102 protein-coding genes, 2 tRNA genes and 2 pseudogenes (1 of these 106 only partly in view) are annotated in these 113530 nt (G+C 72.5%); 51 read left to right on the top strand and 55 right to left on the bottom strand.

Annotated features, from left to right (window positions below):
* The first annotated feature begins 180 nt into the window (after window positions 1-180).
* Window positions 181-1626 (top strand): NAD(P)/FAD-dependent oxidoreductase, encoded by a 1446-nt coding sequence (locus J3486_RS02930; RefSeq protein WP_207818312.1) that lies wholly within the window; start codon window positions 181-183, stop codon window positions 1624-1626.
* 4 nt (window positions 1627-1630) lie between these two features.
* On the opposite strand, the gene J3486_RS02925 is transcribed toward J3486_RS02930, so the two are convergent.
* Window positions 1631-2407 (bottom strand): CdaR family transcriptional regulator, encoded by a 777-nt coding sequence (locus J3486_RS02925; protein ID WP_207818311.1) that lies wholly within the window; start codon window positions 2405-2407, stop codon window positions 1631-1633.
* Window positions 2408-2909: 502 nt separating this feature from the next.
* Here J3486_RS02925 and J3486_RS02920 point away from each other — a divergent pair.
* A complete protein-coding gene (locus J3486_RS02920) occupies window positions 2910-4472 on the top strand; it encodes a hydantoinase/oxoprolinase N-terminal domain-containing protein (protein WP_207818310.1) in 1563 nt (520 codons plus the stop codon).
* Complete coding sequence (locus tag J3486_RS02915; protein WP_207818309.1) at window positions 4465-5535, top strand: DUF917 domain-containing protein; 1071 nt, start codon at window positions 4465-4467, stop codon at window positions 5533-5535. Before J3486_RS02920 ends, J3486_RS02915 begins: the two co-directional genes overlap by 8 nt.
* On the opposite strand, the gene J3486_RS02910 is transcribed toward J3486_RS02915, so the two are convergent.
* Together J3486_RS02910 and J3486_RS02905 are read right to left on the bottom strand one after the other, a co-directional pair.
* Entirely contained in the window at window positions 5514-5909 is a 396-nt protein-coding gene (locus J3486_RS02910) for a penicillin acylase family protein (RefSeq protein WP_207818926.1), read from the bottom strand. The two genes, J3486_RS02915 and J3486_RS02910, sit on opposite strands and share 22 nt — an antisense overlap.
* Before the next feature lie 218 nt (window positions 5910-6127).
* Entirely contained in the window at window positions 6128-6670 is a 543-nt protein-coding gene (locus tag J3486_RS02905) for a MarR family winged helix-turn-helix transcriptional regulator (RefSeq protein WP_207818308.1), read from the bottom strand.
* Between the two features lie 222 nt (window positions 6671-6892).
* Between J3486_RS02905 and J3486_RS02900 the strand changes: the two genes are divergently transcribed.
* From J3486_RS02900 to J3486_RS02865, 8 genes are all read left to right on the top strand, one after another.
* Complete coding sequence (locus J3486_RS02900; protein ID WP_207818307.1) at window positions 6893-7453, top strand: DUF5134 domain-containing protein; 561 nt, start codon at window positions 6893-6895, stop codon at window positions 7451-7453.
* A 22-nt stretch (window positions 7454-7475) separates the two neighbouring features.
* On the top strand, window positions 7476-8216 hold the full coding sequence (locus tag J3486_RS02895) for an HAD family hydrolase (RefSeq protein ID WP_229377553.1): 741 nt from the start codon (window positions 7476-7478) through the stop codon (window positions 8214-8216).
* A gap of 5 nt (window positions 8217-8221) precedes the next feature.
* Entirely contained in the window at window positions 8222-9160 is a 939-nt protein-coding gene (locus J3486_RS02890; RefSeq protein WP_207818305.1) for a M56 family metallopeptidase, read from the top strand.
* 49 nt (window positions 9161-9209) lie between these two features.
* Window positions 9210-9899, top strand: coding sequence for a phosphatase PAP2 family protein (locus J3486_RS02885; RefSeq protein ID WP_207818304.1), 690 nt, complete (start codon window positions 9210-9212; stop codon window positions 9897-9899).
* Window positions 9900-9932: 33 nt separating this feature from the next.
* Entirely contained in the window at window positions 9933-10652 is a 720-nt protein-coding gene (locus J3486_RS02880; RefSeq protein WP_207818303.1) for an HAD family hydrolase, read from the top strand.
* 68 nt (window positions 10653-10720) lie between these two features.
* Entirely contained in the window at window positions 10721-11302 is a 582-nt protein-coding gene (locus J3486_RS02875) for a helix-turn-helix domain-containing protein (RefSeq protein WP_207818302.1), read from the top strand.
* On the top strand, window positions 11299-11511 hold the full coding sequence (locus tag J3486_RS02870) for a hypothetical protein (protein WP_207818301.1): 213 nt from the start codon (window positions 11299-11301) through the stop codon (window positions 11509-11511). Before J3486_RS02875 ends, J3486_RS02870 begins: the two co-directional genes overlap by 4 nt.
* Window positions 11512-11628: 117 nt before the next feature.
* Window positions 11629-12087: a DUF2871 domain-containing protein gene (locus J3486_RS02865; RefSeq protein ID WP_207818300.1), complete on the top strand. Its 459-nt coding sequence runs from the start codon at window positions 11629-11631 to the stop codon at window positions 12085-12087.
* A gap of 6 nt (window positions 12088-12093) precedes the next feature.
* Here the strand turns inward: J3486_RS02865 and J3486_RS02860 are convergent, their stop codons facing one another.
* Complete coding sequence (locus J3486_RS02860; RefSeq protein WP_207818299.1) at window positions 12094-12804, bottom strand: N-acyl homoserine lactonase family protein; 711 nt, start codon at window positions 12802-12804, stop codon at window positions 12094-12096.
* A gap of 314 nt (window positions 12805-13118) precedes the next feature.
* Between J3486_RS02860 and J3486_RS02855 the strand changes: the two genes are divergently transcribed.
* Window positions 13119-13559, top strand: coding sequence for a DUF6086 family protein (locus tag J3486_RS02855; protein ID WP_229377357.1), 441 nt, complete (start codon window positions 13119-13121; stop codon window positions 13557-13559).
* Between the two features lie 152 nt (window positions 13560-13711).
* On the opposite strand, the gene J3486_RS02850 is transcribed toward J3486_RS02855, so the two are convergent.
* The 4 genes from J3486_RS02850 to J3486_RS44605 form a co-directional block, all read right to left on the bottom strand.
* A tRNA-Arg gene (locus J3486_RS02850) sits at window positions 13712-13784 on the bottom strand.
* A 196-nt stretch (window positions 13785-13980) separates the two neighbouring features.
* Window positions 13981-14120 (bottom strand) — tRNA-OTHER (locus J3486_RS02845).
* A gap of 128 nt (window positions 14121-14248) precedes the next feature.
* Window positions 14249-14983, bottom strand: a complete 735-nt coding sequence (locus J3486_RS02840) for a hypothetical protein (protein ID WP_207818297.1) — start codon at window positions 14981-14983, stop codon at window positions 14249-14251.
* Window positions 14984-15223: 240 nt separating this feature from the next.
* Window positions 15224-15358, bottom strand: coding sequence for a hypothetical protein (locus J3486_RS44605; RefSeq protein WP_267878139.1), 135 nt, complete (start codon window positions 15356-15358; stop codon window positions 15224-15226).
* Between the two features lie 135 nt (window positions 15359-15493).
* On the opposite strand from J3486_RS44605, the gene J3486_RS02835 reads away from it, so the two are divergent.
* Window positions 15494-16213: a TetR/AcrR family transcriptional regulator gene (locus J3486_RS02835; RefSeq protein WP_207818296.1), complete on the top strand. Its 720-nt coding sequence runs from the start codon at window positions 15494-15496 to the stop codon at window positions 16211-16213.
* Here the strand turns inward: J3486_RS02835 and J3486_RS02830 are convergent.
* Window positions 16201-17706: an LVIVD repeat-containing protein gene (locus J3486_RS02830; protein WP_207818295.1), complete on the bottom strand. Its 1506-nt coding sequence runs from the start codon at window positions 17704-17706 to the stop codon at window positions 16201-16203. The genes J3486_RS02835 and J3486_RS02830 overlap by 13 nt on opposite strands.
* Window positions 17707-17822: 116 nt before the next feature.
* Between J3486_RS02830 and J3486_RS02825 the strand changes: the two genes are divergently transcribed.
* Window positions 17823-18458, top strand: coding sequence for a DUF305 domain-containing protein (locus J3486_RS02825; RefSeq protein ID WP_229377356.1), 636 nt, complete (start codon window positions 17823-17825; stop codon window positions 18456-18458).
* 36 nt (window positions 18459-18494) lie between these two features.
* Here J3486_RS02825 and J3486_RS02820 read toward each other — a convergent pair whose 3' ends face one another.
* Entirely contained in the window at window positions 18495-19064 is a 570-nt protein-coding gene (locus J3486_RS02820) for a DUF6214 family protein (RefSeq protein ID WP_307804664.1), read from the bottom strand.
* Window positions 19065-19241: 177 nt separating this feature from the next.
* Between J3486_RS02820 and J3486_RS02815 the strand changes: the two genes are divergently transcribed.
* Both J3486_RS02815 and J3486_RS02810 read left to right on the top strand, forming a co-directional pair.
* Window positions 19242-20585 carry an NADP oxidoreductase gene (locus tag J3486_RS02815; RefSeq protein WP_207818293.1) on the top strand — a complete coding sequence of 448 codons (1344 nt, stop codon included), beginning with the start codon at window positions 19242-19244 and terminating at the stop codon, window positions 20583-20585.
* 137 nt (window positions 20586-20722) lie between these two features.
* Window positions 20723-22108 carry a nucleobase:cation symporter-2 family protein gene (locus J3486_RS02810; RefSeq protein WP_207818292.1) on the top strand — a complete coding sequence of 462 codons (1386 nt, stop codon included), beginning with the start codon at window positions 20723-20725 and terminating at the stop codon, window positions 22106-22108.
* A 50-nt stretch (window positions 22109-22158) separates the two neighbouring features.
* Here the strand turns inward: J3486_RS02810 and J3486_RS02805 are convergent, their stop codons facing one another.
* Complete coding sequence (locus J3486_RS02805; protein ID WP_207818291.1) at window positions 22159-22533, bottom strand: helix-turn-helix transcriptional regulator; 375 nt, start codon at window positions 22531-22533, stop codon at window positions 22159-22161.
* Between the two features lie 188 nt (window positions 22534-22721).
* Here J3486_RS02805 and J3486_RS02800 point away from each other — a divergent pair, with 188 nt between their 5' ends.
* Window positions 22722-23804, top strand: a complete 1083-nt coding sequence (locus J3486_RS02800; protein WP_207818290.1) for an NADH:flavin oxidoreductase/NADH oxidase — start codon at window positions 22722-22724, stop codon at window positions 23802-23804.
* A 57-nt stretch (window positions 23805-23861) separates the two neighbouring features.
* Here the strand turns inward: J3486_RS02800 and J3486_RS02795 are convergent, their stop codons facing one another.
* From J3486_RS02795 to J3486_RS02785, 3 genes are all read right to left on the bottom strand, one after another.
* On the bottom strand, window positions 23862-25949 hold the full coding sequence (locus J3486_RS02795; protein WP_207818289.1) for an MMPL family transporter: 2088 nt from the start codon (window positions 25947-25949) through the stop codon (window positions 23862-23864).
* 153 nt (window positions 25950-26102) lie between these two features.
* Window positions 26103-26627 (bottom strand): helix-turn-helix domain-containing protein, encoded by a 525-nt coding sequence (locus J3486_RS02790; protein ID WP_207818288.1) that lies wholly within the window; start codon window positions 26625-26627, stop codon window positions 26103-26105.
* A gap of 44 nt (window positions 26628-26671) precedes the next feature.
* Window positions 26672-28231 (bottom strand): SDR family oxidoreductase, encoded by a 1560-nt coding sequence (locus J3486_RS02785; RefSeq protein ID WP_207818287.1) that lies wholly within the window; start codon window positions 28229-28231, stop codon window positions 26672-26674.
* Window positions 28232-28312: 81 nt separating this feature from the next.
* Here J3486_RS02785 and J3486_RS02780 point away from each other — a divergent pair, with 81 nt between their 5' ends.
* Both J3486_RS02780 and J3486_RS02775 read left to right on the top strand, forming a co-directional pair.
* Window positions 28313-28846: an MmcQ/YjbR family DNA-binding protein gene (locus tag J3486_RS02780; protein ID WP_207818286.1), complete on the top strand. Its 534-nt coding sequence runs from the start codon at window positions 28313-28315 to the stop codon at window positions 28844-28846.
* 151 nt (window positions 28847-28997) lie between these two features.
* Window positions 28998-29651, top strand: a complete 654-nt coding sequence (locus J3486_RS02775; RefSeq protein WP_207818285.1) for a methyltransferase — start codon at window positions 28998-29000, stop codon at window positions 29649-29651.
* Window positions 29652-29760: 109 nt separating this feature from the next.
* Here the strand turns inward: J3486_RS02775 and J3486_RS02770 are convergent, their stop codons facing one another.
* From J3486_RS02770 to vdcB, 3 genes are read right to left on the bottom strand one after another with little or no spacing between them, the layout of a single operon-like run.
* Window positions 29761-30000 (bottom strand): non-oxidative hydroxyarylic acid decarboxylases subunit D, encoded by a 240-nt coding sequence (locus J3486_RS02770; protein WP_307804663.1) that lies wholly within the window; start codon window positions 29998-30000, stop codon window positions 29761-29763.
* A gap of 55 nt (window positions 30001-30055) precedes the next feature.
* Window positions 30056-31483 (bottom strand): non-oxidative hydroxyarylic acid decarboxylases subunit C, encoded by a 1428-nt coding sequence (locus J3486_RS02765; protein ID WP_207818284.1) that lies wholly within the window; start codon window positions 31481-31483, stop codon window positions 30056-30058.
* On the bottom strand, window positions 31473-32087 hold the full coding sequence (vdcB, locus tag J3486_RS02760) for a non-oxidative vanillic acid decarboxylases subunit B (protein WP_207818283.1): 615 nt from the start codon (window positions 32085-32087) through the stop codon (window positions 31473-31475). The genes J3486_RS02765 and vdcB overlap by 11 nt, the downstream gene beginning before the upstream one ends.
* 94 nt (window positions 32088-32181) lie before the next feature.
* Here vdcB and J3486_RS02755 point away from each other — a divergent pair, with 94 nt between their 5' ends.
* The gene (locus J3486_RS02755; RefSeq protein ID WP_207818282.1) at window positions 32182-33066 is read left to right on the top strand and encodes a helix-turn-helix transcriptional regulator; all 885 of its coding nucleotides are present in this window, start codon (window positions 32182-32184) and stop codon (window positions 33064-33066) included.
* Here J3486_RS02755 and J3486_RS02750 read toward each other — a convergent pair.
* Window positions 33059-34582 carry a PucR family transcriptional regulator ligand-binding domain-containing protein gene (locus tag J3486_RS02750; RefSeq protein WP_207818281.1) on the bottom strand — a complete coding sequence of 508 codons (1524 nt, stop codon included), beginning with the start codon at window positions 34580-34582 and terminating at the stop codon, window positions 33059-33061. The two genes, J3486_RS02755 and J3486_RS02750, sit on opposite strands and share 8 nt — an antisense overlap.
* Window positions 34583-34853: 271 nt before the next feature.
* Here J3486_RS02750 and J3486_RS02745 point away from each other — a divergent pair, with 271 nt between their 5' ends.
* From J3486_RS02745 to J3486_RS02735, 3 genes are all read left to right on the top strand, one after another.
* A complete protein-coding gene (locus tag J3486_RS02745; RefSeq protein WP_207818280.1) occupies window positions 34854-36227 on the top strand; it encodes a cytosine permease in 1374 nt (457 codons plus the stop codon).
* Complete coding sequence (locus J3486_RS02740) at window positions 36224-36703, top strand: nucleoside deaminase (RefSeq protein WP_207818279.1); 480 nt, start codon at window positions 36224-36226, stop codon at window positions 36701-36703. Before J3486_RS02745 ends, J3486_RS02740 begins: the two co-directional genes overlap by 4 nt.
* Window positions 36704-36895: 192 nt before the next feature.
* Window positions 36896-38224, top strand: coding sequence for an amidohydrolase family protein (locus J3486_RS02735; protein WP_207818278.1), 1329 nt, complete (start codon window positions 36896-36898; stop codon window positions 38222-38224).
* A gap of 6 nt (window positions 38225-38230) precedes the next feature.
* Here the strand turns inward: J3486_RS02735 and J3486_RS02730 are convergent, their stop codons facing one another.
* Entirely contained in the window at window positions 38231-39205 is a 975-nt protein-coding gene (locus J3486_RS02730) for an arabinan endo-1,5-alpha-L-arabinosidase (protein ID WP_207818277.1), read from the bottom strand.
* Between the two features lie 201 nt (window positions 39206-39406).
* Here J3486_RS02730 and J3486_RS02725 point away from each other — a divergent pair, with 201 nt between their 5' ends.
* The 10 genes from J3486_RS02725 to J3486_RS02685 all read left to right on the top strand — a co-directional run bounded on the left by J3486_RS02725 (window position 39407) and on the right by J3486_RS02685 (window position 47704).
* A complete protein-coding gene (locus tag J3486_RS02725; RefSeq protein WP_207818276.1) occupies window positions 39407-39850 on the top strand; it encodes an Rrf2 family transcriptional regulator in 444 nt (147 codons plus the stop codon).
* A 79-nt stretch (window positions 39851-39929) separates the two neighbouring features.
* Window positions 39930-41120: a globin domain-containing protein gene (locus J3486_RS02720; RefSeq protein WP_207818275.1), complete on the top strand. Its 1191-nt coding sequence runs from the start codon at window positions 39930-39932 to the stop codon at window positions 41118-41120.
* Window positions 41121-41193: 73 nt separating this feature from the next.
* Window positions 41194-41778, top strand: coding sequence for a class I SAM-dependent methyltransferase (locus J3486_RS43830; protein ID WP_229377354.1), 585 nt, complete (start codon window positions 41194-41196; stop codon window positions 41776-41778).
* Window positions 41730-42107 carry a hypothetical protein gene (locus J3486_RS43825; protein ID WP_229377353.1) on the top strand — a complete coding sequence of 126 codons (378 nt, stop codon included), beginning with the start codon at window positions 41730-41732 and terminating at the stop codon, window positions 42105-42107. Before J3486_RS43830 ends, J3486_RS43825 begins: the two co-directional genes overlap by 49 nt.
* Window positions 42104-42691 carry a class I SAM-dependent methyltransferase gene (locus J3486_RS02710; RefSeq protein ID WP_307804662.1) on the top strand — a complete coding sequence of 196 codons (588 nt, stop codon included), beginning with the start codon at window positions 42104-42106 and terminating at the stop codon, window positions 42689-42691. Before J3486_RS43825 ends, J3486_RS02710 begins: the two co-directional genes overlap by 4 nt.
* Before the next feature lie 148 nt (window positions 42692-42839).
* A complete protein-coding gene (locus J3486_RS02705; RefSeq protein ID WP_207818274.1) occupies window positions 42840-43943 on the top strand; it encodes a sialidase family protein in 1104 nt (367 codons plus the stop codon).
* An 84-nt stretch (window positions 43944-44027) separates the two neighbouring features.
* Window positions 44028-44705, top strand: a complete 678-nt coding sequence (locus J3486_RS02700) for a uracil-DNA glycosylase (protein WP_207818273.1) — start codon at window positions 44028-44030, stop codon at window positions 44703-44705.
* Window positions 44702-45727 carry an N-acetylglucosamine kinase gene (locus J3486_RS02695; RefSeq protein ID WP_207818272.1) on the top strand — a complete coding sequence of 342 codons (1026 nt, stop codon included), beginning with the start codon at window positions 44702-44704 and terminating at the stop codon, window positions 45725-45727. Before J3486_RS02700 ends, J3486_RS02695 begins: the two co-directional genes overlap by 4 nt.
* Before the next feature lie 138 nt (window positions 45728-45865).
* A complete protein-coding gene (locus J3486_RS02690; protein WP_207818271.1) occupies window positions 45866-46804 on the top strand; it encodes a sirohydrochlorin chelatase in 939 nt (312 codons plus the stop codon).
* 231 nt (window positions 46805-47035) lie between these two features.
* On the top strand, window positions 47036-47704 hold the full coding sequence (locus J3486_RS02685) for a bifunctional 2-polyprenyl-6-hydroxyphenol methylase/3-demethylubiquinol 3-O-methyltransferase UbiG (protein ID WP_207818270.1): 669 nt from the start codon (window positions 47036-47038) through the stop codon (window positions 47702-47704).
* Here the strand turns inward: J3486_RS02685 and J3486_RS02680 are convergent.
* The 3 genes from J3486_RS02680 to J3486_RS02670 form a co-directional block, all read right to left on the bottom strand.
* The gene (locus J3486_RS02680) at window positions 47701-48750 is read right to left on the bottom strand and encodes a lactonase family protein (RefSeq protein ID WP_207818269.1); all 1050 of its coding nucleotides are present in this window, start codon (window positions 48748-48750) and stop codon (window positions 47701-47703) included. The genes J3486_RS02685 and J3486_RS02680 overlap by 4 nt on opposite strands.
* A gap of 56 nt (window positions 48751-48806) precedes the next feature.
* Window positions 48807-50084: a nitric oxide synthase oxygenase gene (locus J3486_RS02675; RefSeq protein WP_207818268.1), complete on the bottom strand. Its 1278-nt coding sequence runs from the start codon at window positions 50082-50084 to the stop codon at window positions 48807-48809.
* Between the two features lie 279 nt (window positions 50085-50363).
* Complete coding sequence (locus J3486_RS02670; protein ID WP_207818267.1) at window positions 50364-51863, bottom strand: FUSC family protein; 1500 nt, start codon at window positions 51861-51863, stop codon at window positions 50364-50366.
* A 430-nt stretch (window positions 51864-52293) separates the two neighbouring features.
* Here J3486_RS02670 and J3486_RS02665 point away from each other — a divergent pair, with 430 nt between their 5' ends.
* Complete coding sequence (locus tag J3486_RS02665) at window positions 52294-52638, top strand: hypothetical protein (RefSeq protein ID WP_207818266.1); 345 nt, start codon at window positions 52294-52296, stop codon at window positions 52636-52638.
* Between the two features lie 6 nt (window positions 52639-52644).
* Here J3486_RS02665 and J3486_RS02660 read toward each other — a convergent pair.
* From J3486_RS02660 to J3486_RS02645, 4 genes and pseudogenes are all read right to left on the bottom strand, one after another.
* Window positions 52645-53346, bottom strand: a pseudogene (locus J3486_RS02660) (universal stress protein); the annotation flags it as partial.
* Window positions 53280-53756 carry a MarR family winged helix-turn-helix transcriptional regulator gene (locus J3486_RS02655; protein WP_229377352.1) on the bottom strand — a complete coding sequence of 159 codons (477 nt, stop codon included), beginning with the start codon at window positions 53754-53756 and terminating at the stop codon, window positions 53280-53282. The gene J3486_RS02655 and the pseudogene J3486_RS02660, both read right to left, overlap by 67 nt.
* Window positions 53757-53884: 128 nt before the next feature.
* On the bottom strand, window positions 53885-55240 hold the full coding sequence (locus tag J3486_RS02650; protein ID WP_207818265.1) for a PQQ-binding-like beta-propeller repeat protein: 1356 nt from the start codon (window positions 55238-55240) through the stop codon (window positions 53885-53887).
* Window positions 55237-55788: a SigE family RNA polymerase sigma factor gene (locus J3486_RS02645; protein ID WP_207818264.1), complete on the bottom strand. Its 552-nt coding sequence runs from the start codon at window positions 55786-55788 to the stop codon at window positions 55237-55239. Before J3486_RS02645 ends, J3486_RS02650 begins: the two co-directional genes overlap by 4 nt.
* A 269-nt stretch (window positions 55789-56057) precedes the next feature.
* Here J3486_RS02645 and J3486_RS02640 point away from each other — a divergent pair, with 269 nt between their 5' ends.
* On the top strand, window positions 56058-56729 hold the full coding sequence (locus J3486_RS02640; RefSeq protein ID WP_207818263.1) for a DUF4097 family beta strand repeat-containing protein: 672 nt from the start codon (window positions 56058-56060) through the stop codon (window positions 56727-56729).
* A 12-nt stretch (window positions 56730-56741) separates the two neighbouring features.
* Here J3486_RS02640 and J3486_RS02635 read toward each other — a convergent pair whose 3' ends face one another.
* Entirely contained in the window at window positions 56742-58934 is a 2193-nt protein-coding gene (locus tag J3486_RS02635; RefSeq protein ID WP_307804661.1) for an alpha-galactosidase, read from the bottom strand.
* Between the two features lie 189 nt (window positions 58935-59123).
* On the opposite strand from J3486_RS02635, the gene J3486_RS02630 reads away from it, so the two are divergent.
* The gene (locus J3486_RS02630) at window positions 59124-60269 is read left to right on the top strand and encodes an ROK family transcriptional regulator (protein ID WP_207818262.1); all 1146 of its coding nucleotides are present in this window, start codon (window positions 59124-59126) and stop codon (window positions 60267-60269) included.
* A gap of 13 nt (window positions 60270-60282) precedes the next feature.
* On the opposite strand, the gene J3486_RS02625 is transcribed toward J3486_RS02630, so the two are convergent.
* The gene (locus J3486_RS02625) at window positions 60283-61029 is read right to left on the bottom strand and encodes a class I SAM-dependent methyltransferase (RefSeq protein ID WP_207818261.1); all 747 of its coding nucleotides are present in this window, start codon (window positions 61027-61029) and stop codon (window positions 60283-60285) included.
* A 197-nt stretch (window positions 61030-61226) separates the two neighbouring features.
* Here J3486_RS02625 and J3486_RS02620 point away from each other — a divergent pair, with 197 nt between their 5' ends.
* A complete protein-coding gene (locus tag J3486_RS02620; protein ID WP_229377350.1) occupies window positions 61227-62840 on the top strand; it encodes an ABC transporter permease in 1614 nt (537 codons plus the stop codon).
* On the opposite strand, the gene J3486_RS02615 is transcribed toward J3486_RS02620, so the two are convergent.
* Window positions 62830-64239, bottom strand: a complete 1410-nt coding sequence (locus J3486_RS02615) for an aminotransferase class V-fold PLP-dependent enzyme (protein WP_207818260.1) — start codon at window positions 64237-64239, stop codon at window positions 62830-62832. The genes J3486_RS02620 and J3486_RS02615 overlap by 11 nt on opposite strands.
* Before the next feature lie 204 nt (window positions 64240-64443).
* On the opposite strand from J3486_RS02615, the gene J3486_RS02610 reads away from it, so the two are divergent.
* Window positions 64444-65136 (top strand): DUF899 family protein, encoded by a 693-nt coding sequence (locus J3486_RS02610; RefSeq protein ID WP_207818259.1) that lies wholly within the window; start codon window positions 64444-64446, stop codon window positions 65134-65136.
* Here J3486_RS02610 and J3486_RS02605 read toward each other — a convergent pair.
* Both J3486_RS02605 and J3486_RS02600 read right to left on the bottom strand, forming a co-directional pair.
* Entirely contained in the window at window positions 65118-65306 is a 189-nt protein-coding gene (locus J3486_RS02605; protein ID WP_207818258.1) for a hypothetical protein, read from the bottom strand. The genes J3486_RS02610 and J3486_RS02605 overlap by 19 nt on opposite strands.
* Complete coding sequence (locus J3486_RS02600) at window positions 65303-66550, bottom strand: hypothetical protein (RefSeq protein ID WP_207818257.1); 1248 nt, start codon at window positions 66548-66550, stop codon at window positions 65303-65305. Before J3486_RS02600 ends, J3486_RS02605 begins: the two co-directional genes overlap by 4 nt.
* Window positions 66551-66794: 244 nt before the next feature.
* Between J3486_RS02600 and J3486_RS02595 the strand changes: the two genes are divergently transcribed.
* The gene (locus tag J3486_RS02595) at window positions 66795-67652 is read left to right on the top strand and encodes a PaaX family transcriptional regulator C-terminal domain-containing protein (protein WP_207818256.1); all 858 of its coding nucleotides are present in this window, start codon (window positions 66795-66797) and stop codon (window positions 67650-67652) included.
* Window positions 67653-67664: 12 nt separating this feature from the next.
* Here the strand turns inward: J3486_RS02595 and J3486_RS02590 are convergent, their stop codons facing one another.
* From J3486_RS02590 to boxC, 4 genes are read right to left on the bottom strand one after another with little or no spacing between them, the layout of a single operon-like run.
* Entirely contained in the window at window positions 67665-68525 is an 861-nt protein-coding gene (locus J3486_RS02590; RefSeq protein ID WP_207818255.1) for an amidohydrolase family protein, read from the bottom strand.
* Window positions 68525-70108, bottom strand: coding sequence for a benzoate-CoA ligase family protein (locus J3486_RS02585; protein ID WP_207818254.1), 1584 nt, complete (start codon window positions 70106-70108; stop codon window positions 68525-68527). The genes J3486_RS02590 and J3486_RS02585 overlap by 1 nt, the downstream gene beginning before the upstream one ends.
* A 38-nt stretch (window positions 70109-70146) precedes the next feature.
* Window positions 70147-71580 (bottom strand): benzoyl-CoA 2,3-epoxidase subunit BoxB, encoded by a 1434-nt coding sequence (gene boxB, locus J3486_RS02580; protein ID WP_307804660.1) that lies wholly within the window; start codon window positions 71578-71580, stop codon window positions 70147-70149.
* Window positions 71577-73292: a 2,3-epoxybenzoyl-CoA dihydrolase gene (gene boxC, locus J3486_RS02575; protein ID WP_207818253.1), complete on the bottom strand. Its 1716-nt coding sequence runs from the start codon at window positions 73290-73292 to the stop codon at window positions 71577-71579. Before boxC ends, boxB begins: the two co-directional genes overlap by 4 nt.
* Window positions 73293-73524: 232 nt before the next feature.
* Here boxC and J3486_RS02570 point away from each other — a divergent pair, with 232 nt between their 5' ends.
* Window positions 73525-73878 carry an STAS domain-containing protein gene (locus J3486_RS02570; protein ID WP_207818252.1) on the top strand — a complete coding sequence of 118 codons (354 nt, stop codon included), beginning with the start codon at window positions 73525-73527 and terminating at the stop codon, window positions 73876-73878.
* Window positions 73879-73941: 63 nt separating this feature from the next.
* On the opposite strand, the gene J3486_RS02565 is transcribed toward J3486_RS02570, so the two are convergent.
* Together J3486_RS02565 and J3486_RS02560 are read right to left on the bottom strand one after the other, a co-directional pair.
* Window positions 73942-74592 (bottom strand): DUF6226 family protein, encoded by a 651-nt coding sequence (locus tag J3486_RS02565; protein ID WP_207818251.1) that lies wholly within the window; start codon window positions 74590-74592, stop codon window positions 73942-73944.
* A gap of 42 nt (window positions 74593-74634) precedes the next feature.
* Entirely contained in the window at window positions 74635-77313 is a 2679-nt protein-coding gene (locus J3486_RS02560) for an AAA family ATPase (protein WP_207818250.1), read from the bottom strand.
* 278 nt (window positions 77314-77591) lie between these two features.
* Here J3486_RS02560 and J3486_RS02555 point away from each other — a divergent pair, with 278 nt between their 5' ends.
* On the top strand, window positions 77592-78419 hold the full coding sequence (locus J3486_RS02555; RefSeq protein ID WP_207818249.1) for an SAM-dependent methyltransferase: 828 nt from the start codon (window positions 77592-77594) through the stop codon (window positions 78417-78419).
* 132 nt (window positions 78420-78551) lie between these two features.
* Window positions 78552-78692, top strand: a pseudogene (locus J3486_RS02550) (response regulator transcription factor); the annotation flags it as partial.
* A 37-nt stretch (window positions 78693-78729) separates the two neighbouring features.
* Here J3486_RS02550 and J3486_RS02545 read toward each other — a convergent pair.
* Window positions 78730-79425, bottom strand: a complete 696-nt coding sequence (locus J3486_RS02545; protein ID WP_207818248.1) for a macro domain-containing protein — start codon at window positions 79423-79425, stop codon at window positions 78730-78732.
* Between the two features lie 126 nt (window positions 79426-79551).
* Between J3486_RS02545 and J3486_RS02540 the strand changes: the two genes are divergently transcribed.
* On the top strand, window positions 79552-81195 hold the full coding sequence (locus J3486_RS02540) for an ADP-ribosyltransferase domain-containing protein (RefSeq protein WP_207818247.1): 1644 nt from the start codon (window positions 79552-79554) through the stop codon (window positions 81193-81195).
* 6 nt (window positions 81196-81201) lie between these two features.
* Here the strand turns inward: J3486_RS02540 and J3486_RS02535 are convergent, their stop codons facing one another.
* Complete coding sequence (locus J3486_RS02535) at window positions 81202-82710, bottom strand: alpha/beta hydrolase (RefSeq protein WP_207818246.1); 1509 nt, start codon at window positions 82708-82710, stop codon at window positions 81202-81204.
* 101 nt (window positions 82711-82811) lie between these two features.
* Between J3486_RS02535 and J3486_RS02530 the strand changes: the two genes are divergently transcribed.
* Window positions 82812-83753 (top strand): MerR family transcriptional regulator, encoded by a 942-nt coding sequence (locus J3486_RS02530; protein ID WP_207818917.1) that lies wholly within the window; start codon window positions 82812-82814, stop codon window positions 83751-83753.
* A gap of 25 nt (window positions 83754-83778) precedes the next feature.
* Here the strand turns inward: J3486_RS02530 and J3486_RS02525 are convergent, their stop codons facing one another.
* The 9 genes from J3486_RS02525 to J3486_RS02485 all read right to left on the bottom strand — a co-directional run bounded on the left by J3486_RS02525 (window position 83779) and on the right by J3486_RS02485 (window position 95122).
* Window positions 83779-84531 carry a hypothetical protein gene (locus tag J3486_RS02525; RefSeq protein ID WP_207818245.1) on the bottom strand — a complete coding sequence of 251 codons (753 nt, stop codon included), beginning with the start codon at window positions 84529-84531 and terminating at the stop codon, window positions 83779-83781.
* A gap of 92 nt (window positions 84532-84623) precedes the next feature.
* A complete protein-coding gene (locus J3486_RS02520; protein WP_207818244.1) occupies window positions 84624-87014 on the bottom strand; it encodes a hypothetical protein in 2391 nt (796 codons plus the stop codon).
* Window positions 87015-87230: 216 nt separating this feature from the next.
* Window positions 87231-87770, bottom strand: a complete 540-nt coding sequence (locus J3486_RS02515) for a hypothetical protein (RefSeq protein WP_307804659.1) — start codon at window positions 87768-87770, stop codon at window positions 87231-87233.
* 72 nt (window positions 87771-87842) lie between these two features.
* On the bottom strand, window positions 87843-89498 hold the full coding sequence (locus tag J3486_RS02510; RefSeq protein WP_207818243.1) for a thiamine pyrophosphate-binding protein: 1656 nt from the start codon (window positions 89496-89498) through the stop codon (window positions 87843-87845).
* Window positions 89495-90337, bottom strand: a complete 843-nt coding sequence (locus J3486_RS02505; protein WP_207818242.1) for a cyclase family protein — start codon at window positions 90335-90337, stop codon at window positions 89495-89497. Before J3486_RS02505 ends, J3486_RS02510 begins: the two co-directional genes overlap by 4 nt.
* 60 nt (window positions 90338-90397) lie before the next feature.
* On the bottom strand, window positions 90398-91117 hold the full coding sequence (locus J3486_RS02500) for a hypothetical protein (protein WP_229377349.1): 720 nt from the start codon (window positions 91115-91117) through the stop codon (window positions 90398-90400).
* A 189-nt stretch (window positions 91118-91306) separates the two neighbouring features.
* A complete protein-coding gene (locus tag J3486_RS02495; protein ID WP_207818240.1) occupies window positions 91307-91945 on the bottom strand; it encodes a hypothetical protein in 639 nt (212 codons plus the stop codon).
* A 273-nt stretch (window positions 91946-92218) separates the two neighbouring features.
* Complete coding sequence (locus tag J3486_RS45110) at window positions 92219-92779, bottom strand: fumarylacetoacetate hydrolase family protein (protein WP_374194685.1); 561 nt, start codon at window positions 92777-92779, stop codon at window positions 92219-92221.
* Window positions 92780-93397: 618 nt separating this feature from the next.
* Complete coding sequence (locus J3486_RS02485) at window positions 93398-95122, bottom strand: IlvD/Edd family dehydratase (protein ID WP_207818238.1); 1725 nt, start codon at window positions 95120-95122, stop codon at window positions 93398-93400.
* Window positions 95123-95237: 115 nt separating this feature from the next.
* Between J3486_RS02485 and J3486_RS02480 the strand changes: the two genes are divergently transcribed.
* Window positions 95238-95957: a FadR/GntR family transcriptional regulator gene (locus tag J3486_RS02480; protein WP_207818237.1), complete on the top strand. Its 720-nt coding sequence runs from the start codon at window positions 95238-95240 to the stop codon at window positions 95955-95957.
* Between the two features lie 10 nt (window positions 95958-95967).
* Here J3486_RS02480 and J3486_RS02475 read toward each other — a convergent pair whose 3' ends face one another.
* From J3486_RS02475 to J3486_RS02450, 6 genes are read right to left on the bottom strand one after another with little or no spacing between them, the layout of a single operon-like run.
* Window positions 95968-97191, bottom strand: coding sequence for an amidohydrolase (locus tag J3486_RS02475; protein ID WP_207818236.1), 1224 nt, complete (start codon window positions 97189-97191; stop codon window positions 95968-95970).
* A gap of 49 nt (window positions 97192-97240) precedes the next feature.
* Entirely contained in the window at window positions 97241-98257 is a 1017-nt protein-coding gene (locus tag J3486_RS02470) for an ABC transporter ATP-binding protein (protein ID WP_207818235.1), read from the bottom strand.
* The gene (locus J3486_RS02465; RefSeq protein WP_207818234.1) at window positions 98254-99279 is read right to left on the bottom strand and encodes an ABC transporter ATP-binding protein; all 1026 of its coding nucleotides are present in this window, start codon (window positions 99277-99279) and stop codon (window positions 98254-98256) included. Before J3486_RS02465 ends, J3486_RS02470 begins: the two co-directional genes overlap by 4 nt.
* Entirely contained in the window at window positions 99279-100286 is a 1008-nt protein-coding gene (locus J3486_RS02460; RefSeq protein ID WP_207818233.1) for an ABC transporter permease, read from the bottom strand. The genes J3486_RS02465 and J3486_RS02460 overlap by 1 nt, the downstream gene beginning before the upstream one ends.
* Window positions 100283-102019, bottom strand: a complete 1737-nt coding sequence (locus J3486_RS02455) for an ABC transporter substrate-binding protein (RefSeq protein WP_207818232.1) — start codon at window positions 102017-102019, stop codon at window positions 100283-100285. Before J3486_RS02455 ends, J3486_RS02460 begins: the two co-directional genes overlap by 4 nt.
* A 27-nt stretch (window positions 102020-102046) precedes the next feature.
* Window positions 102047-103084, bottom strand: coding sequence for an ABC transporter permease (locus J3486_RS02450; protein WP_207818915.1), 1038 nt, complete (start codon window positions 103082-103084; stop codon window positions 102047-102049).
* 271 nt (window positions 103085-103355) lie between these two features.
* On the opposite strand from J3486_RS02450, the gene J3486_RS02445 reads away from it, so the two are divergent.
* The 5 genes from J3486_RS02445 to J3486_RS02425 all read left to right on the top strand — a co-directional run bounded on the left by J3486_RS02445 (window position 103356) and on the right by J3486_RS02425 (window position 110204).
* A complete protein-coding gene (locus J3486_RS02445) occupies window positions 103356-104843 on the top strand; it encodes a chlorohydrolase family protein (protein ID WP_207818231.1) in 1488 nt (495 codons plus the stop codon).
* Window positions 104840-105520 (top strand): GntR family transcriptional regulator, encoded by a 681-nt coding sequence (locus tag J3486_RS02440; RefSeq protein ID WP_207818230.1) that lies wholly within the window; start codon window positions 104840-104842, stop codon window positions 105518-105520. Before J3486_RS02445 ends, J3486_RS02440 begins: the two co-directional genes overlap by 4 nt.
* 98 nt (window positions 105521-105618) lie before the next feature.
* A complete protein-coding gene (locus tag J3486_RS02435; RefSeq protein WP_207818229.1) occupies window positions 105619-107658 on the top strand; it encodes a DUF4139 domain-containing protein in 2040 nt (679 codons plus the stop codon).
* A gap of 8 nt (window positions 107659-107666) precedes the next feature.
* The gene (locus tag J3486_RS02430; RefSeq protein WP_207818228.1) at window positions 107667-109256 is read left to right on the top strand and encodes a mucoidy inhibitor MuiA family protein; all 1590 of its coding nucleotides are present in this window, start codon (window positions 107667-107669) and stop codon (window positions 109254-109256) included.
* 150 nt (window positions 109257-109406) lie between these two features.
* Entirely contained in the window at window positions 109407-110204 is a 798-nt protein-coding gene (locus tag J3486_RS02425) for an IclR family transcriptional regulator (protein ID WP_207818227.1), read from the top strand.
* Here J3486_RS02425 and J3486_RS02420 read toward each other — a convergent pair.
* Complete coding sequence (locus J3486_RS02420; protein ID WP_207818226.1) at window positions 110185-112485, bottom strand: FAD-dependent oxidoreductase; 2301 nt, start codon at window positions 112483-112485, stop codon at window positions 110185-110187. The genes J3486_RS02425 and J3486_RS02420 overlap by 20 nt on opposite strands.
* A gap of 354 nt (window positions 112486-112839) precedes the next feature.
* Here J3486_RS02420 and J3486_RS02415 point away from each other — a divergent pair, with 354 nt between their 5' ends.
* Window positions 112840-113530: the 5' portion of a carbohydrate ABC transporter permease gene (locus tag J3486_RS02415; protein ID WP_207818225.1), read on the top strand. Its footprint extends 254 nt past the window's final position; 691 of the gene's 945 nt are visible here — the first part of the coding sequence; it begins with the start codon at window positions 112840-112842; its stop codon lies beyond the right edge, outside the window.

Below are 113530 nucleotides of genomic sequence, written 5' to 3'. Positions count from 1 at the left end.
CTGACGTGCGGCGACGGGCCGCAGCACCGAGGATGGCGCTGATCCGGGGATTCGGCGGCGCCGATCCGGATAGACGCTGATGACCGTATCGGGTCCTCGTCCCCCGCCGGCGGGACGGGAACTCCCTACAGTCACCACAACGGCACTGGCCCTCGCAGTCCAGCTCAGGAGAGATCCGAGATGACCGCTCCCCGGAACACGAACGCTCCCCGCACCTCGACCGTGCCGCGGATCCTGATCGTCGGCGGCGGGTTCGCCGGGATGGAGTGCGCGCACAAGCTGGAGAAGGAGCTGAAGCCCGGCGAGGCCGTGCTGAAGCTCGTCAGTCCCATGGACCACCAGCTGTATCTGCCGTTGCTGCCGCATGTGGCGTCCGGTGTGCTCACCCCGCAGTCGGTGGCCGTGCCGCTGCGCAGGATGCTGCGGCGGACCGCGATCGTGCCGGGCGGAGCCGTCGGCGTCGACCCGAAGGCGAAGGCGGTCGTCGTCCGGAAGATCAACGGCGAGGAGATCGTCGAGCGCTACGACCATCTCGTCCTGACGCCGGGCAGTGTCACCCGGCAGTTCGACATCCCGGGCGTCGACCAGCACGCGGTCGGTGTGAAGACGCTGGCGGAGGCGGCCTGGATCCGGGACCACGTCATCTCGCAGCTGGACCTGGCCGCGGCGAGTTCGGATCCGCGCGAGCGGGAGGCGCGGCTGCAGTTCGTCGTGGTCGGCGGTGGGTACGCGGGCACGGAGACGGCCGCGTATCTGCAACGGCTGACGACGGCCGCCGTGAAGCGCTACCCGGGGCTCGACCCGCGCGGCATCAAGTGGCATCTGGTGGACGTGGCGCCGAAGCTGATGCCGGAGCTCGGCGACCGGCTCGGCGACAAGGCCATGGCGATCCTGGAGAAGCGGGGCCTGCACGTCTCGCTCGGGGTGTCCGTCGCGAAGGCCACCGAGGACACGGTGACGCTCACCGACGGCCGTGAACTGCCCTGTCACACGCTGATCTGGACGGCCGGTGTGGCGCCGAGCCCGCTGGTCGCGACGCTCGACGCGGAGACGAACCGGGGCCGGCTGATCGTCACGCCCGAGCTGACGGTGCCCGGTCTCGACGGGGTCTTCGCGCTCGGCGACGCGGCGGCCGTGCCCGACGTGGTCAAGGGCGGCGACGCGATGTGCCCGCCGACGGCGCAGCACGCGATGCGGCAGGGCTGGTCGGCGGCCCGCAATGTGCTCGCCGCGGTGCGCGGCACCCCGCTCACCCAGTACCGGCACAAGGACCTCGGGCTCGTGGTCGACCTCGGCGGCATCCAGGCCGTGTCGAAGCCGATGGGCGTGCAGTTGACCGGGCTTCCGGCCCAAGTGGTGGCGCGTGGCTACCACTTGGCGGCGCTGAGGACCCTGACAGCGCGTTTCCGTACGGCGGCGAACTGGGGTCTGAACGCGGTCGCGGGCGACGACTTCGTGCGCACCGGATTCCAGCGGCACCGGCCCGCCACGCTCAAGGATTTCGAGATGACGGACGCGTATCTGTCGCCGGAGGAGATCCACGCGGCGGTGAGCGCGCAGGTGGCCGGGCGGTCGATGACGCCGCAGCGACCGGATCTGCCGATCGCGCAGCTGCCGGCGGAGTAGCCCGTCAGCGGTCCGCCGCCCCGTCAGGCCGCATCCCCGACAGCCTTGCGTGGCACGCGAGTTGGAGGGCCGGCCGGGTCTCCGGGTCGGTGAGGTCGGCGCCCGTGAGGTCCGTGAAGCGGCGGATGCGGGCGCCGACGGCGTTGCGGTGCAGGTGGAGCAGTTCGGCGGCGCGGGCCGTTGAACTGTTGTGGTCGAGGTAGGCCTGGAGGGTACGCAGCAGGGGTTCGGCCTTGTCGGGGCCCAGCCTCGGGACCGGGGCGAGGAGTTCGCCGGTCGCCGCGTGGGCGGTGTCGGAGGCGTACCACTCCATCAGCATGCGGTCCAGGCCCACCGCGTCGTGCGCGGTGACGGACGTGCCGTCGGGCGGGGCCTGGAGGGCGGCGCGGGCCTCGCGGGCGGAGGTACGGATGCCGAGCGGGCCGCGGTGCGGGGCGCCGAGTCCGCCGCGCAGCCCCGCGTCGGGGTGCTGGGTACGCAGCGCGTCCAGGGTGCGGCGGGCTAGCGCGAGGCCGCTGCGGCGGGCCTCGGGGCCCGAGGTCGTGGCGCGGGTGGCGAGCAGGACGAGGGCGTCGTCGACGAGGGCCGCGTGCCAGTGGGCGGCGGCGTCGGCGGCGCGCAGCCGGGTCAGCGTCCGGGCGGCGAGGCGGCCGCGGTCGGTGAGGGAGCGGAGGGTGGCGCGGGCCGCGCCGTCCAGGGCGCCGGGCTCGGCGGCGGAGTCACCGGTGCGGACGAGGGCCGCCGCGCCGGCCGCTGCCGCGTCCCGGACGACGACGTCCATGAGGTGTCCCGGGCGATCGGGGTGTTCGGTTCGCCGGCCGCGGCCGCCGGGATCCTGGACCACTTCACCGACTTCCTGACGATCCTCGGGTCCTCACCCCGCCGGTCGCCGGAATCATGGTGGCCGAGTACTTCGTGATGAAGAAGTGGCGGCCGCGGCTGGACGCCTCGCGACGCGTCGGACGCCTGCCCGAAACCGAGCCGTCATGGGTACCCGCCACTCTCGTTGTGTGGGCCGTGGCCTCCCTTGTCGGGTGGCTCGGCGACCCTTACCAGTGATGGGGCGTTCCCGCCCTCAACTCGCTCGTCCTCGCGGGCCTCGGCCATGTCGCGCTCGGCTCTCTCGGCCTGGTGCGCGGCGCCCGTGAACTGCCGGTCACCCAGCCCTCGCGGCCGGCCGCCCAGGTGGAGGCGGAGAGCGCCCTCCGATCACCGGCGACGGTCTCGGCTCCCTCACCCGGCACAGAATCCCTCTCGGGAGACCTTCCAAGGAAAGCAGCACCATGCGCATCGGTATCGACGTCGGCGGAACCAACACCGACGCTGCCCTGCTCGGTGACGACGACCGGGTGATCTCGGCCGCCAAGTCGCCGACGACACCGGACATCACCTCCGGCGTGACAGTGGCGATCCGGGCCCTCGACCCGCCCGTGGCCGAGGTCACCGCGGTCATGATCGGCACCACCCACTTCCTCAACGCGCTCGTCGAGGGCGCCCGGCTCGCGCCCGTCGCGGCGGTCCGGCTCGGGCTTCCGGCGACGGCCGCGCTGCCGCCGATGACGGACTGGCCCGAGCGGCAGCGGGCCGCCGTCGGCGGGCACGGGTATCTCTGCCACGGCGGCCGCGAGTTCGACGGCCGCCCGCTGTCCCCGCTCGACCCGGACGAACTGAAGCGGACGGCCGCCGACATCGCGGCGAAGGGCATCGCGTCGGTGGCGATCTCGTCGGTGTTCTCGCCGGTCGCGGAGGACGACGAGCGACGCGCCGCCGAGATCCTGCGCGGCGAACTCGGCGCCGGCATCCATGTCTCGCTCTCCCACGAGCTGGGCCGTATCGGCCTGCTGGCCAGGGAGAACGCCACGATCATCAATGCGGCGCTGCGGGATCTCGCGGCGCAGATCGTGGAGTCGTTCGGCAAGGCGCTGGCGGAGGCGTCGATCACGGCGCCGTTCTTCCTGTCGCAGAACGACGGCACGCTGATGGACGTGGAGTTCGCGCGGTCCTACCCGGTGGCGACGTTCGCGTCCGGGCCGACGAACTCGATGCGCGGCGCGGCGTTACTGTCGGGGCTCGCGGACTGTGCGGTCGTCGATGTCGGCGGCACCACGGCGGACGTGGGCATCCTCCAGGGCGGCTTCCCGCGGGAGGCTGCGGGCGAGAGCGAGGCGGCGGGGATCCGCACCAACTTCCGTATCCCTGACGTCCTTTCGCTCGGCATCGGCGGCGGTTCGCTGGTGGCGGCCGACGGGGAGACGGGCCCGCGGTCGGTCGGCTACCGGCTGACCGAGGAGGCACTCGTCTTCGGCGGATCCACGCTCACGGCGACGGACCTGACGGTGGCGGCGGGCCTCGCCGACATCGGCGACGCCGCAGGTGTGGCCCATCTGGACCGGGCGTTCGTGGACCGGGCGCTGGCGCGCATCGCGGAGCGGCTCACCGAGTCCGTCGACCGGATGCGGACATCGGCGGCGCCGCTGCCGGTGGTCGCGGTGGGGGGCGGTTCGGTCCTCGTACCGGAGGCGCTGCCGGGCTTCGACGACGTACGGCGGCCGGGGAACTTCGGCGTCGCGAACGCGGTCGGCGCGGCCATCGCCCAGGTCGGCGGCGAGGTCGACCGGGTCTTCCAGGTGCCGGAGGGCAAGCGCGAGTCCGTGCTCGCGCAGGCCCGCGAGGAAGCCGTCGGGCGCGCCGAGGAGGCGGGCGCGCGGCGCGGCAGCGTGCGGGTCGTGGACATCGAGGAGGTGCCGCTCGCCTATCTGCCGGGCGGCACGACCCGGATCCGCGTCAAGGCGGTCGGCGACCTCGACCTGAACCACATCAAGACCGGAGCGAGTGCCCATGCGTGAGATCACCCTCGACAAGCTGGACGACATCGCGCGCGGTGCCGGGATCCTCGGCACGGGCGGCGGCGGAGACCCGTACATCGGCAAGCTGCTCGCCCGCGAGGCGATCCGCCGGCACGGCCCGGTGCGGATCGTGGACATCGACGAGGTCCCCGCGGCCGCCACGGTGGTGCCGATCTCCGGGATGGGCGCGCCGACGGTGCTGCTCGAACGGGTCCCCAACGGCGGGGAGGAACTGGCCGCGCTGCGCGCCCTGGAGAAGCACATCGGGCGCCCCGCGACGCACATCGCGCCGATCGAGATCGGCGGGGTGAACTCGATGCTGCCGATCGCGTGCGCCGCCCAGGCGGGTCTGCCGATCGTGGACGGCGACGCGATGGGGCGGGCGTTTCCCGAGGCACAGATGGTGCTGCCGGGTCTGATCGGGGTGAGCAACTCGCCGATGGCGCTCGCCGACGACAAGGGCAACACGATCATCGTGGACGCCGTCGACAACCATGCGGCGGAGACGATCGCGCGGGCGGTGTGCGTGGAGCGGGGCTGTCAGATCGCGTGCGCGGACACGGTGCTGCGCGGCGACCAGCTCGCCGACGGCCTCGTCCCGGCGACGCTGACGCTGGCCGAAAAGCTCGGCGCGGCGGTGCGCGCGGCCCGTGCCGAGCACAGTGATCCGGTGGGCGCGGCTCGCAAGATGCTCGACGGCATCGCTCTGCTCACCGGCAAGGTCGTCGATGTGTCGCGGCGCACGGAGGGCGGTTTCGCACGCGGCCGTGCCGTGATCGAGGGCATCACGGACGACACGGGCCACACGCTCGAACTCGACTTCCAGAACGAGCATCTGCTGGCCACGCGGGACGGCTCGACCGTCGCCACGACACCGGATCTGATCTGTGTCCTGGACAGTGAGACGGGCGAGCCGGTCACCACGGAGGGGCTGCGCTACGGGCTGCGGGTCAGCGTCGTCGCGGCGCGCTGCGACCCGCGCTGGACGTCGCCGGGCGGCCTCGCGCTGGCCGGTCCGCGCTCTTTCGGGTACGAGGTGGACTACCTCCCGTTCGGGGGCTGACCGACGCCGGGTGCGGACGGTCGCAGGGCGATCGTCCGCACCGCGCGCTTCTCCACTGCGGCGCTGCTGTAGAGGAGCGGGAACGAGCCGTCGCCGGCCCACTGTTCGAAGAGGTCGGCGTAGTGCTCGCCGTGCGGGTCGCCGGACTGTCCCGGTGTGTTCATGGCGACGGAGTGGTCCCACGCCCCGACGTCGACGACGAGCCGGAAGCCGGCGCCCGCGGTCTGCCGGAAACCGGATCCCCACGCGGCGGCGCCGACCGTGTCACCGCTGCCGCCGCGTGAGGCGGGCCCGACTTCCTGCCAGCCAGGGGCAGTTGAAGCCTCGGGCCTGAGCAGCGCCGCCACCGGGCGGACCAGGTGGGCGCGGTGCAGGTCGCCCCCGCTCCCTCATCGGCCAAGACATGACCGGCGCCGGCACCTCCGCCTTCTACCCCGGCCCGGCACAACTGCGCCGGCTCCCGATGACCGCCGACGAACGGCCAGAGCCGGGAGCGAGCCGGACCGCGGCATGTAACCCTGCCACCCCAACAAACGCCGCAGGCAACAACCAAGTTGACCGGAGAACCGAACGAGACGATCTCTGAAGCGGATCAGCCCCTGCCGACGCCGAGCCGCCCCTCCAGTTGGAGCAGCAACTCACCGAGCAGTGCGGCGAGTTCACCGTCCTTGCCGCCGGTGAGTCCGGCGAGGACCGACGCCTCGTACGCGAGCTGCTGCGGGAGCACCTCGTCAACCAGGGCCCTGCCCTCGTCCGTCAGGCTCAGATGCGACACGCGCCGGTCGCGGGTGTCGCCCCTGCGGGCCACGAAGCCGCGCTCCTGCAGCAGCTTGAGGCGCTTGGTGACGGCGGCTCCGGACGCGAAGGTCTCCCGGGCCAGGTCGCCGGGGGTCAGCTCGCGGCCGGTGCGCCGCAGCGTCCCCAGCAGATCGAACTCGGGACGGGTCAGACCCGCGTGCCGCAGGGGCGCGTCCTCGGCCTGCTGCAGCAGCGCGGCGCACCGGTTGATCCGGCCGATGATCTCCATCGGGCCCGTGTCGACGTCGGGGCGCACGGCCTGCCACTGCCGTACGACCGACGACACCGTGTCGGCCGCCGTGTACGGTCCCGCGTCCACGCCCTGCTCCGTGCTCATACCTGCCCGACCGGCCCTTTCCGTCAGCTCCGCGGGCCCCTGTGCCCGCGGTGACACCAGTGTCGCCGACGCCGTGCCCGGCCGAACCCCGGAGGGTGCTTTACGCGTGAAACACCACGTGTGCTCCCCTGCGCCGCCTTACGCCCCCGCCCTCCTGGGCATCTCCACGAGAGCCGGGCGAGGAACACGACCGGGACGGCCGGAAGGCAAGGGGGAACCGGGGTGCACGGACCGCTGTCGGCCGCATGGCTGCTCGTCGCGCTGTGCGCGGCGACCGGCGCGTACTGCCTGCTGCGCATGCGCAGCGCCGTGGAGGAACAGCGCCGCACGGCGGGCGGCGAGGCCCTGATGGGGTTCGGCATGGCCCTCATGGCGGTGCCGGCCGCCGTGCTCACCCCACCGCGCTGGGCCTGGCTGCTGTACGCAGTGGTGTTCGGCGCCGCCGCCCTGCGCGCCCTCTGGGCGTCGAGAACCGGCCCCACCCACCATCTGCACCATCTGATCGGCGCCTTCGCCATGGCCTACATGGCGGTCGCCATGGCCGCCCGCCCGGAGGGGCACGCCCAGCACGGCGGCGCGGGCGCCCCCGTGCTGACCGGACTGCTGTTCGTGTACTTCACGGTCTACGTCCTGTGGACGGGCACCCGCCTGGTCCCGGCCGCCGCCGCGGGCCCCGTGCCGGGCCACCCCGCCTCCGCCCGCTGGGGCGACCGCCCGGAGCTGGCGCGGGCGTGCCGGCTGTCCATGGGGATCGGGATGCTGGCCATGCTGCTGGCCATGTGACGCCCGCCCCTACGCTGAGGGCCTGGCCAGGACGATCGTGTTCGACATGGGCGAGACCCTGGTGCGCGACGACCGCTACCGGGGCAGATGGGCCGACCGGCTGGGCGTGCCACGGCACACCCTCGCGGCGCTGGTCGGCGCCATGGTCGCCGGGAACCGGGACAACTCGGACGCGTTGCGCCTGGTCAGGCCCGGGACCGGCATCGACGCCGAGTACCGGGCGCGGGAGGCCGCCGGGCGGGGCGAGGTCATCGAGGAGCAGGATCTCCACGCGGACGTACGCCCCACCCTGGCCGGGCTGCGCGAGCGGGGGCCGCGGGTCGTGGTCGCGGGCAGCCAGACGGTGCGCGCAGGTGTGCTGCCGCGCGCCCTGGGCCTGCCCGCCGACGTCGTCGCCACCTCGGACGAGGGGGGCGTGTCCCACCCGTCGCCCGCGTTCTTCGCCCGGCTGCCCGACGTCCTGGGGGCCGCTCCCGAGGAGACCGTGTACGTGGGCGACCACCCCGCCGACGACGTGTTCCCGGCGAAACGGGCGGGGCTGCGCGTGGCACATCTGCGCCGCGACGCGTGGGGCCACCTGCGGGCCGCCGATCCGGACGTGGTCGCGGCGGCCGACCGGCGTATCGACACCCTTGAGCAGCTCGTACCGCTGCTCACCCGTGGATGCCCCGGCACGCGCACTCTCCCGGGTGAACGAAACCGTGGCGTGCGTCACTTGACGCCCGGGCCCGTATCGGTGGGCCGCACCCGGCTCATAGGGTGACGGTCATGACGGTCCCCGTAGCGCTGTTGCTGCTCGGCACCCTCGCCTCCGTCGTCGCCCCGCGTCTGCTCGCGCGCGCCGACTGGCCCGAGCGGGAGCCGATCGTCGCGTTGTGGGTGTGGCAGTGCGTGGTGGCGGCCGTGCTGCTGTGCTGCGCCCTGTCGATGACCCTGAGCGCGGCCGCCGCGTGGGAGGCGGTGCGCGGCCATGTCTTCGCCACCGCTCCGCATGCGGTCGTGGCGGCCTACGCTCCCGGCACGGCGGGCCCCTGGGCGGCCGCGGTCGCCGTGGCGCTCGCCCTCGGCGGGGCGTGGACGGCCGCGATGCTGGCGCGCGAGGTGCATCGGGCACGGACCAGACGAGCCAGGAACCGGGCCGAACTGCGCGTCCGCGCACCGCTGTTGCCCGGCGAGGAGCCGGGTCCCGATCGCCTCGTCGTGCTGGAGGGCGAGCGTCCCGACGCCTGGCTGCTGTCCGGGCAGGCGCCCCAACTGGTCATCACCACGGCCGCGTTGCGCCGCTTGAAGGGGCGCCAGCTCGACGCGGTGCTCGCGCACGAGCTGGGGCACGCGCGGTGGCGGCACGACTGGCTGCTGCACTGTTCGGGCGCGCTGGCCTCGGGCTTTCCGCAGGTGCCGGTGTTCGCGGCGTTCCGTGACGAGATGCACCGCCTGGTGGAGCTCGCCGCGGACGACGTCGCCTCGCGGCGCTTCGGCCGGCTGACGATCGCGCTCGCCCTGGTCGAACTGAACGAGGACCGCGGGGTGTTCTCCGGCCCCTGCCCGACCCCGCAGGCGCATGTCCCGCAGCGCGTGCACCGGCTGCTCGCCCCGCCTTCCCGGCTCACTCCGGCCCGGCGGCTCCAGCTGACGGCGGCCGCGGCGCTCGTCCCGCTCGTGCCGCTGCTGGTGACGTTCGTGCCGGGGCTGCGGGCGCTGGGCTAGCCGGCCGCGCGGCTGGTCCGCACCCGGCCCGATGAGCGAGGATCGACGCATGCACCCGGCACGCCCCGAATCCCCGCCCCGCACCACGCCTCCCTCGCCCGCCCGGCGCACTCCTGTGCTGGTCCTGGCGTCGTCCTTCGTTCTGCTGATGGTGCTCGTGGCGGTCCGGTGGCACCCGCTGACGACGCTGGACCAGGACATCGCGCGCTCCCTGCATCGCGAGGCGGTCGCCGCGCCCGACGTCACGCACGTCAACCGGATCCTGTCGGACTGGGTGTGGGACCCGTGGACGATGCGCGCCCTGGCCGCGGTCGTCGTCGTGGTCCTCGTGTGGCGGCTGCGGAACGCGGTGCTCGCGGTCTGGGTGGGGGCGACCTGCCTGGTCGGCACCCTGCTCCAGCAGGGGTTCAAGGCCGCGGTCGACCGGCCGCGCCCGGTGTGGCCGGATCCGGTCGACTCGGCGCACTATGCCGCGTTCCCGTCGGGGCACGCGATGACGGCGACGGTCGTGTGCGGTCTCGTGCTGTGGCTGCTGCGCCGCCACGGCGCCGGGCCCACCGTGCGGCGCACGGCCCTCGCGGTCGGTGTCGTCTCGGTGCTCGGGGTCGGTCTGACCCGGATGTGGCTCGGGGTGCACTGGCCGTCGGACGTGCTCGGTGGCTGGCTGCTCGGGGCGTTCACGGTACTGCTGTCCACGACCGCGTACGAGAAGTGGCGGACCGCCGACAGCCGTTCTTGACCAGGGAGTTCGGCACCGCCGAGGATCGGAGGCATGCCGATCAAAGCCGTGCTCTTCGACTTCTCCGGAACGCTCTTCCGCATCGAGTCCACCCGGTCGTGGCTGGGAGCCGCGCTCGCCGCGGCCAGAACGACGCTGCCGGACGACGAGTTCGAGCGGGCCGCACAGCGGCTCCACGAGGTGGGCGCGCTGCCGGGCGGCACCGCTCACCCCGCCGAAGTCCCGCAGCATCTGGCCGAGTTGATGGCCGTGCGCGACGTGGACTCGGCGCGTCATCGCGCCGCCTACACGGGGCTCGCCCGCGAGGTGCCGCTCCCCGACGACCGGCTCTACGAGGCGCTGTACGAGCGCCACATGACGCCGTCCGCCTGGCGCCCCTACCCCGACGCCCGCGAGGTGCTCGCCGCGCTGCGCGAGCGCGGGATCGCGGTGGGGGTCGTGAGCAACATCGGCTGGGACCTGCGGCCGGTCTTCGTCGACCACGGTCTCGACCCGTACGTCGACACGTACGTCATGTCGTACCGCCACGGCGTCCAGAAGCCGGACCCGCGCCTGTTCACGGCCGCCTGCGAGGCGCTCGGGGTGGCCCCCGGCGACACGCTGATGGTCGGTGACGACCGGCGGGCGGACGGGGGTGCGGCGTCGCTCGGGTGCGCGGTGCACTTCGTGGACCATCTGCCGGTGGCGGAACGGCCGGACGGGCTGCGCCCCGTACTCGGCCTGCTGGAGGAGCAGCCACCCCTCACCCTGTAGGCGCAGCCACCCTCGCCCTTCCTCCCACACCCTTGTAAAGAAACCTTTAGAAAGATACCTTTAGGTCCATGGCAGAGCCACGGGCACAGAAGCGCACCGTCCATCTCGACGACCCTCGCGCGCTGCGCGCCTACGCGCATCCCACGCGCATGAAGCTCGTCTCGCTGCTGCGCGTCGAGGGTCCTTTCACCGCCACCCGGGCCGCCGAACTCACCGGGGAGTCCGTGGCCAGCTGCTCGTACCATCTGCGCATGCTGGCCAAGTACGGCCTCGTGGAGGAGGCGGAGGGCGGCGAGGGCCGGCAGAAGCCGTGGCGGGCCACGGCCCGGTACACGGACTGGCGGGGCGTCGACAACGAGGCGGCCGACGCACTCAACGCCACCATGGCGCAGCGCTACTTCGAGTCGATGACCCACGCGCTGCGCACCCGCCGGGAACTGCCGCCCGACTGGCGCGCGGCGGAGCAGTTCGGCGACGACCTCGTCTACCTGACAGCGGCCGAACTCGCCGACGTGGCGCGGCGTTTCGCGGAGCTGCTGGAGCCCTACAACGACCGGTTCGACGATCCGTCCACCCGCCCGGAAGGGGCCGAGCCGGTCACCGTGCTACGGGTGGCGTTCCGCAACGACCGAGGGGAGGCGACCTCGTGAACCACCCGCACATCCACGCCTGTCTGCATGCCGCCCGCGCCGCCGAACTGCGCGCCCAGGCCGACGCCCACCGGCTGCGCCGCCTCGCACGCACGGAACGCAGGGGCCGCGAAGGCGCCTCGCTGCGCCACCGGTTCGGCTGGCTCCTGATCGAGACGGGCCTGCGCTTCCTGCGCCCGCCGCGGGTACCACGACCGGCCGGGAACTGACCCCATCCGGAACCCCGGTTCCCACTCGCCCCAAAGTGCGCACAGCCGAATCGACCATTCGTTTGAATGATCGGCGCCGGTACGGCACTTCGACGAGACCGAGGGTGGGACACCGGGATGCGCAAGTCGTACTACGCGGCGCACGTCTACATGATCGTGGGAGTCCTCTCCGGACTCTTCTACCGCGAGTTCACCAAGGCCAACGACTTCACCGGCGACACCCAACTCGCCGTCATGCACACCCACTTGCTGGCACTCGGCATGCTGGGCTTCCTGATCGTCCTGGCCCTCGACAAGCAGTTCGGCCTGTCGGGCTCGAAACTCTTCACGAACTTCTTCTGGTTCTACAACGCGGGCATGGTCGTCACCGTCGGGATGATGGGCGTGCACGGCTGTCTGACGGTGCTCGGCGACTCCGTGCCGGAGGTGGTGCCGATGGTGGCCGGGCTCGGCCACATCCTGCTCACCGTGGGCCTGATCCTGCTGTTCGTCGTGCTCGGCAGACGCCTCAAGGAACCCGTCGGCGGCGCCGCGCGCGCCGCCGGTGCGCCCGAGCCGACGCAGACCTCGGCCTGAGCCGCGCTAGAAGGTGCTCCGCGCCGGTTCCCAGACCGAGCAGTCATGGGCGAACAGGACGCGTCGCGGATCGAACTCCGCGATGCGCTCCAGCCACTGCGGATACCCGGGCAGCGGTTGCTCGGCGCCGCCGAGTGCCGCGTGGCGGGCCAGGTGGGCGGAGGCGAAGTCCGAGGCGAAGTCGTGGGCCTGCCCCGCGAGAAGCACCGTGCCGTCGCCCTGCCGGACGACCAGCGACTGGTGTCCCGCGGTGTGCCCCGGCGTCGGGACGATCCAGACACCGGGCCTGACCTCGGCCTCACCCTTGAGCTCCGCATAGGACACCGCAGGGAAGTCGATCAGCTCGTCGAAGGTGTGGCCGCCGCCGCGTGCCGTGGCCAGTTCGACGTCCTGGACCAGGACGGGCGTGCCGGCGAAGAGGGGATTTCCGCCGCAGTGATCGAAGTGGAGATGACAGTTGGCGACGAGGGTGACGTCATCGAGGGCGACCCCCGCCGCGGCCAGGGCTTCCCGCAGATCGCGGCGGCGCGGCCGGTAGTGCGCCTCGGTCTCGGGGTCCGCCCGCCCGATGCCGGTGTCGAAGAGGATCACGTCGTCGTCGTACCGCACCAGATAGGCGAGGACGGGCTCGACCCGTGGCCGCGGTCCGCCGGTCTCCGGAGCGGGCCGGACGAAATACCCCAGATCGAGCCGCCGCACCGCAATGTCCTTCGCCATACGGTCAGCCTGGCATGATCCGGTCGCCGCGGCAGAGCGTTCTGCCGAGGGCAGCAAGGACGTGGAGATTCGCCCGACCTGCTCCTGCGGAGGAGGGTGCTGGCGATGCCGGCGAAAGCGAGGAAATGCTCAGCTTTGCGCTCGCCAGGTGCAGCCCGACGCGGAGACGAAGATGATCGCTCCAACTGCCCAACCATGGCCATGCCAGAGGAACGAGCCTTGGCCCCTCAAGGCACCGTTTTACTGGGTGCCCACCACCCGCCCGATCTTCTACCCTGTGCCGGGGCGGCGGAGCAGGGGGATGAGCGATGAGCATGTACTTCGACATCGGTGACGAGACGCTGTGGAACCCGTCGAACGGTGCCGGCCGCCTGTTCCTGCGGCAGGTCGAGGTCTTTGAGGCGGAGCTCAAGCTGCCCTCAGGAATCGGCCAGGGAAGATACTGCGGCGACCCGGACACGCTCGAGGTCGATCCGGCTGTATACGCTGAGTTCGCACGCGGCTTGGTCGCCTGGCACTGCCGGACAGGGCACTCCGTGATCCGCGCGCTCTCCGAGGGGTTCGTGGCGACGGCGGTCGCACTCGCGCGGCGCGCGGGAATCGAGGTGGAGCTACCTGAACCGGAGCCCGGCCATGTGCGTGGTGGTGTTCAGCGCGATGTGCAGGTTCCCGCCGGCCCCCGTACCGCGTCAGCCGCTGTCGTCACCGCGCTGGACAAGCGGGCGCGGGAGATGGACAGCTGGATGGCCCGCTGAGTCGTTGCGCCCAAGACCGCTCCCGGCCGACTCGGGGCCTGGGACCAACTTGCCGTTTCAACGTCCCTCTGCGGCCACGCGCGCGGCGCCCGGCTGCTCGATGGCGTCCTCCGCGGGCTGCCGTCGGCCGGGGCACGGACCCGCGGTGCTCGTGCCCCCGGCAGGAGTCGAACCTGCAACCTCCTGATCCGTAATCAGGCGCTCTGTCCATTGAGCTACGGGGGCGGGCGGAGACCCCGGCTATCACCATCCGGGGCCCCCTTTTCTTGAGTGAGCGGGATTCGAACCCGCAACAATCTGATCCAGAGTCAGAAGCGCTGCCGTTGCGCCATCACTGTTTGTCCGCTCTATCCTCTGCACAGTTGGGCGGGTTTCAGTTTGAAGACCGAGACGTGTTGCCTTTACACCATCGGGGCGCGAGTGCCCCGAGCCAGAATCGAACTGGCATCTCTCGGCGAATTCCCCGCCGGGTGGATCAGAGGAACGTCGGCTTTGCTGAGACTGGAGCGAGAATCTGAAACTGAAGCGCGTGGCTGCCTCTGCCGATTGGGCTACCGGGGCACGAAAGCCCCGGGCAGGTTTCGAACCTGCACTGTCACCGGACACGCGTGAACCTGAGACTCAACTTCAGTCTTCGGCCCCCTGTTCGGGAGCCACCCGAGTGCTCAGCTCGGGAGTCTTGGGGCGCCCTAGGGCGCCAGGAGGAAGCTGAACACGTCCGCTCCGATGCGGATCTGCTCGGCCTCGTGGGAGTTGGCCTCTTCGCGTGCGCGCTTGACCGCGTCAGCGAGAGCGTCGATGCGGCTGATCAACTGCTCACGCCGGGCGGGCGAGAGCGCACCGCTGAACTTCGTCGTCGCCCAGTGCCCCACGATCTCGTCGACCATGTAGACCTCGGTCTGCGCGGGGTGTTTGTCCGTCGCCGGGTAGCGGACCAGCGTCTTGGGCACCTTGCGGGTGCGCGTCGTCTGGACGGGGTCCGTGCGCCACCCGCGGGAGTTCTCATCCGGCAGCCACGCCTCGGACGGGTCGAGCGTCGGCGCCTTCGCGACCACGGTGCGCAGGTCGACCAGCTGCTTCTCGAGGAAGAGGAGCAGCGGCACCGGTGCGTCGCCGACGATGGTCACGCCGTCGACCACCACGTCCGCAGATGCCTCCGTGTTGGCCCGCTCCTTCGTGGCGACCACGTCGAACAGCTTCGTCAGGTGATCGGCGATCCCCGTGAGCGAGTTGTCGACGCTGTTCTGCACGAGTGTCGACTCGGGCGGGAACTGCTCGCCCTCGTCGTCGACCGGCGAGTACTTACGGCTCAGGCCGGCGAAGAGCGCGGGCTTCTGCAGGTCGTGATAGATCTTCGTGACGGCTGCCGCGGTACGGGACTTGATTCCCTTTTCGACGGCGACGATCTGATTCAGCTTGGGCATGCGAGGTCCTTTCCACTTGAGTTTCACAGGGTTGCTGGCGTCAAAGGTCGAGCGCGCAGGCATGAGCGCACTGCGTTCTCGACGGCGCCAAGCAATTCGGTCCTCATGCCCTGGTCGATGGCGTCGCCGTCCTGGTTGATTCAGAGTTCCATGAAACCCCCTCCTGGAGCCACGGATTATTGAGCTGGCCGATGCCCCGGGGAGGCGAAGTCGGGTCGCCCTCAAGCAATCGGCCCGTGCTCACGCCTGCAGGCGGCGGTACGAGATGAGGGTGCGGGTGATGGCGGTGAAGGCCAGGCCGCGCTCGGCCTTGAGCTCGTAGCAGCACACGAACAGGTCCCGGGCAGCGCCGACACCGCCCGGGACCCGGTCCACGAACACGGCCGTACTCGGACGATCCCCCGCGTCGCCCGAATACGGCCGGTCCACCCCGCGCACCGCACCGAAGGGCCGGTGGCCGGGACGCGCTGAGTATAGTTGGCTGGGAGCCAGTCAACGCAGGAGATAAGAATGTCCCCCAGGAGCGCATCGGTCAATGAGGAGTTGCGCCGACGTTCCCGCGAGCGGCTCCTGCAGGCGACGCTGGAGCTCGTCGGGGAGCGTGGGTACGACGCGACGACCCTCGGCGACATCGCGGACCGGGCCGGTTCCGCCCGCGGACTCGTCTCGTACTACTTCCCCGGCAAGCGGCAGCTGCTGCAGTCGGCCGTGCACCGGCTGATGAACCGCACGCTGGAGGAGGCCCTGGAGCGGGAGCCGCGGCCCTCCGCCGACGACGGCGACGAGCGGCTCGCCCGCGCCATCGACGCGATCCTCGGACTCGCCCGCGACCAGCCGGTGCTGATGCGCACGCACATGGCCGGAATCCTCCAGGCGGAGGGGTTCGTGCAGTGCCCCGAGCAGCAGCGGCTCGCGGCGCTGCTGCGCGACACCGTCCTGCGGCACGGGACGCTCGACGTCGACCGGGACTATCCGCTGCTGCGGGCCCTGCTGATGGGCGCGGTCTTCTCCGCGCTGGTGCCGGGGGCACCGATGCCGGTGGTGACCCTGCGCGCCGAGCTGTTCCAACGGTACGGGCTCGCCTCGGAGTTGGGCTTCCCGCCGGACGACGGCACCGATCCGTCGTCCGACGAGAGTCCCGCTCACGGCCGAGTGGCCGATTTCTCACGGTACTTCGAGCCGCTGCGGCCGCCCGGCGGACCGGACGGCCGGGCGCCTCAGTCGAAGTAGTCCGGCTGCGTCTGGACGTTGAGCTCGTCCATGCGGATCCGCTGGGCCGGATCCGTACGCCGGTCGCTGAGCTTCAGGACGTCGAAGCCCTTGGCGATGTCGTTGGAGTAGATGTAGCCGTTGTAGTAGTACGCCGACCAGGAGCCGCCGACCTGCAGCGCGTCGGTGGTCAGCGGACCGCGCTCGAAGTAGGCGATCTCCTTCGGCTCGGCGGAGTCGGTGAAGTCCCAGACCGAGACGCCGCCCTGGTACCAGGCCTGGACCATGAGGTCCTTGCCCTTGACCGGGATCAGCGAGCCGTTGTGCGCGACGCAGTTCTCGGTGTCGGCCTGGTGACGCGGGATCTTGTAGTAGCTGCGGAAGACGAGCTTGCGCTGGTCGCCCTTGCCGACGATGTCGTAGATGCCGTCGGCGCCGCGGTTCGGGCCGACCGCCGCGTTGCAGGTGGCCGCTCCGCCGCCGCCCAGCTCGTCGGTGAACACGACCTTGTTCGCCTTCTGGTTGAAGGTCGCCGAGTGCCAGAACGCGAAGTTCACGTTGTCCTGGACCTGGTCGATGACCTTCGGGTTCTCCGGGTCCTTGATGGAGAACAGGATGCCGTCGCCCATGCAGGCGCCGGCGGCGAGGTCCTTGGAGGGCAGGACCGTGATGTCGTGGCAGCCGGTGGTCTTGGACACGCCCGGGTTGGTGGGCGCGCCCGGGTTGCCGCCACCGTCCGCGCCCTCACCCGGGAAGAGCACCGGGAAGTTAACGACGGCCGCCTTCTCGGGGGCCTGGCGCGGCACCTTGATGACCGAGATGCCGTCGTGCGGCGGCTGGCAGTCGGGGAAGGCGGCGCTGGGCGAGTACGAGGAGACGTAGACGTAGACGTTCTTGCGCTCCGGGACCAGCGTGTGGGTGTGCGAGCCGCATGCGGTCTCGACGGCGGCGACGTACTTCGGGTTCTTCTTGTCGCTGATGTCGAAGACCTTCATGCCCTCCCACGACGACTTCTCGGTCGCGGGCTGGGTGGTGGAGGCACAGGAGTTGTCGCTGCGGGAGCTGTCCGTGGACAGGAAGAGCAGGTTCCCGGAGACGGAGATGTCGTTCTGAGAGCCGGGACACAGCACTTGGGCGACCGTCTTCGGTGCCTTCGGGTTGCTGATGTCGAAGATGCGGAAGCCGTCGTAGTTGCCCGCGTAGGCGTACTTGCCCTGGAAGGCGAGGTCCGAATTGGTGCCGGGCAGCGCGTCCTTGGGGATGTTCGTGAGGTGCTCGATGTTGTCGGAGTGGACGATCTCGTCCTGGCCGGGTATCTCACCGGCGGCGATCGCCTCTTCGGCCTCGGCCTGCGTGCTCTGCGAGACGCTCTTCGGTGCTGCCGATCTGTCGCCGGGGTCGGGGGTCGCCGCCGCGGGTCCCGCGGCGAGCAGGGCGGCCAGCAGTCCGGCGGCCGCCGTGGCAACTCCCAGGCGTCTGCGGCGTGTTCGGGCGGAGCTGTGCAACAGGGTCACTGTTGTCTCCCTCGTCTCCCTCGTTGACGGTGACGTCGTTCATTCGTGAACGGTTCACGGATCCCCCGAGTATCGTCTTCCTCATGCACAGATCAACAGATGGCAACGTACTCGTAATGAAAGTTGCTGTGCCCGCGCTGCTCGCGGTGTTCGCGCTGGGGTTGACCGGGTGCGACTCGGGAGGCGGGGCGAAGGCCGACTCCCCTGGCTCCAGCGGGCCTTCGGTGATCGCGCCGGGCAAGCCGGGTGAGGCCGCGGAGACCCTGTCGGCGCGCGACGCGCAGGAGCGCGGGGCCGACGACCGGCCCAACTCGGCCGATGTCAGCTACGCGCAGATGATGATCCTCCACCACGAACAGGCGCTGTCGATGACCGAACTGGCCCCGAAACGGGCCGAGTCGGAGCAGGTGAAACGGCTCGCCGAGCGGATCACCGCGGCCCAAGGGCCCGAGATCGACACGATGCGCGGGTGGTTGAAGAAGTACAAGAAGCAGGAGGCCCCTTCGGGACACGCGGCACACGAGGCCATGCCGGGGATGGCGACCGAGGCGCAGCTGAAGAGCCTGCGGGAGGCGCGGGGCGCGGCGTTCGACGAGCTGTTCCTGAAGCTGATGATCACGCATCACCAGGGGGCGGTGACGATGGCCACGGAGGTGAAGAGCGACGGCAACGACGTGGTCGTCGAGGAGATGGCGGACGACGTGATCGCGCAGCAGACCGCGGAGATCTCCCGGATGCGCGAGATGTCCTGACCGAGTCCGGTGCCCCGGGCCGGGGCACCGGCCGGCTCACCGCCTGTTGTGGCGCGGCGCCAGGAAGCCCGCGTCCCGGGCCGCGGCGATCATGCGCAGCGATCTGCGGCGGCTGCGGCCCGTCGCCCACATCACCGCGAGGACCGGGTCACGGCCCTCGCTCTGGGCCGCGCGGTAGGTCTGCGCGACGCTCCGGCGGCCCTCGGCGCCGCGCGGCCACGACGGACGGGCGCGGCGGCCCGTCGCGTCCCGCGCCACGGCGCGCTGGGGTGCGGGGTCAGGGGCGGCGAGGTCCGGGCCGCGCGGGTCCGGGTCCGCGCCGCGGTCACCGCCGAGCGCGCAGGTGTCGGGGGAGAGCGGCGGCCTGGCCCACAGATCCGCACCGGGGGCGGGATCGTCGGGGACGAGGGTGAGGACGTCGACGTGGGCGCCGTTGTCGAAGGTGAGCCGGATGCGGCGCCACGGCGGGAGGAACTCGTTCGCATCCGGCGCCCAGGAGCCGCCCGCCGCCGGTTCGGGCCCCTGGATCTGCCGCCGCGGCGCTGCAGGGACAGCACTGTCCGGTCGAAAATGATCAGTAATGTCGAAGATTGGAATCTCCTGCACTCGCGAACCGTAACCCGCTGATCACATTTGGTCACTGATGGCGCGCAGAGGGATCCCGCGGATCCCTCTGAGCCTTCTGAGCCCTCGCGCACCCGCACCCCGCGTGCCCCTCCCCCCGCCCGGCGCACGGTGCCATGCTGAGACACATCAGCGCAGCACCAGCGGAAGGAGCCGCCCGTGCCGCACATCGCCGTCGTCGGATCAGGGCCCAGCGGGGTCTACACCGCCCAGTGCCTCGTACAGCAGCAGCGCGTCCCGGACGTCCGGGTCGACGTCCTCGACCGGCTGCCCTGCCCCTACGGCCTGGTGCGGTACGGCGTGGCGCCCGACCACGAGAAGATCAAGTCGCTCCAGGGGAATCTGCGCGCGGTGCTGGAGGACGAGCGGGTGCGTTTCCTGGGCGGTGTCGAGGTCGGGCCCGCACTGCCGCCCGCCGAACTTCTCCGGCTCTACGACGCGGTGGTGTACTGCGTGGGTGCCGCGGCCGACCGCCGCCTCGACGTGCCGGGCGAGGACCTCACGGGCAGTTGGTCCGCGACGGACTTCGTGGCCTGGTACAGCGCGCACCCGGACGCACGGGACGGCGGGTTCGTGCGCGGGGTGCGCTCGGCCGTCGCCATCGGCGTCGGCAATGTCGCTGTCGACGTGACGCGAATGCTGGCCCGCGGCGCTGCCGAGCTCTCCCCCACCGACATGCCGCAGGCGGCGCTCGCGACCCTCGGCGCCAGCGAGGTCCGGGACATCTACATGGTGGGGCGGCGCGGCCCATCCCAGGCCCGCTTCACCACCAAGGAGCTGCGCGAGCTGGGGTCCCTGCCGGACACCGAAATCGTCCTGGACGAGCAGGAGTTGGCGCTCGATCCGGCCTACCTGGAGCCCTCCGCGCTGCCCGCCGCGCCCCGGCGGAACGTGGAGGTGCTGCGGACCTGGGCCGCGCAGCCGCCGGAGAAACAGGGGCGCCGGATCCATCTGCGGTTCTTCCTGCGGCCCGTGGAGATCGTCGGGCGCGACGGCCGGGTCGCCGGGGTGCGGTTCGAGCGGACCCGGCCCGACGGGCACGGGTCGGTGACCGGTACGGGCATGTACCAGGAGATCGGCGCGGAGCTGGTGCTGCGCTCGGTGGGATATCGCGGAGTGCCGCCGGCCGGGCTGCCGTTCGACGCGGGCCACGGAACCGTGCCGCATCTGGCGGGGCGGGTGCTGCGCGAGGGGCGCGTGTCGCCCGGCGAGTACGTCGCGGGGTGGATCAAGCGCGGGCCCACCGGAGTCATCGGCACCAATCGCCCGTGCGCCAAGGAGACGGTGAACTCGCTGCTGGACGACGCCTCCGTGCTCGTACGCAAGGAACCGGCACGGGATCCGCTGGACGCGCTCGTCGCCGCCGGGATGCGGCCCGTTCCGTGGGCGGGGTGGCTCGCGATCGAGCGGGCCGAGGCGGAGTTGGGGCATGCGCTCGGGCGCGGCTCCGTCAAGATCCCCGACTGGGCGGGGCTGTTGGGCGCGGCCGGCGTCGTGTCGTAGGCGATCTCCCGCACAACGCAGGCCGCGACACATCCCGGCAACACACCCGCAATCAACAAAACGTTTAAGCCGATTACGGTCTCGTGCTGCCGCCCCTCCCGCAGTCCCCCCGGGACTCCCCTGGCCTTGGAGCACGCATGCCACAGACACACCCGGTCGACGAGGTTCCACCCGTACGCCAGTTGGCGGCGTTCGGGCTGCAGCACGTGCTCGCGATGTACGCGGGCGCGGTCGCCGTGCCGCTGATCGTGGGCGGCGCGATGAAGCTGTCGGCCGCCGATCTCGCGTATCTGATCACCGCCGATCTACTGGTGTGCGGTATCGCGACCCTGATCCAGTGCATCGGCGCGTGGCGCTTCGGCATCCGGCTGCCCATCGTGCAGGGCTGTACGTTCGCGGCGGTCTCGCCGATGGTGCTGATCGGTACGACCGGGGGCGGACTGCCCGCCATCTACGGCGCGGTGATCGTCGCGGGGCTCGCGATGATGCTGCTCGCGCCGGTCTTCGGACGGCTGCTGCGGTTCTTCCCGCCGCTGGTGACGGGCACGGTGATCCTGATCATCGGGCTCTCGCTGCTGCCGACCGCGGGCACCTGGGCGGCCGGTGGCGCCGGAGCGAAGGACTTCGGGGCGCCCAAGAACATCGCGCTCGCCGCGTTCGTGCTGGTGCTGGTCCTCGCGGTGCAGCGGTTCGCGCCGCCCGCGCTGAGCCGGGTCGCGGTGCTGCTCGGCATCGTGGTCGGCACGGCGGTGGCGATACCGACCGGGTTCACGGACTTCGGCGCGGTCGGGGACGCGGACTGGGTGGGGATCAGCACACCGTTCCACTTCGGGGCGCCGGAGTTCCACGGCGCGGCCATCGTCAGCATGTTGATCGTAGCTTTGGTAACCATGACCGAGACGACCGGTGACTTCATCGCGGTCGGCGAGATGACGGAGCGTCCGGTGGACCGGCGCTCCCTGGCCGACGGACTGCGCGCGGACGGCTTCTCGACGGTGCTCGGCGGTGTCTTCAACACCTTCCCGTACACGGCGTTCGCCCAGAACGTCGGTCTGGTCGGCATGACGAAGGTGCGCAGCCGCTGGGTCGTGGCCGTCGCGGGCGGCATTCTCGTGGTGCTCGGACTGCTGCCGAAGCTGGGCGCGGTGATCGCCGCGATCCCGTCGCCGGTGCTTGGCGGCGCCGGGCTCGTGATGTTCGGGACGGTCGCGGCCAGCGGTCTGCGGACGCTGTCCAAGGTGGAGTTCGAGGGCAACAGCAATCTGACCGTGGTCGCCGTGTCCGTGGCACTCGGTGTGCTGCCGGTGGGCGTGCCGACGATCTACGAGAAGTTCCCCGACTGGTTCCAGACGGTGATGGACAGCGGGATCAGCGCGGGCTGCATCACGGCGATCGCGCTGAACCTGCTCTTCAACCACCTGCCGGCGCAGCGGAGTTCGGCCGACGCGCCCGCTCAGGAGAACGTGACGCCGATCGTTCCCGCCCCGGCGGCGCGCACCGCGGAGGCATCACTGCCCGAGTGAGCACGGAACACATCGGGGCAGGCCCTGCACAGGGCCCGCCCCGCGCATGTTCAGGCGTCCGCGACGGCGCCGAGGCGCTCCGCCTGCCGGGCGGCCGCGGCCAGGACACTGTCCAGGAGCCCCGGGAACAGCGCGTCCAGATCGGCCCTGCGCAACGCGTTCAGCTTGGCGGTGCCCCGGTAGACCTGCTCGATCACACCGCTCTCCCGCAGCACCCGGAAGTGGTGCGTGGACGTCGACTTGGTGACGGGCAGGTCGAAGTACGAGCAGGACAGCTCGGCGCTCCGCGCGGTCGCCATCTCCCGCACGACCGCGAGCCGCATCGGGTCGGAGAGCGCGTGCAGCACCGCTTCGAGACGGATCTCCTCGCGAGCCGGGTGCGCGAGCGTGCGGCTTGCAGTGGCCTGCGGTGCTGCGGGCGACATGGCGGCTTCCCCTTTTGTGTACGACTGTCGGCGGCTCCGTGCGCGCGTGCGCGCTCTTCGTGAACGGCTTGCGCTCTGTCGTACGGATCCTGGCTCATTGTACGAGAACTCTCGTAGTTTGACAGCTGCCGTACTACGATGCCTATCGTACGAGGGAAGCAGTCGAGCCTTTCCGAATGGAGTCCGCCGTGAGCGCGCTGTTCGAGCCCTACACCCTGCGGTCGCTGACCGTCCCGAACCGGGTCTGGATGCCGCCGATGTGCCAGTACAGCGCCGCCCCCGAGGGACCGCTCGCCGGTGTGCCGCACGACTGGCACTTCCAGCACTACGGCGCACGCGCCGTCGGGGGCACCGGCCTGATCATCGTCGAGGCGACGGCGGTCAGCCCCGAGGGCCGGATCTCCCCGTACGACCTCGGCATCTGGAACGACGCCCAGGTCGATGCGTTCCGCCGGATCACCGCGTTCCTGAAGTCGCAGAACACCGTGGCGGGCATTCAGCTCGGGCACGCGGGCCGCAAGGCGTCGACCGACCGCCCCTGGAAGGGCGGCGCGCCGGTCGGCCCGGACGCGCACGGCTGGCAGGCCGTGGCGCCCAGCCCGATCGCCTTCGACGAGCAGCACCCGGCGCCGACCGAGCTGACCATCGACGGCATCAAGGCGATCGTCGTCCAGTTCGCCGACGCCGCGCGCCGGGCACTGGACGCCGGCTTCGAGGTCGCCGAGATCCACGGCGCCCACGGCTATCTCATCGGGCAGTTCCTCTCGCCGCACTCCAACCGGCGCACCGACGAGTACGGCGGCTCGTACGAGAACCGCACCCGGTTCGCCCTGGAGGTCGTCGACGCCGTGCGCGCCGTGTGGCCCGACGAGCTGCCGCTGTTCTTCCGGATCTCCGCGACCGACTGGCTGGCGGACGGCGAGGGCTGGAGCGCCGACGACACCGTCCGCTTCGCCACCGAGCTGCAGGCGCACGGCGTGGACCTGATCGACGTGTCCACGGGCGGCAACGCCTCCGGCGTCCGCATCCCGGTCGAGCCCGGCTACCAGGTTCCGTTCGCGGCCCGCGTCCGCACCGAGGCCGGAGTGCCCACCGCGGCGGTCGGCCTGATCACCGAGACCCAGCAGGCCGAGAAGATCATCGTCGACGGCGAGGCGGACGCCGTGCTGCTCGGCCGTGAGCTGCTGCGCGACCCGTCGTTCGCCCGCCACGCGGCGCGCGAACTCGGCGCCGATGTGCACGTGCCGGACCAGTACCACCGTTCGGTCTGATCCAGGGACGGACCCGAGGGGCGCAGGCGCGTACGCCTGCGCCCCTCGGGCGTTCCGTCACGAGGCGCGCCGGCTCAGCCGTCCGGGCCACCACGCCGTCGGTCCGATGTCCCGCACCAGGGCGGGCACCAGCAGCGAGCGGACGACCAGCGTGTCGAGCAGGACGCCGAAGGCGACGATGAAGGCGATCTGCACGAGGAACGCGAGCGGGATGACGCCGAGGGCCGCGAACGTCGCGGCGAGGACGACGCCCGCCGAGGTGATCACCCCGCCTGTGGCGACGAGGGCTCGGAGCATGCCTTCGCGGACGCCGTGCTCCAGCGACTCCTCGCGCGCCCGGGACATCAGGAAGATGTTGTAGTCCACGCCCAGCGCGACGAGGAACACGAACCCGTACAGCGGTACGGACGCGTCGGTGCCGGAGAAGCCGAAGACGTGCCGGAAGACGAGGGCCGAGACACCCAGGGTGGCGGCGAAGTTGAGGGCGACGGTCGCCACCAGGAGCAGCGGCATCAGGACGGAGCGCAGCAGTCCGACGAGGATGACCAGGATGATGGCGAGGACGACAGGGACGATCAGGAGCCGGTCGTGCTCGGCGGTCTTCTGGGTGTCGTACTGCTGGGCGGTGTAGCCACCCACCAGGGCGTCGGCGCCGTCGATCCGGTGCAGTTCGTGACGGAGCCGGGCGACGGTGGCCTTGGCCGCGTCGCTGTCCGCGGCGTCCTTCAGCGTGACGTCGACGCGGACCTTCCCGTCCACGACGAGGGCCGGCCCCGAACCCGGGCGGCCCTGCTCGGTCAGCGGGTTCGCGTCCGCGACGCCCTCGGTCCCCTTGGCCTGCCGCACGACCTGCGCCGCGTGGCCGGCGTCGGCGATCACCACGGCCGGGTTGCCGGAGCCGCCGGGGAAGTGCGCGGCGAGAGTGGCCTGTGCCGCGACGGACGGTGCGTCGTTCACGAAGATCTCGTCGAGCGGTACGCCCTTGGACTCCAGGGTCGGGGCGAAGGCCGCGCACGCCACGAGGCCGACGAGCGCGACGGCCCAGATCCTGCGCGGCGCCTTCTCCACGACGCGGGCGACGCGCCGCCAGATGCCGTGCCCGCCGCCCGCGGCCTCCGCGGGACGCGGCCGGGCCGGCCAGTAGGCGGCGTTGCCCAGCAGGACCAGGGCCGCGGGCAGGAAGGTCAGGGTGCTCAGGACCGCGCACACGATGCCGATGGCGCCGACGGGCCCGAGCGCCCTGTTGTTGGTGAGGTCACTGAGCAGCAGGGCGAGCAGACCGAGCGCGACCGTGGCGGCGCTGGCGACGATGGCCCCCGTCGACCGGCGCAGGGCGGCCCGCATCGCGGTGAACCGGTCGTCCCCTGCGGCGAGTTCTTCGCGGTAGCGGGCGGTGAGCAGCAGGGCGTAGTCGGTGGCCGCGCCGATCACCAGGATCGACAGGATGCCCTGCACCTGGCCGTCGACCCGGACGACGTCGTGGTCGGCGAGGGCGTAGACGACGGCGCAGGCGACACCGAGGGCGAACACCGCGCTGATGATGATGACGAACGGCAGCAGGACGCTGCGGTAGACCAGCAGCAGGATCACCAGGACGGTGATCAGGGCGACGCCGAGGAGCAGTCCGTCGATCCCGGCGAAGGCGTCGGAGAGGTCGGCCTGGCTCGCCGCGGGTCCGGCGAGGACGGCCGTGGCTCCGGTGACGGCGGCGGCCCGTGCGGAGATCCGGTCGAGGGACGGGGCCAGTTCGTCGCCCAGGTCGGGCCGGAGCTGGACCACTCCCTCCAGCGCCTGCCGGTCGTCGGACGGAATCGCGGGGGACACCTGCCCCACGACTCCGGGCGTGCCCTGCAGCGAGGCGAGCGCGCTGGTCGCGGCCTTCTGCTGGGCGGCGTCGAGGGTGCCGCCCTCGTCGTCGGCGGTCCATACGACGACGACGGGGAGCGTCTCGTCCTGCCGGAAGGCGCGCTGCGCCTCGATCACCCGGGTCGACTCGGCGTTCCTGGGCAGGAACGCGGCCTGGTCGTTGGTGGCGACCTCGCCGAGCCGGCCGGCGAAGGGGCCCAGGGTGCCTCCCACGGCGAGCCAGAGGACGAGCAGGGCGAGCGGCACGAGCCATCGAGTGGCCCGTGGTGTGCGGGACATGGTTCTCCCAGAGCGGTGACGGCAGAGGAATCTCAACGCCAAAGTATCTCAATGATTGAACTATGTGAGATCCGAGGCTGTTCTTCTTTCGTCCTTCCGTCCTGCGGGACCGATCGGATGCAGCCGGACGCGATCTCGTCCGACGAGGTCCGACTACACCCCGCGTCCGCTCTTGGTCTCGACGAGTTCCTGGTTGAGGACGTTCAGGAACCGGAGCACGACGGCCAGTTCGTCCTCGGCGAAGCGGCGGCGGGCCCGCTCCGCCGCTTCGGCGAGAGGGGTGAAGTGCTTCTTGGCCCGGACCTGGGCGCTGGGCACGTAGTGCAGATGGACGACCCTGCGGTCCGCGCTCTCCCTGACCCGCTTGACGTGCCCCGCGCGTTCCAGCCGGTCCACGCAGGCGGTGACCGCTCCGGACGTGAGCCCCAGGCGCTGCCGCAGCAGGCTCGGGGTGAGCGGGGTCGGCGAGTCCAGGATGGCGGCGAGCGCCTGGACGTCCGTGGGGTGCAGGTCCTCCCCGGCGGCGAAGGCGTGCACGATGCGGTTCAGTTCGCCGTTGAGCCGGCGCAACTCGACGGCGAGGGCGCGCAGATCGGGATGCGGCGGCGCGGACGCGCGGTCCGCGTCGTCCGCGCCGCCGACTGCTGCGGGTGCCCTTCGGGGTTCACGGTTGTCCACCCGCTCACCCTATCGACGCGGCTCGCGCCGCCCGCCGGAGCGGGTCAGCGCCCCGTGTCGCCGCCGGACTGCGCCGCGAGCCGCTCCGCGGCCTTCGTGATGTTGTACGTCATGCCGCCGAAGACGACGGCGTGGAAGGGGGCCACGCTCCACCAGTACGCGTGTCCCGCCAGGCCGTGCGGATGGAACTGCGCCCGCTGCAGCAGCACGGTGCGCCCCTGGCGGTCGTGGGCGACGCGGAAGTCGAGCCAGGCGAGGCCGGGCAGCCGCATCTCCGCGCGCAGCCGCAGACTGCGGCCCTGCTCGATCTCCTCGACCCGCCAGAAGTCGACGACGTCGCCCAGGCGCAGGCGCGTGGCGTCGCGGCGGCCGCGGCGCAGGCCCACGCCGCCCACCGCCCGGTCGATCCAGCCGCGCACGGACCAGCCGAGCCCGAAGGAGTACCAGCCGTGCTCGCCGCCGATCCCCTCGATCACGGCCCACAGGTGCTGCGGATCCGCGGTGGTGCGCCGGGCCCTGCGGTCGCAGTACAGGCTGCCGCCCGCCCAGTCCGGGTCGGTGGGCAGCGGGTCGCTGGGCGCGCCGGGCACGGCGGCGGCCGACCAGTGCGTACTGACCTGCGCCTCCTTCACCTGCCGCAGTGCCAGCCGCAACGCCTCGTCGAACGGGATCGGGGTACCGGCGGGGTCCGGCACGTACTGCGCGATGTCGTGCTCACCGCACACCACTTCGTGCCGCAGGGACTCGGCGAGCGGCCGGGCGAGGCCCCGCGGCACCGGCGTGACGACCCCGATCCAGTGGCTGGAGAGTCCCGGGGTGAGCATCGGCAAGGAGACGATCATGCGATGGGGCAGCTCGGCGACCCGCGCGTAACGCTGCATCATGTCCCGGTAGTTCATGACCTCGGGCCCGCCGATGTCGAACGCGCGGGAGACCGTGGCCGGCAGGTCAGCGCAGCCGACGAGGTAGCGCAGCACGTCGGCGACCGCGATCGGCTGGATCCGGGTGCGGACCCAGCGGGGCGTGACCATCACCGGCAGGCGTTCGGTGAGATGGCGCAGCATCTCGAAGGACGCGGAACCGGAGCCGATGATGACGGCGGCGCGCAGCACTGCGGTGGGCACCCCGGACTCCAGCAGGATGCGGCCGACCTCGGCGCGGGAGCGCAGGTGCGGCGAGAGTTCGGCCTCGGGGACGTCGCGCGGGGTGAGGCCGCCGAGGTACACGAGCCGGCCGACGCCGGCCTGCGCCGCGGCCCGCGCGAACGTGTGCGCGGCACGGCGGTCCGTCTCCTCGAAGTCGTCGCCGCTGCCCATCCCGTGCACCAGGTAGTACGCGACGTCGACCCCTTGGAGAGCGGCCTCGACGGACGGCGGATCCAGCACGTCACCGCGCACGATCTCGACCTGTCCGGCCCACTCGAAGTCGCGCAGCTTCTCCGGCGTCCGTGCCAGACACCGGACGCGGAAGCCGCGCGCCAGCAACTCGGGGACGAGTCGCCCGCCCACGTAGCCGCTGGCCCCGGTCACCAGGCAGAGCCGTGCGCCGTCCGGCTCCGTGGCGGCGGCGCGGGGGTCGGGAAGATCAGTTGGCGAATCAGACATGACGGGACACGTACCCCGTCAGCCCGCGGCTGAGCGCCGCTGTCCGGGTGCGCGCGGGACGCCGGCTGCGAGACTGGCCGCATGACGACCATGCACCGGCTGCGCACGGGCGCGCTCGCGCTCCCGGAGACCGAGGAGGGCACCCACTTCGGCATGCCCGCGTTCTCCGTGCGGGGCAAGGGATTCGTATCGCTGGCCAAGGACGGACACGTCCAGCTGCGTCTGTCCGCCGAGGACGCGGAAGCGGCGCTCGCCGCGCATCCGGGGGCGGAGCCCGTGGTGCGTGCCGGTACGCCGATCGGGGTGCGGCTCCCGCTGGCCGACGTCGACGGCAAGGACCTCGACGCGCTCGTGCGGTCCGCCTGGTCGAGCCGTGCGCCGAAGCGCCTGGTGGCGGCGCTGGACGAGGCCGGTGCCGCCGCCGCATCCGGTGATCTGCCGGGCGGCATCGGCAGACCCGCCACCCGCGCCCTTCTCGGCGCGGGCATCGACACCCTCGACCGGGTCGCACGGCACAGCGAGGCGGAGCTGCTCGCGCTGCACGGGGTGGGCCCCAAGGCCGTCCGCGTCCTGAAGGAGGAGCTGGCCGGCCACGGGCTGACCCTGCGGGCGTGAGCCCGGGGCCGGCGCGCCCATACCCGCTCCGCACCGCCCTCACACACTCCTCACCGCGCGTCCCGGCTTCCCCGGTACCGTCTCCCGCCTGGTACGCGCAGGGTGAGGCGGGACGGTCGGGCCGGCCCGCACGGCGACGAGGGGTGACGGCATGGACTGGCACGCATGGCACACGGCGTACGACGATCCGGGGTCGAGGCTGGCGCGCCGGCTCGCCGCGGTACGGGAGCGGATCCGGGTGGCGCTGGACACGTGTCCGCCCGGTCCGGTGCGGGCGGTCAGCATCTGCGCCGGTCAGGGTGTGGACCTGCTCGGCGTGCTGCCGGACCATCCGCGGCGCGGTGATGTCACGGCCCGCCTCGTGGAGCTGGACCCACGCAACGCGGAGGCCGCGCGGGAGACGGCCGCCGCCGCGGACCTCAAGGGCGTCGAGGTCGTCACCGGCGACGCGTCGCTGCCGGGGCGGTACACCGGGGCGACTCCGGCCGAACTCGTGCTGGCCTGCGGGGTGTTCGGCAACATCACGGAGGCCGACATCGCGCGCACGCTCGACCACTGCACGCATCTCGTCGCGCCCGGCGGCACCCTGATCTGGACGCGCGGCCGCGACGAACCGGACGTCTTCCCGACCGTGTGCCGCTGGCTGGGCGAGCGCGGTTTCGAGGAGCTGTGGCTCTCGCCCCCGGAGGCGGACTTCGGGGTCGGCGCACACCGCTTCGCAGGACAACCGGTGCCGCTGGAGGATCCTGAGGCACCGATGTTCACGTTCGTCGGATACGACCTGCTGCGGCGCCGCGCCGGTTAGGACGTGTGTCGAAAGCCCCGTCGTCCGCCCGAAGAGCGTGCGTGCCGGGCGTCGCCGGGTCGGGGGCACCCCCCAGCGGTAGCTGGGGGAGGGACTTTCGACACACGCCCTAGGCCCGCAGCGGCGGCACCGCGGGCACCTCGATGGCGTCGGCGATGTCGGCCTCCGTCAGCTTGAAAGCGTCCGGGTAGGCGTCACGGCGGGTGCGGCGGTCCGGCTCGGTCGTCCGCCAGGTGTAGAGGCAGCGGTCGCACTGGAGGACGTCCCACACACCGGGTACGGGCGAGGTGGCGAGCCGGCTGATCGACTCGAAGGCGCAGCGGGGGCACTCGACTTGGTTGTCGGACACGGGGGTTGACCTTTCGGGGAGGGCCGGGATCGGTTGCGGAGGGGGCACGTGCGGGTCAGCCGCGGTCCGCGATCATGCGCTGCAGGCGTGCCGCCCAGGCCGCGGTCTCCGGCAGATCCTTGGCCGGGGTGGAGAAGTTGCCGCGGACGTCAGGGGCGACCGGCGTCGTCGCGTCGATGATCATCTTGCTGGTGATGCCGGCGGGCTGGGCGGCGGGCGCGAGTTCGAGGACCGACAGGTTCGGGATGACGACGACGTCGTCCTTCGGGTTGACCTTCGACGACATCGCCCACATCACCTGCGGCAGGTTGAAGGGGTCCACGTCCTCGTCGACGAGGATCACCTGGGCCACGTAACCGAGTCCGTGCGGGGTGGTCATCGCGCGCATGCCCACGGCCTTCGCGAAGCCGCCGTACCGCTTCTTCGTCGAGATGATCACCATCAGGCCGTGGGTGTACATGGCGTTGACGGCCTGCACCTCGGGGAACTCCGCGCGCAGCTGCTTGAGCAGCGGCACACAGGTGTTGGGGCCGACGAGGTAGTCGCACTCGGTCCACGGCATGCCGAGGTAGAGCGATTCGAAGACCGGGTTGGTGCGGTACGAGACGCGGTCGACGCGGATGACGGGCATCCGGCGGCCGCCCGAGTAGTGCCCGGTGAACTCGCCGAAGGGGCCCTCGATCTGCCGCTTGCGGGACTCGATGACGCCCTCGATGACGACCTCGCTGCCCCACGGCACGTCGAAGCCGGTGAGCGGCGCGGTGGCGATCGGGGCGGGCGCGCCGCGCAGGGCGCCGGCCATCTCGTACTCGCTCTGGTCGTATCCCATCGGCATCCCGGCGACGATCGCCATCACGGGGTCGTTGCCGAGGGTGATCGCGATGGGCAGGTCCTCGCCGACCTCCTCGGCCTTGTGCAGGTGCTGGGCGACGTCGTGCATGGGGACCGGTTGGAGGGCGAGGCGGTCGCGGCCGATGACCTCGATGCGGTAGATGCCGACGTTCTGCTTGCCGAAGTGGTCGGGGTCCTCGGGGTCGCGGGAGACGACCGCGGCCTTGTCGAGGTAGAAGCCGCCGTCGCCGTCGTTGAGCCGGAACAGCGGCAGTACGGAGAAGAGGTCGACGTCCGCGCCCTCCTGGGAGTTCTCCCGCCAGGGGGCGTCCTCGCGGCGCTCGGGCGCGACGGGGAACGCGTCCCAGCGCCGCGCGAACTCCTCGACCTGTTCCTTGACCGGGGTGTGCTTGGGCAGTCCGAGGGCGAGCGCGTGGTTGGCCCAGGAGCCGTGCACGTTCATCGCGATCCGGGCGTCGGTGAAGCCGGTGACGTTGTCGAAGTAGAGCGCCGGGGCGTTCTCGCCGATGCGGCCCGTGGCGTTGGCGGCGGCCGCGAGGTCCGGCTCGGGCGCCACCTCGTCGGTGACGCGCAGCAGCTGGCCCTCCTTCTCCAGAGTGCCGAGGAAGCTGCGCAGATCGTCATGCGGCATGGTCGTGTCCTTTGTCTCGTACGGGGGTCGCGGCGCGGGCCGCGCGCATCCCGGCCCAGCGCCTGGCCGCGGGGGCGGGCAGGTCGAACTGGTCGAGGATGCGGGCCACGACGTGGTCGACGATGTCGTCGACGGTCCGCGGGTTGTTGTAGAAGGCGGGCATCGGAGGCACCAACTGGACGCCCATGCGGGCGAGTTGGAGCATGTTCTCCAGATGGATCTCGCTCAGCGGGGTCTCGCGCGGGACGAGGACGAGGCGGCGCCGCTCCTTGAGGACGACGTCGGCGGCGCGCGCGACGAGCCCTTCCGCGTAGCCGGTCCTGATCCCCGCGAGGGTCTTCATCGAGCACGGCACGATGACCATGCCGTCGGTGCGGAAGGACCCGGAGGAGATGGTGGCGCCCTGGTCGTCGGGGTGGTGCGTGACGTCGGCGAGCGCGGACACCTCGGCGGTGCTCAGTCCGGTCTCCAGCTCGATCGTGGCCCGCGCCCAGCGGGACAGCACGAGGTGGGTCTCCACGTCGGGCAGTTCGCGCAGACACTCCAGGAGCCGGACACCGAACGGGGCGCCGGTCGCGCCCGTCATTCCCACCACCAACCGCACGGGGCCTCTCCTCACGCTTCGCTGACCTGTGTGTTCTTCGGTTCTCACGCTAGGAGGCGGTTCGGGAGGGGCAGCGGTACGCTCGGGACTCACGATGGGGAGAATCGGACACGAAGCGATCAGGGAGCTCGTCTACACCCCGACGGTCGGCTCGGCCGCGGGTGTCGAGGTGATGGAGCTCGCCGGTCTGTACGAGCGCGCACGGCGGCACGGCAACGATCCGCACGCGGCGCAGCGCCCCACGTTCCACCAGCTGATCGGCGCCCGTGACCGGCCCCTGCACGTGTGGGTGGACTTCGTCGAGCACGAGCTGCGGCCGGGCTCGTGGCTGTGGATCCGGCCGGGCCAGGTGCAGCGCTTCGGCGCGGACCTCGACGCGGCGGACGGGGTGATCGTGCTGTTCCAGCCGGGGTTCCTGGCGCCCGCGACAGTGGCGGCCGCACACATGGACCCGCCGTACGAGCAGCGGCCGTTGACGCCCGAGGGCCCGGCACAGGAGGGAGTGCGGCGGGCGCTGGACCATCTCGCGTACGAGTACGGGGCAATGGCCTCGCTGCCCCTGGCGGTGCACGCCGATGTGCTGCGGGCGCTGCTCTCCGTCCTGGTGGTGCGGCTTGCGCAGGCGCGCGGGGCGGCGCCCGATCCGTCGGCCGCCTCGGAGACGTTCCGCCGTTTCCACGCGGTGGTGGAGCGGGACCACGCGGTGACCCGCCGGGTCGAGGACTACGCGGCGGCGCTCGGCTACAGCCCGCGCACCCTGACCCGGGCGAGCCTCGCGGCGACCGGTCGCACGGCGAAGCAGTACGTCGACGACCGGGTGCTCCTGGAGGCGAAGCGGCTGCTGCAGCACAGCGGCCTCGCCGCCAAGGAGGTCGCGGACGAACTGGGGTTCGCCGACGCCAGCGACTTCACGAAGTTCTTCCGGCTGCGCACCGGCCGGACGCCGGGGGCGTTCCGGTCCGGTGGCGGCGTCAGGTGATGCCGAGCGCGAGACAGAAGTCGACGCGGTCGCGCAGGGTCGCGAGGCTGTGGCCGGTGAGCTGTTCGACACGCTGGAGGCGGTAGCGCAGGGTGTTGACGTGGACGTGGAGCTGTTCGGAGCAGCGCTGCCAGGAGCCGGACGCGTCGAGGAACGCGGCGAGTGTGGTGACGAGTTCGCTGCCGTGCTCGGTGTCGTAGCGCTCCAGGACGCCGATGAGCCTGTCCCGGTAGAGGCGGCGTACGTCGTCGGGGACAGCGGCCAGCAGGAGCAGGTGCGAGGAGAGCTCTTCGCTGCCCGCGGTGCGGACGGTGCCGGTGCCGAGGGCGGCGACCCGGTGGGCGTGCCGGGCCTCGTCGACCGAGCGGCGCAGCGCGGCGGCTCCGGTGCCGGGGCTGCCGGTGCCGAGGGCGGCACGGCCGTGCCCGATGAGCGGCGCGAGCCGTTCGGCGGCCTCGGCGACGCCGGTGGTCCCTTCCGGCACGAGCATCAGGTAAGCCCCGTCGTCGACGGGGATCACCGCCGAGCAGCCGGGGACGCGGTCGGCGACGTCCTCCAGGACGGTGGCGGCGAGGGCGGCGCCGTACGGACTGCCGGTCGTGCTCAGCCACAGCGCGCCGAGCGGGCTCTCGCCGAGACCGAGCCCGAGGAGCCGGGCCGTTGCGGGCGCCTCCTGTCCCGCGGTGAGCAGGTCGACGGCCTCGCGCAGGAAGCGGGCCTCGATGCGGCGGCGTTCCTGGACGGCCGCTTTGTCGAGGGCGAGCAGGGCGCACAGTTCCCAGGCAGCGTCGGCGACTCCGGGCGCCCAGTCGCGGTGGTCGCCGGAGGCGGCGAGGTAGCCGGCGGGCGGCCGGTGCGCGACGGGTGACTGGACGGGGAAGAGGGTGAGTTCGCCTCCGCCGCCGACGGCCCGTACGGCGGGGAAGCCGCCTGCGGCGAGGGCGTCCCGGTGGGCCCGCGCGAGCTGCTGCTCGCCGACCTCCGGAACGCCGCCGGCGAGCGGGCGCCCGGTGGCGGAGAGCACGGCGCACCACACGCCGGTGGCGCGGGCGAACACGTCGACGAGTCCTTCGGCGCCCGCGCCCGAGGCCATGCTGGCGACGAGTCCGCGGTGCAGCCCGGCGGACGGGGCGCGCCGTTCGGCCCCGTCGAGGGCGGCGAGGACCGTCTCGGTGAGCGCGGCGAAGGAGACCTCGTCGTCGACGGCGAGCAGCGGCAGCCCGTGCCGGACGCAGGCGTCGCGCACGGCGTCCGGGATGACGCCGACCCCGGCGGTGCCCGCGACGAGCGCGGCCGCGCCCGCCCCGGAGAGCGCGGCGACGAACACGTCGGCGTCGCGCGGCTCGTGGTACCAGGTGGTGCTGGTCAGGACGAGTTCGCCGCCGTCGAGATAGCGGCCGGGGTCGGGCAGGTCGGTGGTGTAGACGCCGCGGATTCGTGGGACGGGCGCCGCTTGCGGGGTGACGACGGGGCTCAGCCCGAGCCGTGGCATGGCGAGCAGTCGGTCCAGGTGCACCGGTCGGCCTCCTCGTGCCCGCCCCGTCCCGGGGCGGCGTTCGTTACGGGCATGCACGCCGCTGTGCACGGGATTTGGAGAATAGTACGGGCCGGTCCCGGGAAATCGCGGTGCCGTCTGGAGACGCGTGCAGTCCCGGTGGAACACCGTCGACGGTTCACTGGCATCCACGCGCCACCACCGCCGGGATCCGGCCGGCCGGGGCGCACGAGCCGCATGTCCCTCCCTCCTTTCCGTTGTCCTCCGCTGTCCCCTGCCCGAGGAGCACTCCATGCGCGCCGCCGTACGTGAACGTCCCTCCCCCATCGAGCAGTTGGGCGCCGAGCCCGTGCCCGCCGGTCTGCGGCACGGGCGTCCGCGGTCCCTGTTCACTCTCTGGTTCGGCGCGAACGTGCAGTTCGCGACGTTGAGCGTCGGCGCTCTGTCCACGTCCGTCTTCGGCCTCGACTTCGTGCCCGCCGTCCTGGCGATCGTCGTGGGTACGCTGCTCAGCTCGTCCCTCGTCGGACTGTTCTCCACGCGGGGCCCGCTGACCGGGGTGCTGCAACTCGTCCAGTCCCGGGTCCCGTTCGGCCGCCTGGGCAATCTGCCCTCGGCGGCGTTCACCGTCGTCAACGGCGTCGGGTGGTGCGTGGTCGACTCGCTCCTCGGCATCTTCATCCTGCGCGACCTGACGGGGATGGGCTTCGGTCCCGCGCTGGCCGTGATGGCGGTGGCGCAGATGGGCGTGGCCGTGGTCGGCTACCGCCTGATCCACTCCGTGGAACGGGCCCTGACGGTCCTGCTGGTCGTGGTGTTCGCGGTGATGTCGGTGTACGGCTTCGGGGAGGTCTCGGCGCAGGCGCCCACCGCCCCCGCGCACGGCTCGGCCGCCGCGTTCCTGCTGGTCGTCGCGGTGACGGCGGCGCGGGTGCTCGGCTGGTCGGCGTACGCGTCCGACTACAGCCGCTATCTGCCCGCGACGACCGCGCCCCGGCGGGTCTTCCTCGCGGCGGGCGGCGGCAGCGCGGTGGCCGGGGTGTGGGTCGGCTCGCTGGGCGCGGCCCTCGGCACGGCGGGCGCGCTGGACGATCCGAGCGCGATGGTCAGCGGTCTGCTTCCGCACGCGCTCGGCACGCTCGTCCTGCTCTCACTGCTGCTGTCGACGCTCGCCTCGACGGTCATCGATCTGTACTCGGGCGCGATGGCGGCGCTCGTCGCCGGTTTCACGATCCCGCGCTGGGTGTCGGTGCTCGTGGTCGGCGGCCTCGGCACGGCGCTCGCCTGGTACGCGGGGCACGGCGACTTCGCGGCGCAGCTCAACGACTTCCTGCTGATGACGGGGTACTGGCTGGCGCCCTGGGCGGCGGTGACGATCGTGGCGTTCTGGGGCCGCGGCCGGCCTGCGCTCGCGGACCCGTACGACCCGGCGCACCGCTTCGGTCGGGGCCTGCCCTGCGTCCTGCTCGCCCTGGCGGTGGAGTTCCCCTTCATGAACCAGTCCCTGTACACCGGCCCGCTCGCGGCGGCGCATCCGGCGCTCGGCCCGCTCGGCCTGTTCGTCGGGTTCCTGGTGGCGGGCGGCGCGTACGCCGTGCCGGCCGCGTCTCGCACCCGTACCACTCGACTCCCCCTTGCATCCGACCCCTTGAGGAGCGACACATGACCAACCCCACCCCTGAGGACGAGAAGTTCCTGCGCTCGGCGATCGACCTGGCCGCGGCTTCCCGCGCGGGCGGCAACCACCCCTTCGGCGCGCTGCTCGTCCTCGACGACGAGGTGGTCCTGGAGGCCGGCAACTCGGTGGTGACGGAACGCGACGCGACCGGCCACGCCGAGACGAACCTGGTCCGTCTCGCGACACGCACCTACGCCCCCGCCGACCTGGCCCGCGCCACGCTCTACACGTCCACCGAGCCCTGCGCGATGTGCACCGGAGCCGTGTACTGGAGCGGCATCGGCCGCGTCGCGTACGCACTCGGCGAGGACGAACTCCTCGCGCTCACGGGCGCCAACCCGGAGAACCCGACGATGTCCCTGCCTTGCCGCGAGGTACTGGCACGGGGCCAGCGCCCGGTGGAGGTGGTGGGCCCGTGCCTCCACGAGGAGGCAGCGGCGGTCCACGAGGGCTTCTGGTCCTGAAGGGAGCCCCGTAAGGGGCGCGGGGAACGGCACGCCCGGCCACGACGCGTCCCGCACCCGAGAACGCACACCGGGGGCTCCAGGGGCGCAGCCCCCGGTCTCGGGACGGGAAGGGGCGGCGGGGGCGCCCCCGCTCGAACGCCCGCCCCCCACGCACCCGCACCTGCCGCATCAACACACCACGGAGTGCCCATGCACCGCACCCTCATCCACAACGGCATCGTCATCCCCTGCGACGGCACCCGGACCGCGTACGACCCCGGCTCGGTGCTGATCGAGGGCGACCGGATCGTGGCGGTCGGCCCCCCGGACATGTTCGCCACCACGGACGCCGAGATCGTCGACGCGACCGGCCACGCCGTCATCCCCGGCCTGCACAACACCCACCTCCACTCCGGCCTGCTGCGCGGCACGGCCGAGTCCAAGTCGCTGTGGGACTGGCTGCGCGACTACGTCGACCCGGCGCACAAGGCGCTCACCCCGGAGATCGCCGAGGCCGCCTCCCTCCTCTGCTACACGGAGTCGCTGCGCGCCGGCACCACGTCGGTGATGGACATGTGGCGCCACATGGAGGGCTCGGCCCACGCGGCACAGCAGGTCGGACTGCGCGCGACCCTCGTCCCGTACGTGGCCGACCTGCCCGGCTACGACTACTTCGAGACGCTGGAGACCAACCGCCGCCTCCTCACCGAGTACCGCACCTTCGCCCACGACCGGGTCCGCTCCTGGGTGGGTCTCGAGCATCTCTTCTACTGCAGCGAGGAGGCGTTCAAGTCGGCCGCGGCCCTGGCCGACGAGTTCGACACGGGGCTGCACACCCACTCCTCCGAGACGACGTGGGAAGTGGAGGAGTCCGTAAGGCAGTTCGGGCGGCGGCCGATCGAGGAGTTCGGTCACCGCGGCATCCTCGGCCCGAGAACGGTGGTCGCCCACTGTGTCTGGCTCGACGACCACGAACTCGACCTGCTGGCCGACACGGGGACGAGCGTCGCGCACTGTCCGTGCTCCAACATGAAGCTGTCGTCGGGCCCGGCCCGGGTCGCCGACATGCGCCGCCGGGGCATCGCGGTCGGTCTGGGCAGCGACGGCGAGAAGGAGAACAACAACCTGGACCTGCTGGAGGAGATGAAGTTCGCCTCGCTCCTGCAGAAGGTGACGTCCCTGGACCCGACGACGGGCGACCCGTGGGACATCCTGACCATGGCGACGATCGACGGTGCCCGTGCGCTCGGCCTCGACGCGGAGACCGGCTCCCTCGAAGCGGGCAAGAAGGCCGACGTCGTCACCGTGGACCTGCGCCGACTGCACACCACGCCGCTGCTGCACGGCCCGGACTTCAACACGGTCCCGCACCTGGTGTTCTCCTCGTCGGCCGCCGACGTCGACCACGTCTGGGTCGACGGTGAACTGCTCGTGGCGGGCGGCACCGTACGGAGCGTGGACGCCGACCGGGTCCGCGCGGGCGCGCAGACCGCGGCCGAGGAACTGTTCCGGCGCCGCGCCGCCCTGAGCGGGCGATAGGGAGGGTCAGTGGGCGACCGGCCACCCCGTGCTCCAGCTCAGCAGGTTGATGCCGAGCTTCGGGGTGCCGTTGTCGTTGCCGTCGTAGTAGTGGTAGACGATCAGGTCCCCGTCGGTGTCGTTCATGATGGACTGCCCGCCGGGCCCGATGATGCTGCCGTGCGACTCCAGGACCGGGGTGCCGCCGTTGTCGGTCATGGCGACGCCGCTCTGGTCGTAGTACGGGCCGGTGATGCTGGTGGCGCGCCCCACCTTGACCTTGTACGTGGAGCTGGTGCCCGCGCAGCAGGTGTCGTAGGAGGCGAAGAGGTAGTAGAAGCCGTTGCGCTTGACGATGTACGGGGCCTCGACGGCCTTGGTGCCGGTGGGGCGGGCCGCCAGGGAGTAGCGGGTGGTGTCGGAGGAGAGCTGCTTCCCGGTCGACGGGTCGATCCGGATCATCTTGATGCCGGTCCACCAGCTGCCGAACGACAGCCACCAGGTGCCGTTGTCGTCGACGAAGAGGTTCGGGTCGATGGCGTTGTAGTCGCTGGACGAGGTGGAGGTGTAGACGACGCCGTAGTCCGTCCACGAGCCCGGCAGGCCGGTCGTCGATCCGGCGAGGCCGATCGCTGAGGTGTTGGAGCCGAACGTCGAGACGGCGTAGTACATCAGGTACTTGCCGCCGTGGTACGAGATGTCGGGGGCCCACGCCTCGGTCGCGTACCTCGACCACCACGACGGCTTGGTGGTGAAGGCGTCGCTGCCCGCGGTGAACGCGATCCGGTCGGTGGAGGTGCGGTAGCCGAGGCCGCCGCCGGTCGAGTAGAGCAGGTAGCGGCCGCCGGAGGTGCGGATCATGGTCGGGTCGTGCACGACGGTGTCGCCGGTGACCGTGCCCGGGTTGGGGTAGGCGGACGCGGTCGACGGGATCAGGGCCAGAACCGCTGCGGCCGGTACGGCGACGAGGGCGGTCCTCAAGCGGCGGGGGGTGCGGCTCACGCGGCTCTCCTAGGGGAGGACAGGACGGGCGTGTACGGGATTTCGAACCTTGGTCGTGAATTCGGACGGGATCGTCGAGTCGGGAACGTAGGGTCGCAGCGCTTCCGCGTCAATGGCTTCAGCAGACCCATCCGTAACGGACGCGTGCACGACCCCCACCCCAAATGCACACCTCACATGCAAGATATATAGACTGCGGCCATGCGGCTGACGCGATTCACGGACCTGGCCCTGCGGGTGCTCATGCGCCTCGCCGTCGAGGAGGGCGGCCTGCCCACCACGCGCGAGGTGGCGGCGACCATGGAGGTGCCGTACACCCACACCGCGAAGGTCGTCGCCAAGCTGCAGCACATGGGTCTGATCGAGGCGCGCCGCGGCCGGGGCGGCGGACTCGCCCTCACCACAGCCGGCCGCAGGGCCTCCGTCGGCACCCTGGTCAGGGAGCTGGAGGGCCCCGGCGACGTCGTGGAGTGCGAGGGCTCGACCCCGTGCCCGCTGCGGGCGGCCTGCCGGCTGCGCGGTGCGCTGCGCCAGGCGCAGGAGGCGTTCTTCGCCGCCCTCGACCCGCTCACCCTGACCGATCTCGTCGAGGCGCCGACCGGCCCGCTGCTCGTCGCCCTCTCCCCCACCCGCGAGAGCGGCTGACCCCACCGACCGCCCGCACGGGCGGGCTCCCTCGCACCGTTAAATACGACTCTTAAATGCAACTTAAGGAGTTCCGCTGATGCTCACGGACCAGTCCGCCACCGTCGTCCGCGCCACGCTGCCCGCCGTCGGCGCCGCCATCGAGGAGATAACCGGCCGCTTCTACGAGCGTCTGTTCGCCGCCCACCCGCAGCTGCTCCGCGACCTGTTCAACCGGGGCAACCAGGCCGCGGGCAGCCAGCGCCAGGCCCTCGCCGGTTCCATCGCGGCCTTCGCCACGTACCTGGTGGACCACCCCGACGAGCGGCCCGACGTGATGCTGCACCGCATCGCCCACAAGCACGCCTCGCTCGGGGTGCGCGCCGACCAGTACCCGGTCGTGCACGAGCACCTGTTCGCCGCGATCGTCGAGGTGCTCGGCGACGCGGTGACGCCCGAGGTGGCCACCGCCTGGGACGAGGTCTACTGGCTGATGGCGAACGCCCTGATCGCGATCGAGCAGCGTCTGTACGCGGAGCAGGACGTCGTCGACGCGGACGTCTGGCGGGAGTGGGAGGTCGAGGCCCGATCCGACGCGACCGAGGACGTCGCGACCTTCGTCCTGCGGCCCGCGGACGGCAGGCCCGCGCCCGCCTTCAAGGCCGGGCAGTACGTCTCCGTCCAGGTAGAACTCCCGGACGGGGCACGGCAGATCCGTCAGTACAGCCTCACCGGAGCGCCGTCCGCGACGACCCGTTCCATCGCCGTCAAGCGCGTGCACGGCACCGGCGCGGCCCCCGACGGCGAGGTCTCGCGCCACCTGCACGCACAGGTCCGCGAGGGCGACCGGCTGCGCGTCTCGGCCCCGTACGGCGACCTGGTGCTGGACGCCGTCGAGACCCCGCTGCTTCTCGCCTCGGCCGGCATCGGCTGCACGCCGGTGCTCGCCATGCTGGAGCAGCTCGCGGCCGACGGTCACACGGGCCCGGTCACGGTGGTGCACGGCGACCGCTCCCCCGCCTCGCACGCTCTGCGCGCCGACCACGAGACCCTGACCGAGAAGCTCGCCGACGCCTCGGCGCACTTCTGGTACGAGGAGCCGGGCTCTGCCCGCAACACGGGACTGGTCGATCTCACCGACGTCTCCGTCGCGCCCGGCACGCGCGCGTACCTGTGCGGTCCGCTGCCCTTCATGCGCGCCGTGCGCGGGCAGTTGCTCGACAAGGGCGTGGCGGCCGCCGACATCCACTACGAGGTCTTCGGCCCCGACCTCTGGCTCGCCGCCCCGTGAGCGCGCCCCCCGCACGGCGCTCCGCCGGTTAATGCGGTGGCGGGTCCTCGTACGGCCTGGCTAGCGTCGCCCCATGACGCACGAGGACCCGCTCGCGTACGCACTCGGTCTCGAAGGCATCGCCCTGATCCGGGCGTTCACGGGACTCGGACCCGGTGGCGAAGATCTCGACAAGGCGTTCGTGGCGGCCCGGATCGCCGGGATCCGTGCCCTGCTCGACGACCCGTCCCTCGCCGACGCCGCCGTCGAGACGGAGTGGGTCGACACGGTCGAGGGATACGGCATCTGGTCGCGCACGTACGACGGCGCCGACAACCCCGCCTTCGACTACGACGCGCAGCCCCTGACCCGGGCCGCGGCCACGCTGCCCGCGGGCTCCGTGGTCCTGGACGCGGCGTGCGGTTCCGGCCGGCTGACCGCGGTCGCCGCGGGCCTCGGCCACCGGGTGATCGGCGTCGACACCTCCCCCGCCATGCTGGCCCTGGCACGCCGCCGGGTGCCGGGCGGCACTTTCGTGCGCGGGGCGCTGCCGGCGCTGCCGGTGCGTACGGCGGGCATCGACCTCGTCACGTGCTCCCTGGCCCTCACCCATGTGCCCGACTCGGTCCGGTGCTGGCCGAGTTCGGGCGTGTACTGCGCCCCGGCGGCCGCGTCCTGATCACCGATCTGCATCCCGAGCAGGTGGCCCGTGGTGTGATCCCGCCGCTGCGCAGGGCGGACGGCAGCCCGGCCCGGCTCACCACGTACCGGCACCGCGTCGGCGACTATGTGCGGGCCGCGCTGGCGGCGGGCCTGGAGGTGCGCGGCTGCGCGGAGCCCGGGATGCGGCCGGCGGAGTCGGATGAGCCGCGCGCGTCCGGGCCCGGCCCCTGGGAGCTCTGGCCGTGGTCGCTCGCAAGGCTCGCGCCCGAGGCGGCGGAGGTGGCGGGGGCCGGGGTGCCGGTGATGCTGCAGTGGGAACTGCGGCGGCCCGGCGCCGCCGCGTGACCGGCCGCTCCGCGCCCGTGCCCGTGGCGCACTGGGAGGAGCACTTCGGGCGGGGCGAAGGGTTCCGGCGGCCGGACCGGCACGAGACGGCGCTGCTGCGGGCGCGGGTGCGGCCCCGGCCCGGACAGCGGGCGCTCGACATCGGGTGCGGTCTCGGCGGGTACGCGGCCGCACTCGCCGCACTCGGATACGCGACGACGGCGGTCGACTGGGCCGCGGCGTCCGTCGCGGCGGTGCGGGACCGCTACGAGGGTCTCGGCCTCCCGATCGAGGCGCGCCGGGTGGACTTCGACGACGCCCGGTCGGTCGCTCAACTGCGCAGCCACTCCTATGACTTGGTGACGATGCGGCTCGTCTACGCGTTCTTGCGGCGCAAGGCGGCCGTCGCGGCGCGGGTACGGCGGCTGCTCGCGCCGGGCGGCGCGTGGGTGGTGACGACACCGCTGGCCTCGCGACTGCCGCCGGAGCGCCGCGGCATCGGGATCACGGAGCGTGACGCCGGGGCGCTCATCGGCGGCTGGGGGCGCGGCCACTGGTACGACCTCGAACCGGAGGGGCTACGGGTCTTCGTGCTGCGCGAGTGACACCCGGACACGGCCCGCACCGACCGAGTGCGGCGGCCGACTGACAGACCGTGTGACCTGCGCGGATGCCGTGTGCGACGGCCATTGTCAGTGGTGGGGTGCAGACTGACGGATACCTGGAGACAACGACGTTTCGGAGGTGTTCGGCATGACTGAAGTGCTGCTCGCTGTGGGCACGCGCAAGGGGCTGTTCCTGGGACGCAGGAGCGGGGCGACAGGGGCGTCCGCGGGGGCCTGGACGTTCGACGAGAGCCCGTACTTCAACGCACAGGCGGTGTACTCCGTCGCCATCGACACACGAGGTTCCACACCGAGGCTGCTCGCGGGCGGTGACAGCGCGCACTGGGGGCCGTCCGTCTTCCACTCCGACGATCTGGGCCGCACATGGACCGAACCCTCCGCTCCGGCCGTCAAGTTCCCCAAGGACACGGGGACTTCGCTGGAGCGGGTGTGGCAGCTGCACCCGGCCGCGGCGGAGCCGGACGTGGTGTACGCGGGCACGGAGCCCGCGGCGCTGTACCGGTCGGAGGACCGGGGCCGGTCGTTCGAGCTGTGCCGTCCGCTGTGGGAGCATCCGACGCGTTCGCGGTGGGTGCCGGGCGGAGGCGGCGAGGGGCTGCACACGGTGCTGACGGACGCCCGTGATCCGCGGGCGCTGACGGTCGCGGTGTCCACGGCCGGCGTGTTCCGTTCGACGGACGGCGGCGCGAGCTGGGATCCGGCGAACCAGGGGGTGTCCGCGGTGTTCCTGCCCGATCCGAACCCGGAGTTCGGGCAGTGCGTGCACAAGGTGGCGCGGGACGCGGTCGACCCGGACCGGCTGTATCTGCAGAACCACTGGGGCGTGTACCGCAGCGACGACGCGGGGGGCCACTGGACCGACATCGGGTCCGGCCTTCCGTCGACGTTCGGGTTCGCCATGGCGACGCATCCGCACCGCGGGGACACGGCCTACAACTTCCCGATCACCGCGGACGCCGACCGGGTCCCCGCCGACCACCGCTGCCGGGTCTTCCGCACCCAGGACGCGGGCAAGAGCTGGGAGCCGCTGACCCGCGGGCTGCCGGAGGGCGACCACTACGGCACGGTGCTGCGCGACGCCTTGTGCACGGACGACGCGGACCCGGCGGGCGTGTACTTCGGGAATCGCAACGGGGAGGTGTACGCCTCGTCCGACGACGGCGACAGCTGGCGTCAGGTGGCCTCCCATCTGCCGGACGTGCTGTGCGTACGCGCGGCCGTCGTGGGCTGAGCGCGGGCGCCGCGGCGGTCGGCCGATGCCGCTCGGCCGACCGCCGGTTGAAGCCCCGCGCGCGTGCGGCGTTAGGGTGACGCCGTGGCACCACGACCTCTCCATGAAATCGTCGAAGCGGGTTGGGCCAAGGCCCTGGAACCCGTGTCCGGACAGATCGCCGCGATGGGGGACTTCCTGCGCGCGGAGATCGCCGCGGGGCGGACCTACGTCCCGTCGGGCGCGAACGTCCTGCGGGCGTTCCAGCAACCCTTCGACGAGGTGAGGGTGCTGATCGTCGGTCAGGACCCGTACCCGACGCCGGGTCACGCCGTGGGTCTGTCCTTCTCGGTGGCGCCCGACGTGCGTCCGCTGCCGGGCAGCCTCATCAACATCTACCGCGAGCTGAACACGGACCTCGGGCTGCCGCAGCCGTCGAACGGGGACCTGACGCCGTGGACCCGGCAGGGTGTCCTGCTGCTCAACAGGGCGCTGACGACGGCCCCGAGGAAGCCCGGCGCGCACCGCGACAAGGGGTGGGAGCAGGTCACCGAGCAGGCGATCCGGGCGCTCGCCGCGCGCGGCCGCCCGCTGGTGTCGATCCTGTGGGGCCGCGACGCCCGTAATCTGCGGCCGATGCTGAGCGAGTACCCGGCGATCGAGTCCCCGCACCCCTCCCCCATGTCGGCCGACCGCGGGTTCTTCGGCTCGCGCCCCTTCAGCCGGGCCAATGACCTGCTGGTGCGCCAGGGCGCGCAGCCGATCGACTGGCAGCTGCCGTGACCGACGCCGAGCGGTCCGGCCCCCCTCTGGTCCTGGGTGTGGACTCCGGCGGCTCCGGGCTGCGGGTCGCCCTGGCGCCCGTGGACGCTCCGGCGCGGCGCTCGGTCGCCACGTCCCGGACACCGGTGCGCACGTCGGGCTCCGGCATCGACGCCGGGCACATGATGGAGCAACTGCTGCCCATGGCCCTGACGTTGCTGGAGGAACACGAGACGGCGGGTGCGCGGATCGCCGCGGCCGTCGTCGGAGCCGCCGGGATGGCCACCCTCGGTGACGCCCTGCGGGCCGAGCTGCCCGACGCGTTCCGGCGTGAACTGGGCGTGGAGCGGCTGGCGTTGGCCGGGGACGCGGTCACCGCGTACGCGGGAGCGCTCGGCCAGCGTGCCGGCGCGGTGGTCGCCGCGGGCACCGGCATGATCGCGCTCGGCACGGGACTCGACCGGTGGCGGCGTGCCGACGGCTGGGGTCATCTGCTGGGCGACTGCGGTGGCGGCGCCTGGATCGGGCGGGCCGGGCTCGACGCGGCGATGCGGGCGTTCGACGGGCGGCGCGGCGGGAGTTCGCCGCTGCTGGCGCTCGCCGAGAAGCGGTTCGGGCCCGCCGGTGAACTGCCGGGCCGGATCTACCCGCGCACGGACCGTCCGGCGGCGCTCGCCTCGTTCGCGCCCGATGTGGCCCTGTGCGCGACGCAGGGCGATCCGGTGGCGGCGGGCGTGCTGCGCGAGGCCGCGCGGCACATCGCCGACGCGGCGGCCGCGGTCTGCCCGGCCGGCGGCGGCGAAGTCGCCCTGACCGGCGGCCTGTTCCACCTGGGTGAGCCGCTGCTCGGCCCGCTGCAGGCGGAGCTCGCCGAGCAGCTGCCGCACGCCACCGTCGTGACCGCCGAGGGCGACCCGTTGCACGGTTCCCTGGTGATCGCCGGGGCCCTCGCCGCGGACGGACTGCGACTGCCGCGTGACGGACGGCTCCTCTCGGTGACCCAGCGGCAGATGCACGGCACAGCCATCGAAGCGGGGAGTTGACGCGGACCCTTGCGGACCAGGGCACTTGAACCGGCCGCAACCTCCCATCCGTAACTGAACGGACAATCAAGGACGGATACCGCTCAGCTGCCCCCTGGCCGAACATCGGAGCCCGTCGAGCCAGTAGCATGCGGCGCCATGAGCTCCCCCCAAGGGCCTGCTTCCGGCCTGCCTGTACGAATGCCGCGACCCCGCCAGCCCGGACGGCACCGCCGCCCGGAACCCGTGGCCGCCCCCGAGGGCGCCCCGTCCCTCGTTCTCGCGGTGCCGGGCACGCCCAGCGCCGCGACGCGCATGCTCGCCGACGAGGTCGTGAGCATCGCCCGCTCCGAGCTGCCCGGTCTCGACGCCCGGGTCGGTTTCGTGGAGGGGGAGGTCACCGACTTCCCGGTCTCCGCCGAGTTCCCCTCCCTCGCGTCCGTGCTCGCGCACGCCGCGAAGGAGCGCACCGCACGCTACGAGCAGGCGCTCGCCGCCGAGGTCGAGGGCGTCAAGGAGCCCGAGGGCCCCGTCGCCGTGGTCGTCCCGCTGCTCGCGGGCCCCGACGCCGCGCAGGTCCGCCAGATCCACCAGGCCATCGCCGACAGCCGTGTCGCCGCCGAGCTGACCGATGTGCTCGGCCCGCACCCGCTGCTCGCGGAAGCGCTGCACGTGCGCCTGTCGGAGGCCGGTCTGGCCCGCGCCGACCGCGCCCGGCTGTTCACCGTGGCCACGGCCGCGGACGGCATCATCCTCGCGACGGTCGGCGGTGAGGAGGCGGTGCAGGCCGCCGGGATCACCGGCATGCTGCTCGCCGCGCGCCTCGCCGTGCCGGTGATGGCCGCCGCGCTCGACGCCGAGGGATCGGTCACGGCGATCGCCGAGCAGCTGCGGTCCTCGGGTTCGCAGCAGCTGGCGCTCGCGCCGTATCTGATCGGGCCGGAGCTCGACCCGTCGGTCCTGGAAGCGGCCGCCAAGGACGCGGGCTGCGCCTCGGCGGAGCCGCTGGGCGCGTACCCGGCGATGGGCAAGCTGGCCCTCGCCAAGTACGCGACGGCGCTGGGGATCACGCCCCAGCCGGTTGCCTCCGGCAGCTGAGCGGACGTGTGAGCGGGGCCCGGTCGCTACCGGGCCCTGTCTGCTTTTCGGCTCCCCACCGGGCCCCGTCTGCTTTTCGGCTCCCCACCGGGCCCCGTTCGCTGTTCAGCACGCGCCTCGGGCCGGGCCCGCGCCGCACGGCACGCGCCTCGGGCCGGGCCCGCGCCGCACGGGCCCGATCGGCTGTGAACGGCCTTGAGGTGGCCGCACGGCACCCCTATGGTCGCCACCATGAGCAGCGACGACACGGCACTCATGGCAGAGCAGATGGCCTACTACCGGGCGCGTGCGTCCGAGTACGACAACGTCTACGAGCACCGCGCGGACCTGCGAGAACTTCTCGCCGTCGCCGACCGTCTCCCCCTCACCGGAGACGTTCTGGAGCTCGCCTGCGGGACCGGGCAGTGGACGGCCCTGCTCGCCCGGCGGGCCGCGTCGGTGACGGCCGTCGACGCCTCCGCGGAGACGCTGGCCATCGCCCGCACACGTGCCGCCGCACCCCACGTCCGTTTCGTGCAGGCCGATCTGTTCGAGTGGCAGCCGCCGCGCCGCTACGACACGGTGTTCTTCGGCTTCTGGCTGTCCCATGTGCCGCCGGCCCGGTTCCCCGGGTTCTGGCGGTCGGTCGCGGCCTCGCTCGCCCCGGGCGGCCGGGCGGTCTTCGTCGACGACGGCCCCACCGAGGCGGCGAACGAGGAACTGCTCACCGGGGAGTCCGGGCACGCGGCTCTGCGCCGCCTCCAGGACGGCAGCGCGTACCGCATCGTGAAGGTCTTCCACGAGGCACAGTCGCTCACCGACCAGCTCGCCGCGCTCGGCTGGTCGGCCCGGGTCGCGCCCGCCGCGGGGCACTTCCTCGTCGGAGTGGCGAGCCCGATCGGTGCATCGGGACCCGCCTAACCGGCCTGATCGAAAACGACGCAGGACGCCGCCGGCACCCGCACCGAGCCGCCCCGCACGGGCAGCCCCGACTCCTGGTCCACGGTGAACCAGGTGACGTCGCCGGAGCGTTCGTTGGCCGCGTAGAGGAACCGGCCGGAGGGGTCGAGGGCCAGATCACGCGGCCAGTCGCCGCCGCAGGAGACGGTCGCGAGGAGCGTGGCGCTCTCCCCCGTCGCGTCCAGAGAGAAGACGGAGATGATGTCCTCGCCGCGGGTGGCCGTCCACAGGAAGCGGCCGTCGGGGGCGACGACGACCTCGGACGGGTACGCGTCGCCGCGCGGCCCCGCGTCGGGCAGGACCAGGAGCTCGGTGAGCGGCTTGAGCGTGCCGTCGACGGCGTCCCAGCGGCAGACGGTGAGGGTCGGCGTGAGTTCGTTGAGGACGTACGCGTACCCGCCTGACGGGTGGAAGGCGAGGTGGCGCGGGCCCGAGCCGGGGCGCAGGGCCGTCTCGTGGTGCAGGGTGAGCCGGCCGTCCTGCGACAGTGCGCAGACGCGGACCGAGTCGGTGCCGAGGTCGACGCTGACCGCCCAGCGGCCGCTCGGATCCGGCAGGACCTGGTGGGCGTGCGGGGTCTGCTGGCGCTGCGGGTGCGGGCCCGAGCCGCTGTGCCGCAGCACATCGGTGCCGGCCGCGTCCGGCGTGCCGTCGGCCCGCAGCGGGAGGCAACTGACGCTGCCGGAGTTGTAGTTCGCGGTCAGCACCCGGTCGCCCCAGACGGCGAGATGGGTGGGGCCCGCGCCGTCCACCGGGGCGGGCGGCGCGGCGAGCTGCGGCGGGACGGTGTCCGTCCGGAACGCGGCGACGGCCCCGTCCCTGGTCTCGCTCACCGCGTACAGGAGTCCGCCCGAGAGGGTCAGGTACGAGGGGTCGGCGAGGGCGTCCGTGGCGTCGAGGAGGGTCAGCGAACCGTCCTGCGCGTCGAGCGACGCCGTCACGATGCCGCGGCCGCCCGCCGCCGTGAAAGAGCCGATGTACGCCCGCCCTGCCTGACTGCCGCTCACTGCTTCCCCTTTCGGACGCGGGCCGTGTGCCCGTGCGGCCGACGGTAGCAGTGGGTCTAGACCAGATTGCGCCAGGGAGCCCGGTGCCGCGCCGGGAACGCGTCCTCGCCGCGCGCCCGTGCGTGGGCCTCGGGATGGTGCACGTACGCGGGCGTGTGCTGCACGTCGTCGTACGTGCGATGGAAGACCGGGGTCGTCGAGCCGGACAGGGGCGGGACGATCCACGACCAGTCGGCGCCGACGGTGCGGCCGCGGGACTCCTCGCGTTCCAGGTGCGTGAGGAAGCGCACCGACTCGGTGTGGTGGTCGGTGATGGTGACGCCCGCGCGGTCGAAGGAGTGCAGCACCGAACGGTTGAGCTCGACGAGGGCCCGGTCCTTCCACAGGGAGCGGTCGCTGCTGGTGTCGAGGCCGAGGCGGTGGGCGAGGTGGGGCAGCAGGTTGTAGCGGTCGGTGTCGGCGAGGTTGCGGGCCCCTATCTCGGTGCCCATGTACCAGCCGTTGAAGGGGGCCGCGCCGTAGCAGATCCCGCCGATCTCCAGGCACATGTTGGCGAGCGCGGGGACCGCGTGCCAGCGCAGGCCCAGCCCGGCCCACCAAGGGAACTCCGGGTGCTCCAGGGGGACTTCGAGAACCGCGTCCTCGGGCAGCCGGAAGAGGCGGGGCCGCAGGTGCGGGGCTTCCTGGACGACCAGGGGCAGCACGTCGAAGGGGGTGCCCGCGCCGCCCTGCCAGCCCAGCCGCCTTGCGTACTCGGTGAGTCCGACGGCGCTCGGGTCGCCGACGACGAGTCCGTCGCGCCGGGCGTGTCCCGCGTAGCGGATCAGCTGCTCGTTCCAGATGCGCGGCCCCGGCCGGCCGGGCCGGTCGGGGGCGAAGACGGTGATGAGCGGGCGGATCCGGCCGCCGGGCGCCGCCTCCCGCAGATGGTCGGCGCAGGCCGCGGCGATCGCGTCGGGGGTGGTGAGGTGGCGCAGGTCGCGCACGCGCAGGGAGCGCCAGTAGAGGCGGCCTATGCAGCGGTTGGCGTTGCGCCAGGCGACGCGGGCGCCGTGCGCGAGTTCCTGCGGGGTGTGCGTGTACGTGCCGGTGGCGGCGATCTCCGCCTCGGCCTCGGCGATGCGCCGGGCCGGATCGCCGAGGTGTTCCTCGGCGTGGTGCTGCCGGATGAACGCGGCCGCGGCCTGTGCCGGCCCGTCGCCCGGCCGCCTGCGGGCGCCGGGCTCGGGCACCGGGCCGTGGTCGTGCCACGGCCCGTGCTCCGGGCCGTCGACCGCGGCGAGCCAGCCCTCCGCCTCGTGCGGTGTTCCGGTCCTGCGCAGGTTGCTTCGCATGGCGCACTCCCAGCGGCTCGGTGGCGGCGGCGCCCGGCTCGCTCCCGCGCGGCCGGGCGGCGGGACCCGGCCGGTTCGGCGGCCCGGGCCCCGGGCGTCCAACGGCGCGGGATGTACCCCGAGGGCGGACTGATCCACCCTGTATGTGCCCCGGGAACATGCTCACTCGGGACCGGTCTGTCCACGCCGATGCGAGACAACCACACGTCGGCCCCGGCAGGTGGGCGATCACGGGCCTCCGGGGAGCGTGACGAACTGCGCAGGGGCGCGCGTTCCGTTCTACGCGCCCAGGCTTGCGCGCCGGGCTCCGCGCAGCGGTACGGCGAGTTCGACCAGCGCGCGTTCCAGGGCGTGCAGGTGGGCGAGGACGGGCTGCTCGGCCTCGGCCTCCTGCGGCGCCGCCACGACGGCACGCGCGTACGGGGCGGGGGCGGTGAGCGCCTCGACCGCGCTCTCCACGCGCCAGCACGCGGCGGCGAGCCGGGCGTCGTGCGAGGCCTCCGGGTCGGCGGCGACGGAGGCGAGCCCGCGCACCTCGCGCGCGCACTCGTCGAGCAGGGCGAGCACCTTCCGGGCCCGCGCCTTGCGGGACCGCATCGGGCTGAGCGGGTGCACCAGCGGGTTCAGCGACAGCCGTACGCGGCCGAGGATGGCCTCCAGTTCGGCGACGCGCGGCGCCGGGTCGGCGTCCCCGCCGGCGAGCCGGGCGGCGGCCTCCGCGGTGCAGGCGTGCACACAGCGCAGCGCCCGCTCGACCCAGGCGTCGGTGACGGAGTGCGTGCTCACGGGCAGCACCAGCAGCACGGCGAGGACCGCGCCCAGGGCGCCGGCCGCCGTCTCGGTGACGCGCAGCGCGAGCAGCGCGGGGTCGAGCACGCCGAGCAGCCCGTAGAGCATGCTCGCCATCACGGTCACGGCCAGCATCATCCAGGTGTAGGAGACGTGGGCCGTGTAGAAGATGCCGAAGACGCTGACGGCGACGACGACCGCGGCGGCGACCGGATCGTGGTGCAGCGGCATGGCGACGGCGAAGCCCAGCACGATGCCGAGCACGGTGCCCAGGAACCGGCGGAAGCCGCGCACCACGGTCTCGCCGCGCGAGGTCGTCGCGACGAACACCCACCAGGTCGCGCCGACGGCCCAGTACCACCGCTGATCGGACAGCACCTGCCCGGCGGCGAGCGCGAACGCCGCGCCCACCGTCGCCTGCACGGCCTGCCGGGTCGTGATCCGCGCGAGCCCCTTGCCGCCGGCCGGCGCCGCCACGGCCACCGGCCCCGGTAGCCGCCGCTCGTAGCACCACACCCCGAACCGCACGAACGCGGCGGCGCCGAGCGACAGGAGCACGGCCTCGTACAACTCGGGCAACTGGCCGGGGACGGTGTGCAGGAACTGGCTGGCGAAGAACATCATGAACGCGAACACGCCCAGCGAGTGCCCGCGCGGCCCCCACCGGCGCGCGTACACGCCTGCTCCCACGACCGCGAGGAACGCCAGGTCACGGGCGAGCGGCGCCCCGTGCAGCACGGCCGCGAGCGCGAGCACCGGCAGGCCGACGACGGGCAGCAGCGCGGTCGTGACCGCCTGCCCGCGCACCGTCGTGTCGGTCACCGTGAACAGGGCGAGCAGCGCGGCCAGACCACCGGTGATCGCCGCCACCAGCGAATGCCCGACGGCTCCGCACAGCACCACGGCCAGCCCGATCCCCAGCACCGCACGACTCGCGAACCGCAGCCGTACCCGCCCCGGATCCGGCGCCACGAACGCCCTCTTCAGCAAGTTGCCCCGCCCTTCCACACGCAGACATGAGAAAGGCGCCGCGGAGATCCCCGGGGGATCCGCAGCGCCATCGACTCGCACATCTCAGCATTGAGGCGGCTGATGGTTCAACAGAGGCCGAAAGTCCTGGGCCAATGGCACAGGAATCGCTGCCGCCCGACGGCCGGGTCCGGGCCAACGGACCATCGGGGGGAACCGGCCGCCCTGGAGGGCGTCACCACCCGCCGCACCCTCCGCCGCCACCGGACCGGGGGCGCCCCCTGCGTGGGGCCGCAAGTCCGTGACAGGTCGTGACAGGTATGGCCGCGCACGAAAAAGAATCACCTCGCGGCGATCCGTCCCCTCGCCGAGGAAGGCTCAATCACATCGTTGACCGGTTCGAAATTCAGGTGAACTCTGCTCTGAAGAGCCTCCGAGAAAGGTGAGTAAGGTGACCATTTCGCCTCAGGTCGCGCCGAATGTTTCGGCGTCCACCGCGCCCAGGACCACCACGCTCACCGCCGTCTGGGACGCGGTCCTCGTACGCGGCGTCGGCGTCATGTCCGTGTCCCGCTTCGGCCCAGGTCAGTACATCGTCTTCTTCCATCACGACGTTTCCCAAGGCGCTTATGTCGCCACATTGGGATCGGCGAACACGGTAGCCTTCATGCCCCCTGGCGAGATCGTCGTGAGCCCTGCGGAGAATGCGCCGAACGCGGTCGTCGTGCTCACATTTGGGAGCGGTGGGCTTCCTTTCCAGGACCGTGGCTTCCATTTGGCGGTGCATCTTCCTTAGCGCGGGTCAGACGGCGCTTCCGCGCAATTCCTTCAATGCGTTCCGGGTCAGTCGGCGCGGCTCGCCTTCGGTTTCCACGAGGACGACGTCGCAGGACGCCTCGTGCGTGAGGGCGCTGGTGAAGCTGCCGTCGGCGAACTGCGCGAGGGCGCCGCGCGGGGAGCGGCCCACGGCGACCGCCCTCGCGCCGACCTCGTCGGCGTGGTGGGCCAGGGCTCGGCCGGCCGCCGCGTGGTCGCCGACGCTGGAGAGGATCTGGCCGGACACCGTCAGCCCGTGCGCGGCGGCCCGTTCCAGGTGTGCGGTGACGGCCGCGCGCGCCTGGTCGGTCGTCTCGGTTTCGGTGGCCTGTTCCTCCACGACGGCGGTCTGCTGTACGTGCACGATCTCCAGGGGGCTCCCGGTCGCGGACGCGAGCCGGGCCGCCGCTTCCACGATGGCCTGCGCCCTGCCGTGGGAGCCCACCGCGACCACGACCGGGGCCGTGCCCGCGGGCGCGGGGTCACCGACCGCCGTGAGCCGCGCGGTGACCGGCCCGGCTTCGCCGAGGTGCGCCTCGGCCCCGGCCAGCATCTTGTGGCCGGTGGCGAGGACGGGGATCGCCAGGACGAAGCTCGCGGCGCCCACGGAAAAGGGAAGGCTCAGTCCCGCCGCGTCGGCGAGCTTGCCCGCGACGTACGGGGCGATGCCGCCGCCGATGAAGCGCAGGCGCGCGCCAGTGCGGGCAGCGCGATCCTGACCGCGTGCTGTTCCTCCTCGGAGAGCGCCGCGACGAGCCGGCCCAGCGCCTCGGCCCGTTCGGCCCTGCGCGCCTCGTAGACCTCGACGCCCAGGTCGGTCACGGCGACCAGCACGCCGCGGCCGTCCTCGGGGTCGGCGTCGCGCCGGACCAGTCCGGCCCGCTCCAACCGGCCCACCAGCTGGGTCATGTTGGGCTGCGAGACGTTCTCCGAGCGGGCCAGCTCGCTCAGCCGCAGCGGGCCGCCCCGGCCCAGCCGGTCGAGTGCGGACGAGGCCGCGTGGCTCAGCCCACCGGCCGTGGTGCCACGGCGTACGTGGCGCACCGTCTGCTCGACGGCCGTCATCAACGATTCGGCGGAACCCGCTTCGGAGTCCATGCCCCGCTCATTCATAAGTGCATTACGCACCTGGTTCGGCGCGGGCGGAACCCCCGGAACGGAGCGAGGGCGCCGCGGAGATCCCGGAGGATCGCGCGGCGCCCCGGCGCCCCAAAGGCCCCTCCCGCTCAGTGCAGTCGGGGCTCGATCCGGAAGAGCGCGCCGCCGGTCTGGCCGATGAGCGTGTGGCCGGAGAGCATCAACTCGGGGGCGATGCCTCCTCGGGCGGGCCCCACGGGCAGCGGGACCCGGCCGCGCCAGCGCACCGTGCCGTTGTCCAGGTCGAGGCCCACCAGGTGTCCTGACGGGTCGAGGTAGTAGGCCACCCTGCGGTCGAGGTCCACGGCGGCAGCGGAGGGCAGTTCCCTCATCCGGGCGTCGCGCTTCTCCTTGCGCAGGGTCAGCCCGAGGTCGCGGGACCACAGCCGGCGGCCGTCCTCGGCCGAGTACGCGACGGCGGTGCCGTCACCACCGGCCAGCAGCTTGCCGTCGGCCACCTTCCCGAACGGGATCCCGTCGACGCGGTGTCGTGTGACCTTGCCGCTGCCGGTGTCCACGCGCGTGAAGGTGGCGGGTCCGGGGTCGCTGAAGAACCTCTGGCCACCGGCCAGACCGCCCAGCAGCACGCTGTCGCCGTCCGTCCCCAGGAACGTGGTCATGCCCTTGACCGTGGCCACGGTCCGGGCCGCGCCGGTCTTCGGGTCGAGGCGGATCACGGAGCTGGGTCGCGGCGACTTGTCCGAGTCCGGTGAGCAGACCAGGTAGGGGGCGCCGCCGAGGGAGGCCGGGGTGCAGTCGGCCTGCTTCCACTTGTACGTCCACAGCGTCCGCCCCGTCCTGTCGTCGAGCGCGGCGACGCTCTTGAAGGAGGGGGTGTTGGCGAGGATCCAGCCGTTGAACCGCACGGCGGCTTCGGCGTCGCGGCTGTCGTCGGCCATGACGTGCTTCCAGAGCGTCTGGCGGCTCGCGAGGTCGATGGCGACGAGATCCGTTCTCGCCCTGCTCGCCCCGGGGTCGTGATCGGCGTACGTGTACAGGACCCCGTCGCGAACCCCGGCCAGGGATCCGGACGGGGTGCTCCCGCTGTGCGGATCCGCGGCGGCGCGCTTCCAGTCGACCGTGCCGGTACGGGCGTCGACGCCGATCGCGTCGTACTCGGCCCCGCGGCAGTAGACGGCGCCGGAGCCGAGGGTGCACGCGTCCCAGGAAGCGCTGGGCAGGGTGGTCCGCCACAGGAGCCTGCTCTCGGTGCTCATCCGGGTCGTGGGCGGCTGCGTCCCCTTGTGCCCGTCTCCCCCGGTGACGAAGACCGCGCCGACGGTGATGCCCGCTACGCCGAGCGCCGTGCCCGCCGCCCTGACGACGTTCCTGCGTCGCCTGCGCCGCACGATGCGGTCGGCGATGCCCGCGGGAGCGGCCGGGCTGTCGGGGGTCCAGTCGTGCAGGACGTCCCGGATCGTGCGGTCCAGCTGGTCGGAGTTCATGTGTGGGCCCCCCTCGGGCTGCTGCTGCTCGTGACGGTGGCGGCCGGCTGCGCGGGGTCGCCCAGTTCCGGGGCGACCCGGCGCAGCCGGGCCAGGGACCGATGGGTGGTGCTGCGGACGGTGCCGACCGAGCAGCCGAGGGTGCTCGCCACCTCCGTCTCGGACAGGTCCTCGAAGTAGCGCAGGACGAGGACGGTGCGCTGGCGCGGCGTGAGCCGGGCGAGCGCCTGCGCCACGGCGATCCGCAGATCGGCGGCGCCGGTGCCGTCGGCGATCCCGAGGCCCTCCGGTGGCGCGGCGAAGGTCGGTTCGCGGTGCGGTCTGCGCAGTCGCCAGCGGCTGACCTGGTGGCGGTACATCACCCTGCGCACGTAACGCTCGGGGTCCTCCACCTGCCGCCAGCGGTCCAGCACCTTCATCAGCGCGGTCTGCACGAGGTCCTCGGCCTTGTGCCGGTCACCGCCGGTGAGCAAGTTGGCCACGCGGAGCAGGGCGCCCCACCGGGAGTCGACGAACTCCCGGAATCTCTCGTGGTCCTGCGGGTCCATGGGCCCTCCCGTTTCTTGACGCCCCACAGGACGCGCCGGGCGTCGGCAATCTATGCCTGGCACCTGGCGGTTCTTTCCGGCCGTAGCGTTCACGCACAGGTCAATGCAATGACTAATAGCCGGATCGTTGCATTCCTCTTGAATTCACTGCAACGAAATCACGCGCACTACCTGCACCTAGGTCATTCATCTGCAATCTCACCGTTGCAGCATCAATGAACGCAACGTAGCGTTTCCATCAACGGAAACAAGGACTCAAGGAGTGGACGATGCAGAAGTTCGACGCCCCGGCCCCGATCACCGCTGTTCTCGACATTCCCGCGGGGCGCATCCAGCTGATCGCCGCCCACCGCACCGACGCCGTCGTCGAGGTGCTTCCCGCCCACCCCGCCAAGAGCCGCGACGCGAAGGCCGCCGAGCAGGCCACGGTCGAGTTCCGCGACGGCGTCCTGCGCATCGCGACGGCAGCACCCCGGCACGCCCTCATCGGCCCTTCCGGCGCCGTGGAGGTGACCGTCCGACTGCCCGTCGGCTCCCGGGTCGAGGCGAAGGCGGCCGCCACGGATCTGCGGGGCGTGGGACGGCTCGGCGACGTCGTCTTCGAGAGTGCCCAGAGCGAGGTCAAGCTCGACGAGGCCGCGGGCGTCCGCATCGGACTGCAGGGCGGCGACGTACGGATCGGCCGCCTCGACGGCGACAGCGAGATCAGCACGCGCAAGGGTGACCTCACGGTGACCGAGGCCGTGCGCGGGACCCTGACCCTGCGCACCGAGCACGGCGACATCCACGTCGGCGCGGCCCACGGGGTCTGCGCGACCCTCGACGCCGGCACGTCCTACGGCCGGGTCCACAACGCACTGCACAACGCCGAGGGCGAGGGCGCGGGCCTGGCCGTGCACGCGACGACCTCCTACGGCGACATCACCGCCCGCAGCCTCTGACCCGTACGCGGATCAGAGGGCCTGCGCCCGGACCAGGAGCAGCTGCTCGGGGTTGAGCGCCGGCGCGCGCACGCCCACCCGGGCCAGGGTGGCGCCGCCGAGGACGAGTCCGTCGGTGGTCCACGGGGTCGGCTGCCCCCGCAGAGCCGGGGCGTCGCCGGGCGCCTGCACACTCACCCGGTACGTCACGTCCGGGTCCAGGCCGGGCAGCCGGACCGTCCCGGGCACCGACGTCAGTGGCGCGTCCAGCTGGACCAGGGCGTACAGGGCGTCGCGGCGGTCGGGCGCGACGACACCGTGGACGGCGAGCGCGGGATCGTACGCGTCGTCGCGGACGGTGGTGCCGCCGTGCAGCAGGGGCCGCAGCTCCTTGTACAGGGCGACCCAGCGGGCGAGCTCGGCGCGCTCGTCAGGGGTGGCGGTGGTGAGGTTCCACTCGATGCCGAACGACCCGAACAGGGCGGTTCCGGCCCGGAAGGACAGGTCGTGGGTACGGCCCGTGGTGTGCGACCGGGGCGCACCGACGTGTGCGCCGACCAGTTCGGGCGGCAGCAACTGGGCGGTCCAGCGCTGGATCTGCTGCCGTTCCAGCGGGTCGATGCAGTCGCTGGCCCAGACCCGGTCCGTGCGTTCGAGGATGCCCAGGTCGACGCGGAGACCGCCGGAGGAGCAGGACTCGATCTCCACCCGCGGGTGCCGGGAGCGCAGTTCGTCGAGGAGGCGGTAGACCGCGTGGGTCTGCGCGTGCACGGACGGCGTGCCGTGCGGCCCGTGCCCCGCGTCGAGCAGGTCGCGGTTGTGGTCCCACTTCAGGTACGCGATGTCGTACTCGGTGAGGAGGGCGTCGAGCCGGTCCAGGATGTACGCGTACGCGCCGGGCCGCGTGAGGTCGAGCACCTGCTGGTGGCGCGAGGGGAGCGGCTGCCGCCCTCCGGTGGCGAGCAGCCAGTCGGGGTGGGCGCGGGCCAGGTCGGAGTCGGGGTTGACCATCTCCGGCTCGACCCAGAGCCCGAACTCCATGCCGAGGTCGTGGACGGTGGAGATCAGCGGGCCGAGCCCCTTGGGCCAGACGTGCTCGTCGACGTACCAGTCGCCGAGGCCCGCGCGGTCATGCCTGCGGTGCCTGAACCAGCCGTCGTCGAGCACGAACCGCTCCACGCCGGCCTCGGCGCCGAGCCGGGCCAGTTCGGTGAGCCGGTCGAGGTCCTGGTCGAAGTAGACGGCTTCCCAGGTGTTCAGCACGACGGGTCGGGGCGGCAGTTGCGGCCGGCGCCCGCGCAGGTGGGTGTGGAAGCGGGCGGCGATCGCGTCGAGGCCCTCGTCGCTGTACGCCGCGTACACCCAGGGCGTCGTGTACGTCTCCCCCGGCGCGAGCCGCACCTCGCCCGGCAGCAGCAGTTCGCCGCCGCCGAGGACCGCGGCGCCGGTCGACAGACGTTCGGCGTACGCGCGGTGGTTGCCGCTCCACGCGACGTGCAGCGCCCAGACCTCACCGTGCCGGAAGCCGAAGCCGGGCGTGCCCGCGGCGAGGATCAGTGGGGCGTCGGGGCCGGTGCGCCCGCGGCGGTTCTCGCGGCTGTGCGCGCCGACCACGAACGGCAGGCGCTGCGGGGCCCGTTCGCGGCCCCAGCGCCCGGCCAGGTCGAGGAGTTCGGTCGCCACGGGCGGCACGGGCACGGTCGCGGTGAGCGCGTCGATCACGAACGGGGCCCCGTCACCCGGCTGTTCGGCGGTGGCAGTAGCAGTGGCAGTGGCAGTGGCAGTGGCAGTGGCAGTGAGTGTGGCGCGCTGGCGCAGCAGTCCCTCCGCCGTCAGCTCCAGTTCGAGCCGCAGGGCGAGTCCGGCCGCCGTGTCCTCGCCGGTGGCCAGGATCGTGCCGCCGCGTCCGGCCCCTCGGTCGTCGACGTCGAGCGCGGTGAGCCGGAACCAGGGCGACCAGGCGGTGCCGTCGCGGTGCCCGGTCAGGCCGGGGCGGCCGCGCCAGCCCGCGGCGTGCTCACGGGCGAGGGACGGGATGACCGTCCGGTCGAAGTCGTTCGGTACGGGGGCCGATTCGACCGCGCGGCACAGGTCCGAGAGCTCCGCCGGGCCGGTGTCGCCCAGGTCGGCGCCCCAGTGGACGACGGACGGCAGCGCGCCCTCCGCCGCGGCCAGTACGAGGCTGACGCCGGCGGCGCGCAGATGGACCGGGTCGGACAGGGGCACGGCGGACTCCGAAGGGCGTAGGAGCAGAAGGACGTAGGAGCAGGCAAGTCGACCGGGTGACCCCGGACCCCATGAGTTTTTCCCCAACACTTTCCTCGCGTCAATACCCACCCTCCCGGCGCCCTCTCCCGGTGATTCAGCACGCTTCGGCACATGGTGAGTTCCGAGGCGAAAGGCTAGGCTCGGCGCGTGACCTGGTCCCCTCTCCCCGGTTCCGCGCAGGACGTGGCGCTCGCGGTGCTCCTCGACGGACCGCTGCCGCGCAGTGAACTGGCGCGGCGGCTGCGGCTGTCCGCGGGCAGTCTGACCCGGCTGACCAAACCCTTGGTCGCGGACGGCCTGTTGGTGGAGATGCCGGTCGAGCACGACCCGGTGACGGGCCGTCCCAACCGGCCGCTGGACATCCGCCCGGCCGCGCACCACTTCCTCGGTGTGAAGCTGACCGCCGACACGGCCCACGGGGTGCTCACGTCGCTGCGCGCGGAGGTGCTCGCGCGGGGGAGACGCGCGCTGCCGGACCGCGATCCGCGGACCGTGGTGGCCGTCGTCGCCGAACTGGCGCGGGAGCTGGGCGCAGGGCGCGCGGGGCCGACCGCCGCGGGCGTGAGTCTGGGCGGGCAGGTCGTGGACCACTCCACGGTGGTCGGCGCCCGCTTCCTCGGCTGGCGGGACGTCGCGTTGGGCGCCGCGTGCGAGGCGGCGCTCGGCTGTCCCGTGGTCGTCGACAACGACCTGCTGTCGCTCACCCGCGCCGAGCAGTGGTTCGGCGCGGGCAAGGGGTACGACGACTTCGCGCTGCTGACCGTCGGGGAGGGCATCGGCTACGGCCTGGTGGTGAGCGGCCGGATCCGCTCGGGCCCGGACGCCTCCGTCGGCGTTCTCGGCCACCATCCGCTGGATCCGCTGGGCCCGCTGTGCCCGGAGGGGCATCAGGGGTGCGCGGAGGCGATGTTGACGATCCCGGCGATCCGGCACCGGGTCTCGCTCGGGCTCGGCCGCGACGTCGGCTACGACACCTGCCTCGACCTCGCCGCGTCGGGCGATCCCGTCGCCGCTCGCGCGGTCGGGGACGCTGCGGCGGCCCTGGGCCGGCTGACGGCCGCGGTCGGCAACATCACGATGACCGACCGCGTCGTCCTCAGCGGCGACGGCATCCGCCTGGCCGACGTGGGCCGTACGGCGTTCGACACGGCCCTGCGCGAGGGCCGCAGTCCGCACGCGAGCCCGCTCGACGTCGTCGTGCAGCGGACCGACTTCACCGACTGGGCGCGCGGCGCCGCCGCCACCGCGATCCAGACGTACGTCCTGGGCGGCCTGAGCCCCGACCGCCCCTAGGACCGGTCGGGGCTCAGGCGCGGCACCGCAGCATCTCCAGCGGCGGGTTGGCGAGGAGGTCCGCCCAGAAGTCCGTACCGAAGGCGCGCAGACCGGCTTCGGAGACCTCCAGCGGCACCCAGGTCAGGTCGGTGAATCCGGCGGCCCGCAGGCACTTCTCGTAGACCTCGCGGTGCGGGCGCTGGGTGACGAACGAGATCGGCCGTGGTGCGAGCAGCGCCGTGATCCGTACGCGCGGCCCCACCTCGGCCTGTTCGCCGGTCAGTTCGTTGCGGAACCCGTACTTGTCGAGCGGCGCCCTGTCGTTGCGGAAGTCGGGCGACTCGTTGAGGAGGAACAGCTCGCCTCCGGGCTTGAGCCCGCGATGCACGGTGCGGCACATCCGCACCATGGTGGCGATGTCCTCGGCGTAGTTCAACAGCTGGACGGCCGTGGCGATGTCGAACCGGGCACCCGTGTCGGCCAGTTCGGCGACGTCGCCGACCTCGTAGCGGACGCCCAGCGGGTCGCTCTCCTCCACCTTCCGCGCGACGGCGACCATTTCGCCGGAGATGTCGACGCCGAGCACGTCCCTTGCGCCGCGCCGCTTGAACTCCCTGCTGTAGAAACCGGTACCGGACGCCAGATCGAGGACCGATCTGCCCCGGACGTCGCCCACCAGGCCCAGGAAGCTGGGCACTTCCGCGTAGCGGGCCAACGGCAGGGCCTTGAAGCCCTCGAACGCCTCGCCGATCTCGTCGTACTGCTGCCGTGCGTTCACTGCGGTGTCTCCCGTTCCTCGTACTGCCGCTTCGGGTCGGTGATCTCCGGCAGGCAGTCTCTCCAAGGACGGCCGCTCCCTCGTATGGGCGGAACCCACGAAGAAACGCGCCGCGGCACGGCCTCCCGTACAGCCGGGCGCGTAGCCAGGTCGTCCGGCGGGCAGGTCCAGGGGGGCCGCGAGGAGGGGGAGGACACATGGCGATGGCCGGGGATTGCACCGGCGTGGAGCTGTCGGCGAGCGGGGTCACGCTGCGCCTGGCCGGCGCGCCCGTGCTGACCGGGATCACCGTGCCGGCGGTCGGCCCTGGTCAGTTGCTGGGGATCGCGGGTGGCAGCGGGGCGGGCAAGACGCTGCTGCTCGAAGTCCTCGCCGGGCTGCGGATGCCGGACTCCGGCCGGGTCGTGGTGCAGGCGCCGCCGGGTGCGCTGCGCTACGGGTTCGTGCCGCAGGACGACATCGTGCACCGTGCGCTGCCGTTGCGCACGGCCCTGGAGTACGCGGCACGGCTGCGCGGCACGGATCCGGGTGACGTGCCTCTGGTTCTTGAGGAGTTGGGGCTGATCGGCGTGGCCGGTCAGCCGGTGCGGACGCTGAGCGGTGGGCAGCGGAAGCGGGCCAGTATCGCGATCGAGCTGCTCTCGCGTCCGCGGCTGCTGTTCCTGGACGAGCCGACGTCGGGGCTCGACCCCTTGGCCGGGGCCCAGTTGACGGAGTATCTGAAACGGCTCGCCGCGACCGGGGTGACGGTCCTGTTCACCACGCACACGCCCGCGGATCTGCACCGCTGCGACCGAGTGCTGTTCATCGCGCCGAACGGCCGCCCCGGCACGTCCGGCACCCCGGCCGAGCTGCTGGCCGCCTCGCCGGACGGCACCCTGGAGGCGCTGTACGAGGTGGAGACCGAGCCCGACCCTCAACAGAAACATATTTCAAGTGAGTTGGAGCGTTCGGCCTTCTCCCCCGCCACCGGGAGGCTGCGCCAGTGGGCCGTGCTGACCGGGCGTGATCTGCGGCTGCTCCGGCACGACCGGCTCACCGCCGCCATCACCATCGGCTCGCCGCTCATCATCATCGCCATGTTCGCGCTGCTGTTCCGGCCGGGCGTCTTCGACCCCGATCATCCGTCACCGGCGGCGTCGGCGATGGTGCTGTTCTGGATCGCGTTCGGGGCGTTCTTCTTCGGGCTCGCGTACGGACTGCCGCAGATCTGCGGGGAGTTGGCGGTGCTGCGCCGCGAGCGCAGGACCGTACTGCGGCTCGGTCCGTATCTGCTGGCCAAGCTCACCGTCCTCGGTCCCGTGCTGCTGCTCGCCGACGCGCTGCTGCTCGTGGTGCTGCGCGCCCTGGACCGGCTGCCCGCGGCCGCGGTGTCCGTGCATCTGTCGCTGTTCGTGACGACGGCACTGGCGTCGTTCGCGGCGCTCGCCCTGGGACTGTGCTGTTCGGCCCTGGTGTCCGAGCCCAGCCAGGCGGCGCTCGTGCTGCCGCTGCTCTGCTTCCCCCAGGTGCTGTTCTCGGGGGCGTTCGTCCCCGTGCCGCGGATGGCGGACGGGGGGCGCTGGATCAGTGTGGCGATGACCAACCGATGGGCGTTCGAGGCGCTGGGATCCGGGGCCGGGCTGGAGACGCTGTGGCGGCACGGCGGCGCCGAGGGCCGGGCGCTGCTCGCCTCGTACGCGGACAGTTTCGGGCGCCCGGCCTGGTTCGGCTGGGCGGTGCTCGGCGGCTGCGCCGTCGGGTTGCTGGTGATCGCCTGGCTGGTCCTGCGCCACCGCTGCCCGACGGCACATCACCGGCTCAGCACGTGAGTCGCGGACCGAGCCCGGCGCTGCCGACCGGAGTGCCGGCGGCGAAGGTCGCGGTCAGGAACTCCAGAAAGCGGTCGATGTCGGAACGGACGTTGGCCACGCCCGGGGACACGCGCACCGCGCCGCCGGACGGCAGCCCGAGGCGCCGGATGTAGCCATCGATGGTCGCGGCGCGGTCCCGGCCGCTGCCCGTACGGCGCAGCAGCCGCGGCGCGATGGCGAACGCCTCCTCGCCCGCGCCCGGATTGCAGAAGCAGCCGGTCCGCACCGAGATCCCGGCGGCCGAGCATTCACGGGCGACGATCCGTTCGTCGACGATCCGGCCGCTCCGGTCGAGGACGTTCAGGGCGACGGTGCCGCCACGGTTCTCGGTGCCGCGCGGGCCGTAGACGCGGATCAGTGGCCGTCCGTCGCGGTGGCGCAGGGCGCGGAGCCCGCGCAGCAACTGTCCGGTGAGGGCGGTGACGTGGTCGGCGATCCGGTCGGCGCCGATCGCGTCGTACCAGTCGAGGCCCGTGGCGATCTGCGGCACGGCGTGGAAGTCCGGGGTGCCGTCCTCGAACGCGGCGGGTGCCTGCGCCATCCGGTGCCAGCGCGCCTGCGCGCTGACCACCTGGATCGTGCCGCCCGCGAACCAGGGCCGGCCCAGCGCGGCCAGCGCCTCGCGCCGCGCGACCAGACTGCCGACGCCGGACGGATAGCCGAACACCTTGTACCAGCTCACGACGGCGAAGTCGGCGGGCGTCCTGCGCAGCGACAGCGTTCCGGTCGGCAGATACGCGGCCGCGTCCAGGAGGGTGTGCCAGCCCGCCCGCCGTGCCTGGTCCACCCACTCCAGCGGATGCCGTACGCCGCTGAAGTTGCTCTGCGCCGGGAAGCAGAACAGGCCGCCCTGCCGCCGCGCCGCGAGCGCGGCCCGCACCGCTGCCCCGTCCACCCGTAACTCCTCGCCGCTGAACGGGACGAGGCGCACGCGCGCGCCCGCCGAGCGCGCGAACTCCCGTACGCCGTTGACGGAGTTGTGGTTGTCCTGGGTGAGCAACAGCGCGGGCCCCCGCCGGCCGTGGAACGGGTACGCCTCCCCCACCAGCTTCACGGCCTGCGAGGCGTTGGCCGTGAAGATCACCGTGTACTCGGCCGGATCCGCGTCCAGGAAACGCAGGACCCGCTGTCTGGCGGCCTCCACCAGCGCGGTGGAGGCCGCGGACGCCGGGCTCTCCGTGTGCGGATTGCCGAAGACCGCGCCCCGCAGCCGCGCCGCCTGCGCGTCCACCAGGCTGCGTGGCGCGGGTGTGGCGCCGGTGTGGTCCAGATAGATCTGTCGTGTCTCGTCCAGGTACCCGAACTCGTCGGCCCGCAGCCGCGCGAAGGGTGCCCCGTCCCGCCCGTCGTGCTCCATGCCTCCCCGTTCCGGACGGCCGACGGTCCGGAACGGGACGCCGTGCCGTCCTGCGCATGTCCCCTTCGCCGCAATATCGGCCCTCTGCGGGCCGGATGTCCAGACCGCCTCGGGGTGCCGGAATCCGCGCCGCGCGCACCGATGAGTTCCGCGGCGCCCACGAGTCGGTACCTGTAGACAGTCACCCGACCGCCCGGAGGCACCATGTCCCGCACCGAGAAGGCCCTGCCACCCGTCGTCGACGCCGCCACCTGGGAGAAGGAGCTCGCTGCGCTGCGGGTGCGGGAGAAGGCCGCCACCCGCGAGCTGGACGCGATCGCGGCACAGCGCCGCCGGCTGCCGATGGTGGAGATGCCGGAGTACGTCCTGGAGGGCGCCGACGGACCGGTCCGGCTCGCCGAGATCTTCGGCGAGCACCCGCAGCTGATCGTGTACAGCCACATGTGGCACCAGGGAGCCGCGTGGCAGTGCCCCGGCTGCACCGGCTTCACCTCGCAGTTCACTCGGCTGCTCGGCCTGGAGAAGTTCGACGCCCGGTTCGTCGTCGTCACCCAGGGTCCGATCGACGAGGCACTCGCCTACCGCCGCAAGGTCGGCAACCGGATGGAGTGGTACTCCACGGCGCACAGCCCCTTCGGCTCGGACGTCGGCGCCCCGCCGGACGGCGGATTCGCGGTGAACGTGTTCCTGCGGGACGGCGACACGGTGTACCGGACCTGGCACACGAGCGGCCGGGGCACCGAGCAGCTCAGCCATCTGTTCGGTCTGGTGGACCTGTTGCCGTACGGGCGGCAGGAGGAGTGGCAGGACGTGCCCGACGGGTGGCCGCAGTCGCCGACGTACAGCCGGTGGGCCTCGTCGCAGGAGATCGCGGCGGCTTACGGCGAGGACGACTGAGCGGCCTGTGCGGGGGCCGCTCGGCGCAGCTTGCGGACCGCCGGGGTCGCCCACAGCGCCGCGCGGCCCACCAGGCAGACGCCCGCCGACACGAGCAGCAGGTGGCGCGGGGCGGCGCGTGCGGCGGCGGGGCCCGCCAGGACCTGGCCGAGGGCGATCCTCAGGGTCACGCCAGGTGGTGCACGAAGCCGTCCCCCACCCCGTTGGTGTCGCCGGTGACGAGGTCGGGTGCGGTCGAGAAGAAGGCCAGCTCGTGGGCGTCGCGGGTGAACGCGACGGGCGCAGCGTAGCCCTCGGTCTGCGCCCCGCCCGCCAGGGTGCGGGTGACGAGCCGGGTGCGGCCGGTCTTCAGGTCCCGTACGTAGACGTTGTCGACGGTCGTCCCGTCGTCCTTCGCGGTCTGCGTCTGATAGGCGAGACTGCGCCCGTCCCCGCTGAGCAGCCCCGCGCCGAGCCCGCCCTTGCCCGCGTGCGTCATCCAACGGGTCGTGCCCGTACGGCTGTCGTAGAGGTACAGCTCCCAGGTGTAGGCCGGTGCGCCGGGCACCACGCTCTCGTCGAAGGAGGAGTACGTGACGAGGCCGCCGTCCGCGGAGAGCTGTACGCCCGCCGGGCCGCCGTTCGTGGGCTGCCCGTCCGGCAGGGCGTTGACCAGCTTCTGCCCGCCGCCGCGCAGGTCGGCGAGCCACAGCTCGTGGCGGCCGCCGCGCGGGTGGCGCTGCACATAGGCGAGGTGGCTGCCGTCGGCGCTCAGGGCGAGCCCGGAGACGTACCAGTCGGACGGGATGCGGTCGCTGATCTTCTTGACGTCGCCGGTGCGGCGGTCGAGGACGTAGGCGAGGGTCTGGTCGTTCGACGCTCCGTCCATCCGTGCCGACGAGGCGTCGAAGGCGAGGTAGCGGCCGTCCGCGGACATGTCCAGGTTGTCGAACGTGCGGGCCGTGCCGCCGTCACGGCCGGCGCTGACGCGCTCGGTGCGGCCGGTGCGGCGGTCGTGGACATAGATGTCGTTCGGGTTCTGGGGCGGCTCCGCCCAGTCGACGAGGTTCGTCGCCGACGACATGAAGGCGACGTACCTGCCGTCGGCGCTGATCTCGGCCCGGCGGCTGGAGCCGTCCGCCTGCGCGCCGTCCGACGACACGTTCACCCGCTCGACGGTGCCCCGCCGCAGATCGCGCACGAACACGTCCGACCGCCCGTTGGTGTCCCCCGGCACCACGTGGGAGTCGTCCGAGACGAAGACGGCGTAACGCCCGTCGGCGCTCAGCCCGTTGACACTCGTCGACTGCTCCAGCTGCTCGCCGGACGACGACAGGGTGATCCGGTCGGTCCGCGGATTCGCGGCGGGCGACGCGGATGTCGCCGCCAGTGCGACCATCGCCCCCGCGAGCACGGCGACGGACACCCCACGCATGATTCTGAGCACGTTTTCCCCCGTTGACGCTTCTCCCCCGGCCCTGCGCCGAGGGCTCCTTCGAGGCAAACGCACCACGCATCCCATCGTCAATCCCCCGTATTGAGTACAACCCGGACGCACCGTCAATCGTCCGCGGAACCCCCACTCTTCACGGTCTACAACGATTACGCGTGACGCCCTCAACTTGTAGAACGTCTCGGCTAGGCTGGGACGAGACTCCAGGAAGGAGCCCCGATCCACGATGCCGTCCGACGAAGCGAAGCCGGTCGCACCGGCCGCCGGCCACCGGGAGGCGGACCCCGGCAGCGCACGGTCGCTGCTGCTGACCGTCCTCGGCGAGTATGTCCTGCCGCGCGAGGCCCCGGTGTGGACTTCCGTGCTGCTCACGGCACTTGAGGGGCTGGGCGTCGAGGAGAAGGCGGCGCGCCAGGCCCTGAACCGGGTGGCGGCGGGCGGCTGGATCGCCGCCGAGCGGTCCGGGCGGCGGGTGCGCTGGGCGCTGACCGGCGAGGGCCGCACCCTGCTCGCCGAGGGGGCGCGGCGGATCTACTCGTTCGGCCGCAAGCGCGCTTCCTGGGACGGCCGTTGGCTGGTGCTCCTGGTCAGCGTGCCGGAGACGAAGCGGGAGCTGCGGCACAGGCTGCGCACGCGGCTGACCTGGGCCGGGTTCGGATCGCCTGCGCCGGGCCTGTGGATCACGCCGGACGCGTCGCGCGAGGCGGAGGCCAAGGAGGTCGTGGCGGACCTCGGTCTGACGGCGGCCGCGTCCTCGTTCTGCGGCCCCTTCGCGGGCATCGGTTCGGAGCGGACCATGGTGGAGCAGGCCTGGCATCTCGGTGAACTCGCAACCCGGTACGCGGAGTTCGTGCGCGAGTTCGCCGGGCTGCGTCCCGAGCCGGGCGGCCGACGGGCGATGCTGGCGCAGATCCGGCTCGTGGACGCATGGCGGCGCTTCCCCCGGCTCGATCCGCAGCTGCCGCTGGAGCTGCTGCCCGCGCACTGGATCGGCGTCCGCGCGGCGAACGTCTTCACCGATCTGCACGACGCCTGGCACCAGGACGCCCAGGAGCAGTGGGACCGGCTGCTCGGCGCGGAGTGATCGCGTCGCCCGTCAGCGCTCCGGTTTGAGGTGGTAGACCCGGGCCGCGTTGCCCGCGAGGACGAGGGCCGCGGTCTCCTCGTCGGGGCAGAGCCGGGCGACGGCGCGGGCGTTGGCGGCGATACCGGGCACCCCCGGCCAGTCCGTACCGAAGATCATCCTGCGGGTGAGGCGGGCCCAGTCGTGCCGCGCGTAGTACGCGCGAAGGCGGGACGGCGGCAGCCCGGACAGTTCGATCCACACCCGGTCGCGGGAGAGCGCCATGAACGCGGCGGCGTCGTACCACCAGCCCCGGCCGCCGTGCGCGAGCGCGAGGTCCAGGCGCGGGAAGTCGCGCAGCACGTCGTCCAGGAGCACCGGGTCCGCGTACTTGTTGGACGAACCCGGGAACGTACTCGTACCGCAGTGCACCACCACGGGCACTCCGGCGTCCTGGCACACCGCGTACGCCGGATACAGCTCACGGTCGTTCGCGGCGAAACCCCCGTGCACAGGGTGGATCTTCAGTGCGACCGCGCCGAGCGCGAGCTGCCGTTGCACCTCCTCGTCGATCGGGTGGTGCAGATGAGGGTTGACGTTCGCGATCCATTTGACGCGCCGCGGGTCGTGCGCGACGAGCGGCAGGACGTCCTCGGCGGGCTGGATGCCGGTGGCCTTGGGACTGTGCTCGGTGAGCAGCAGGGCGATGTCGACGCCCTCGTCCGCGAGGTAGGCGCTGAACCGGGCCGGGTCGACGGTGCCCGTCGGGTCGTAGACGCGCTCCATGACGCCCGCGCCGCCGAAGTCGTGGGCCCACTGCCGCCATGCGGGTTTGAGGGTGGGGATGCGGGCGGCGTGCAGGTGTACGTCGATGAGGGGCAGGCCGTCGAGCATCAGAGGGTCTCCGTCGTCGGGCGGGCGGGGGGCTGTGCGGGGGCGGTGAGCACGTGGGCGGCTCGCGCCCGCAGTTCCACACGGCGGATCTTGCCGGTGGGCGTGGTGGGGAGCGCGTCGACGAACAGCACCCTGCGGGGGCGTTTCACGGAGGGCAGTCCCGCACGGCAGAACGCGATCAGTTCGGCCTCGTCGACGGGTGCCGTCGGGACGATGTACGCGACCGGCTTCTCCAGGCCGTCCGCGTCGGCGGCGCCGACCACCACGGCCTGCGCGACGGCGGGGTGGGCGAGCAGGCGGGCCTCGACCTCGGCGGGCGAGACCCAGATGCCGCTGGCCTTGAGCATGTCTCCGGTGCGGCCCAGGCACGTGTAGTAGCCGTCGGCGTCGCGGACACAGGTGTCGCCGGTGCGCAGCCACTCGCCGCGGAAGACATCGCGCGAGGCGGCGTAGCGGCACCAGTAGCCGGTGGCGGTGGAGGCGCCGCGCACATGGAGCGTGCCTGGGGTGCCGTCGGCGCTCTCCCGGCCTGCGTCGTCGAGGATGCGCAGGTCGTAGCCGGGTACGGCGACGCCGGTGGTGCCGGGGCGGACGGCGCCGGGCCGGTTGGAGAGGAAGATGTGCAGCATCTCGGTCATGCCGATGCCGTCGAGGATCTCGATGCCGTACCGGGCGCTCCACCGCTCGTGCAGGACGGCCGGGAGCGGTTCGCCCGCGGAGGCGGCGAGGCGTACTCCGGCGAGCGCGTCGGCGGGCAGCCCGGCGCGGAGCATGTTGGCGAAGAAGGTGGGCCCGGCGAAGAAGAGGGTGGCACCGAACTCCCTTGCTGTGGCGGCCAGTTCGGCAGGTCTGGCGGGTGTGGGGTCCAGGACGGCCGTGGCGCCCGCCGAGAGCGGGAAGAGCAGGGAGTTGCCGAGCCCGTACGCGAAGAACGCCTTGGCCGCGGACAGGCAGCGGTCGTCGGGGCCGATGCCGAGCACCTGCGTACCGTACGTCTCGCAGACGGCGGGGATCGACCCGTGGCGGTGCATGGCGGCCTTGGGGCTGCCGGTGGTGCCGGAGGTGTAGAGCCAGCAGGCGGGCGAGTCCGCGGTCGTGGCGTCGGGCGCCGACCACTCGTCCTCCAGGGCCAGTTCGGCGAGGGGCCGCACCGGGACGGACGCCGTGAGCGCGGCGCCCTCGCCGGTGAGGACGGCGGCCAGCTCCGGCGCCTGCGCGGCGGCCTTCGCGGCGGTGGCCGTGAACTCCCGGCTCACGGCGAGAAACGTGGCGCGCGCGTCGCGCAGCAGTGCGGCGAGGCCGTCGGCGTGCAGCATGGTCGACACCGGGACGGGCACGGCGCCGGCCCTCAGCGCGGCGAGGAGGAGGACGGCGAAGTCCGGCGCGTCCGCCATCGACATCACCACCCGCTGCTCGGGCCGCAGCCCGGCCCGTCGCAGCCCGGCGGCGGTACGGGCCACCCGGTCGAGCAACTGCGCGTAGTTCAGCGTCCCTTGAGGGCCCGTCAGGGCGATGCGGTCACCGTTTCCGCACTCCACGTGCCGGTCGAGCAGATAGGCGCACGCGTTGAAGGTCTCGCTCATGGAACCTCCGATCGGTCTCGCCCCACCGCGCCCGGCGCTCACGCGAGATGGACGTAGTCGTAGTCGAACGGCTTGCCGTTGATGCCCTGCGAGGGCGGCGCGATCCAGGAGGCGACCTTGCCGCGTTCGTGGACGGGCCGCATGAGCGAGCGGACGTGGGCCTTGTCGACGGCGGTCGGCAACCACTCCTCCTTGCGGTGCTCCCACGCGTCGGCGTCGAGGAGCGTGCCGTCGGGGCCCGCCTCGACCCCGGCGAACGCGCCCACCTTGCGGTTGAACGCGGTGTGCGGCAGATACAGGCGTACGTCGATGCCGGCCTCGTCCAGGATGCGGTTCCAGCGGTTCACGCCGTTGCCGCAGTCGGCGATGTAGGCGCGGCGCAGGTCGGCGTTGAGGCCGGTGAGGGCGGCGACCTCGGTCTGTCCGGGGCGGCCGTCGACGATCGAGTCGACGAGGACCGAGTCGTCGGTGAGCACGTGGTCGTCGCGCCGCCGCTCCTCCGACCAGCGGCCCTTGAGCCCGGCGGTGAAGTAGTTGGCGACGTTCGTGGAGGTCTCGGAGCCGAACAGGTCGAGCGAGACGGAGTAGTGGAAGTTCAGGTACTTCTGCAGGACCGTCAGCGGGATGCCACCCGCCGCGGCGACGCCCGCGTCGTCGCAGTCGTGCGCGCGGATCAGCTCGGCGGTGCGCCGCACCACCCGGTCGATGCCGGTGGTGCCGACGAACATGTGGTGGCTCTCCTCCTTCAGCATGAACTCGCAGGTCCTGCTGAGCGGGTCGAACGCCGACTCCTTGAGGGTGCCCAGCTGGTACTTGCCGTCGCGGTCGGTGAAGTAGGTGAACATGAAGAACGACAGCCAGTCCGGGGTCTCCTCGTTGAAGGCGCCCAGGATGCGCGGCGCCTCCTGGCTGCCGGAGTGGCGGTGCAGCAGTTCCTCGGCCTCCTCGCGGCCCTCGCGTCCGAAGTGGGCGTGCAGCAGGTAGACCATGGCCCACAGATGGCGGCCCTCCTCGACGTTGACCTGGAAGAGGTTGCGCAGGTCGTAGAGGGAGGGCGCGGTGGCGCCGAGGTTGCGCTGCTGCTCGACGGAGGCGGGTTCGGTGTCGCCCTGCACGGTGATGAGGCGGCGCAGTTCGGACCGGTACTCGCCGGGGACCTGCTGCCAGGCGGGCTCGCCCTTGTGCTCGCCGAAGCCGATGCGCCGGTCCGGCTCGGGTTCGGCGAGGAAGATGCCCCAGCGGTAGTCGCGCATGGCGACGTGCCCGAAGTGGGCCCAGCCCTCGCGCCCCACGTCGACCGCGGTACGCAGATACACGTCCTGCGTGGGCAGGGTCGGGCCCATCGACTCCCACCAGGACAGGAAGTCGGGCTGCCAGGACTCCAGCGCGCGCTGCAGACGGCGGTCCTCGTGCAGGTCGACGTTGTTGGGGATCTTCTCCGTGTAGTCGGCGGAGGTCGGCACGGTGCTCACACTCGCTTCCGGTCGAAGGCGGCCCGGCGTCCGGTGCCGTAGGCGCGCAGGGCGCCGTCGGGGCCCGAGGCGTTGGGCCGGTAGAAGATCCAGTTCTGCCAGGCGGAGAGCCGTCCGAAGATCTTCGTCTCCAGCGTCTCCGGTCCCGGGAACCGGTAGTTGGCCTCCAGCCCGGTCAGGGCGTCCGGACTGAATCCGGCCCGCTCCTCGACGGTGAGACGCACCTCGTCCGCCCAGTCGATGTCGTCGGGCGCGAACGTGACGAGCCCCAACTCCTCGGCGGCAGCGGCCGTTTGTGGCATGTTCTCCACGGCCTCGACGGCCGTGAGCGCGACGTCGTCGCCGAGGAAGCGGGTGGCGAGGCGGGTCAGTCCGTTGCCCATGGGGAGCGGGCCGAGGTTCATCGGGCCGACGGTGACGGTGGCGCACCCGGCCTCCGGTTCCTCCTCGAAGACGCCGTCGAGCGCGAAGGAACGGTCGGCGGCCAGCAGAAGCTCCAGGAGGGTTCCGGCGAAGCAGGAACCGGGTTCGGCCAGCGCGATGACGCTGCGGCTGGTGACGTCGAGGCGTTTGAGGGTCCGCTTGAGGTAGAGGGTGATCTCGCGGGCGAGCCAGTCGTCCGCGTGGTCCAGGAGCAGGGCGTCGTGCGCGAGGACCCTGGCCGCCTCCCCGCGCGTGCGCAGCAGCCAGGTTCCCAACTCGGTCTCGTTCGTGCGTAGATCGAGAACGAGGTCGTCCAACTCCCGTGCCACGGCGAGCGGCCAGAAGTCGGCGCCGAGTGCGTGTGCGGCCGCCATGTCCGACGGGGCGTCACCGTCGGGCCCCTGGAGGGATATCTCCGCCGTACGCCGTTGCGGGTCGAGGTCCGCGGTCACGTACCGGTACGCGATCGTGTGCGCGCCGCGGGTCTTGGTGAGGGGGGTCAGCGTGATCCCGGTGGCGTCGCGCGGCCGGTCCGAGCGTGCCGCGAGTTCGCCGGCGCGCCGGGCGACGGTCTCCTCCCAGGCCGGTCGGGGCACGACCTCGTCGACGAGCCGCCACTGCACGGCGCGCCGCCCGCCGATGCCCTCGGTGCGGGTGGCGAAGTAGTCGGCGCGGTCGCGGCGTACGTGCCGTTTGTCGAGCACCCGGGTCAGCCCGCCCGTGCCCGGCAGGACACCGAGCAGCGGCAGCTCCGGCAGCGAGACGACGGAGGAGCGGTCGTCGATCAGCATGAGGTGCTCGCAGGCCAGCGCGAGCTCGTAACCGCCGCCCGAGGCCGTGCCGTTGACCGCGGCGATCCAGGTCTGCCCGGAGTGCGCGCTCGCGTCCTCGATCGCCCCGCGGGTCTCGTTGGTGAACTTGCAGAAGTTCACCTTCCAGCCGTGGTCGGAGGCGGCGAGCATGCGGATGTTGGCGCCGGCGCAGAACACCTTCTCCTTGCCGCCGGTGACGACGACCGCGCGCACCCGCGGGTGCTCGAAGCGCAGCCGCTGCACGGCGTCGTACAGCTCGATGTCGACGCCCAAGTCGTAGGAGTTCAGCTTCAGTTCGTAGCCGGGGACGATGCCGCCGTGCTCGTCCACGTCCATCGTCAGCGTGGCCACCGGGCCGTCGACGGACAGCCGCCAGTGCCGGTAGCGGGACGGTTCGGTGCGGAAGTCCACCCCGGGCGGCGCGGGCCCCGGGGGCTCGGCTGCGGCCGCTGGGGCCTCGGTCGGCAGATCGCTCATGGGTGGTTCACCCTCCCCGCTCGGATCCCGATACGCCCAATCTCTACGCTTTCCAGGCGCCGCGTCAACAGTCCGTATCACTTCAATGGGAGGACGGTGGCCCTGACACCGGCCCGAACTGCGTCTTTCGGGGCGGCAGACGGACCCACCAGTGCTTCTATGGGGTCGTGCCGCAGCGAACATGCCGGGGGCAGTTCCCTTCCTGCCTCCTCAGCCGTAAGGGGGCGCCGCGATGAACGCGACCACACCGCCGTCGCTCGTCATCGATGTCGTCGACACCGGCGACACGGTTCTGTTCCGGGTCCGCGGGGAGCTCGATCTGCGGACCGGTCCCCGTCTGGACCGGGCGCTGACCCCGTTCCACGCCCGGCACTGCGAACTCGACCTGGCGGAGGTGCCGTTCACCGACTCGACCGGGGTGAATCTCCTCATACGGCATCAGCGTGGCGCCGCGCGGGCCGGCGGGAGTCTGTGCCTCGTGGCCGTCACCCGCTCCGTACGCCGCGTCCTGGAGATCACCGGCACGGCCGGCCTGCTCATCGCCGACCGCGGTCTGCCGAGGAAGCCGGGGAGCGAGGCGCCCTGACCGGCCGCGCGACCGGTGCGGCGCGGTCCCGGTGTCGCAGTCCCGGCGGCTCGGCCCCGGGACTCAGTCCCAGGCCGGTCCGGCGACGACCTCGTAGGGCGAGCGCTCCTCCCGTGCCGCGGCGAGCACGTCCTCGGCCGGGGCGGCGCAGTCGTCCCAGTTGTGCGCCGACCGGCTCTCCCCCGTGTCCACGAGGTGACGGCCCGGCCCGTCGTCCACCCGCACGAACGCGCCCGTGACCACGGCGGTCACCGCCTCGTCGAGGAGTTCCAGCAGTCCTTTGGAGCCGTCGTCGCACGCGTCGCAGCCGCAGTCCGGCACCCGCTGCGCCTCGACCGCCGGCTCGCCCGCACCGACCACCACGACAGTCCGCGGCACGTCGTCGACCGCCGCGAAACCGAAGACCAGCGGCATCGCGCCCGCGCGGACCGGGCGTAGCAGCACCGCATCGGTCACGTCCACATCCGGCTTGCGCCGCCACAGGGCCGCCGGGTCGGTGACCGGATCGGCCGTCGCGAGTCCCAGCCGGCACAGCGCGCGCGTCCACGCGTCGGCGCGGGCGGCGAGGATGCGGTACTTGCCCGGGTCGAGGCAGCGCGAGTACTCCTCGTCGCGCACCTCGCGCTCGGGGTGCGGATCGGGCCAGGGCGGGGTGTCCGCCCCGGTGACGGCGAACTCCTCGTCGACGGCCCTGCGCAGTTCCTCTTGATCCATGTGCGCACTGTATGTCCCGGGACGCCGCGCCGTCGGCGGCGGTCAGGCGCCGCCGATCGCGCTCAGCACCGCCCTGGCCCGCTCGGCCACGCCGTCCGCGCCGCAGGTCTCGGCGAGGGTGAGGGCGCGCCGGGCCTGGGCCCAGTCGTCGGTGGCGGCGGCCAGGTCGAGGCGGGCCAGCGCCTCCTCGTACGCGGACGGCGACGCGGCCAGTTCCCGTACGGCATCGATGAGCAGGACGCGGGCCAGGTCGGGGCGGGCGAACGCGGCCGCGCGGCGCAGGGACTCGCCGACCGCCGAGCAGGAGCCGAACTCCGCGGCGCGGCGGCGGGCCTCCGCCACGAGGGCGGACGCACGATCCGGGTCGTCGGCGACCAGCAGGTCGGCGAGGTCGAACGGCCAGGAGGCCCACAGGATGTTGTGCCGTCCGCGCTGGGCCATCGACGCGGCGGTCGCCTCCAGTTCCGCCCGTGCCTCCTTGACGCGGCCGAGCGCCATGAGCAGTCGGCCGTGCACCGAACGGGCGTCGGGGAGGATCAGCGAGTCCGGGTAGGGCGGGCAGAAGTCGTGGTCGTCGGCGACCTGGCGGGCCTCCTCGACATGGCCGCGGGCGAGCAGGGTGTCGATGAGCAGGCAGAGCGCGTCCCAGGTGACGGTGGCGCGCGGGCCGACCCGATCGGCGAGGCGCAGCCCCTCGCGCAGATACGCCTCGGCCTGCGTGAGGCGGCCGCGGCGGCGCTCCACCGCTCCGCACAAGATGTGCGCGAAGGCGAGATGGGCGCCGCTCCAGCCGCAGATCTCGAAGGTCCGCAGCGCGTCCGCGAACAGGGCCTCGGCCTCGTCCGGCCGGTCGACGAAGGCGAAGGTGATGCCGATCAGCGCGGGGATCTCGAAGCCCCACTCGGTGTCGGTCCAGCGCAGCCCTGGGGGGAGCTCCCCGTCGACGAGGGTACGGGCGCACAACTCGGTGATGTGGTCGCAGTCCTCACCGCGCAGCATCGCGTCGAAGGCGCGCAGGGCGAGCAGCGCCCGCTCCGCGTTGTCGCTGCCGGGCAGTTCGTCGGCGAGCAGGATCAGTTCTTCGGAGCGGGCCCGCCAGTCGTCCATCTCGGCGAGCAGCGCCTCGTACATGTAGCTCGCGGCCAGCAGTCGCAGCCGCTGCGCGCCGGGCCTGGTCGCCGCGGCGCCGTCGGCGACGCACCGGGCGGCGGCCACCATCTGGTTGCCGTGGGCGAGGGCCTGGGCGAGGCGCAGGGTGGCCTCGATGCGCAACTGCTCGGTGAGTCCCGGCAGTTCGAGGGCCGCGCGCAGATGGGTCACCGTGGTGGCCGGGGAGGTCAGCAGGCAGGCGCAGCCGAGTTCGAAGAGCACCGGGGCGCGTTCCTCGGCGGGCGGGGGTTCGCGCAGGGCGCGCTCCAGGCAGCGGCGGGCCGCGTCGGGGGCTCCGACGGCAAGATGTTCGGCCGCGGCGGAGCGCAGCAGGCGGACCGCGTCCGGGTCCTCGTCGGGAGGGATCTCCAGGAGGTGCCGCGAGACCGCGGCGGGGCCGTGCCCGCCGCGGGTCAGGGTCGCCGCGGCCTGCCCGTGCAGGGCGGTGCGGGTGGCGGGCGGCACGCTGCGGTAGACGGCGGTGCGGACCAGTGGGTGCTGGAAGTCGAGGGGCGCCTCGGGGCCTTCGGCGCCCGTGCCCGGCGCGAGGATGCGGGCTGCGCGCAGCAGGGCGACGCAGGCCCGGGCCCGGTCGAGGGTGAGTCCCGCGAGGTCCGCGGTCGCGCCGACGGTGAGGTCGGTGCCGAGCACGGCGGCGGCCCAGGCTAGGCGGTGGCACTCGGGGTCGAGCTCGCCGAGCCGGGCCACGATGCCGCTGCCGCGTGCCGTGGTGCCGAGGGCGCTCAGCACGGCGGCGGATCGCTGGGTGGGCGCAAGGGTGCGGGCGGCGCACTTGGCGAGCAGTTCCACGGTCTCGTACGGGTTGCCCGAGGTCACCGCCCACACCTCGCGGCAGAAGACCGCGTCGGCGGGGTCGCCGAGCGCTCCGCGCACGAGGTCGCAGGTGGCCTCGGGGCTGAGGGCCTGGAGGGTGACGTGCAGACGTGCCGCTCGGGCGAGTTCGGTGAGGTGGTCCGCGGTCTCGCCCGAGCCGTCGGCGAGTTCCTCCGGGCGGTGCGCGACGACGAGCAGGACCGGGAGGCCGGCGAGGCGGGCGGCGCAGGACGCGAGCCACGTGAGGCTCTCGCCGTCGGCCCAGTGGGCGTCGTCGGCGATCAGCACCACGGGGCGGGGTCCGTCGGGCCCGCTCGCCCGTTCCTCGGCGAGGCCGGCCAGCAGGACGTCCAGCGCGTCCCGCACCCCTTGCGGGTCGGCGGGCCGTGCGGCGGGCGGGGTCAGGCCGAGCGCGGGGCCCGCGACTCGCAGGGCGTGCGCGGCCACCGCCCCCTTCGCCGTCGCCAGGGCGCGGCCGAGCAGGTGGCGCACCAGGTGGAACGGCTGATGGGTGGTGGATTCACCGGCCCGGGCGGTGTACACGGTGCAGCGCCCGCGTGCGGTGTCCGCGATCTGCGCCAGCAGGGCCGTCTTCCCCACCCCCGCCTCTCCCCGGTACACGATCACGCCGCCGACGCCCCGCGGGCCGCACAACGCCTCCAGCGCCCGGCCGGCCGCGGCCGTCTCCAGCTCCCGCTCGAAGAGGTGGGCCGGCGGTGCGGGAGGTGTGGCGGTCATGCCTGCCCCCAGGGGGATACGTCGCCGTGGGCGATACGCGGAAGGTGCCCACGGCATACGTGGGCGGGCGGTGAGCCTCCGAGGCTAGTACCGGCCGTTGAGGGGCGAAGGCGGTTCCTGCGAGTTCACCCGTCGAGTGGCCGCCCCGGCGGCACCGCGCGCACCCGCGCCCCATCGGCACCAAGTCATATGCCAGATGGGGGTGTTGTGGCGGCCGATGCCCTTTACATTGAGCACGGCACTGACCATTTCCGTCCCTGCGCCGAGGAGATCCCGCCATGTCAGACGAGTCGCTGTCCCCCGACGAGGGCACCGCCCGCACGGCCCGGCTCCGCACGGACGTGTCGCACTCGGCCCGGATCTGGAACTACTGGCTGGGCGGCAAGGACAACTACCCCGTCGACGAGGAGGTCGGTGAGCAGATCCTCGGGTTCGTACCGGCCCTGCCGCGCTCGGCCGTGGCGGACCGTCAGTTCCTCGCGCGGGCGGTGAAGTTCCTCGTCGCGAAGGCGGGGATGCGGCAGTTCCTCGACATAGGCACGGGCCTGCCCACGGTCGACAACACCCACGAGGTGGCCCAGCGCACCGATCCGTCCTGCCGGATCGTGTACGTGGACAACGACCCCATCGTGCTGCGGCACGCCACCGCCCTGCTCACCAGCACCCCCGAGGGCGCCACGGACTACATCGAGGCCGATCTGCACGACCCGGACGCCATTCTCGAAGGCGCCGCCCGGACCCTGGACTTCAGCAAGCCGGTCGCCCTGACGATGCTCGGCGTCGTCAACTTCGTGATGGACACCGACGAGGCCCAGGCGATCGTCCACAAGCTGCTGGCCGCGCTGCCGTCGGGCAGCCATCTGGTGATCTCCCACCCGACCACCGAGGTGGACGGGGAGGCGATGACGCAGGCGGTGCAGTACTGGAACGGTCAGGGGTCGGCGCCGATGACCCTGCGCAGCCGCGCGGAGCTGCTGCGGCTCTTCGAAGGGGTGGAGCTGCTCGAACCCGGTGTGGTCTCGTGCTCGCGCTGGCGCCCCGACCTGGACGACGCGTCCACGATCGTGGACGTGACGCACTTCTGCGGCGTGGCCAGAAAGCCGTGACCCCGCCCCGAAAGGTCATGACCACAGGGAAGTTCAGCGGTCGCGCTCCCTTCGGTCGGCCCTGATCGCGCGTCCCGTTCGGAGTGCTCTGTGGGGCCTCGGCGGACGGCTGTGGGGCGGGTGCGATGGGCCCAGGGCCTGTCCAACCGCGAGATCGCCCAGCGCCTGGTCATCTCCGAGCGGACCGCCGACGCGCACGTCGAGCACATCCTGGGGAAGCTCGACTGCTCCTCCCGGACGGAGATCGCTCCGGCCCTCGCCGACCGCGACTAGAGGCCGCTCACCTGGACGCCGCTCACCTGGAAGCCGCTCACCGCCCCGTGGGCCGCGGGCCCGGCGTGCGGCCGCGCTCCGGCGGCGTGATCCGCACCCGCTCGCCGGCCGGCGCGCTCTCTATGTCGGCGAGCTGTGCCAGGACCGTCGCGCGCAGCTCGTCGTAGTCGTCGAACTCGTACTCCTGGAAAAGGGTGTGGCCCGTCCACATCAGATTGGCGCACACCTGCGCCGGGACCCGGCCGGTGCGGGCCCCCATGCCGACCAGGGCCACCGACCTGATGGCACCCGGCTCCTCACTGTTCTTGCGGTGGATCGCCTGGAACGCGGCGGCGCAGGCCAAGGCCACGTTCAGCGTCTCGCTCACGTTCTCCGACGACTCCTGCATCGTCGGCGTCGAGATCAGGTACGTGGGGTTGGCCGCCCCGGAGCGCACGCAGACCGCGCTGCCGATGGGCAGCCGCCCCGCGAACTCGTCGCGGATGGCGCGCTGTACGCGCAGCTGGATGCCCGCGCCGAGGTGCTGCTTCACGGCGGCGTCCACCCCGCCGTTCATCAGCCCCCGCGCGTTGGTCGGGCTGACCCAGGCGTCGGCCCGGACCGTGAGCAGGGATCCCTTGCGGATCCGGACGCCGGGGGTGTCGGCGAAGGCCGACCGCCAGGCCTCGACCACCTTCACGTTCGTGTCCGTCAGCACCACGTCGAGGGCCGCCTGGGCAGCGTCCACCGTCATCTTCGACTCCCGTCGGAAAAGGGGTTCTTCCACTGGTCACGACGTTACCGGCCGCCACTGACAACGGAGTTGGGGCGCTGACAGCGTCGGGCGGCGTTGTCAGTGCCCGCTGTTAGCCTCCCGGCCATGATCGACACCAACTCCCCCGCGCAGCCCGAACCCCACGACCCCGCCGACCCGTTGGCGCTGGCCGAGCTGTTCAAGGGCGGCGGTGAGCCCTGGCTGCCGCTGCTCAAGCCGGTGATCGAGGCGCAGCCCGGAGCTGCCTCGTTCATCGGACCGGGCCGCGCCCCCGACGTCGTACCGGTCCGCGAGCTGACGTTCCAGGCGCTCAAGCCGCACCCTCCGCACAAGTGGAAGGTCGTGGTGTTCGGCCAGAACCCCTATCCGCGGCCGGAGAGCGCCACCGGCATCGCGATGTTCGACAACACCTTCCACGACTGGAAGGACAGTCAGTTCGGCCGGGTCGTGAGCATCCGCTGCATCATCAAGGCGGCGGCGATGTGGAAGTACAACATCCCGAAGAAGACCCCGATAGCCGACCTCCGCAAGCTGTTGCAGCAGCGGGACACGGTGCAGCCGCCGGAGTGGTTCCAGGCCATGCTGACGCAGGGAGTGCTGCTGCTGAACGCGGCGCTGACGGCGAGCAGTGACGGGCCGCGGGGCGCCGATCCGCACACGGCGTTCTGGCGTCCGGTGGCCGAGCGGGTCGTCGAGGAGATCCTGCGGGCGAAGCAGGGCGCCGACGAGGAGGACCGGGGGGTCGTCTTCGCGTGGTGGGGTGCGCACGCGCGCAGCCTGAAGACGATCGTCCAGCGTCTGGAGAAGAAGTATCCCGAGGTCGAGGTCCGGCACATCGACCATCCCAATCCCGCGGCGCAGGGCGACATCTTCTGCGACGGCGACCACTTCGCGACGGTGAACGACGCGCTCGCGTCCCTGGGCGCGGACCCGGTGGACTGGCTGCCGAGCCTCGGTTGGGACAAGGACGCGGCCGTGCCGGGCGGCGCCGGCGGCGGGGTGGCGGAGCGGATGGGCGCGTTCATCACGTCCACGATGGAACTGCACCAGATGTATCTGGAGCGGCTGTCCAGCGTGAAGGACGAGGGCCTGCTCCTCGACGCGATCACCGGCGTCGCCGACACCCCGCTGATGGACTTCCGCGAGGCGGTCGGCCCGGTCTCCCGACTGCTCTCGGGCCTGGCCGGGCACGTGCAGCGTTCGCACGAGTTCGGCAAGCTGCGGGCCGACGACCCTGGTGCCGCCGGCGCGCGGTCCGGGCGGCTGTCCGCGGACACGATCGCCGCCCTGTACCTCTACACCTGCGAGTCGGCGTTCTACCGGGAGATCAACGCCGTCCTGCGGTCACCGGACCGCTCGAAGATCGTCCCCTACCTCCCCTACCTGCGGCTGCTGTTCTCCGCGGTGGAACAACTGCCCGCCCGCACCGCGCCGTTGTGGCGCGGAGTGCCGCTCGACCTGCGCGCGCAGTACCCGGTGGGGCGGACGGTCACCTGGTGGGGCGTGTCGTCGTGCACGTCGCAGGTCGGGGTGGCCCGCGCGTTCCTCGGCGGCCGCGGCAAGCGGACGCTGTTCGAGGTGCAGCCGGTGCGGGCCGTCGGCATCCGGGACTTCTCGGCGTTCACCGGCGAGGAGGAGTTCATCCTGCTGCCGGGCACGCAGCTGAAGGTGGTCGACGTGCGCAGCGAGCGCGGCGGTCTGTCCACCGTGCGCCTCGCCGAGTCCGAGGAGCTGCCCCTGGTGTCCTGACCGGGATCAGGCGGCGGGCCCGGCGTCGAGCCGTACGAGCACGCGCCGCATCGCCTCCCGCACGGCCGCCCGCGCGGTGCCGGTGTGGTCGAGTCCCTCGAAGCCGTGGTGCCCGTCCGGGACGTCGATCACCTCGACCGGTTCACCCCCGGCCGCGGCGGCCTCGATGAAGTCGGCCACGGTCGCCGCGACCGCCGAGGTCTCCAGACCGGCCCTGACGAGCACGAACGGGGGCCGCTGCGCACCCCGCGCGACGGCCTGGGCCGGCCGGAACCGGGGATCGTCGACCCCCCACCCGGGCAGCATCGCCATGATCGGGTAGTTGGCGGCGAGGCAGCGCAGCCACGGCGGGGCGGCGCTCAGCCACGGCGCCGTCAGGGGCCCGCCACCGGAGAAGAACCACAGCGCGATCCGGTCCGCGTCGACGCGTGGATCGGCGCGCACCTCGGCGACCGCCGCGGCCACGTCCTCCGCGGCCGTCGGGTACGCGGTCACGTCGTGCAGCCGGTGGTCGACGGTCACCCCGATCACGCCCTGCTGCGCCGCGTACCGGCCGTAGCCGACGAAGGTGGCCCAGTCGCGGGGTGTCGGCCGCGCGGTCGCGGGCACCGGTCCGCCGTGCACGAACACGATCGCGGGCAGCGGCCGGTCCGGGGCGCCCTGAGGAACGTACAGGTCGAGGTTCCCGCGCCGCTCCCGTGGGATCTGCGGCACGTCGAGCAGGAACGGCCGCTGGTATCCGGGCGCCGCCGTCTCCTCGCGCTGTCCGCTCTCCAGGCGTTCGCCTGCTCCGGCGGCCGCCGCGAGCAGCGCCTCGGCGAGTTCGTCGGGGCAGGACAGCATCGGCCAGTGTCCGGTGGGCAGTTCGAAGAAGGTGACCTCGGGCCTGGCCAGCGCCTTGATCGCCGGGTCGCCGAAGTCCAGGAGCATCCGGACGGCGGCGATGGTCGCGCCGCTGTCCGCGCACAGCACTCCCGTGGTCGGCGGGAGTTCCGTACCTGTGAGCCGCAGCGGCTGGAGCAGGGTGCCCAGGGGCTGCGGGACGGCGTGTGCGGTGAGCCGGTCCAGGTCCGCTGCGGACAGTCCCGCCGTGCTCCCCCACCGCGGCCACTCGTCCCGCGCGGGCGGCGGCAGCACGCCCTGGGTGTCCCCGGCCGCGGCGAGCCGCTCGCGCAGGTCCTGCTGGGGGACGGTCGCCAGCGCCTGGGCGCCGTCGGCCACCGGACCCGTGTCCACGTACACGATCCTGGCGATGCGGCCCGGCCGCCGGTCCGCCGCCCCCACGGCGGGGTACACCCCGTAGTCGTGACCGACCAGCACGACGTCGGGCCGGTCCGCGCCGATCTCGTCGACGATCTCCACGACCTGCGCGATGTGCGCCTCCAGATCGGCGCCGACGGCGGTCGGCGACGGGACCACATGGGTCTTCGCGCCCTCGGCGGTGAGCCGCTCCGCCGTCGCCCGCCATGCGTCGGGGCCGGTGAACAGCCCCGGCACCAGCACGAATTCGGTCATCGTCCACTCTCCTCGGTACTCCGTCGCGCGCGGCCCGGTCCGTCGCCGCGCCGCGTTCGCGGGTACGTTAGGAACTCCCCCAGAGGGAGGTTCAAGTGTCGCTGTCGTCCGGATCCGACGGCCTGTGGAGCATCGGTGAGCTCGCCGAGCACGCGGGGACGACCGTCAAGACCGTCCGCTTCTACTCCGACAACGGCCTGCTGCCGGAGCGATCGCGCAGCACGGGCGGGCACCGCAGGTACGCCCCCGACGCCCTGGACCGGCTCCAGCTGATCCGTTCGCTGCGCGGCCTGGGGCTGCCCGTCCCCGAGGTGCGGCGGATCGTCGAGGAGCGGGCCGGTGCGCAGAGCGTGCTCGAGGACGCCGTCGCGGGTCAACTGCGCACTCTGGGATCGCAGTTGACCGCGCTGCGCTGGCAGGAGGCCGCGCTGCGGCTGGTCCAGGAGTGCGCGCCGCGGGAGCGGGCAAAGCGGCTGCGGCTCGTCGGGGCGCTCGGGACACCGCCGAGCACGGACCCGCTGGCCCGGTTCTGGCGCGCCTGGCTGCCGCCGCGGATGCCGTCCGGCGCGCGTGCCGACTTCCTGGCGGCCGCCGTCCCGCAGCCGCCCGACGCCCCGGCCCCGGAGCAGGTGCTCGCCCTCGCCCGGCTGTGCGCTCTGGTGTCCCGGCCCTGCGGGGGCACGGAGCCCACCCAGCCGGCCGCGCACCGTGCGGCGGGCGCGCGTGAATCCACCGTGCTGTACGCGGGGTTGGCGGAGGCCTACGCGCTGGCGGCTCCCGTGATGCGCAAGGGCGCGGACCCGGCTCCGGGCGAGGCGCTGGACTGCTTCGTGGCGACGTACGCGACCGTGACGGGGCTGCGTGACACGCCGGAATTCCGTCGCGGCCTCGCGGGACAGCTCGCGAACGATCCCCGCCTGGACAGGTACTGGGACCTGGTGGCGGACCTGACCACCACGCCGGGCGCCGTCCCGGATCCGACGCCGGGTACGGCGCACGACTGGTTGCTGGCGGCCCTGGACGCGGAACTCGCCACGCTCTGACGGAGGTTCTGGCCCGGCGTGCCCGTCACGGTTCCAGGTCGTCGCAGTCGCGTTCGTGCGGCAGCAGCGGTCGCAGGGTGAGCTGGAGGCGGGCGCCGCGGTACGTCCAGACGACGCCGGGTCCGGCCGCGGCGGCCAGGTGCTCCGCGCGGGCGCGCCGGGTGCCGGTGAGAATGGCGCACGTGCCTTCGGTGGTGTCGGTGCCTTGGGTGGGGTCGCCGAGCGTCCAGGCCCGGGACGGAGTGGAGTCGTCGGTCCAGGGGCGGGCGAACACGGCGAGCCGGGTGGGCCGGTAGGGACGGGGCGCGGCGACGACGGCGTCCGGGGACCAGCGCTGCGGATCGAGCCGCTCGCGGAACGCTTTCACGTCGTCGTCGGGCAGCGGCAGCCGGGCGGTGCGCGGCTGCCCCGGGCCCGCGACGGTGGCGACGAGCACGCCTGCGTCCACGGCGTCCGTATCGGGGGTCGGGCCGTGCGCGGTCTCGTACGCGTCGGCGTAGAGGCGGTCCGCCTTCGCGTCGTCGACCCGGCGCACGGTCGCCGTGAGCAGCGAGCCCTCGGCCGGTCCCGGCACGACGACGCTGCGGTCGCCGTAGAGGGTGAACTCCGGCAGGGCCGCGAGCACGGCCGGTGACGGCGTGCCCGGGATCGTCCGGACGACGACGGCCGGCTCGCCGCTGCCGGTCGGCCGCTCGGGCGCGGCGGCGCCGTCGTCCGACTGGCAGGCGGTCAGGAGCAGGGCCGCAGCGCCGGCCATGAGGGCGGATGAGGTGCGCATGCCCTTTCGACGGCGCGGCGGGACGTTCCGGTTCCGCCCGCCGGGCGTCCGGTGCCCGGCGGGACCGGGCCGGGCGCCCGACGGGGCGGTGCTCACGACTTGGTGAGGGTGTACGTGCCGCTGCCCGCCTTGTTCACGAGCACGAGGCCGTGACAGCCGCTCGGCAGGTCGACGGTGACCGACTCGGGTGCGCCGGCCCCGGCCGTGTCACCGGCGGCGGTGGCGCCGAGCCGGCTCACGACGTTGTCGCCGCCGCCCTGCGTCGTGTCGACGACGAACAGTTCGGCGTCCTGGTCGGTGCCCGAGGGGGTGACCGTGTACGTCGCCTTCTCCGCCTCCGGAAGGCAGAGGTCCCAGACGGCGGCGAGCCGGTCGGCGCCCATGGTGACCGTGGGCGAGCCGGCGAAGACGCCTTCCGTCTCGTCGGCCTCGACACCGTAGTCGCCCGTGCCCGAGACCTGGGTGACCCGCGGGTAGTAGTCACCCGTGGGACGCACGTTGGAGTTGATGGCGACGAAGTCGGTGACGCCGGTCCCGGCGACGCTGGCGCCGAGCAGGTCGTTCTGCGCCTGGTCGTCGTAGAGCCTGAGGTCGTAGTCGGCGCCGGCGGGCGGGCGCAGGGCCACCACGGACCAGAACACCTTGGTTGTGTCGAACCGGTAGTTGTGGGCGGGGTCCGGGGTGGGCCGGGTCTGCGACTGGTGGTTCGTCAGCGGATTGCGGTAGCCGTAGTCGATGGTGTTCTGGAAGAGGCTGCCGAGCGCGGGCGCGCCGGTCTCGCGGCCGTCCGCGACGCGTGCGTCCCAGTACTCGCGGAAGGTCGTGGCCCGGTGGTCGAGGAAGGTGTTCCACACGGGGGCGAGTCCTTCGCCGTACGCGTCCCAGCCCTCCGTGCCGCTGTCGACCAGGTCCCACAGCGCTCCGGCCACCCGGCCCTCGACCGCGTCGCCGTCGTCCCATCCGCCGGTGTCCCAGGTGTGCTTGTCGAAGTCGACGGTGAAGCCGCTGGCGTCGTTGTTGGTGTCGGTGCGGTCGACGTACAGCGGGTCGCCGAACACGGCGACGCCGTACCAGTCCGCGAACCCTTCCGACCAGGCGCAGTTGGTGCTGCTGGTGTTCGTGATGTAGTGCGGGGAGGGGCAGTGGGTGTCGAAGTCGTCCTCTTCGTAGGTGTCGTCCATGACGGCGTGGCCGATCTCGTGGACGACGACGTTGCGGTCGTCGGCGTCCTGCGGCGGGAGATAGATCTCGTCCTCGCTCGGCCGGTAGAAGGCACCGCCCGGGTCGTCGTCCGGGTGCCAGTTGATGTCGGTGCGGCGGCAGTCCCAGTCGCGTTCGTCCCAGCAGTCGCCGGGGGTCCATTCGGCGGCGGTGTTGGCGAAGTCGTAGGCGCGCAGGGCGCCTTGGAGCCGCGCGTCGGCCGCGGTGTAGGAGCCGAGGTTGCTGGTGGTGCCGTCGCCGCGGTCCTCGAAGTTGGGCGTACGGAACTCGTAGACGTCGTCGTCGTCGCGTTCCACGCCCCACTGGCCGTTCTGGGTGACGAACTTGAGGTAGAGGTCCTGGCCGCCGAGCGCGTCGGTGCCGTTGTCGAAGCACAGCCGGAACGCGCCGTTGCCGTCGGTGAGTCCGACGGTGAGCAGGTCGTCGCTGTTGGCCGGGTCCTCGTCCCAGACCTGCACCTGGAGGTTGGCGGACGAGCGGGCCACGCCGTCCTCGTCGTTGTAGAAGAAGGAGCCGCGGACGCAGGTGAGGGCTCCGGCGGCGGACAGGGTCGCGGCGGCGCCGGGGTCGTCGGTGTGCGGCTTCGCCAGTCCTTCGGCGGGGATCTTCGCGGTGGGCCTGCCCATCAGCGGCTTCACCTTGGTCCCTGCGGGGGCCTTGGCCGCGGTGTAGGTGCCGGAGGCGAGACCGAGGCGGGAGTGGGCGGCGTCGGTGCCCACGGTGAGCAGGGCCGGGTCCTCGACGCCCGCGCCGTAGCCCTCGGGCGGCAGGACGCGGGTGCGCACGGTCAGGTCGCCGGTGGCGGCGGCGGTCACGGGGGCGGTGAAGGTGAGGGTGCGGTCCGCGCGCAGGTCCAGGGTGCGGGTGGCGCGGCTGACGGATCCGCCGTCGCCGGGGAGGGCGTCGGCCCGCCGGTCGATGGCGAAGCCGTCGGGCGCGTCGCTGAAGCGCAGGGCCGCCGGGAGGTCGATCTCGACCTTCGCGCCGGGGATGTCGATGCGGGGGTCGACCTTCACCGTCAGGGTCGTGGCGCCGCCCTTGGCCGGGGCCGCGTCGAGCGCCGTCTTCACGGCGACGCAGCGCGGGCCCTGGTCGCCGCCGTCGTCACAGGCGGCGGTGCGGGCCCCGGGGTCCGCCGCGGCACTCGCCGTGGGGGCCGCCGCGGCGGGCAGTGCCTGGAATCCGCCGAGAGTCAGCGCGGCGGCGGCCATCCCGCCGCCTAAGGCGCGCCGCACTCCGGATCTTCGCCCGGACAGGCTCATGTCAATCTCCCTTTTCCGTAAGGCAGTTGAGACTTCCGGGACAGATGATGAACGAGTGCCGGGCGGGCGTCACCCGGAGCGGACGCGTCCGCAATCGTTGGCGCGTTTACCCAGCACCCGTGCTCACCGTGAACGACACAACAGGTCCATTACGGACGGGGGTTGCGTTCGTTCTGAGCCAGCCTCCGCACGCCCTCCCTGGAGGCCGAGGCCCGGCTACGGCTCCTCCTCGGCCATGAACTCCGCGACGAGCTCCGCCGGATTGGCCCGCGCGGTCAGCCGGAACATGGCGTCGGGGTCGAACATGTCGTAGAGGACGACCGGTACGCGACGCCCCAGGGTCGACGTGATCCGGCCGCTCTCGTGCAGACGCCGGGCCGCGGCGACACACACCTGCGCGAACCACTCGGCGAGCCGCTCCTCGTGTTCGTCCGGCGCGTCCGGCTCGTCACCGTCCTCGTACCAGAGGTCCAGTTCCCCGGCCGCCCGCCGGAACAGCTCGGCGCCACCCCGCTCGCGGCCGACGGCCGCCACCCCTTCGAGACCCGTCACCGGGAAGAAGGCGTAACTCCAGCGCGCCTCCCACGCGTCCGCCGCCTTGTCCGCGGCATCCGCCGCGTCCGCCTCGGTCGTGTAGCCCACGGCCACGTACGGGCACCGCGGGTCCTGGTCCACGCTGTCGATCCGCAGGGTCACCGCGTAGATCCCGGCGCCGCGCGGAAACCCGGCCACGACCTCGTCGACACGCTCTGCCACGTGCGCGCTGAACAGCGCCGATCCGTCGCCCACTCGCTCGCCCCTCGCCCCTCACCCTGTGCGCGCGGGGTGTCAGTGCCCCTTGAACGCCTCTTCGAGCCACCACGACCCGTGGTCCCGCACCACTTTCGCATCCACGAGGAGCGGGGCGTGGCGCGGCCCCTCGACCCAGTCCCGGACGGCCTTCAGATCGGCCGGGGTGCGCACGGTGACCGCCTCGAACCCGTAGCCGCGGGCGACGGCGGCGATGTCGGTGGGCGGGAACTCGACCGTGTCGAGCGGGTGCCCGTCCGGGCCGAAGTGGTGCACTTCCGCCCCGTACGCGTCGTCGTTGTAGACGACGACCACCATGGGCAGACCGAGCCTGCGGACGGTGTCGAGTTCGACGGCGCTCATCAGGGCCCCGCCGTCGCCGAGCGCGGCGACCGGGAGGCGGTCGGGGCGGGCGAGGGCGGCGCCGACGGCGGTGGCCAGGCCGAGGCCGATCGACTGGAACGCCTGCGTGAAGCACAGGCCCTGCTCGTCGGGGACGGACAGGTACATCGTCGGGTGGCCCATGAAGTTGCCGGAGTCGACGCCGATGACCCGCTCGGCGGGGAGGATGTCGTCGAGGGCGATGCTGAGGGTGCGCGGGTCGATGCGGTCGCGGGTGGACTCGTCCTCGTACGGGATGTCGCGCCAGCGCAGCCGGGCGGCGAGGGCCTCGCCGTTCTCCGGCGCGCGGTAGCCGGTGCGCTCGCCGGAGCCGAGTGCGGTACGGATCCGCTCGGCGGTGATGCGGACGTCCCCCGTGACGCCGAGGTCGACGGGGCGCTGTCCGCCGAGCGCGGCCGGGTCGTCGTCGACCTGGACGAGCGTGGCCCCGGGGCCGATGAGCGCGCCGTGCCGGGTCGTCCACATGGTCAGCGAGCAGCCCCAGGCCACGATCGCGTCGGCGCCCCGGATCAGTTCGGCGGCCAGGGGTGACGCGAAGCCGCCCGAGACGTCGAGCGACCACGCGTTGCCGTGGAAGAGGCCACGGGCCACCGCCGATGTCGCGAGCAGCGCGCCGCACCGTTCGGCCAGGGCTTCCAGTGCCGCGCGGCAACCGGGTCCGCGCGAGCCGCGCCCCGCGAGGAACACCGGGCGTTCGGCGCGCGCGAGGACGTCGGCGAGGGCCGCGATGTCGGTATCGGCGGGTTCGACGGCGGCGCGTGCGGCCGGCGGGGCGACGGCGGCCAGCGCCGCTGCCGCCTCCGTGTCCGGGACGTCCTGGGCCTGGACGTCGAGCGGGAGGTTGAGCACGAGGGTGCGCCGCTCCCGTACGGCGTCGCGCACCGCCGCGCAGGTCTGCGCGACGGCGTCCTGCGCCGAGGTCACACGGGTGCTGCGCGCACCCACCGCCTCCGCCAACGCCCGTTGATCGACGGAGAAGTTGGAGCGCGGCTGGGACGCCTCCGCCGCCACGACGACCAGTGGCGTACGGCTCTTGGCGGCCTCGCCGATGCCGGTGAGGGCGTTGGTGAGCCCGCAGCCCTGGTGCACGCTGACCGCGGCCACGGCGCCGCTGACCCGGGCGTACGCGTCGGCCATGGTGGCGGCGCCGCCCTCGTGCCGGGTGGCGACGAAACGGGCGCCCGCCGCGGCCATCGCGTTGGTGACGTGGAAGTTCCCGGAGCCGACGACGCCGAAGACCTGTCCGACCCCGGCGGCGACGAGGGCCCGTCCGACCGCTTCGGCGACCTTCACGACGTCCGCCCCGCCTGTCCCGTCCGCCCGGTCCGCTCGACGAGTGCGAGGACCCGGGCGGGCGCCCCGGATCCGGAGACGATGGGCAGCGGCCCGGCGATGACAACGGCCCCGGTGGACGGCAGCCGGTCGAGGTTCTGCAGCTGCGTCAGCCCGTACTTGCCGCTGCCCATGAGGTACGAGTGACAGGGGAACGCCGGATCGAAGCCGTGCGCCGCGCCCGCGTCGGTGCCCACGGTCTCCACGCCGAGCCCCGTCACCGGCGACTCCTCGGCGACCCAGCGCGCGCACGCGACGGAGAGTCCGGGAGTGTGCGGGCCGTTCGCGTCGGCGTTCAGGAACGGTTCCTGTGCGTGGGACCTGCTGCTCCAGCCGGTCCGCACGAACAGCCAGCCACCGTCGGGCAGGGCGCCGTGCCGGTCCTGCCACGCCTCGATGTGCTCCACCTCGACGAGGAAGTCCGGGTCCTTGGCGACCTCGTCGGTGACGTCGAGGACGGCGGCGGGGGCGACGAGCTGCCGGGCGGGGACCGAGGCGATGTCCGCGAGGTCCTTGCCGGTCACCCAGTGGTTGGGGGCGTCGAAGTGGGTGCCGGTGTGCTCCCCGGAGCGGAAGTTGTTCCAGTACCAGGCCGGTCCCCGGTCGTCGTACCGGCTGATCTCCTCCAGCTCGAACACCTGGGTCTGCCCGAACTCGGGCGGCAGCCTGAGCACCGGTGTGCCGGACGACAACGGCGCGGTGAGATCGACGACTTCGATCCCGCCGCTGCTCAACTCGGCCACCAGAGCGGCGAGTACGGACGGCGACGCTGGTGCGGCTGCTGCCGTGGGCTCAGACATGCCTGCATCCTGAAGGCATCGGCGGGGCCACACAAGCGTCCGGCGGCCCCGTCCTGCCCGTCAGTCACCGTCGATGATCTGGTACAGGTAGATGATGTGGGTGCTGTCGTCGGGCATCACGTTCACGTCGTCGGACGCGGAGTCGACCCGGAAGTAGAACTCGGGTGCCTTGGCGCCCTTGAGCCCGCCCTCGGAGTCCAGCTTGCCGAGCTCGTCGAAGAAGGCGTTCGCCTTCGGTGTCTTGGTGCCGAGGTCGCTGGCGAGCCGGCCGCCCACGACCACCTTGAGGTGGTTGGAGTCGACGGCGACGGTCGTCGCGGCGCCGGTCGCGCTGCTGGGGACGAAGGTGGGTCCTTCGCCGTCGCACTGGTACATGCCGAGCACGAGGTCCAGCGTGGCGTAGGGGGTCTCGCCGCCCACGGCGAGCCCCTCGATCTTCCCGTAGGGGCCCTGTCCGTCGTGGTCGCAGACGGAGCCGGTCGGCGGGGTCTGCCGGTCGGCGTAGTCCCAGTCCTTCGACCCGCTGCCGCCGCTCGCGCCTCCGTTGCCGCCGGCCGACCCGGTCGTCGAGGCCGAGGCCGTCCTCGACGGGGTCGAGGACGCGCTCTGCGACGGGGAGGCGCCGGCGGAAGCACTCGCCGAAGCGCTCGCCGACGTGCTCGCGGACGGACTCGCGCTGCCGTCGGCCTTGTCGTCGCTGCCGCCGGGGCCGCAGGCGGTGACGGTCAGGGCCGCCGCGACGGCCGCGCCCAGGGCGTACGCCTTCATGCTCTTGCGCATCACACGCATGATCTTTCCCCCGATGTAGTACTGCCGGTGCGGTGCGCATCTGTGAGGTGCGCACGGCCGATTGATCGCTGCCGGGGAAGTGTGCCCGCGGAACCGGGCATTCCACGCCACTCGTGTCAGATCGTTACGGAGCACGGACAATGACCCCGACCTGGTACGACGGCGCGACAGCGGACCGGATCACGGTGCGGCGCCGGGTCGGTCGGGCGCGGGTCCCTCGGTCTCGTTCCGGATCACGGTGGTCCAGTAGTCGGTCACCGTCCGGGCGCCGCGGAAGCGTTCCGGATGCAGGGGGCGGGCGCCGTCCGCGAGGCCGAACGGCTCGTCGAGGCCGGGTGACGGGCGGGTACCCACCGTGCCGCCGTAGGGGTGGTAGACGCGGGTGCTGCCTTCCTGGATGCCGGAGAAGACGTACATCCGGCCGGGTTCGGGGACGACGGCGCCGCCCTCGGCGGTGAGCGAGCCGTCGCCTGCGGTGTACGCGACGGTGTCGACGATCACCGTCCCCGACGCGTCGCCCTTGAAGGCCCGGTTGACCCGGACCCGCCACAGCTGTTCCCTCTCGCCCGGCTGGTCGGTCCCGGCCTGGGACTTCAGGCCGACGACCGTGCCGTGGAAGACGTCACGGGAGGCGTTGGCGAGGTACTCGTCCCGCGACAGGTCCTGCGCCATGATCGAATCCACGACGACCCGCTCGTCGCCGGTCGTCAGGGTGACGACGGTGTACGCCGTGGCGCCGACGACGGCGGCGACGGCCGCCAGTGCGGTCGCCGCCGCGGTCACGGACCGGTCGGGCAGGGCCGGGGGTGCGATGCGCATGGCCCATATGGTCGACGCGTGCGGCCGTCCGGTGCGCCTGCCCGCGCCCGGCGGGACCGGATCCCACCCGAAAGGGGAACCGGAGCGCGGCGGTGTCAGAGCCTGTCTTTGAACCCCCGTCGTCCGGCCGGAGGGCGGGCGCAGCGGCGGTCGGTGCGTGCGATCGTCGTGCGTCGTGCCAGGTCATGTGGCGGAGCCACCTGTCCTGGCACGACGTGCGGCGAGCGTGCGTGCCGGGCGTCGGGGCGCAGGCGGGGGTTCAAAGACAGGCTCTCAGAGCGCTCCCCTGGCGGCCAGGCTCCGCATCAGGCGCCGCAGCCCGTACTCCCACGGCGGCGCCGCCTCGCTCGTGGTGACGGTGTTGACCAGGGCGCCCAGGCGGGGGCTGGAGACGCGGACGACGTCGCCCTCGTGGTGGGTGAAGCCCTCCCCAGGGGCGTCCCTGTCCTGCGTGGGCGCGAACAGAGTGCCGGTGAACAGCACGAATCCGTCGGGGTGTTGATGGTGCTCGCCGTGCACGGACGCGACCAGGTCGAGGACGTCGCGGCTGATGCTGCGCATGGTGCTGGTGCCGCGCAGGACGAAGCCGTCCGTGCCGGTGACGTCGAGGTCGATGTCGAGGGCGCGTACGTCGTCCAGGCCGAAGCCGCCGTCGAACAGCCGCAGGAACGGGCCGAGGGCGCACGAGGCGTTGTTGTCCTTGGCGCGGGGCAGCAGCAGCGCGCTGCGGCCCTCGATGTCACGGAGGTTGACGTCGTTGCCCAGCAGGGCGCCGCGGACCCGGCCCCGGGAGTCGACGGCGAGGACGGCCTCCGGTTCGGGGTTGTTCCACACGGATCCGGCGAGGATGCCGACGCGGGCGCCGGTGCCCACCGCCGACAGGACCGGCGCCTTGGTGAACACCTCCGGGTCGGGGCCGATGCCGACCTCCAGGTACTGCGACCAGAGGCCCTCGGCGAGCAGGATCTCCTTGGCCTTGGCGGCTTCGGGCGAACCCGGCCGCACCGATGTCACCGGGCCCACGGACGCGGCGAGTCGGTCGCGCGTGCGGGCGGCCAGGGACGGGTCGCCGCCGGTGCGTTCCTCGATGACCCGTTCCATCAGGCTCTCCGCGAACGTGACGCCCGCCGCCTTGATCACCTGGAGGTCGACCGGGGCCAGCAGGTGCGGCAGGTCACGTCGCCCGGCCACGGTCGCCGCGAGCAGGTCGTCGAGGGGCCGGCGGCGGCCGCCGGGGGCATGGCGTACGACGTCCGCGGCGTCGTCGCGCTCCAGCAGGTCGGAGACGGTGGGCGCGTGCGCGGTGAGGTCCACGGTGTGCGCGTCGCGGACGGCGGCCACGCAGGGGCCGTCCCAGTCGGGTTCGTGGACGCGGGCGACGAGCAGCGCGTCCTGGGCGTCGGCGGGCAGCACGGACTCGGCCGTGAGCGTCATACGGTGCTCCTGGGGTCGTCAGTGCGAGTCTCGGGGGACGGCGTGGCCGCGGCAGCCGCGCAGGAAGTCGAAGTCGGCGCCGCGGTCGGCCCCTTCGACGTGGTGCGTGTACAACCACGCGTAGCCGCTGGTGTGCCGGGGGGCCGGAGGCTGCCAGGACGCCCGTCGCCGCTCCAACTCCTCGTCGTCGACGTTCAGCCGCAGGCTGCGCTTCGGTACGTCCAGGGTGATGGTGTCCCCGTCGCGTACGAGGGCGAGGGGGCCGCCGGCCGCCGCCTCGGGGGCGACGTGCAGGACGACGGTGCCGTAGCCGGTGCCGCTCATCCGGCCGTCGCAGACGCGGACCATGTCGGTGACGCCCGCCTTCAGCAGCTTGGTCGGCAGGGGCACGTTGGAGACCTCGGGCATGCCCGGGTAGCCCTTGGGGCCCGCGCCGCGGATGACGAGGACGGTGTTCTCGTCGACGTCGAGGTCCGGGTCGTCGCACACCGCGTGGTACGCCTCCGGGGTGTCGAAGACGCGGGCGGTGCCGGTGTGGGTGAGCAGATGCGGGGAGGCCGCCGACTGCTTGATGACGGCGCCGTCGGGGCAGAGGTTGCCCCGCAGCACGGCGGTGCCGGTCCCGGCGGGCTGGAACGGGGCGTCGACGGGGGTGATGACCTCGTCGCCGATGCGTTCGGCGTCCGCCGTGTTCTCGGCGATGCCGCGTCCGGTCACGGTGACCTGGTCGCCGTGGAGCAGTCCGGCGCGGACGAGTTCGCGGTGGACGGCGGGCAGGCCGCCCGCGTAGCAGAAGTCCTCCATGAGGTACTTCCCGGACGGCATCAGGTTGAGCAGCGTCGGGACGTCGCGCGCCAGCCGGTCGAAGTCCTCCAGGTCGAGAGGGACGCCGACGCGGCCCGCGAGAGCGGTGAGGTGGATGAGCGCGTTGGTGGAGCCGCCGATCGCGGCGTTGGTGCGGATCGCGTTCTCGAAGGCCTCCCGGGTGAGGATCCGCGAGGGGCGCAGTTCCTCCTCGACCATCTCCACGATCCGGCGGCCCGCGGCCTGTCCGGTCTCGAAGCGGCGCATGTCGACGGCGGGCCAGGTGGCGGAGCCGGGCAGTTGCATGCCGAGGGTCTCCGCCATGCAGGCCATGGTGGAGGCGGTGCCCATCGTCATGCAGTGGCCGTTGGAGCGGGCCATGCACCCCTCGGCGAAGAAGCACTCCTCCTCGGTCATCCGACCGGCCTTGACCTCGGCCTCCATCTGCCACACCGCGGTGCCCGAACCGACGTCGCGGCCCTGGAACTTGCCGTTGAGCATGGGTCCGCCGGTGACCATCACGGCGGGCAGGTCGACGCTGGCGGCGCCCATCAGCATCGCCGGGGTCGTCTTGTCGCAGCCGGAGAGCAGCACCACGCCGTCGAGCGGGTTGGCGCGGATCAGCTCCTCGACCTCCATCGCCATGAGGTTGCGGTAGAGCATGGCGGTGGGCCGCATCAGGGTCTCGCCGGTCGCCATCGTCGGGAACTCCAGGGGGAAGCCCCCGGCCTGCCAGACGCCGCGCTTGACGGCTTCGGCGACGCGCGGCAAGTGGGCGTTGCATGGGGCGAGTTCGGAGGCGGAGACGGCGATGCCGATCACCGGGCGACCGTCGAAGACCTCCGGTCCGAAGCCCTGGTTGCGCATCCATGAGCGGTACACCATGCCACCGCGTCCCGCGGCTCCGAACCAGGCTTGGCTGCGTCGGCCTTCGGTCATACGGATCACTCCTTCACGCGTACGATGCCGGTGATGCGGAGCAATCATTGAATGATTCGATGAAACCGTCCAGGGGGCGTGCACGACATCGTGCGCGAAAGGCGAGGGGGAACGCGTGGTCGTAGGGGAAGGCACCCGCACGGGACATCAGCAGCTCATCGACGCGCTGGGGCGCCGGATCGTCGCCGGGGACTTCCCGGTCGGTGAGCCGCTGCCCGTGGAGGACCGGCTGGCCTCGCAACTGGGGGTGAGCCGTGGCGCGTTGCGCGAGGCCGTGAAGGCGCTGGCCGCGAAGGGCATGCTCGCCACCCGGCCGCGCACCGGGACCCGGGTGCTGCCGGCGGACGAGTGGAACCATCTGGACCGGGACGTGCTGGCGTGGCTGCAGGAGTGCGATCCGCGGCAACTGCTGCGGGAGACGGGAGAGTTGCGCAGGATCGTGGAGCCGGAGGCGGCCCGGATCGCGGCGGAGCACTGCCGCCCCGATCAACTGACGCTGCTGCGCGACGCGTTGACGCGGATGGAGGACGCCGAGGCGCGCGGCGACCGGGCGGCCTACGTGGAGGCGGACACCGTCTTCCATCGCACCCTGCTCGCCGCGGGCGGCAATCGGCTGCTGGGCTCGCTCGGCCGTGCCATCGACGTGGCGCTGCGGCACCATTTCGCGATCAGTACGCAGACGCCGGGCGCCGCCACCTCGTCGCTGCCCGGCCATCGGGCGATCGTGGACGCGGTGGCGGCAGGGCGCGGAGCGGACGCGGCGGCCGCCGTCACACGGCTGATCAGCGCCGCGGAGCGGCAGTTGGCCGACTCGCCCGGGTTCCCCGCGCCCTGACGCGCGTACGTCAGACGGACTCGGTGAGCGCGAGTCCTTCGGCCACGACCTTGCCGTCGTGCAGGACGGTGCGGTCGGTGCCGCGGTCCATGACGGCACTGGTCGGCGTCTCGCCGTCGACCAGGAGCAGATCGGCGCGGTCGCCGACGGCGAGGCCCGGCCGGTCCGTGACGCCGACGAGGCGCGGCACGTCGTGGCTCATGATCGAGGCGCCGCCCATGCTCGCCACCGCGAGGCACATCTCGATGTGCTCGTCGCGGCGGAAGTTGTGGGTGAAGGCGAGCTGCCAGGTGCGGTCGAGCAGGTCGCAGTTGCCGTACGGGCTCCAGTAGTCGCGCTGCCCGTCCTCGCCGAGGCCGACGCGGACGCCCGCCTCGGTGAGCGCGACGAGGGAGAGCTGGTTGCGGGCGGCCGGGGCGACCGTCGCCATGGCGATGTCGAGCTCGGCGAACTCCTCGATCAGGCGGCGGCTGGTGGCCTCGTCGACGGAGCCGAGTTCGTAGGCGTGCGACATGGTCACCTTGCCCTGCATACCGAGGGCGCGGACCCGCTCCAGGATCAAGTCGGTGGAGAACACGCCGAGTTCGCCCGGCTCGTGGAGGTGGATGTCGACCTCGACGCCGTACTTCTCGGCGAGCCCGAAGACGACGTCGAGGTGGCCCTTGGGGTCGCGGTCCAGGGTGCACGGGTCGATGCCGCCCATGACGTCGGCGCCCGCCTTGAGGCTGGCCTCCAGGTAGTCGGCGGTGCCGGGCTCGCGCAGGATTCCGGCCTGCGGGAACGTCATGATCTGGACGTCGGCGAGATGCCCGTACTTCTCCTTGGCGGCGAGGACCGCCTCGAACTTCTCCAGCTTGCAGTCCACGTCGACCTGCGCGTACGTGCGCACCCGGGTCGTGCCGCGGGCGATCATGCGCGCCAGGGTGCCGGCGACCCGCTCGGGCAGCGGGACCTCGGCGTCGCGCCAGTTCTCGCGGTCGTTCATCATCATCGTCCACACGCCGGGGCCGCCGGTGTGCGGGCGGAACGGCAGGCCGATGCGGGTGGAGTCGAGGTGGACGTGGACGTCGCTGAAGGAGGGCAGGAGGAGCCGGCCACGGCCGTCGACGAACGCGCCGACGCCGTCCACGGGTTCGGCCTGCGGGTCGTGCGGGCGGATCGCGGCGATGCGGGTGCCGTCGAGCTGGACGTCGCTGCGCTCGCCGCCCCAGGGGCGGACGTCACGGATGAGCATGTGGTGCAACTTCCTTACGTAGAGGTTGTGTTGACGGTCGACCGGTGGTTCAGCGGTAAGCCTCGACGGCCCGGTCGGTGAAGTGGCAGGCGGGCCCGTCGCCGTCCGGCACGGGCGGTGTCTGCCCCGCGCACCGCGCTTGTTCGGCCTCGTCGAGGCGCGGGCGCAGCGGGCAGCGAGTGCGGAAGACGCAGCCTGAGGGCGGGTTCGCGGGGGTCGGCAGGTCGCCGCTGAGCCGGATCCTGCGGCTGCGGTCGGCGTCCGGGTCGGGGTGCGGGACGGCGGAGAGCAGGGCGCGGGTGTAGGGGTGGCGCGGGTCGTCGAAGACCTCCCGGGTGGCGCCGCTCTCCATGACCCTGCCGAGGTACATGACGGCGACGCGGTCCGCGAAGTGCCGTACGACGGACAGGTCGTGGGCGATGAAGACGTACGCGACGCCGGTGTCGGCCTGGATGTCCTGGAGGAGGTTGACGACCTGCGCCTGGACCGAGACGTCGAGCGCGGAGACCGGTTCGTCGCAGATGATGAGGCGGGGTTCGAGGGCGAGCGCACGGGCGATGCCGACGCGCTGCTTCTGGCCCCCGGAGAACTCGTGCGGGAAGCGGTTGTAGTGGTCGGGGCGCAGGCCGACCCGGTCCATCAGTTCCCGCACGCGCGCCTTGACGCCGCCGGGCGGGTCGATGCGCTGGGCCTGCAGCGGCGCGGCGATGGCGGCGCCGACGGTCTGCCGCGGGTTGAGGGACGAGGTCGGGTTCTGGAAGACCATCTGGACCTGGCGGCGGTACTCCTGGGCCTCGGCGCGGTCCATGGTGGCGATGTCGCGGCCGTCGAGGCGGACGGTGCCTGAGGTCGGTTCGAGCAGCCGCATCAGCAGCCGTCCGGTGGTGGACTTGCCGCAGCCGGACTCGCCGACGATGCCGAGGGTCTGCCCGGCGTCGACGGAGAAGCTGACGCCGTCGACCGCCTTGACGGGGGCGCCGCCGCGGCCGAGCAGTCCGCCGCGTCCCGGGAAGTGCTTGGTCAGTTCGTCGGCCTGGAGCAGCGGGGTGGCCCGGGTGGTGGTCATCGTGCGGCCTCCTCGGTGGTGTCGCCCGTGCGCGCGTGGCTCTCCTGGTGGCAGCGGGAGGGGTGGTCGGCGGCCTCGCCCGTGAGGAAGGCGGGCCGCTCCGTGTGGCAGAGCCCGTCGGGCACGAGGTGGGTCTGCGGGCACCGCTCGGCGAACAGGCAGCCGGCGGGCAGCGCGACGAGCGACGGCGGGAACCCGGGGATGGGCCGCAGCCGTTCGCTGTCGTCGCCCAGCGTCGGCATGGAGGCGAGCAGGCCCTGCGTGTACGGGTGCCGTGGGTCGCGGAAGAGCTCCCGGGCGCTCCCCCGCTCCACGCACTGCCCGCCGTACATCACGGCGACGTGGTGGCAGACCTCGGCGACGACGCCCAGGTCGTGCGTGACGAGGACGATCGCGGTGCCGGTCTCCTGCTGGAGGTCGCCGAGCAGGTCGAGGATCTGCGCCTGGACGGTGACGTCGAGGGCGGTGGTCGGCTCGTCGGCGATGAGCAGTTCCGGCTCGCACACCAGCGCCATGGCGATCATGGCGCGCTGGCGCATGCCGCCGGAGAACTCGTGCGGGAAGGCGCGTGCACGCCGCTTCGGATCGGGGATGCCGACGCGACCGAGCATGTCGACGGCGACGTCGAACGCGGCCTTCTTGGACACCGGGTTGTGGACCCGGTACGCCTCGGCGATCTGGGCGCCGACGGTGTGGAAGGGGTGCATGGCGGAGAGCGGGTCCTGGAAGATCATGGCGATCTTCTTGCCGCGCCAGGCCCGCATCCGGTCCTCGGACAGCGCGTTGAGGTCGGTGCCGTCGAGGAGGATCTCTCCGGTGACGCGGGCGCGGGTCTCCTTGAGCAGTCCCATCAGCGCCTGGCTGGTGACGGTCTTGCCGGATCCCGACTCGCCGACGATGCCGACGGTCTCGCCCCGGTTCAGGGTGAGGTCCATGCCGTTGACGGCGTGCACGAGCCCGTCGTCGGTCGGGAAGGCGACCTGCAGATCCCGTATCTGCAACAGGGGTGCAGTGGTGGTCATCAGGCAGCCCTCACTCGCGGGTCGATGACGGTGTAGACGGCGTCGACGACGACATTGGCGACGATGACGAAGAAGGCGGCGAGCAGGGTGATCGCCATGGTCACGGGCAGATCGCCGGCCTGCGCGGCGCGGACGGCGGTGAAGCCGACGCCGGGCACGGAGAAGATCTGCTCGGTGAGGACGGCGCCGCCGAGCAGCAGCCCGATGTCGAGGCCGAGCATGGTGACGACGGGCGTGAGCCCGGCCCGCGCCCCGTGCCTGACGACCATCGCCGTGCGGGACAGGCCCTTGGAGCGGGCGGTGCGCATGAAGTCCTCGCCGAAGGTCTCCAGCATGGAGCTGCGGGTGACCCGGATGTACTGGGCGCTGAACAGCACGGCGAGCGCGATCCACGGCAGCAGATAGTTCTGGAACCAGCCGCCGAATCCGGCGGGCCCGAACGGTGAGGTGATGGCGTTCGTCGTGAACGGCAGCAGGTCGAACGTCGAGACGAACACCAGCAGCAGAAGCAGCCCGGTGACGGGGATCGGCAGCGAGACACCGATGGACGCGGCGCCCACGATCGCCTTGTCGGTGAGCTTGTTCTTGCGCAGCGCGGCCAGCGTGCCGAGGGTGACTCCGGCGACGGTCCAGAGCACGATCGCTCCGACGGCGACGGACACCGTGTACGGCAGGGCGCGTTCCAGTACGGCCGTGACGTCCTCGTTGGTCTGGAAGGACTTTCCGAAACAGGGCCACTGGCACAGCGACTGCGCACCGGGTGCACCGACCGTCCGCCCGTGGAACAGGCCGGACATGTAGGTCAGGTACTGGGTGAGGAACGGCTTGTCCATGCCGAGGGCGACGCGCGCCTCGGCGATCCGCTGCGGTGTGCACTCCTGACCGCAGGCCGCGGCGGCCGGATCGGCCGGGCCGAACTGGAAGAGGCTGAAGGTGACGAAGCTGATGACGATCAGCAGGAGAACGGTGGCGCCGAAGCGGCGCAGCAGAAACGCGGCCACGGTCATCCCTTCCCGGACGCGACCGACACGGTCGACAGGTCGATGGCGCCGAAGAAGTAACCGACTTGCGCGTTGCGGATGTCGGATCCGACGACGCTGCGGGTGACGTTCCTGATCAGCGGGACGAGCGGGTAGTCCTGCATGGCCCGGTCGAAGAGCGTCGCCCACTTGCGGCCCAGCTTCTCGCTGCTGCCGTTCTCACCGCGCAGTGCGTACATGGCCTGGGAGATCTCCGGGTCGTGGTAGCGGGGGATGTTGGAGAAGCCGAAGCTCTTGCCGTCGACGCTCGGGCCCAGGTTCGGGTCGATGGTGGTGCGCACCGAGCCGCTGTCGGCGCCGCCGCACCAGCCGCTGCGGGCGATGTCCGGCATGTTCGCGCCGGCGAGCGTCGTGTAGTAGTTCGCGGCGGGGATGGGGCGCAGTTCGAGGTCGATGCCGAGCTGCTTGAGGTTCTGCTGCAGCGAGGTGCCCATGTTCTTGTAGCGGGGCGTCGCGTCCGCGTATCCGTAGACGAGCTTCTTCGGGTAGTCGCGGCCCTTGAGCAGCTTCTTCGCCTCGGCCGCCTTCGGCTGCCCGGCCGGGTCGAGGGCGGTGTGCTGGGGGACGTAACCCCGCTGGTCGGGATTGATGTACGACTGCGTGAGCTTGCCGAACCGGGCGCCCCCGTACTGGAGGTGGATCGCCTTGCGGTCGATGGCGAGCGCAATCGCCTTGCGCACCATCGGATCCTTGATCGACTCGGTGTTGAAGTCGAGGACGTCCGTGCATCCGATCAGCCCGGAGGCGGTGCGCCGTGCGACGTCCGGCTCGTCGAGCTCGGCCGCGTCGGACGCCTGGAGGCCGCCCGCGCTGTCGAGGGTGAGCGCCGTGGGGTCGGAATCGGCGAGCAACTGCTGACTGATGGTCGACTGCGCGGTGGAGAGGCTGAAGGTGAAGGTGTCCGGCAGCGCGCTGCGGTGGGGGTCCGTCGCAGGGTCCCACTCGGGGTTGCGGACGAGTTGCATGGACCGGCCGCGGTCGTAGCGCTTGATCTTGTACGGGCCCGTGGACACCGGGTGATTGGTGTAGTCGAGCTTGGTGTCCTTGGCACGCGGCACGGGCGCCGTGTTGGAGCGCGAGACGAGCGCCGGGAACTCGGCGAAGGGCTGCTTCAGCTTGAAGACGATCGTGCGCGCGTCGGGCGTCTCGATGCCCTTGAAGTCACCGGCCGCCCCCTTTGCGTAGGGCCCCTTGTACCCGTCGTCGGACAGTGCCGAGTTCAGCTCCTGCGGCGCCTGGGTGTAGACGTCGCGGGCGTAGGTCCGCTCGACGCCGTACTTGACGTCCTCGGCGGTGACCGGCGAGCCGTCCTCGAACTTCAGCCCCTTCTTCAGGGTGTATGTCCAGGTGAGCCCGTCCTTGGAGACCTTGCCGAGGTCGGTGGCGAGGTCGGGGACGATCGTGGGCGGCTTGCCCGCCTCCTCCTTCGCCATGGTGAGGGTGCGGTAGTACAGCTGGCCGACGTTGGCGGTCTGGACGTAGTTGCTGTTGCCCGGGTCGAGGGTCTGGAAGTCGGTGGACATCAGGACGTTGACGTTGCCGCCCTTCGTCGTGTCGCCCTCACCGACCTTCACCGCCTCGAAGGCGTCGGCGGGGGCGCGGGAGCCCGAGCCGGCCGCGGGCTTGGGCCCGCCGCAGGCGGTGAGGGTCAGCCCGGCGGCCACCGTCAGGGCGAGCGCCGCCGCGGTGCGTCGATTCACTGCTGCTCCTGGTTGTGCGAGGTGTGGTCAGCCACGGGAGGACTTGGGGTCGAGGGCGTCGCGGACGGCGTCGCCGAGCAGGTTGAAGGCGAGCACCGTGATGACGAGGGCGCCCGCGGGGACGGCGAGGAACCAGGGATCGGTGAGGTACCAGTTGCCCTGCTGGGCGGCGTTGAGCATCTGGCCCCAGGACGGGGTGGGGTCCTTCACGCCGACGCCGAGGAAGGAGAGCGCCGCCTCGGCGGTGATGTTCGTCGGGATCATCATCGTGGCGTAGACGAGGACGACGCCCATCACGTTGGGGACGATCTGCCTGAGGATGATCGAGCGGTGCGAGGCGCCGTAGGCGCGGGCGGCCTCCACGAACTCCTGCTCCCTGATGGACAGCACCTGGCCGCGCACGACACGGGCGAGATAGGCCCAGCCGAAGAAGCCGAGGATGATCACGAGTGAGGCGATCGGCAGCAGACTCCCCTCCCCCAGTGCGGTGTCGCCGAGCCGGGACTGGAGGATCGGCGTCAGGGAGAGCACGAGCAGCAGGTGAGGGAAGGCCAGGAACAGGTCCATGATCCGGCTGATGACCATGTCGACCTTGCCGCCGAAGTAGCCGGCCGCCGCGCCGAGCACGGTACCGAGGACGACGGAGACGACGGTCGCGAGCAGGGCGATGACCAGGGAGACCTGGGCGCCGTGCGCCATGCGGGCGAAGAGGTCGCGGCCGAGTCCCGGTTCGACGCCGAGCCAGTGGTCGACGGACGGGTAGCGGTAGTAGGGCAGCGGCAGTCCGGGCGTGCCGTAGTCGTCGAGGACGTCCGGACTGGTGCGGGTGGTGTACGGGTCCTGGCCCTCGATGGCGGTGAGCAGCGGGGCCAGCACCGCGAACAGGATCATGAGGACCACCACGGCGAGCGCGGCGAGGGCGATCCTGCTGCGCCGGATGCGCAGCCATGCCGTGCCGAGCAGGGAGCGGGCGGCGACCGCGGTCGGGGCCGAAGTCCCGCCGGGGGCAGAGGAGTTGGTCTCGCCGTCGGCTTCGGCGCCGGAAGGCGGCCGAGCGGGCAGCACAGGGGAATCCGTCACGTCGCGAGATCCATTCGGCGCTCGGGGGAAGGTTGGCCGGACGGTATACCAGGAAGACGGTGGCGCGATAGGCCTGACCAATTTTTGGTATACCGAAGCGCTCAAAGAGGGGTGATAGTGGGGCATTTCATCGACCGGAAGATCACGAGGTCGGCCGCGTAACGCCTGCCCTTCCCAGCCGGTATACCAAGACGTACGATCAAGGACGCCCGGAGAGCACCGGCACTCTCGCGGATCACGAACCACAGGAGGCACCATGCGCACCCGCTGGCGCGCCCGGCACATCCTCGCCCACCAGGACGGCGGCCACGCGCTGCTGCAGGACGGCGAAGTGGTGTGGCAGGACGACACGGTGATCTACGTCGGCCCCCGCTACGACGGCCCGGTCGACGAGGAGCGCGACCTGGGCGAGTCCCTGGTGCTGCCGGGCCTCATCGACCTGGACGCGCTCACCGACGTGGACCATCTGGTCCTGGACTCCTGGGCGGGGCCCGAGCGGGGCAAGGGGCTGCAGTGGTCCCTCGACTACTTCACCCACCGCCGCCACGACGTGTTCACCCCGCAGGAGCGGTCGACGATCCGCGCCTACGCGCTCGCCCAGCTCGCGCTGCACGGCATCACCACGTTCATGCCGATCGCCTCCGAGGTGCACAGCCGCTGGGCCGAGCCGTACGACGAACTGGTCGACACGGCGCGGACGGCGCGCCGGATCGGGCTGCGCGGCTATCTCGGACCGGCCTACCGTTCGGGCGTCAACGTCGTTCTCCCGGACGGGAGTCGGGACGTCGCCTTCGACGAGGAGGAGGGCCGCGCCGGACTGCGTGCCGCCGTCCGCTTCCTCGACCACCTCGCCGAGCTGGACGACCCGCTGCTCACGGGCGTCCTGCTGCCGTGCCGCATCGAGACGCTCACCGAGGAACTGCTGCTCGAGACGGCCCGGATCGGGCGCGAACGCGGCGTCCTGATCCGGCTGCACGCGCTGCAAGGTCTGACCGAGCGGGACATCGTCCGGCGCCGCCACGGCATGACGCCCCTCGAACTCCTCGACACAACCGGCCTGTTGGGCCCGAACCTGCTCATCCCCCACACGGTGCTCCTCGACCGGCACCCGTCCGTGCACGGCGAGGACCGCGGCGACCTGGCCAGGCTCGCCCGCAGCGGCATCTCGGTGATCCACTGCCCGCAGACCTCGCTGCGCTACGGCGAGATGCTGCACTCCTTCCGCGCCTACCGCGCGGCCGGCGTCAATCTCTGTCTGGGCACGGACTCCTTCCCGCCGGACCTGATCCGCGGCATGGACGTCGGGGTGCACCTGGCGAAGATCGCCGACGGCCGGTCCGACGCCGCGCCCGCCGAGCACTACGTGGAGGCGGCCACGCTGGGCGGCGCCCGCGCCCTCGGCCGCACGGACCTGGGCCGGATCGCTCCGGGCGCCCAGGCCGACCTCGTCGCGTTCTCCCTCGACGACATCCGCGACGGGGTGCTCGACGACCCCGTGCGCACGTTCCTGCTCAACGGCACCGCGCGGCAGGCGACCGACTCCGTCGTGGCGGGCCGCCCGGTGCTGGTCGACGGCGGTCTTCCCGGCGTCGACCTGGACGCGCTGCGTCGCGACGCGCAGGGCCTGTTCGAGCGGATGCGCGCCGCGTACAGCGAGCGCGACACCGCACGCCGGGACACGGACGCGCTGTTCCCGCCGACGTTCCCCACGTTCCGCGCACCCGCCGCGGAGGTCCGCGGATGACGCCGGCCGTACTGGCGGAACCGCCCGTCGCCTCGCACGTGGCGCGCACCGAGGAACTGATCAGGGCCCGGGTCCACGACGGGACGTACCCGCCCGACACCCGGCTTCGCGAGCGCGAACTGGCCGAGTCGCTGGGTGTCTCGCGCGTTCCGGTGCGCGAGGCCCTGGCGCGCCTCGCCACCGAGGGGCTCGTCGTCCTGGAGCCGCGCCGCGGCGCCCGCGTACGGCGTCTGACGTTGCGTGACGTCGACGAACTCTTCGATCTCCGCCTGAGTCTGGAGGTGTTCGCCGCCCGCAGGTCGGCCGAGCTCGTCGCGGCCGGCGGCGACCACGCCGGTCTGCGGGCGGTGATGGACGAGGCCGAGGCCGCGACCGCGCGCGGCGACGAGGCGGGCATCGCTGCCGCGAACACCGCCTTCCACGCCGAGCTGATCACGATGACGGGCAACCGGCTGCTGCAGTCCTCGTTCCAGCCGTCGCTCGGTCTGATGCACTGGCTGTTCCGCATCACGGCCACCGACCGCGGGGCCGAGCAGCACTGTGCGGAGCACCGGCAGATCTGCGACGCGATCGGCGCCGGACGCCCGCGCCTGGCCGAGGCGCTCACCTTCGCGCACATCGACATCCGGCGGGCCCCCGTCATGGCGGCGCTGGCCGCGACCCTGCCCGCGCGCTGAGCCCTCGTCCGGAACCCGGTTTCCGGCCCGGCGATCACGGCGTAGCCTTCGTGCGAAGTCGGCGCCGCCCGCGGCGGCGTACGGGAGGGGACAACGGGATGACGGACGCGGCGGACCGGCCGTGGGTGCCATGGGAGTCGAAGCTCACGTCGGTGGTGGTGCACGCGCGGGGCGCGGTGTGCCGACGGCACACCCGGGGCGTCGTCCCGGCCGACGGCCGGGTGCGGGTGCACGGTCTGCCCCGGGTGCTCGACGCGCTGTCGCTGCGGGCCCGGGTGGTGGACGCGGCAGGGGTACGGGTCACGGGCGCCCGGATCGTCGTCGACGCCGAGCCGCTCGCGCCTGAGGCGCCGCAGGAGTTGCTGCGTGAGGCGGAGCGGTTGACGGAGGAGCTGCGGGCCGTGACCGCCCGCCGCGACCGGCAGCTGCGGCGGATCGAGGAGATCTCGGGCGTGCGCCCGGTCCCGCCGAACCGCAAGCGCGACGACCCGCACCGGCGCACCCCGGTCGACGCGTGGCTGAAGCTCGCCGATTTCGTCGACGGCCGGCTGGCGACGCTCCACGAGGAACTGACCGCACTGGAGGAGCGGCTCCGGCGGATCGAGCACGAGCGGGACCTGGCCGCGGTCCGTCTCGAGCAGGCTTCCGCCGACGAGCCGTCGGCTCCCGTGCGAACGACGGTCTCGGCCGCTCTGGACCTGGAGGGATCCGCCGACGGTCCGGTGGAGATCGAGATCGAGTACCGCGTGCCCGGAGCGGTGTGGGTGCCGTCGTACCGGCTGACGCACCATCAAGATGCGGACGGCGGACGGCTCGTGCTGCGTGCCTCCGTCGCGCAGCGCACCGGCGAGGACTGGAGCGGTGTGCGGCTGGGGCTCTCCACCGCCGATCTGCACCGGCCCACCGGCGTACCGAAGCTGCTCCCGGTGCGGATCGGCCGCCGCCAGCCCGTCCCGGCACCGTCCGGCTGGCGTGAACCCCCCGCGGGGCTCGGGGAGTTGTTCGCCGGGTACGACACGGCGGGTCCGCACCCCGCCGGGTGGGGCCCTGCGGTGGCGGGTGGTTACGCCGCCGGGGCGGACGAGGAGGACATCGTCACGGCCGAGCCCCCGCCGCGGCGGGCTGCCCGGCCCCGCGCGGGCGGCCGGGCCAAGGCGGTCGCGGCGCCGCCTCTCCTCGGCGCGGCGCCGGGGGCGCCCGCGGGTCTCGCCAGTGCTCCGCCGCCGGCGCCGGTGGCTCCCGGTGGCCCCCCGGCGGCGTACGGGGGCCCGCCTCCCCCGCCGCCGCCCGCGCCCGGTCCCCCGCGGCCCAGCACGGCCGAGCTCGACTACGCGGATCTGGTGCTCGCCGGACCCGACGCACCGGGTGGCGGCCGCGGCCTGCTCGCCCCCGGGACTCCAGCCGATCCGGTCGCCGCCGAGTACCGGCGCCGCGCGGAGTCGGTGGGATCGCTGCCGCTGCCCGGACACGCGGTGCGACCGCGCGACGCGGCCGGTTCCTTCGACCACCGGTACGACGCCCAGGGCCCCGCCGACATCCCGTCCGACGGCACCTGGCACACCGTCACCGTCACGGAACTCCCGGTCGGCCTGCGCACGGAGTACCTGTGCGTGCCGTCCGTCGAGGAGACGGTGTACGCGACGCTGGTCCTCACCAACGCCACCGACCAGGCCCTGCTCGCCGGCCCCGTGGACGTCACGGTAGACGGCGACCACCTGCCGACCACGGCGCTGCCCACGCTCGCCCCGGGCGGCACCGGGCGCGTCGGTCTCGGGCCCGCCGAGGCGATCCGGGTCGGGCGCAGGACCGAACAGCGCGAGTCCACCGCGGGGCTGCGGGGCACCACCACCGTCCTCGACCACCGCATCCACGTCGAGCTCGTCAACCGGCTGCCCCGCCCGGTCACCGTGGAGGTCCGCGAGCGCGTACCCGTCACCACGCAGGCCGACATCCGGATCGAGGAGCGGGCCGACTGGAGCACGCCGGAGGGCGGCGCCGAGCTGCCCGAGCCGCACGCGCCGGGGACCCGCCTGTGGCGGGTCGACGTGCCCGCGGGCGGCACCGCCGCGCTCGACGGCGGTTACGAGATCCGGATCCCGGCCGCCAAGGCCCTCGACGGCGGCAACCGGAGGAGCTGACACCCGCCATGACCGCATCCCCCGACCTCACCGTCACCACCGCCACCGAGCCGGTCCCGCTGCCCGTCACCGCGGTGACCTGCCTGGAGGACCGCGCGCACGTCGAACGCACCGCGACCCTGCAACTGGAGCCCGGAGTCCAGCAGGTGCGCCTCGGCCCGGTCAGCGCGCTGGCCGTCGACCGCAGCCTGCACGCCGACCTCACGCGCGGTCCCGAGGGCGCCACCGTGCTCGACGTGCGCCTGGTGCGCGCGTGGACACCGCGCGCTCCCGAGCCGCCCACCGACAGCGACTCCCCGCTCCGCCGCCATGTGCACGCCCTGCGCGAGGAACTGCGGTCCCTGGAGCGGCGCGGCGACCGGCTCGACGCCCGGCTGGACGCGCTGAGCCGGCTCGCCGCCGATCTGCTCCGCGAGATCGGGGAGGGAGCCGGGTACGGCGAGTGCGAACCCGAGCGCTGGTCCGCCGAGTTGGACCGCGTGGACGCCGAGCGCGCGGCCCACGAGGACGACCTCGGCGCCGTCCGGGCCCGCTCGACGACGCTTCGCAGCGAACTGCGGGACGCCCAGCACGCGTTGCACCTCAGCGAGGAGGAGCCGCCGGAGCTCACCGCCCATGTGGACGTGACGGTACGGTCGTCGGCCGCGGGCCCCGCCGAACTGCGGCTGGGGCATCTGACGCCGTGCGCGCTGTGGCGCCCCGCGTACCGGGCGACGCTCGACGGCGGGCAACTGACCCTCCAGACGGACGCGATGGTGTGGCAGCGCACCGGCGAGGACTGGACCGATGTCCGGCTGACCCTGTCGACGGCCCGTTCCTCGCAGTCGACCGTTCCGCCGCGGCTCGTCGCGGACCGGCTCACCCTGCGCGACCGGACCGCGGCCGAGCGCCGCACGGTCGACATCGAGATGCGCACCGAGAGCGTCAGCGACGTCGGCCCGGCGCCGGTGCCCGGTCTGCCGGGGGTGGACGACGGTGGCGAGGTACGCGTCCTGCGCGCATCCGCGCCGGTGTCGGTGCCCGGCGACGGGCATGCCCACCGGGTGCCGCTGCTGACCGGTTCCTCGCCCGCGCAGAGCGAGTACGTCTGCGCGCCCGAGCTGTCCCCGCTGGTCACTCAGGTCGTGCGGTTCACCAACACGAGCGGCCACGCCCTGCTGGCCGGTCCCGTGGAGCTGATGCGCGGCAGCGGATTCACCGGCCGGGGCATGCTGGAGTTCACCGCGCCGGGGGCCGCGCAGGAGCTGGCGTTCGGCAGCGTGGACACCTGTCGCGTGACCCGGGAGGACGAGGACAGCCGGGCCACGACGGGGCTGACGCAGCGGACGGTGACCACGCACACGGTGCGGCTGCACGTGTCCCGGTTCTCCGCCCCCGGCGAGGCCGACGACCGCGTGATCACGCTGCGCGAACGGATCCCGCTGTCCGAGGTGTCGCAGGTCGAGGTCCGGCTGCGCAAGGAGTCCTGCTCCCCCGCCCCTGACGCGCTCGACGCCGACGGGATCGCCCGCTGGGACCTCTCCCTGCCGCCCGGCGGCCGGCGCACGGTGACGCTCGTGTACGAGGTGTCGGCCGACTCCAAGGTCACCGGGCTCTGAGGGCGTTCCGGCCGAGATGCCCACTGCGGATCCGCGGTGGGCATCTCGCATACCGCAGCCAGATCCGGTCCTGCGGAACACCCCTGCTGACCAGCTCAGCACGATATGCTGATGCAGATAGTGCAAGCCATTTGCAGAACGAGGAGGGTCATGGCTACTCGGGCGACCGACGCCGGGACGAACCAGAGCGTCGAACGAGCGGTCTCGGTGCTGCGGGCACTCGACTCCGGCCGCGCCGAACTGCGCGTCTCGGACGTCGCCGAGCTCACCGGCCTCGGCTCCTCCACCACGTCCCGGCTGCTGTCCACGCTCGAACGCCTCGACATGGTCGAACGCGATCCTGTGAGCAACCTGTACCGGCTCAGCCTCGGCATCCTGCCGCTGGCGACCACCGCGGCGAACCGGCACCCGGTGCACCGCGCCGCGCGCATGGTGCTCCAGGACCTCGCCGCCCGTACGGGCCTGGGTGCCAACGTGGCGATCCGGCGCGGCACCGAGCTGATGTTCCTGTGCAACTTCGAGGGCACCCGCGCCCCCAAGTCGTACACGCAGGCCGGTCACACCGCCCCGCTGCACGCCACCAGCATCGGCAAGTGCCTGCTCACCGGGCTCACGCCGAAGGAGCGCCGCAAGCTGCTGCCCGAGCCGCTCGCCGCGCACACCGACTACACGACCACGAGCCACGACCTGCTCGACAACGAACTGGACAGCGTGCGCCGCTCCGGCTTCGCCGTCGAGGCCGAGGAGCGCGCCCTGGGCCGCGCCTCGCTCGCCGCGCCGGTCCGTGACGCCTCGGGGGACGTCGTCGCCGCGATCTCGCTGTGGGGCCCCACCTCGGTGCTCGGCGACCACGCCGACGCGGAGGGGCAGCGCCAGGCCCTTCCCCGTGCGTGTCCGGACCTCCTGGAGGTCCGGACACCCAGAAGCGCTACGCCCCGTACGCCTTGAACGCGATCACGTGCGCGCGGGACGCCCCGTGCGTCGCGTCGACGACGAGCCGCAGCGCGTCGGTGCGCACCGGTCCGCCGTCGGGCCCCGTCAGTTCGTGCACGCGGTGGCGGCGGCGGTTGTCCGTCACGGTGAGCAGGGTGTGCCAGGTGCCGTCGGCGGCGCGGCTCTGGACGCGGTAGTCACGGACGAGTTCCGGCATCACCTCGAACGGGGTGCGGTGCCGGTGGAGGTTGTTGAGGTACTCGTCGACGTCGTCGTCGAACACGACGCGCACCTCGGTGAGCCGCTGCTCCTGCTCCCACGCGAGGCTCAGCCACTCGCCCTCGTCACGGAGCGGTTCCGACACCCACATCTGCGGTCCTCCGTAGGCGCGCTGGAATCCGCCGACGGCCCGCTCGGGCGCGAACGCCGCCGTGTCCGGGCCCGTACGGAAGGCGAAGGTCCGGCGGCGCAGGCCACGGGCCTGCCACTCCAGGACCAGCTGGCCGTCCTCCTCCGGGATGTCGTGGTCGACGGCCGCGTCGCCGTCGACCCGGCTGCGCAGCGCCAGCACACCGTCCGTGCGCTCGTCCACCAGGACCAGGGCGGTGTCCGGGCAGGCGCGCACGATCAGGACGGCGTTGTGCGGGGCGTCCGGGCGGTGGTCGAGGCGGGCCGTGACCCGGTGCGGTCCCGTGCCGGCGTCGGCGGGGACGGTCACGGTGGTGGTGAGCAGACGGTCGACGGGGACGGCGTTCTCGGCGAGGCCCGTGCCCCACAGCTCCACGGTCAGTTCGCGCTCCGCGCCGTCGGCGGCGCCGTGCACGAGCAGCTCGACGGTGTCGAGCGCCGGGTCCACGGGCAGCAGCAGCGCGAGGTCGCGGGTGAGCGGGTACGGCTCGCCGGTGGTGCCCGGCGCCGGTTCGGCGGCGAGCAGGGCGCGGTGCGAGGAGGCGCCGACGCGGGCGGTGCGGGCCAGGTTGTCGGGGTCGTCGTCGGCGATGCCGATCACCGAGGCGTCCTGGCGCAGCAGGGTACGGCGGACCAGCTCGGGGCGCTTGGTGGCCAGTTCGCGCGGGGTGAGGCCCTCGGTGACGCAGAGCGCGGCGGCGGTGCCGGCCGCCTCGCCGATGGTGGCGCAGGTGGCCATGACACGGGTGGCGCCGAAGGCGATGTGGGTGGCGGAGATGTTCCGCCCGGCGAACAGCAGGTTCGCCACGTTCGCCGAGTACAGGGAGCGCAGCGGGATGTGGAAGATGCCGTCCGCGTAGCGCTGGCGGGCGCCCGGTTCGTCCGCGTACATGCCCTGCACGGGGTGGAGGTCGACGGACCAGCCGCCGAAGGCGACGCGGTCCTCGAACTGCCGCTGCCCGAGGATGTCCTGCTGGGTGAGGACGTGGTCGCCGAGGAAGCGGCGGTACTCGCGCTTGCCGGGCAGGGAGCCGACCCACTCCAGGGTGAGGTTCTCGGCGTCGGGGAACTCACCGGAGTTCTTGATGTGGTCCCAGATCCCCATGATCACGGACTGGAGTTCGTCGCGGATCCGCTCGTTGTCGTGGACGGTGTCGAGTTCGCCGCCCCACTCGATCCACCAGTAGTCGCAGCCGTTGTCCCCGGTGCGCAGGACGCGGTTGCGCAGGATGGGAGTGGTCTTCAGATCCTTGGCGTAGGCGGGCGGCACGAACTTCACCGGGCGGCCCGCGTCCTTGGTGTGGAACAGGATCGTGGAGCCGAGCAGCGCCTCGTCGCCCTCCTCGGGCGCCCAGGGCTCGTCGAACTCGGCGCGCGCCTCGCGACCTATGCGGTAGCGGGCGCCGGCGAGATGGCCGAGGAGTCCGTCGCCGGTGCAGTCGAGGAACTGGCGGGCGTGGAAGGTGATGCGCCGTTCGGAGCCCATCATCCAGCCGGTGCAGGAGTGCACCTCGCGTGCGTCCTGCGGGCCGCTCGCCTCGACCTCGCGCACATCGGTGTTGAGATACAGGTCGATGTTGGGCTCGGCGAGGACGGCGTCGAGGACGACCTGGTCCCAGTAGTAGGGGTTGCCCTCGGGGTTGCGGAACTGGTTCTCGGTGTACAGCTCGCCCATGATGCCGGTCTCCCGCGCCCAGCGGTGCACGCCGTGTGCGGTGGCGCCGCAGACCCAGACGCGGACCTCGCTGCTGGCGTTGCCGCCGAGCACCGGGCGGTTGTTGACGAGCGCGACGCGTCGGCCGAGCCGGGCCGCGGCGATCGCCGCGCAGGTCCCCGCCAAGCCGCCGCCGATGACGGCGATGTCGTAATGGACCTCTTCTTCCCGCACGGTGCGGCCTCCTGGGTATGTCGCGATGTGAAGCTCGGGCGCCCCGCGCAGCAGCGGAGCGGCCTTGAACGTACATCACATGCATATTGTGCAACCACTGTTCAGCCAGTGGGATCCGTTGTAAGTTTCCTTCGCAGCCGCCGGCACGGCTGTGTACGAGCCGCATTTCACGTTCATGGCAGGTAGGGCGAGTTCGCCGGTCCTGCGCAGAACCGGCGATTCACCGACCAAAAGGGTTGACGTCGTCGCGCCATATGGAGAACGATCCCGCATGCTGCAACTTGCGTTCAATGGGGCATGGACGGCGTTCACACAGGGCCCCGGCGCTCCTGCCCCGTTCGAGAGGACACACCCATGAGTACGGCCGCACCTCCCCAGAAGGTGGCTCCACCGCGTCGGCGGGACCGTGAGCGGACCGGCGGGCGACTCTCCAACGGCGCGTTCGCCCTGCTGCTGACCGCTCCGGGACTCGCCCTGTTCGCGGCGATCATCTTCTACCCGCTGCTGTCCGCCCTGGTCACCGGCTTCTTCAAGCAGGACCTGCGGCTGCCGGGCCGGGAGTTCGTCGGCCTCGAGAACTTCACGTACTGGCTGAACGGTGACTTCCTCACCATCTTCAAGCAGACGCTGATCTTCACCGTCGGCGCGACGCTCGTCCCGTTCGTCATCGGTTTCGCCCTCGCGCTCGCCCTCAACACGGGCCTGAAGGGCAGCGGCTTCCTGCGCGGTCTGTTCCTCTTCCCCTGGGTGATCCCCGGGGTCGTGGTCTCCTTCCTCTGGATGTGGATCTTCAACGCCAACTACGGCGTCCTGAACGGCATCCTCATGAAGGCGGGGCTCATCCACGAGTCCATCTCCTGGCTCGGCCAGCCCGGCACCGCCATGCTCGCGGTCATCATCACCAAGACCTGGGCGAGCTTCCCCTGGATGATGGTGATGCTCCTCGCCGGTCTGCAGACCGTGCCCAAGGAACTGCACGAGGCCGCGTCGATGGACGGCGCAGGCGCGATCCGCCGCTTCTTCAACGTCACCTGGCCGCAGGTCA

It is taken from the genome of Streptomyces sp. VRA16 Mangrove soil (assembly GCF_017377775.1).
GTDB lineage: Bacteria > Actinomycetota > Actinomycetes > Streptomycetales > Streptomycetaceae > Streptomyces.
This window is presented reverse-complemented; position numbering and strand designations above follow the sequence as displayed.

Coding starts and splice junctions, on each gene's coding strand:
- J3486_RS02930 (WP_207818312.1), top strand. CDS start 181: ATGACCGCTCCCCGGAACACGAACGCTCCCCGCACCTCGACCGTGCCG.
- J3486_RS02925 (WP_207818311.1), bottom strand. CDS start 2,407: ATGGACGTCGTCGTCCGGGACGCGGCAGCGGCCGGCGCGGCGGCCCTC.
- J3486_RS02920 (WP_207818310.1), top strand. CDS start 2,910: ATGCGCATCGGTATCGACGTCGGCGGAACCAACACCGACGCTGCCCTG.
- J3486_RS02915 (WP_207818309.1), top strand. CDS start 4,465: ATGCGTGAGATCACCCTCGACAAGCTGGACGACATCGCGCGCGGTGCC.
- J3486_RS02905 (WP_207818308.1), bottom strand. CDS start 6,670: ATGAGCACGGAGCAGGGCGTGGACGCGGGACCGTACACGGCGGCCGAC.
- J3486_RS02890 (WP_207818305.1), top strand. CDS start 8,222: ATGACGGTCCCCGTAGCGCTGTTGCTGCTCGGCACCCTCGCCTCCGTC.
- J3486_RS02885 (WP_207818304.1), top strand. CDS start 9,210: ATGCACCCGGCACGCCCCGAATCCCCGCCCCGCACCACGCCTCCCTCG.
- J3486_RS02880 (WP_207818303.1), top strand. CDS start 9,933: ATGCCGATCAAAGCCGTGCTCTTCGACTTCTCCGGAACGCTCTTCCGC.
- J3486_RS02875 (WP_207818302.1), top strand. CDS start 10,721: ATGGCAGAGCCACGGGCACAGAAGCGCACCGTCCATCTCGACGACCCT.
- J3486_RS02865 (WP_207818300.1), top strand. CDS start 11,629: ATGCGCAAGTCGTACTACGCGGCGCACGTCTACATGATCGTGGGAGTC.
- J3486_RS02860 (WP_207818299.1), bottom strand. CDS start 12,804: ATGGCGAAGGACATTGCGGTGCGGCGGCTCGATCTGGGGTATTTCGTC.
- J3486_RS02855 (WP_229377357.1), top strand. CDS start 13,119: ATGTACTTCGACATCGGTGACGAGACGCTGTGGAACCCGTCGAACGGT.
- J3486_RS02840 (WP_207818297.1), bottom strand. CDS start 14,983: ATGCCCAAGCTGAATCAGATCGTCGCCGTCGAAAAGGGAATCAAGTCC.
- J3486_RS02835 (WP_207818296.1), top strand. CDS start 15,494: ATGTCCCCCAGGAGCGCATCGGTCAATGAGGAGTTGCGCCGACGTTCC.
- J3486_RS02825 (WP_229377356.1), top strand. CDS start 17,823: ATGAAAGTTGCTGTGCCCGCGCTGCTCGCGGTGTTCGCGCTGGGGTTG.
- J3486_RS02810 (WP_207818292.1), top strand. CDS start 20,723: ATGCCACAGACACACCCGGTCGACGAGGTTCCACCCGTACGCCAGTTG.
- J3486_RS02805 (WP_207818291.1), bottom strand. CDS start 22,533: ATGTCGCCCGCAGCACCGCAGGCCACTGCAAGCCGCACGCTCGCGCAC.
- J3486_RS02795 (WP_207818289.1), bottom strand. CDS start 25,949: ATGTCCCGCACACCACGGGCCACTCGATGGCTCGTGCCGCTCGCCCTG.
- J3486_RS02785 (WP_207818287.1), bottom strand. CDS start 28,231: ATGTCTGATTCGCCAACTGATCTTCCCGACCCCCGCGCCGCCGCCACG.
- J3486_RS02780 (WP_207818286.1), top strand. CDS start 28,313: ATGACGACCATGCACCGGCTGCGCACGGGCGCGCTCGCGCTCCCGGAG.
- J3486_RS02775 (WP_207818285.1), top strand. CDS start 28,998: ATGGACTGGCACGCATGGCACACGGCGTACGACGATCCGGGGTCGAGG.
- J3486_RS02765 (WP_207818284.1), bottom strand. CDS start 31,483: ATGCCGCATGACGATCTGCGCAGCTTCCTCGGCACTCTGGAGAAGGAG.
- J3486_RS02755 (WP_207818282.1), top strand. CDS start 32,182: ATGGGGAGAATCGGACACGAAGCGATCAGGGAGCTCGTCTACACCCCG.
- J3486_RS02745 (WP_207818280.1), top strand. CDS start 34,854: ATGCGCGCCGCCGTACGTGAACGTCCCTCCCCCATCGAGCAGTTGGGC.
- J3486_RS02740 (WP_207818279.1), top strand. CDS start 36,224: ATGACCAACCCCACCCCTGAGGACGAGAAGTTCCTGCGCTCGGCGATC.
- J3486_RS02735 (WP_207818278.1), top strand. CDS start 36,896: ATGCACCGCACCCTCATCCACAACGGCATCGTCATCCCCTGCGACGGC.
- J3486_RS02725 (WP_207818276.1), top strand. CDS start 39,407: ATGCGGCTGACGCGATTCACGGACCTGGCCCTGCGGGTGCTCATGCGC.
- J3486_RS02720 (WP_207818275.1), top strand. CDS start 39,930: ATGCTCACGGACCAGTCCGCCACCGTCGTCCGCGCCACGCTGCCCGCC.
- J3486_RS43830 (WP_229377354.1), top strand. CDS start 41,194: ATGACGCACGAGGACCCGCTCGCGTACGCACTCGGTCTCGAAGGCATC.
- J3486_RS02705 (WP_207818274.1), top strand. CDS start 42,840: ATGACTGAAGTGCTGCTCGCTGTGGGCACGCGCAAGGGGCTGTTCCTG.
- J3486_RS02690 (WP_207818271.1), top strand. CDS start 45,866: ATGAGCTCCCCCCAAGGGCCTGCTTCCGGCCTGCCTGTACGAATGCCG.
- J3486_RS02685 (WP_207818270.1), top strand. CDS start 47,036: ATGAGCAGCGACGACACGGCACTCATGGCAGAGCAGATGGCCTACTAC.
- J3486_RS02675 (WP_207818268.1), bottom strand. CDS start 50,084: ATGCGAAGCAACCTGCGCAGGACCGGAACACCGCACGAGGCGGAGGGC.
- J3486_RS02655 (WP_229377352.1), bottom strand. CDS start 53,756: ATGGACTCCGAAGCGGGTTCCGCCGAATCGTTGATGACGGCCGTCGAG.
- J3486_RS02650 (WP_207818265.1), bottom strand. CDS start 55,240: ATGAACTCCGACCAGCTGGACCGCACGATCCGGGACGTCCTGCACGAC.
- J3486_RS02645 (WP_207818264.1), bottom strand. CDS start 55,788: ATGGACCCGCAGGACCACGAGAGATTCCGGGAGTTCGTCGACTCCCGG.
- J3486_RS02640 (WP_207818263.1), top strand. CDS start 56,058: ATGCAGAAGTTCGACGCCCCGGCCCCGATCACCGCTGTTCTCGACATT.
- J3486_RS02620 (WP_229377350.1), top strand. CDS start 61,227: ATGGCGATGGCCGGGGATTGCACCGGCGTGGAGCTGTCGGCGAGCGGG.
- J3486_RS02615 (WP_207818260.1), bottom strand. CDS start 64,239: ATGGAGCACGACGGGCGGGACGGGGCACCCTTCGCGCGGCTGCGGGCC.
- J3486_RS02610 (WP_207818259.1), top strand. CDS start 64,444: ATGTCCCGCACCGAGAAGGCCCTGCCACCCGTCGTCGACGCCGCCACC.
- J3486_RS02600 (WP_207818257.1), bottom strand. CDS start 66,550: ATGCGTGGGGTGTCCGTCGCCGTGCTCGCGGGGGCGATGGTCGCACTG.
- J3486_RS02595 (WP_207818256.1), top strand. CDS start 66,795: ATGCCGTCCGACGAAGCGAAGCCGGTCGCACCGGCCGCCGGCCACCGG.
- J3486_RS02590 (WP_207818255.1), bottom strand. CDS start 68,525: ATGCTCGACGGCCTGCCCCTCATCGACGTACACCTGCACGCCGCCCGC.
- J3486_RS02585 (WP_207818254.1), bottom strand. CDS start 70,108: ATGAGCGAGACCTTCAACGCGTGCGCCTATCTGCTCGACCGGCACGTG.
- boxC (WP_207818253.1), bottom strand. CDS start 73,292: ATGAGCGATCTGCCGACCGAGGCCCCAGCGGCCGCAGCCGAGCCCCCG.
- J3486_RS02570 (WP_207818252.1), top strand. CDS start 73,525: ATGAACGCGACCACACCGCCGTCGCTCGTCATCGATGTCGTCGACACC.
- J3486_RS02565 (WP_207818251.1), bottom strand. CDS start 74,592: ATGGATCAAGAGGAACTGCGCAGGGCCGTCGACGAGGAGTTCGCCGTC.
- J3486_RS02560 (WP_207818250.1), bottom strand. CDS start 77,313: ATGACCGCCACACCTCCCGCACCGCCGGCCCACCTCTTCGAGCGGGAG.
- J3486_RS02555 (WP_207818249.1), top strand. CDS start 77,592: ATGTCAGACGAGTCGCTGTCCCCCGACGAGGGCACCGCCCGCACGGCC.
- J3486_RS02545 (WP_207818248.1), bottom strand. CDS start 79,425: ATGACGGTGGACGCTGCCCAGGCGGCCCTCGACGTGGTGCTGACGGAC.
- J3486_RS02540 (WP_207818247.1), top strand. CDS start 79,552: ATGATCGACACCAACTCCCCCGCGCAGCCCGAACCCCACGACCCCGCC.
- J3486_RS02535 (WP_207818246.1), bottom strand. CDS start 82,710: ATGACCGAATTCGTGCTGGTGCCGGGGCTGTTCACCGGCCCCGACGCA.
- J3486_RS02525 (WP_207818245.1), bottom strand. CDS start 84,531: ATGCGCACCTCATCCGCCCTCATGGCCGGCGCTGCGGCCCTGCTCCTG.
- J3486_RS02520 (WP_207818244.1), bottom strand. CDS start 87,014: ATGAGCCTGTCCGGGCGAAGATCCGGAGTGCGGCGCGCCTTAGGCGGC.
- J3486_RS02505 (WP_207818242.1), bottom strand. CDS start 90,337: ATGTCTGAGCCCACGGCAGCAGCCGCACCAGCGTCGCCGTCCGTACTC.
- J3486_RS02500 (WP_229377349.1), bottom strand. CDS start 91,117: ATGCGCAAGAGCATGAAGGCGTACGCCCTGGGCGCGGCCGTCGCGGCG.
- J3486_RS02495 (WP_207818240.1), bottom strand. CDS start 91,945: ATGCGCATCGCACCCCCGGCCCTGCCCGACCGGTCCGTGACCGCGGCG.
- J3486_RS02485 (WP_207818238.1), bottom strand. CDS start 95,122: ATGACCGAAGGCCGACGCAGCCAAGCCTGGTTCGGAGCCGCGGGACGC.
- J3486_RS02475 (WP_207818236.1), bottom strand. CDS start 97,191: ATGCTCATCCGTGACGTCCGCCCCTGGGGCGGCGAGCGCAGCGACGTC.
- J3486_RS02470 (WP_207818235.1), bottom strand. CDS start 98,257: ATGACCACCACCCGGGCCACCCCGCTGCTCCAGGCCGACGAACTGACC.
- J3486_RS02465 (WP_207818234.1), bottom strand. CDS start 99,279: ATGACCACCACTGCACCCCTGTTGCAGATACGGGATCTGCAGGTCGCC.
- J3486_RS02460 (WP_207818233.1), bottom strand. CDS start 100,286: ATGACCGTGGCCGCGTTTCTGCTGCGCCGCTTCGGCGCCACCGTTCTC.
- J3486_RS02445 (WP_207818231.1), top strand. CDS start 103,356: ATGCGCACCCGCTGGCGCGCCCGGCACATCCTCGCCCACCAGGACGGC.
- J3486_RS02440 (WP_207818230.1), top strand. CDS start 104,840: ATGACGCCGGCCGTACTGGCGGAACCGCCCGTCGCCTCGCACGTGGCG.
- J3486_RS02435 (WP_207818229.1), top strand. CDS start 105,619: ATGACGGACGCGGCGGACCGGCCGTGGGTGCCATGGGAGTCGAAGCTC.
- J3486_RS02430 (WP_207818228.1), top strand. CDS start 107,667: ATGACCGCATCCCCCGACCTCACCGTCACCACCGCCACCGAGCCGGTC.
- J3486_RS02425 (WP_207818227.1), top strand. CDS start 109,407: ATGGCTACTCGGGCGACCGACGCCGGGACGAACCAGAGCGTCGAACGA.